The sequence below is a fragment of the Spirosoma flavus genome, assembly GCF_054778555.1.
In genome coordinates, this window is record NZ_BAAGZL010000006.1 from 57672 (window position 1) to 173014 (window position 115343).

General features: G+C 48.2%; 89 protein-coding genes and 1 riboswitch (2 of these 90 cut by a window edge). Of the genes, 68 read left to right on the forward strand and 21 right to left on the reverse strand.

The window, feature by feature from the left end:
- Together ACYVF1_RS25700 and ACYVF1_RS25705 are read right to left on the reverse strand one after the other, a co-directional pair.
- On the reverse strand, positions 1-1845 hold the 5' portion of the coding sequence (locus ACYVF1_RS25700) for a tetratricopeptide repeat-containing sensor histidine kinase (RefSeq protein WP_461084357.1). 66 nt of this gene lie to the left of the window's left edge; the window shows 1845 of its 1911 coding nt (coding positions 1-1845); the start codon lies at positions 1843-1845; its stop codon lies off the left edge, out of view.
- 50 nt (positions 1846-1895) lie between these two features.
- Positions 1896-3845 (reverse strand): tetratricopeptide repeat-containing sensor histidine kinase, encoded by a 1950-nt coding sequence (locus tag ACYVF1_RS25705; protein ID WP_461084359.1) that lies wholly within the window; start codon positions 3843-3845, stop codon positions 1896-1898.
- A 217-nt stretch (positions 3846-4062) separates the two neighbouring features.
- Between ACYVF1_RS25705 and ACYVF1_RS25710 the strand changes: the two genes are divergently transcribed.
- The 4 genes from ACYVF1_RS25710 to ACYVF1_RS25725 all read left to right on the forward strand — a co-directional run bounded on the left by ACYVF1_RS25710 (position 4063) and on the right by ACYVF1_RS25725 (position 7628).
- Entirely contained in the window at positions 4063-4368 is a 306-nt protein-coding gene (locus ACYVF1_RS25710) for a (2Fe-2S) ferredoxin domain-containing protein (protein WP_461084361.1), read from the forward strand.
- Positions 4369-4479: 111 nt separating this feature from the next.
- Positions 4480-5172, forward strand: coding sequence for a YjjG family noncanonical pyrimidine nucleotidase (locus ACYVF1_RS25715; protein WP_461084363.1), 693 nt, complete (start codon positions 4480-4482; stop codon positions 5170-5172).
- 78 nt (positions 5173-5250) lie between these two features.
- Positions 5251-6834, forward strand: coding sequence for an FAD-dependent oxidoreductase (locus ACYVF1_RS25720; RefSeq protein WP_461084365.1), 1584 nt, complete (start codon positions 5251-5253; stop codon positions 6832-6834).
- Positions 6835-6848: 14 nt separating this feature from the next.
- The gene (locus ACYVF1_RS25725; RefSeq protein ID WP_461084367.1) at positions 6849-7628 is read left to right on the forward strand and encodes a 3-hydroxyacyl-CoA dehydrogenase; all 780 of its coding nucleotides are present in this window, start codon (positions 6849-6851) and stop codon (positions 7626-7628) included.
- A 156-nt stretch (positions 7629-7784) separates the two neighbouring features.
- Here ACYVF1_RS25725 and ACYVF1_RS25730 read toward each other — a convergent pair whose 3' ends face one another.
- Complete coding sequence (locus ACYVF1_RS25730; RefSeq protein ID WP_461084369.1) at positions 7785-10838, reverse strand: TonB-dependent receptor; 3054 nt, start codon at positions 10836-10838, stop codon at positions 7785-7787.
- 819 nt (positions 10839-11657) lie between these two features.
- Here ACYVF1_RS25730 and ACYVF1_RS25735 point away from each other — a divergent pair.
- The 3 genes from ACYVF1_RS25735 (at position 11658) to ACYVF1_RS25745 (ending at position 16627) form a co-directional block, all read left to right on the forward strand.
- Positions 11658-12035: a hypothetical protein gene (locus tag ACYVF1_RS25735; RefSeq protein ID WP_461084371.1), complete on the forward strand. Its 378-nt coding sequence runs from the start codon at positions 11658-11660 to the stop codon at positions 12033-12035.
- A gap of 66 nt (positions 12036-12101) precedes the next feature.
- Complete coding sequence (locus ACYVF1_RS25740; RefSeq protein ID WP_461084373.1) at positions 12102-13022, forward strand: ABC transporter ATP-binding protein; 921 nt, start codon at positions 12102-12104, stop codon at positions 13020-13022.
- Positions 13023-13024: 2 nt separating this feature from the next.
- A complete protein-coding gene (locus ACYVF1_RS25745) occupies positions 13025-16627 on the forward strand; it encodes an ABC transporter permease/M1 family aminopeptidase (protein WP_461084375.1) in 3603 nt (1200 codons plus the stop codon).
- 79 nt (positions 16628-16706) lie between these two features.
- Here the strand turns inward: ACYVF1_RS25745 and ACYVF1_RS25750 are convergent, their stop codons facing one another.
- Both ACYVF1_RS25750 and ACYVF1_RS25755 read right to left on the reverse strand, forming a co-directional pair.
- Positions 16707-17624, reverse strand: a complete 918-nt coding sequence (locus tag ACYVF1_RS25750; RefSeq protein ID WP_461084377.1) for an FKBP-type peptidyl-prolyl cis-trans isomerase — start codon at positions 17622-17624, stop codon at positions 16707-16709.
- Between the two features lie 82 nt (positions 17625-17706).
- Entirely contained in the window at positions 17707-18660 is a 954-nt protein-coding gene (locus ACYVF1_RS25755) for a fasciclin domain-containing protein (RefSeq protein WP_461084379.1), read from the reverse strand.
- Between the two features lie 209 nt (positions 18661-18869).
- Here ACYVF1_RS25755 and ACYVF1_RS25760 point away from each other — a divergent pair, with 209 nt between their 5' ends.
- The 5 genes from ACYVF1_RS25760 (at position 18870) to ACYVF1_RS25780 (ending at position 24473) form a co-directional block, all read left to right on the forward strand.
- Positions 18870-19607, forward strand: coding sequence for an isoprenyl transferase (locus tag ACYVF1_RS25760; RefSeq protein WP_461084381.1), 738 nt, complete (start codon positions 18870-18872; stop codon positions 19605-19607).
- A 108-nt stretch (positions 19608-19715) separates the two neighbouring features.
- Positions 19716-22307 carry an outer membrane protein assembly factor BamA gene (gene bamA, locus ACYVF1_RS25765; protein WP_461084383.1) on the forward strand — a complete coding sequence of 864 codons (2592 nt, stop codon included), beginning with the start codon at positions 19716-19718 and terminating at the stop codon, positions 22305-22307.
- 103 nt (positions 22308-22410) lie between these two features.
- Positions 22411-22983, forward strand: a complete 573-nt coding sequence (locus tag ACYVF1_RS25770) for an OmpH/Skp family outer membrane protein (RefSeq protein WP_461084385.1) — start codon at positions 22411-22413, stop codon at positions 22981-22983.
- Between the two features lie 19 nt (positions 22984-23002).
- Positions 23003-23686, forward strand: a complete 684-nt coding sequence (locus ACYVF1_RS25775; RefSeq protein ID WP_461084387.1) for an OmpH/Skp family outer membrane protein — start codon at positions 23003-23005, stop codon at positions 23684-23686.
- Between the two features lie 235 nt (positions 23687-23921).
- On the forward strand, positions 23922-24473 hold the full coding sequence (locus ACYVF1_RS25780) for a fasciclin domain-containing protein (protein WP_461084389.1): 552 nt from the start codon (positions 23922-23924) through the stop codon (positions 24471-24473).
- A 77-nt stretch (positions 24474-24550) separates the two neighbouring features.
- Here the strand turns inward: ACYVF1_RS25780 and metH are convergent, their stop codons facing one another.
- The 5 genes from metH to ACYVF1_RS25805 form a co-directional block, all read right to left on the reverse strand.
- Positions 24551-28336, reverse strand: a complete 3786-nt coding sequence (metH, locus tag ACYVF1_RS25785) for a methionine synthase (protein ID WP_461084391.1) — start codon at positions 28334-28336, stop codon at positions 24551-24553.
- A 102-nt stretch (positions 28337-28438) separates the two neighbouring features.
- Positions 28439-28608, reverse strand: a riboswitch (SAM riboswitch).
- Between the two features lie 71 nt (positions 28609-28679).
- The gene (locus tag ACYVF1_RS25790; RefSeq protein WP_461084393.1) at positions 28680-29042 is read right to left on the reverse strand and encodes an SxtJ family membrane protein; all 363 of its coding nucleotides are present in this window, start codon (positions 29040-29042) and stop codon (positions 28680-28682) included.
- 3 nt (positions 29043-29045) lie between these two features.
- The gene (locus ACYVF1_RS25795; protein WP_190886645.1) at positions 29046-29195 is read right to left on the reverse strand and encodes a DUF5989 family protein; all 150 of its coding nucleotides are present in this window, start codon (positions 29193-29195) and stop codon (positions 29046-29048) included.
- Positions 29196-29211: 16 nt separating this feature from the next.
- Positions 29212-30363, reverse strand: coding sequence for an SGNH/GDSL hydrolase family protein (locus ACYVF1_RS25800; RefSeq protein ID WP_461084395.1), 1152 nt, complete (start codon positions 30361-30363; stop codon positions 29212-29214).
- Positions 30364-30391: 28 nt separating this feature from the next.
- Positions 30392-32254 (reverse strand): carbamoyltransferase family protein, encoded by a 1863-nt coding sequence (locus ACYVF1_RS25805; RefSeq protein WP_461084397.1) that lies wholly within the window; start codon positions 32252-32254, stop codon positions 30392-30394.
- 232 nt (positions 32255-32486) lie between these two features.
- On the opposite strand from ACYVF1_RS25805, the gene ACYVF1_RS25810 reads away from it, so the two are divergent.
- Complete coding sequence (locus tag ACYVF1_RS25810) at positions 32487-33371, forward strand: Ppx/GppA phosphatase family protein (protein ID WP_461084399.1); 885 nt, start codon at positions 32487-32489, stop codon at positions 33369-33371.
- 77 nt (positions 33372-33448) lie between these two features.
- Here ACYVF1_RS25810 and ACYVF1_RS25815 read toward each other — a convergent pair whose 3' ends face one another.
- Complete coding sequence (locus ACYVF1_RS25815; RefSeq protein ID WP_461084401.1) at positions 33449-34270, reverse strand: hypothetical protein; 822 nt, start codon at positions 34268-34270, stop codon at positions 33449-33451.
- 227 nt (positions 34271-34497) lie between these two features.
- Between ACYVF1_RS25815 and ACYVF1_RS25820 the strand changes: the two genes are divergently transcribed.
- From ACYVF1_RS25820 to ACYVF1_RS25910, 19 genes are all read left to right on the forward strand, one after another.
- Positions 34498-35448 carry a GNAT family N-acetyltransferase gene (locus ACYVF1_RS25820; RefSeq protein WP_461084403.1) on the forward strand — a complete coding sequence of 317 codons (951 nt, stop codon included), beginning with the start codon at positions 34498-34500 and terminating at the stop codon, positions 35446-35448.
- A 49-nt stretch (positions 35449-35497) separates the two neighbouring features.
- Positions 35498-36463, forward strand: coding sequence for a hypothetical protein (locus ACYVF1_RS25825; protein WP_461084405.1), 966 nt, complete (start codon positions 35498-35500; stop codon positions 36461-36463).
- A gap of 185 nt (positions 36464-36648) precedes the next feature.
- Positions 36649-37668, forward strand: a complete 1020-nt coding sequence (gene pseB / locus ACYVF1_RS25830) for a UDP-N-acetylglucosamine 4,6-dehydratase (inverting) (RefSeq protein ID WP_461084407.1) — start codon at positions 36649-36651, stop codon at positions 37666-37668.
- Between the two features lie 96 nt (positions 37669-37764).
- Entirely contained in the window at positions 37765-38973 is a 1209-nt protein-coding gene (gene pseC / locus ACYVF1_RS25835; RefSeq protein ID WP_461084409.1) for a UDP-4-amino-4,6-dideoxy-N-acetyl-beta-L-altrosamine transaminase, read from the forward strand.
- A 4-nt stretch (positions 38974-38977) separates the two neighbouring features.
- Positions 38978-40570: a hypothetical protein gene (locus ACYVF1_RS25840; RefSeq protein ID WP_461084411.1), complete on the forward strand. Its 1593-nt coding sequence runs from the start codon at positions 38978-38980 to the stop codon at positions 40568-40570.
- A gap of 4 nt (positions 40571-40574) precedes the next feature.
- Complete coding sequence (locus ACYVF1_RS25845; RefSeq protein ID WP_461084412.1) at positions 40575-41240, forward strand: TylF/MycF/NovP-related O-methyltransferase; 666 nt, start codon at positions 40575-40577, stop codon at positions 41238-41240.
- 16 nt (positions 41241-41256) lie between these two features.
- Positions 41257-41949, forward strand: coding sequence for a pseudaminic acid cytidylyltransferase (gene pseF, locus ACYVF1_RS25850; RefSeq protein ID WP_461084841.1), 693 nt, complete (start codon positions 41257-41259; stop codon positions 41947-41949).
- Positions 41950-41964: 15 nt separating this feature from the next.
- Positions 41965-42996 carry a UDP-2,4-diacetamido-2,4,6-trideoxy-beta-L-altropyranose hydrolase gene (pseG, locus tag ACYVF1_RS25855; protein WP_461084414.1) on the forward strand — a complete coding sequence of 344 codons (1032 nt, stop codon included), beginning with the start codon at positions 41965-41967 and terminating at the stop codon, positions 42994-42996.
- A 30-nt stretch (positions 42997-43026) separates the two neighbouring features.
- Positions 43027-43503, forward strand: a complete 477-nt coding sequence (locus ACYVF1_RS25860; RefSeq protein WP_461084416.1) for a GNAT family N-acetyltransferase — start codon at positions 43027-43029, stop codon at positions 43501-43503.
- Between the two features lie 67 nt (positions 43504-43570).
- A complete protein-coding gene (locus tag ACYVF1_RS25865) occupies positions 43571-44683 on the forward strand; it encodes a tail fiber domain-containing protein (protein WP_461084418.1) in 1113 nt (370 codons plus the stop codon).
- A gap of 120 nt (positions 44684-44803) precedes the next feature.
- Positions 44804-45883 (forward strand): pseudaminic acid synthase, encoded by a 1080-nt coding sequence (pseI, locus tag ACYVF1_RS25870; RefSeq protein ID WP_461084420.1) that lies wholly within the window; start codon positions 44804-44806, stop codon positions 45881-45883.
- 72 nt (positions 45884-45955) lie between these two features.
- Complete coding sequence (locus ACYVF1_RS25875) at positions 45956-47458, forward strand: lipopolysaccharide biosynthesis protein (RefSeq protein WP_461084422.1); 1503 nt, start codon at positions 45956-45958, stop codon at positions 47456-47458.
- Positions 47459-47520: 62 nt separating this feature from the next.
- Entirely contained in the window at positions 47521-48327 is an 807-nt protein-coding gene (locus tag ACYVF1_RS25880) for an FkbM family methyltransferase (protein WP_461084424.1), read from the forward strand.
- Between the two features lie 138 nt (positions 48328-48465).
- Entirely contained in the window at positions 48466-49428 is a 963-nt protein-coding gene (locus ACYVF1_RS25885; RefSeq protein ID WP_461084426.1) for a hypothetical protein, read from the forward strand.
- Entirely contained in the window at positions 49425-50729 is a 1305-nt protein-coding gene (locus ACYVF1_RS25890; protein ID WP_461084428.1) for a glycosyltransferase family 4 protein, read from the forward strand. Before ACYVF1_RS25885 ends, ACYVF1_RS25890 begins: the two co-directional genes overlap by 4 nt.
- Positions 50730-50805: 76 nt before the next feature.
- On the forward strand, positions 50806-51549 hold the full coding sequence (locus tag ACYVF1_RS25895) for a glycosyltransferase family 2 protein (protein WP_461084430.1): 744 nt from the start codon (positions 50806-50808) through the stop codon (positions 51547-51549).
- 239 nt (positions 51550-51788) lie between these two features.
- A complete protein-coding gene (gene pfkA / locus ACYVF1_RS25900; protein ID WP_461084432.1) occupies positions 51789-52763 on the forward strand; it encodes a 6-phosphofructokinase in 975 nt (324 codons plus the stop codon).
- A 197-nt stretch (positions 52764-52960) separates the two neighbouring features.
- The gene (locus ACYVF1_RS25905) at positions 52961-53248 is read left to right on the forward strand and encodes a hypothetical protein (protein ID WP_461084434.1); all 288 of its coding nucleotides are present in this window, start codon (positions 52961-52963) and stop codon (positions 53246-53248) included.
- 86 nt (positions 53249-53334) lie between these two features.
- Positions 53335-54816, forward strand: coding sequence for a phytoene desaturase family protein (locus tag ACYVF1_RS25910; RefSeq protein WP_461084436.1), 1482 nt, complete (start codon positions 53335-53337; stop codon positions 54814-54816).
- A 60-nt stretch (positions 54817-54876) separates the two neighbouring features.
- Here the strand turns inward: ACYVF1_RS25910 and ACYVF1_RS25915 are convergent, their stop codons facing one another.
- On the reverse strand, positions 54877-57738 hold the full coding sequence (locus ACYVF1_RS25915; protein ID WP_461084438.1) for a ligand-binding sensor domain-containing protein: 2862 nt from the start codon (positions 57736-57738) through the stop codon (positions 54877-54879).
- Positions 57739-57972: 234 nt separating this feature from the next.
- Here ACYVF1_RS25915 and ACYVF1_RS25920 point away from each other — a divergent pair, with 234 nt between their 5' ends.
- The 5 genes from ACYVF1_RS25920 (at position 57973) to ACYVF1_RS25940 (ending at position 66687) form a co-directional block, all read left to right on the forward strand.
- Positions 57973-61005 (forward strand): SusC/RagA family TonB-linked outer membrane protein, encoded by a 3033-nt coding sequence (locus ACYVF1_RS25920; protein ID WP_461084440.1) that lies wholly within the window; start codon positions 57973-57975, stop codon positions 61003-61005.
- An 11-nt stretch (positions 61006-61016) separates the two neighbouring features.
- Positions 61017-62552: a RagB/SusD family nutrient uptake outer membrane protein gene (locus ACYVF1_RS25925; RefSeq protein WP_461084442.1), complete on the forward strand. Its 1536-nt coding sequence runs from the start codon at positions 61017-61019 to the stop codon at positions 62550-62552.
- 50 nt (positions 62553-62602) lie between these two features.
- On the forward strand, positions 62603-63508 hold the full coding sequence (locus ACYVF1_RS25930) for a hypothetical protein (protein WP_461084444.1): 906 nt from the start codon (positions 62603-62605) through the stop codon (positions 63506-63508).
- Between the two features lie 72 nt (positions 63509-63580).
- Complete coding sequence (locus ACYVF1_RS25935) at positions 63581-65242, forward strand: glucoamylase family protein (protein WP_461084446.1); 1662 nt, start codon at positions 63581-63583, stop codon at positions 65240-65242.
- A 74-nt stretch (positions 65243-65316) separates the two neighbouring features.
- Positions 65317-66687 (forward strand): glucoamylase family protein, encoded by a 1371-nt coding sequence (locus ACYVF1_RS25940; RefSeq protein ID WP_461084448.1) that lies wholly within the window; start codon positions 65317-65319, stop codon positions 66685-66687.
- A 38-nt stretch (positions 66688-66725) separates the two neighbouring features.
- On the opposite strand, the gene ACYVF1_RS25945 is transcribed toward ACYVF1_RS25940, so the two are convergent.
- Together ACYVF1_RS25945 and ACYVF1_RS25950 are read right to left on the reverse strand one after the other, a co-directional pair.
- Positions 66726-68216: an FG-GAP repeat domain-containing protein gene (locus tag ACYVF1_RS25945; RefSeq protein WP_461084450.1), complete on the reverse strand. Its 1491-nt coding sequence runs from the start codon at positions 68214-68216 to the stop codon at positions 66726-66728.
- A 104-nt stretch (positions 68217-68320) separates the two neighbouring features.
- The gene (locus ACYVF1_RS25950) at positions 68321-70435 is read right to left on the reverse strand and encodes a S9 family peptidase (RefSeq protein WP_461084843.1); all 2115 of its coding nucleotides are present in this window, start codon (positions 70433-70435) and stop codon (positions 68321-68323) included.
- 228 nt (positions 70436-70663) lie between these two features.
- Between ACYVF1_RS25950 and ACYVF1_RS25955 the strand changes: the two genes are divergently transcribed.
- From ACYVF1_RS25955 to ACYVF1_RS25975, 5 genes are all read left to right on the forward strand, one after another.
- Positions 70664-71341, forward strand: a complete 678-nt coding sequence (locus ACYVF1_RS25955; RefSeq protein WP_461084452.1) for a DUF3431 domain-containing protein — start codon at positions 70664-70666, stop codon at positions 71339-71341.
- A 129-nt stretch (positions 71342-71470) separates the two neighbouring features.
- Positions 71471-72964 carry a M20/M25/M40 family metallo-hydrolase gene (locus tag ACYVF1_RS25960; protein ID WP_461084454.1) on the forward strand — a complete coding sequence of 498 codons (1494 nt, stop codon included), beginning with the start codon at positions 71471-71473 and terminating at the stop codon, positions 72962-72964.
- 309 nt (positions 72965-73273) lie between these two features.
- Entirely contained in the window at positions 73274-74677 is a 1404-nt protein-coding gene (locus ACYVF1_RS25965) for a Gfo/Idh/MocA family protein (protein WP_461084456.1), read from the forward strand.
- Between the two features lie 109 nt (positions 74678-74786).
- On the forward strand, positions 74787-76178 hold the full coding sequence (locus ACYVF1_RS25970; RefSeq protein ID WP_461084458.1) for a putative oxidoreductase C-terminal domain-containing protein: 1392 nt from the start codon (positions 74787-74789) through the stop codon (positions 76176-76178).
- A gap of 71 nt (positions 76179-76249) precedes the next feature.
- The gene (locus ACYVF1_RS25975; RefSeq protein ID WP_461084460.1) at positions 76250-77410 is read left to right on the forward strand and encodes a Gfo/Idh/MocA family protein; all 1161 of its coding nucleotides are present in this window, start codon (positions 76250-76252) and stop codon (positions 77408-77410) included.
- 114 nt (positions 77411-77524) lie between these two features.
- On the opposite strand, the gene ACYVF1_RS25980 is transcribed toward ACYVF1_RS25975, so the two are convergent.
- Both ACYVF1_RS25980 and ACYVF1_RS25985 read right to left on the reverse strand, forming a co-directional pair.
- On the reverse strand, positions 77525-78238 hold the full coding sequence (locus tag ACYVF1_RS25980; RefSeq protein WP_461084462.1) for an MIP family channel protein: 714 nt from the start codon (positions 78236-78238) through the stop codon (positions 77525-77527).
- Positions 78239-78268: 30 nt separating this feature from the next.
- Positions 78269-78814, reverse strand: a complete 546-nt coding sequence (locus tag ACYVF1_RS25985; RefSeq protein ID WP_461084464.1) for a hypothetical protein — start codon at positions 78812-78814, stop codon at positions 78269-78271.
- Between the two features lie 158 nt (positions 78815-78972).
- On the opposite strand from ACYVF1_RS25985, the gene ACYVF1_RS25990 reads away from it, so the two are divergent.
- A complete protein-coding gene (locus tag ACYVF1_RS25990) occupies positions 78973-80337 on the forward strand; it encodes a sigma-54-dependent transcriptional regulator (RefSeq protein ID WP_461084466.1) in 1365 nt (454 codons plus the stop codon).
- A gap of 37 nt (positions 80338-80374) precedes the next feature.
- Here the strand turns inward: ACYVF1_RS25990 and ACYVF1_RS25995 are convergent, their stop codons facing one another.
- Entirely contained in the window at positions 80375-81067 is a 693-nt protein-coding gene (locus ACYVF1_RS25995; protein ID WP_461084468.1) for an NADPH-dependent F420 reductase, read from the reverse strand.
- A 125-nt stretch (positions 81068-81192) separates the two neighbouring features.
- On the opposite strand from ACYVF1_RS25995, the gene ACYVF1_RS26000 reads away from it, so the two are divergent.
- From ACYVF1_RS26000 to ACYVF1_RS26045, 10 genes are all read left to right on the forward strand, one after another.
- Positions 81193-81567 (forward strand): winged helix-turn-helix transcriptional regulator, encoded by a 375-nt coding sequence (locus ACYVF1_RS26000; RefSeq protein WP_461084470.1) that lies wholly within the window; start codon positions 81193-81195, stop codon positions 81565-81567.
- Positions 81568-81670: 103 nt separating this feature from the next.
- The gene (locus tag ACYVF1_RS26005; protein WP_461084472.1) at positions 81671-83620 is read left to right on the forward strand and encodes a KUP/HAK/KT family potassium transporter; all 1950 of its coding nucleotides are present in this window, start codon (positions 81671-81673) and stop codon (positions 83618-83620) included.
- Between the two features lie 370 nt (positions 83621-83990).
- A complete protein-coding gene (locus tag ACYVF1_RS26010; protein WP_461084845.1) occupies positions 83991-84071 on the forward strand; it encodes a potassium-transporting ATPase subunit F in 81 nt (26 codons plus the stop codon).
- 12 nt (positions 84072-84083) lie between these two features.
- Positions 84084-85805, forward strand: a complete 1722-nt coding sequence (gene kdpA / locus ACYVF1_RS26015; protein WP_461084474.1) for a potassium-transporting ATPase subunit KdpA — start codon at positions 84084-84086, stop codon at positions 85803-85805.
- 129 nt (positions 85806-85934) lie between these two features.
- Entirely contained in the window at positions 85935-87986 is a 2052-nt protein-coding gene (kdpB, locus tag ACYVF1_RS26020) for a potassium-transporting ATPase subunit KdpB (protein ID WP_461084476.1), read from the forward strand.
- A gap of 51 nt (positions 87987-88037) precedes the next feature.
- Positions 88038-88601 (forward strand): K(+)-transporting ATPase subunit C, encoded by a 564-nt coding sequence (locus ACYVF1_RS26025; RefSeq protein WP_461084478.1) that lies wholly within the window; start codon positions 88038-88040, stop codon positions 88599-88601.
- Between the two features lie 36 nt (positions 88602-88637).
- Positions 88638-89768 carry a porin gene (locus ACYVF1_RS26030; protein ID WP_461084480.1) on the forward strand — a complete coding sequence of 377 codons (1131 nt, stop codon included), beginning with the start codon at positions 88638-88640 and terminating at the stop codon, positions 89766-89768.
- A 100-nt stretch (positions 89769-89868) separates the two neighbouring features.
- Complete coding sequence (locus ACYVF1_RS26035) at positions 89869-90993, forward strand: sensor protein KdpD (RefSeq protein WP_461084482.1); 1125 nt, start codon at positions 89869-89871, stop codon at positions 90991-90993.
- Between the two features lie 25 nt (positions 90994-91018).
- Complete coding sequence (locus tag ACYVF1_RS26040) at positions 91019-92791, forward strand: sensor histidine kinase (protein WP_461084484.1); 1773 nt, start codon at positions 91019-91021, stop codon at positions 92789-92791.
- Positions 92792-92896: 105 nt separating this feature from the next.
- Complete coding sequence (locus ACYVF1_RS26045; RefSeq protein WP_461084486.1) at positions 92897-93733, forward strand: ThuA domain-containing protein; 837 nt, start codon at positions 92897-92899, stop codon at positions 93731-93733.
- Between the two features lie 15 nt (positions 93734-93748).
- Here ACYVF1_RS26045 and ACYVF1_RS26050 read toward each other — a convergent pair whose 3' ends face one another.
- Positions 93749-95629, reverse strand: coding sequence for a sensor histidine kinase (locus ACYVF1_RS26050; RefSeq protein ID WP_461084488.1), 1881 nt, complete (start codon positions 95627-95629; stop codon positions 93749-93751).
- Positions 95630-95785: 156 nt separating this feature from the next.
- Here ACYVF1_RS26050 and ACYVF1_RS26055 point away from each other — a divergent pair, with 156 nt between their 5' ends.
- Positions 95786-96088, forward strand: a complete 303-nt coding sequence (locus tag ACYVF1_RS26055) for a DUF1330 domain-containing protein (RefSeq protein ID WP_461084490.1) — start codon at positions 95786-95788, stop codon at positions 96086-96088.
- A 69-nt stretch (positions 96089-96157) separates the two neighbouring features.
- Here the strand turns inward: ACYVF1_RS26055 and ACYVF1_RS26060 are convergent, their stop codons facing one another.
- Positions 96158-97174: a LacI family DNA-binding transcriptional regulator gene (locus ACYVF1_RS26060; protein WP_461084492.1), complete on the reverse strand. Its 1017-nt coding sequence runs from the start codon at positions 97172-97174 to the stop codon at positions 96158-96160.
- 329 nt (positions 97175-97503) lie between these two features.
- Between ACYVF1_RS26060 and uxaC the strand changes: the two genes are divergently transcribed.
- The 3 genes from uxaC to ACYVF1_RS26075 all read left to right on the forward strand — a co-directional run bounded on the left by uxaC (position 97504) and on the right by ACYVF1_RS26075 (position 100759).
- A complete protein-coding gene (uxaC, locus tag ACYVF1_RS26065) occupies positions 97504-98934 on the forward strand; it encodes a glucuronate isomerase (protein WP_461084494.1) in 1431 nt (476 codons plus the stop codon).
- Positions 98935-99053: 119 nt separating this feature from the next.
- The gene (locus ACYVF1_RS26070; protein ID WP_461084847.1) at positions 99054-100082 is read left to right on the forward strand and encodes a sugar kinase; all 1029 of its coding nucleotides are present in this window, start codon (positions 99054-99056) and stop codon (positions 100080-100082) included.
- A gap of 8 nt (positions 100083-100090) precedes the next feature.
- On the forward strand, positions 100091-100759 hold the full coding sequence (locus tag ACYVF1_RS26075; protein WP_461084496.1) for a beta/alpha barrel domain-containing protein: 669 nt from the start codon (positions 100091-100093) through the stop codon (positions 100757-100759).
- Positions 100760-100822: 63 nt separating this feature from the next.
- On the opposite strand, the gene ACYVF1_RS26080 is transcribed toward ACYVF1_RS26075, so the two are convergent.
- On the reverse strand, positions 100823-101551 hold the full coding sequence (locus ACYVF1_RS26080) for a LytR/AlgR family response regulator transcription factor (protein WP_461084498.1): 729 nt from the start codon (positions 101549-101551) through the stop codon (positions 100823-100825).
- Positions 101552-101957: 406 nt separating this feature from the next.
- Between ACYVF1_RS26080 and ACYVF1_RS26085 the strand changes: the two genes are divergently transcribed.
- The 11 genes from ACYVF1_RS26085 to ACYVF1_RS26135 all read left to right on the forward strand — a co-directional run bounded on the left by ACYVF1_RS26085 (position 101958) and on the right by ACYVF1_RS26135 (position 113980).
- Complete coding sequence (locus ACYVF1_RS26085; RefSeq protein ID WP_461084500.1) at positions 101958-102521, forward strand: DUF3841 domain-containing protein; 564 nt, start codon at positions 101958-101960, stop codon at positions 102519-102521.
- Positions 102522-102755: 234 nt separating this feature from the next.
- A complete protein-coding gene (locus tag ACYVF1_RS26090) occupies positions 102756-104837 on the forward strand; it encodes a glycoside hydrolase family 97 protein (protein WP_461084502.1) in 2082 nt (693 codons plus the stop codon).
- A gap of 57 nt (positions 104838-104894) precedes the next feature.
- Positions 104895-105479 (forward strand): hypothetical protein, encoded by a 585-nt coding sequence (locus ACYVF1_RS26095; RefSeq protein ID WP_461084504.1) that lies wholly within the window; start codon positions 104895-104897, stop codon positions 105477-105479.
- Between the two features lie 142 nt (positions 105480-105621).
- Entirely contained in the window at positions 105622-106044 is a 423-nt protein-coding gene (locus tag ACYVF1_RS26100; protein ID WP_461084506.1) for an OsmC family protein, read from the forward strand.
- Between the two features lie 84 nt (positions 106045-106128).
- On the forward strand, positions 106129-107502 hold the full coding sequence (locus ACYVF1_RS26105; RefSeq protein WP_461084508.1) for a pectate lyase family protein: 1374 nt from the start codon (positions 106129-106131) through the stop codon (positions 107500-107502).
- 99 nt (positions 107503-107601) lie between these two features.
- Positions 107602-108546 (forward strand): RraA family protein, encoded by a 945-nt coding sequence (locus ACYVF1_RS26110; protein WP_461084510.1) that lies wholly within the window; start codon positions 107602-107604, stop codon positions 108544-108546.
- A 137-nt stretch (positions 108547-108683) separates the two neighbouring features.
- Positions 108684-109964, forward strand: coding sequence for a mandelate racemase/muconate lactonizing enzyme family protein (locus ACYVF1_RS26115; RefSeq protein WP_461084512.1), 1281 nt, complete (start codon positions 108684-108686; stop codon positions 109962-109964).
- A gap of 149 nt (positions 109965-110113) precedes the next feature.
- A complete protein-coding gene (locus ACYVF1_RS26120; protein WP_461084849.1) occupies positions 110114-111418 on the forward strand; it encodes an MFS transporter in 1305 nt (434 codons plus the stop codon).
- A gap of 112 nt (positions 111419-111530) precedes the next feature.
- A complete protein-coding gene (uxuA, locus tag ACYVF1_RS26125; protein ID WP_461084514.1) occupies positions 111531-112742 on the forward strand; it encodes a mannonate dehydratase in 1212 nt (403 codons plus the stop codon).
- Positions 112743-112832: 90 nt separating this feature from the next.
- Positions 112833-113378: a DUF4136 domain-containing protein gene (locus ACYVF1_RS26130; protein ID WP_461084516.1), complete on the forward strand. Its 546-nt coding sequence runs from the start codon at positions 112833-112835 to the stop codon at positions 113376-113378.
- A gap of 233 nt (positions 113379-113611) precedes the next feature.
- Entirely contained in the window at positions 113612-113980 is a 369-nt protein-coding gene (locus tag ACYVF1_RS26135; protein WP_461084518.1) for a nuclear transport factor 2 family protein, read from the forward strand.
- 85 nt (positions 113981-114065) lie between these two features.
- Here the strand turns inward: ACYVF1_RS26135 and ACYVF1_RS26140 are convergent, their stop codons facing one another.
- Positions 114066-115343, reverse strand: the 3' portion of a protein-coding gene (locus tag ACYVF1_RS26140) for a carboxylesterase/lipase family protein (RefSeq protein WP_461084520.1). The gene runs 381 nt beyond the window's last position; only the last 1278 of its 1659 coding nucleotides appear in the window; its start codon lies off the right edge, out of view; its stop codon occupies positions 114066-114068.

The following is a 115343-nucleotide window of genomic DNA, read 5'->3' on the forward strand; positions in this document are numbered from 1 at the left end:
GCCCATGTCGGTAGCGCGTTGCTGCATACTGGCCCGTCCGGTTCGCGTGGTCGGCCGTGCTACGTCAAACCCTTGCCCGTCGTCTTCAATCAAGACTTTAAGCTGGCCATTCTGTTGCTCGAAACGTAGCGTGGCCTTCGTTGCCTGGGAGTACTTCACCAGATTATTGATGGCTTCCTTACCAATCAGATACAGATTCCGACGTACTTCCATCGACACCGGAAACCCATCCAACGTAGCATCGACGGCAAAGTCAAAATGAATGTTTTTAGATTCCATCAAAGGCTGGGCGTACTCCTGCAAACGGAGCGCGATGCGATGCAACGTATCATTGCCGGGATTGATGGTCCAGATGATTTCATCGACGGATTCGAGTATTTGGCGGGCGTCGGTATTGATTTTGTGAATGGCCTGTTCAATACGTTCCGGGCGATTCTGGGCGATTAGGTTTTTCACCATGCCACTCAATAACGAGATGCTCGACAACGTACTGCCCACTTCATCGTGGAGGTCGTGGGCGATCTGTTGTCGTAAACGTTGTGCCTCTTCCAGTCGACGGAGTTTAGCTCGGTTCAATAACCAGGCGGAAGCGGTTCCGGCCAATAACAAAACCAGTAAACTTCCAATACTAAGGGCGTTGTTCTGCAAGCGTATCCGTTCGGCTTCTTTATCGTGCAGTTGAGCCTGTTGGCGGAGGACTTTAATCTGGGCTTCTTTCTTCTCAGTTTGGTACTGAGTCAGTAGCCGATGAACAGCGACTTCGGCACGGACATTCGCAGCCGAATCGACCAGTCGGTTCTTCTCCACCTGAAACGCGTATGCCTGCTGGTAGTTCTGCTGTTTAGCGTAAAATTCTGTGAGGGCCTGACGAGCATCCTGTGCGTTGGCCCGTTGACTGGTGCTTTCTGCATTGGCTAGTGCCTCCTTGTAGGCAGCCTCGGCTTTGGCGTTTTCTTTAAGCGATTCGTAAAGTTGCCCGATGACAATATAAGCTGTATACATGGCTTCTCTATTCTCCTGCTGCCGGGCAATACGAAGGGCTTTCTGGGCGAGGGGCAGGCCATCGGCCGGGTGTTTCGACTGATCAAGTACCCGAGCAATATTGGTTAGAATATCTGTCTGTAACAGCTCAAAGTCAACTTTTTCAGCCAGTTTCAGCGCGATTCGATAGTGGCTGAGGGCAATAGCCAGTTTACCCAGACCTTCGTAACTATTTCCCAGCTCATTTTCAGCAATGGCTTCATTTCTAGGATTGCCACTCTCTTTTTCGATTGCCAGTGCCCGCTGGAAATACGGGAGAGCCTCCCGCTGTTTTCCCATCTTTTTTAGTGCATCGCCTACATTTGCCCAGGCATTTGCCCGAGGAATAAGCCCATATTGCTCCTGAAATCGAATGGCTTTAAGCGAGTTTTCCATCACCTTCGGCCACTGCTCCAGTTTCCCGTAGGCCACCGATACATTCGCCATCAGGTCAAAAATTTCCTGCTTAGGAGCGTTATGCGTTTGAGCCGTTTCAACCGCCTTCCGGAAATTGGTGAGTGCGTTGGCAGGCTGGTTTGTCAACAAATAGCGTGTAGCCCGGATATTATATACGGCAATGACGCCCGTCCACCAGCCAATCTGTCGACACAATACCTCCGAACGCTGACTCAATGAATCGGCTCGCTCGTAAGCTGCTTTTTCGTAGATTAGTTTACGAGTCGTACGGTTGAGAGCACGGGCATAAACCGAGTCGCGGGCTGTATAGTTTTTCAGAAAAACATCCAGTGAGTCCAGCGAATTAGGAATTTGTGCGGCCGTGGGGAAGTTGCCTGATAACCATAAACAGGTAAGGATTGAGAACAAGAGGTGATGGGGTTTCATAATGTATTTCTACTGGTCGTGAATAGTTCATATCAGGCAATGGACGTAGTGAAAACCAATTGGGTGCCCTGCTCCGGGGCAGAACGTACTTCCAGCAAACCGCCCATGGCTTCGGCCCGTTGTTTCATGCTACGTTGTCCGTTACGGGTACTGGCTTCGGTCTGAACAAAACCCCGTCCGTTGTCTTCAATCAGTACTCTCAACCGATTGTCTTTACGTTCAAAACGTAACGTAGCCCGTGTTGCCTGCGAGTATTTCACTAGGTTATTAATAGCCTCTTTGCCAATCAGATACAGATTTCGTCGTACTTCCATCGGTACCGGAACGTTATCCAGCGACGTATCGGCACTGAATTGAAGATCAATTCCTTTGGACTCCATCAGGGGTTGGGCGTACTCCCTCAGACGTAACGCGACGCGATGTAATGAATCATTACCGGGGTTGATGGTCCAGATGATTTCGTCGACGGATTCCAGAATCTGACGAGCGTCGGTGTAGATTTTCTGGACAATCTTCTGGGCCGATTCTGGCCGGTTCTGGCTGAGCAACGTATCGGTATGGCTACTCAGCATCGAAATACTACTGAGGGTGCTGCCCACCTCGTCATGAAGATCATGCGCAATCTGTTTGCGAAGATTCTGAGCTTCTTCCAGCCGCCGAAGTCGAGCCCGGTTCAGTAGCCAGGCGCTTACTGCCCCTCCCAAAAGCACAATCAACATCCCACCAATCAGGAGCGCGTTTGTTTGCCAGCGTTTCACCGCCAGTTCTTTATCACGCAACTGCGCCTGCTGATTCAGTAATTTGATTCTGGCTTCTTTCTTTTCGGCTTCATAACGAGCTACCAGTTCGTCGGTGCGGGCTTTCTGCTCGTCCGTCATCACGGAATCACGCAGTTTCTGTTCCTGAATTTTATAGATATAGGCGTTATGGTAATCGTTACGAAGAGCAGCTACAACAGCCCGTTCGCCCATAAACAAGACCTGATTGGCCATACTACCACTTTCCTGCGCCAGCTCGAATGCCTGCCCTAACTCGGCATCGGCCGCTACGTACTGCTTCTGCTTCATATACACTTCACCCAGGGTGTAATGGGCATTCGCGGTATTGTGGGCATAATCAAGTCGCTTGGCTAGTGCCAGTGCCTGCTTGCCATAAGCTAGTGCCTGTTGGTCATGACCAAGCTCGCTATGATTGATTGCCAGGCCATTAAGGGCGTCGACCTGACTAGGCTCGAATCCAGTCTGCCGGCTGTGAACCAGCGCACTACCATACATGGCAACAGCTAGTTTATACTGCCCTTTCTCGTTGTATAACGCCCCTAAATCGACCTCCAGGGGTGTTTGCTGAATAAGTGCCTTATTTTCCTGAGCAATGGCAATTCCTTCCTGTACATAAGTTACCGCCTTATCGATTTGACCTGATTGGCGAAACAAAAATCCCAGCGTTCCGCGCAGACTTTCGTTGCGGGGCCGAATGTTATAGCGCGTTTCGACCTGAACCGCCTGCATCGTTACGTCAAGGGCTTCTTTGAGCTGTCCCCGAAGTCGATACGTTGCTCCCAGGTTGGCCAGCGTCCGGCATAGGGTTAATTTGGGAAGCTTGTACCGGTCAATATCCTGGATGAGCTGCCGAAATATTCGAATGGTATTTTCCGACTTGTTGAGTTGCATTTGTGCCCCCCCCTGCGTCACCATCGACCGGGAAACGCCCGGACCAAAATTGAGTTTTCGCGACAGTTGCTCGCTCTGATGGGCTATCGAATCGGCCTGCCTGCTGGAGCCACCCACGTAGAGCTGATAGGCATAGTCGGCTAGGGTACGGGCGTAGGTAGTATCGTTTGTTTTACCAGCCGACTGTAATTTTTTAACTTCACGAGCCAGCGAATCAATTTGGCGGGAAGTCTGCGTCTGGCTTACAGCGTCTAGGCCCGTCGCTACGTATAGGCAAGTAAAAAAGAGAGCTACGTAAAATTTCAATCTCATGAGAGTTATATATACTCTCTAAATTTCAACGAATTATCACTCAATCGACAATAGTTTTAGTAAACGGTTAACTTACTACACGGTTAGTTTTCGAGTGATCCTTGCATAATCCGGCAGATTCTTGATGCACGCTCATTTTATTCAGGCAATTTTAAACAGAAGCTGACAACTGGCTTGGCTGGGTTGCGTACCTTTGTATTCTGATTCAAGCTAATCTATGAAATACAAAAAGCACGTTTTCATTTGTAATAACCAGAAGGCCGCTCCCAAGAAATCATGTGGCGAGGCTCATGGCAACGAACTAGTCGATGCGTTTAAAGCCGCTCTGGCCGAACGCGGTCTGTTAAAAGAAATGCGCGCCCAACGTACCGGCTGCCTCGATGCCTGTGCGTTCGGGCCGGCGATAGTGGTTTATCCAGAAGGTACGTATTACGGCAACGTCCAGCTCTCCGACGTCAACGAAATTGTTGAAAGTCATCTAATTAACGACCAGCCCGTAGAACGACTCAAGCTTGATTATTGAAGTTATAAAGTTGTAGGGTTATAGGGTTGTAAAGTTGGCTGACGCGAAAGCAATTCATGCGCCAGCCAACTGTACAACCCTATAACTCTACAACTTTACAACTCTCCTGTTATGAAATACCGCCATCTTTTCTTTGACCTGGATCATACGCTTTGGGATTTTGACCGCAACTCGGCGGAATGTCTTGTTGAACTATTTGATACGTTTCGGTTGGGCGAATTAGGTATCAACTCGGCGGATGAATTCAGTCGGCATTTTATTGCCATTAATCGGAAGTTGTGGGCCGATTACGACAAAAATTTAATCGAACACACTTACATTCGGAAACACCGATTTCCGCTTGTATTTCAGGCATTGGGTATTGATGAATCGGCGGTTCAGGCCGATTTGAACGTTGAATACCTAAAGCTGTTGCCCTGCAAAGCGCACCTGCTCGAATCGGCACGGGAAATACTGGATTACCTGCACGGGCGCTACGTTATGCATATCATTACCAACGGTTTCGCCGAAATCCAGGCCGCAAAAATGGCCAGCTCTGAGATCACTCACTACTTCACGCACGTTATTACCAGCGAAAACGCCAACGCCAAAAAGCCAGATCCGCTGGTGTTTCAATATGCCATGGAAATTAGCGGCACAAACGTATCGGAAAGCCTGATGATTGGCGACAATTACGAAGCCGATATTCTGGGGGCTAAAAGCGTGGGTTTAGATACGGTATTCTATAATCCGCAAGGCCAGATCGTTGACGATAAGCCTACTTACGATATCCGCCACTGGAACGAACTCCTGTCGATTTTATAAATCGGAAAAGAAACTGGTAGAAAATCGTATTACGTTTGCTTTGTCTCTTCCGACATTGCTGTCAATTACTCCCCTACCATGAATCGATTTCGCTACGTTCTGTTCCTACTTTGCTTTCCAGTTTTATTATACAGCCAGCCCCTCAGCGTCGATGTTTGCATTTATGGTGGTACGTCGGCGGGAGTAATTGCGGCTTATTCGGCCAAGAAATCAGGCAAAACGGTCGTGCTTATCGAACCGGGTCAGCACTTGGGCGGGATGTCGTCGGGTGGACTGGGCGCGACTGATATTGGGAATAAACGGGCCATAACGGGGCTGTCGCGCAATTTTTATAAACGTATCGGTCGTCATTACGGAAAACCGGAGCAGTGGACTTTTGAGCCACACGTAGCAGAAGCGGTATTTAAGCAATACGTCCGAGAAGCCAACGTACCGGTTTGGTTTGGCTATCAACTCGCGTCGGTTTCAACGAAGAATCAACAAATTGAGGAGATTTCGGTAGAACCGGCTTCAACCACTAAGTCGGCTTCAAACCGAGTGATACGTGCCAAACAGTTCATCGACTGCTCTTACGAAGGTGATTTGATGGCGAAATCGGGCGTCGAATTTACCGTTGGTCGGGAGTCTGCCAGTCAATATAACGAACCTCTGAACGGTGTGCAGTTTCGCGATAAACACCAATTTCCCGATGGAGTCGACCCTTACGTAGTGCCCGGCAAGCCTGAAAGTGGATTAGTCTGGGGGATTGGCACTGCTACATTGGCTCCAAACGGCACCGCCGACAACACCGTTCAGGCGTATAATTTTCGACTGTGCCTGACCGATAACCCAGCTAATCGCATCCCGATTACACGCCCCGAAGGTTACGATTCTACAAAATATGAGTTGCTGCTACGTCAGATTTCCCAAAAGATGCCTAAAGAGCTGACCTGGAATCTGATGCACTTCGTAATGATGCCCAATCGAAAAACCGACATCAACAACTGCGGGGGTTTTTCGACCGACATGATCGGCGCGAATTACGATTATCCTAATGCCAGCTACGCCCGTCGAGCCGAAATCATCCGCGAGCACGAACTGTACACAAAAGGTCTTTTTTATTTTATCGGCCACGACTCACGGATACCCAAACACCTGCGCGACGAAATGCTGCAATGGGGTTACCCAAAAGACGAATACGTTGATAATAAAAACTTTAGCCCTCAACTTTATATCCGCGAAGGTCGCCGACTCGTAGGCGAATACGTAATGACGCAGGCCAATTGCGAAGGTAAAGTTGTCGTTCCTGATTCGATTGGCATGGCGGCTTACACAATGGATTCACACAATTGCCAGCGGTTGGTGGTGAAAGACGCAAACGGCGTAGCACACGTACGTAACGAAGGTGATGTGCAGGTCGGTGGATTTCCGCCTTATCCGGTTAGTTACCGGGCGCTTATTCCGAAGCGGGGTAGTATCCAGAATCTGCTGGTGCCGGTTTGTCTGTCGGCCAGCCACATTGCGTATGGCTCGATACGTATGGAACCGGTATTTATGGTGTTGGGGCAATCGTCAGCACAAGCCGCCTGCCTCGCAATTGATAGTAAAAAAGCGGTTCAGGACATCGACGTACTGAAATTACAACAGCTCATCAAAGCGCAGAACAAACAACAAATTAACTAAGCTGTTCCATTTTTATGCAACTCAAAAACGCAACGGCTATCGTCACCGGAGGAGCTTCCGGGCTAGGTGAAGCCACTACGCGGCTGCTGGCGGCCAACGGCGCGAACGTAGTGATTCTCGATCTAAATGTTGAACGCGGCAATGCGCTGGCCGAAGAATTAGGGAATTCGGTACGTTTCCACCGAACCAACGTAACGGATGAAGAAGACGTACAGGCCGCTATAAATCTTGCTGTTGAAACCTTTGGCGGATTGCACATTAACGTCAACTGTGCCGGTGTAGCCGAAGCCCGTAAAACAGTCGGCAAAGTCGACGGAGTGTACGGCGCGCATTCGTTGGCGGTTTTTCAGAAACTGATTGCGATTAACCTCATCGGTACGTTCAATGTGATACGGCTGGCCGCACTAGCCATGGAGCACAATGAACCTAACGACGAAGGAGAACGGGGTATCATTATTAACACAGCGTCGGTGGCGGCTTATGACGGACAGATTGGCCAGGCAGCTTATTCAGCGTCAAAAGGCGGCATTGTGGGAATGACGCTGCCCATTGCCCGTGATTTATCCCGTTCAGGCATCCGTGTTATGACTATCGCGCCGGGTTTGTTCGAAACGCCTTTATTAGCCGGTTTGCCTGAAGAAGCACGCTTATCGTTAGGGCAACAGGTTCCGTTTCCGTCACGTTTAGGCCGGCCGGCTGAATATGCACTGCTGGCCAAAAGCATCATCGAAAATCCCATGCTCAATGGCGAAGTTATCCGGCTGGATGGGGCAATTCGGATGGCTCCGAAGTGACTAGTGCACTACACCGTTGGTAAGTATTGCATACGTATCGAACGTAATGAATTCGATTATACTGACTTTATCCAAGTTTGCTAACTTAAAGTCTCATATGCAAAAGAGCCGCTTGTGATAGCGGCTCTTTTGCATATGAGACTTTCTCACAATCAGTTACATTGAAAAACTTAACCGTGTAAATACAAATCGACCATTATACCCGCCCTGGTTGGGTTGATATAACAACCGCCCCCGATTCGACGCGTCCCGACCTGAATTATAGTCAACACTGCCTAATGCGTTACGTGGGTCAATATAAATTTGATCAGGATAGACATCAAATACGTTATTAGCTCCCAGAGACACGGTCAGTTTTTTCGTCGCCCGGAAACCCACTACTAAGTCAGTCTGCCAAAGTGCCGAATAGGTTTGATCGATAAAAGCATTACCATTGGCATCCCGCGCAAACTGCGTATTCCAATACGTTCCATCCGACTTCTTAATGGTAGGATCTACATTATGCACGTACTTAATTTCGCCAAAACGAACGGTACGTGCTGTAATATCGAACTTACCAATCGAATAAACCGCACTGATATTCAATTTGCTTTGTGGTTGAAACACCTCAATACGGGACCGTTGCTGGCGGTCGAAGAGTAATGTTCTGAACCACTGGTCCGGGCTACGGCCACTGTTTTCGTTATTTTTTGGATCATCAATTACAGACGTCGAGTTTATCCCAGTTACTTCATTTTTGTTGAAGTTTACGGCTGCCGTAAGCAGTAGAGACCCTTTCCCCAATGCAATCCGGTCGCTCAGCACAATATCGATCCCACGGGTGCGCGTGTTGGCCGCATTAGCAAAGAAATTTACATTATTAACACCTACGTAGTCATTGGCTCCAAATCCTAACAACGCTCTTGAGAAGGCACCGGAATACACAATCCGGTTCGTAATATCGATCTGATACGCATCAATGGTGGCGGTTAAGCGACCAATTTTAGCGGTTGCGCCTAACGTAAGATTAACTGATGTCTCTGGCTTAAGCGCATCCACCCCAATGACGGTACGTGCAATAGGGCTATCATTATTGACCGTTAAGGTGTTAGAAGGCTGCCCACTCACAAACTGCGTACTTGTATTCTGGAAATAACGCTGGTGAAGCGACGGCGCCCGGAAGCCTGTGCTGGCAGCCCCACGCAAGGCAAAATTGGGAGTTATCTGAAAACGAGCGGCCAATTTGCCATTCAACGTTGACCCAAAGTCACTATAGTTTTCAAAACGGCCAGCGGCACCTATCAGCAATTTGCCCATTTCGCCTTCCAGATCAAGATAAAGCGACTGGCTGTTACGTGATTTATTGATCGCATCTGTTTTCTGAAACCCCGGAAATACCTGTGCGCCCGGCAATGCATAATTTGGAAAAAGCCCCTGTCCATTAATCGTCGTCGGCACTTCTTTAACCGTTCCATCGGCAAACGGAATGGGCGCATAAGGCACTATTTTCTTAAGATCGGCTCCCGTATAGGAATTAAGTTCTCCTTCCGTAATGGAGTAGTTTTCCAAACGAAACTCGCCCCCGTATGCTACGTTTAAACTCGACAATACGCCAAGCTGAGTAAAGTTCCGGGAGAAGTCAAGGTTAACCGTATTTTGCGAAAACTGCAGTTTACCGGCATCAAATTCGGTCTGGATGCTACCCGAGCTTGGCAGCGATGCATTGCCCGAATCAAATACAGAGAATTTAAATGAGTTTTGCCCGAACGTATTACTTAAGTCCACGTTCCAGCTACCCAGCTTGGTTTTAAAGCCCACCAACAGTGACTGATCCAAAATTTTCGATCCAATTCCCGGTAAGAAACCATCAGGATAGTAAAGCGCTCCGTCGGCCTTGAGCGGTTGTTGCGAGCGCGAGACCGGAATCCGATTATTGCCGTAGCCCGTGCCGGATCGATACGTCAATCCACCCGTAAAATAAAGCTCTGATTTAGTGCTCACAGGTAGTGAGCCATTGATAAATACCCCTAAATTTTTAGAAGCTGAGTTACCAATAACCATGTTCTGGCGGTCGTAACCTCGTTGAGCGACCAGCTTGGCATCTTCCGTAACCAATGCCTGATTGAAAGCTGCCTGACTGGCAAAACCACCTACCTGATACAAAGCAGTTGTTTTACCATCAGCCAGTGTAATATTTCCAGGAAATCCGCCAGATGCCCCCAGATAAATGGTGGGTGCATTATCAGGGCCACTTCGATTGCTACGTCCCCGTTCATTATACTGACCGCTAACCGTTAGAAAACCAGAAGACCCTAAGCGAAATCCCTTGGTAATATCGAACTGCAATACGCTCCCATCAGTAATATTTTTGCTGATTTGATTAGAGCCGCCATTATATACAGGTACGTTGTATTTCAGGTTTGTCAGGTTCTCGCCCGCTGTTAATGAGGCCGTTAGTCCTTCATAATTTTTCTTTAATACTACGTTGATAACTCCTGCAATGGCATCGGAACCATACTGCGCAGCGGCTCCGTCACGAAGCACTTCGATACGTTCGATGGCGGCCACGGGAATAGCATTCATGTCGGTTCCTACCGAACCCCGACCCACAGTTCCGTTGATGTTGAGCAGTGCTGACGTATGCCGACGTTTACCATTCACCAACACCAGCACCTGGTCAGGACCAAGCCCACGTAACGAAGCCGGATCAAGGTGGTCGGTTCCATCGGCTACGGTCTGACGGTTAGAGTTGAAGGAAGGAGCTGCAAAATTCAGTATCTGGCCAACGTCGACCTGCGGGAAGCCTTTAAGCTCTTTGGTGGTGATGACATCCACTGGGGATAACGTTTGAATATTTGTACGAGCCGTCTGCGAACGTGATCCGACTACGACAACTTCACTTAGGGCCGACGACGTTTCTTTCAGTTCTGCATTGGCTATGGCATCGGTCCCGGCGGCTACTGAGACAGGTACGCTCAATGATTCATAACCCACAAAACTTACTCGAAGTGTATACGTACCAGGGTTTATTTTGAAGGTGTACTCACCATTAGCGTCGGCGGTAGCACCCGTATTGGTACCTACTACAACTATAGTCGCTCCTGGAATTGCTGCCTTCGAAGCGGCATCTATAACACGCCCTCGAACTCCCTGCGCCAGAACGGCGGTGAGCGTCAACCCCCAGAGGGCAGCACTCAACATCAATTGAGTTAGTCTGTAATGAATTTTCATAGGTAGATAAAATTACAAGTAGGCAAAATTAGAATAATCCATCCGCCTAAATGAACTTTTAACAAATAAAATTTTTCTTATTAACTTATTTACCAAATAAATAACTACAAAATAAATATTTTTTGATGAGGTATTATTAAAGTTTGATACAATTAGCAACGTGTATCTTAAAATTGGAAGATTTATTATCTGTTAAAAGTATACTATCTGATTACCAATATATTACCAACAGTAAGTATACTAATAGTATTTCAAAGAACATTTATTTGATATAGTGTAAAAATTCTGCTTACAGTAATTAGACTCGTTAGATTTTGCTCGAAATAATAGATGAATTAAGCTCTTAATCACCTCTGCTAGCTTACTTCGCCATGGGTATATACAGAATACAATTAGCCTGACTTTTCTTTAGCTCACATTAGCCACTTCAATCAATTAACCGAATTATTTTTATTTTACTTTGAAATACAAAGTACTTTTAAATAGATTTGCCAGTCCAAGATGTTTATCATCAAAATCACCAGATTTCTGCCCAGCGATTTCTAATAAGAAGTGAAAATGAAGCGAAGTTTTACAAAAGGATGTAGCCAGATCGGTATTGAGTCAACCACAGAAGTTACCAGAGAAAATAATTTTTAACTTATGCAAAGCCATAGAAAAAACCTGACTGGATGGGCAGTCGTCGCACTCATCATACTTATTCCTTTATTGCTGACACTTCTTGCCCTTTGGCATTGGCAATCAGGCGTTTTTGTTCTTGCCTTTGCTATTTTACTCGGTAGTGCCAATCTCATGTATAAATTGGTATCAACGAATAAAATGAGTAATAAAGTCTATCGATTCGCCGTCGGATTGGCCATATCGGCGGTGCTTTTACTCGTTTGGATGAATGCAGCTGTTGGCGGAATCCTAGGAGATAACCCCGCCAACATGATGTATTTCGGTGTGCTGCTCGTCGGAATAAGTGGAGCCATTATCGCACGTGTAGAGCCACTTGGAATGTCACACGCATTGTTTGCTACGTCGTTCGCAATGGTGCTGGTACCAGCAATTGCGTTGCTAATTGGGACGCCCGCTTTTGCTAATGGTGTCGTTGCGGTATTTGGTCTCCATGGCTTTTTCGCTCTTCTATTTATCGGATCGGCCCTGTTGTTTCGACGCGTACCACGCGAACACAATATGCCCATACAGATCTAACTAATTGATTATAAATCGCTCTCCCAAAAGGAGTAGAAGAGTTATTAAAACAATCGCGTAGAAGATATGGCGCTAACGATTACCAATATTTCTAAAACCTATTCCAGCGGTCGGTCGGCCGATGCGGTTCATGCCTTAACAAATGTAACCCTTACGATTCCCAATGGCTTATACGGTTTGCTGGGTCCGAACGGGGCGGGCAAATCTACGCTGATGCGCATCCTCGCTACGTTGCAGGAGCCTGACGAAGGCAATATTTATCTAGGCAATATCGACGTAGTGAATCAGAAAGATGAGGTACGTCAGACACTTGGCTACCTGCCTCAGGAGTTTGGTCTTTATCCAAAAGCGAGAGCGGAAGAACTGCTCGACCATTTTGCGGTACTCAAGGGTTTCTCCGAACGTCGGTCACGACGGGAAGTTGTTGAGAATCTGCTACGTAGGACGAATCTTTGGGATGTTCGCAAACAAAAGCTGGGCGGTTATTCGGGGGGTATGCGCCAGCGATTTGGCGTCGCAGTAGCTTTGCTGGGAAATCCAAAGTTGTTGATCGTCGATGAACCAACAGCCGGCCTTGACCCAGCCGAGCGGGTTCGTTTCCTGAACTTACTCAGTGAGTTAGGCGAAAACAGCGTAGTGCTGCTTTCTACGCACATTGTTGAAGATGTGAGTGAACTTTGCACCAAAATGGCCATCATCAACAAAGGCAAGATACTGCTTGAGGCCGAACCGCTACGTGCCGTGGATGATCTCCGGGGGAAAATCTGGCGCTGCATGATTTCGAGAGAGGAACTTCCGAAGCTGGAACAGCAGCATTCTATAATTTCTACCAAACTTTTATCAGGCCGCACACTCGTGCATGTGTACAGTGCTACGTCGCCAGGGGAGCAATTTGAACAGGCCATCCCAGACCTTGAAGACGTTTATTTTAGCGCCATGTCGGGGCACTATAAACCTGAAATCAGCGGACAAGATACAGAGGTATAGCCATGAAATTCCGCCAGATTTTTCAATTTGAATTCAGGTATCAGTTATGTCATTTTTCGACCTGGGTATACGTAGCAATTCCTCCTTTATTTGTTCTTCTGCTGACGAAAATCGCTGATCCTACTGAATATGATATAAACGTAAACGCTACGTTCTTTATCATTTCGGGAACCGTTTTCAGTGGATTAGTGTGGCTGCTGTCGGCTGGTGCTATTGCTGGAAATGCGGCTGCACGGGATTTTCAGACGGGGCTCCATCCTCTTATGTACGCGGCTCCGGTCAGCAAACTTGACTACCTGGGCGGAAGGTTCATGGCTGCTTTTATGCTCAACATCCTGATCCAGTTAACCATTCCCGTTTTTTACTTACTGGCTATGTATGTAGTTAAAATTCAACAAGGCTCGCTTGGTCCCTTTCAGCCGGAAGCTTATCTGACTACCTTCTTTTACCTGGCTTTACCGAATACCTTTGTCGTAACAGCCTGTCAATTTTCGATAGCCGTTCAGGAACGTAGAGCCATTGGCGCTTCCATAGGCAGCATCCTCATTTTCCCCATCGTTTCCCATATTATCGGACTATCAGCCGCTGAATCGTCCGGGAATAGAGACCTGTGGCGGTTAATCGATCTTTCCGGAATCAACCTTATACCTGACATGGAATCCTGGTCAGCTGCTGAACGAAATACCCGATTGATAGCGCTGGAGGGGATGTTTCTCTGGAATCGGCTGATATGGATCAGTGTTGCGCTGGTGTCGCTTGCGTACACTTATGCTCGATTCCGATTCAGTCATCCAGTCGAAAGCACATTTTGGAGTCGTCTTAAACGAAAACGCCGGACGAAGAGCCCTATCAATTCGGAATCCAGTATCTCAGAGAAATTTACAGTTTTTGTTCCGAAGGTTGATCGCGCATTTGGTTTTGCAACCTATAGCAGCCAGATACGGACCATCGCCTTATCTTCATTTCGCACGATCGCAAGAAGCAAATTTGGGCTCCCAGTCATAGCATTCTTCGCTCTGCACCGGATTTTATTCGCGCAAGGCTATCTTAAACAACTGGGTGTTCCTCAAATTCCCACAACGGCTAACGTGCTAAGCGTGTTGACGGCTCCGCTGAGAGATGTTGCCAGTACATTAATCATTATTCCAATGCTTACCGTCTTTTTTGCCGGGGAGTTGGTATGGCGGGAAAGAGAGGCCAGAGTAAACCGGATTTCTGATACGTTCCCGGTGTCGGAATGGGTGCTTTTTCTGGGCAAATTTCTGGGGCTTGGGCTGATCATTCTGGTATGGCTGTTTTTCCTACTGATGGCTGGCATATTCACTCAGTTATACGAAGGGTATACTCATTTCGAATTGGTAGTTTATCTGAAAGCTCTCTTCGGCTTCCAACTGGCAGATTACCTCCTTTTCGCCCTGCTTGCACTGGTCATCCACGTAGTGGTCAATCAAAAATACCTGGGCCACCTAGTTGTATTAATCGTTTATGTATCCATAGCCTTCTCTTCCCGGCTGGGCATCGAACATAACCTGCTTATCTACGGCGGTGATCCGGGCTGGTCTTACACGGATATGCGCGGTTTTGAGCCTAACGTAGCACCCTGGCTCTGGTTCAAGCTATACTGGACAGGCTGGGCTCTACTGTTGGCCGTAGTTGCAAGACTGCTCTGGGTACGTAGCATGTCGGAAGGGCTCAATATGCGAATTCAGTTAATACGCCCTCGTTTCACCCGCCCAACAATAATCACAACTACAGTTGCCGCAGGTGTTACGTTGCTAGCTGGTATTTATATTTTTTACAACACCAACGTACTAAACAATTACAATGCAGCAGCGGACGTAGCAGGCTACTATGCTCATTATGAGCAATCTTACAAAAAGTACGCAGATATCCCGCAACCTCGTCTGACTGCCATCCAGCTCTCCGTTGAACTATATCCGTCGCAGCAGAAAGCCGAGGTTCGCGGCATCTACAGTCTGGTTAATCGGGTGAACGTACCGATCGATTCTATCCATCTCACTACGAAATCAGGAGTAGAGACAGGAACAATAACTTTTGACCGACCAGCTACTCCTTCGTTGGAAGATAAGGCGCTAGGTTACCATATCTACAAATTGGCCAAACCGCTTCAACCGGGCGATTCACTACGTCTCCGTTTTGAGGTCCGTTACCAGGTAAAGGGCTTCCGTAACAAACGGGTTCATGACGCCGTACTTCCGAATGGTACGTATTTCGTCAATCATGACTGGATGCCGGCCATTGGCTATCAGGCCACTCTCGAACTCAGAAAAATGGTCGAACGGAAGAAATACGGCCTTAAACCACGTATCATTCCGTCTCCCTTCGACACAACATCCAGAGCAATTCTGGACGGCCAGGAACTAACTACCTTCGAAGCGGTAATGGGTACAGAAAAGGACCAGATTGCCGTTGCTCCGGGAGCGCTGCTCAGGAAATGGACAAAAAACGGACGCAATTATTTTCAGTATGCAACCAGTGCGCCTACCCGAAATACGTATTCCTTTTTTTCGGCCGTATATGCCCTTTCTGAAAGCAACTGGGTTGATTCATCAGCCAATCCGAAGCGACAAATAGCCGTTAAAATATACCACCACCCAGCCCATACAGAGAATATTGACCGCCTTAAACGTAGCATCAACGCTTCGCTACGTTATTATACTACGAAGTTCGGTCCATATCCTTACAGCCATCTTACCATCGTCGAACGATCTGGGGGTGGCGCATTGAATGCTGAACCAACCACCATTGATTACGGCGAAAACTTCACATTAGCGAATTTCAAAAATCATCCCGACGCGCTTGATATTGTTTATTTCGGGATGTCGCATGAGGTATCGCATCAGTGGTGGGGAGCGGCTCAACTCACACCTGCGCCTATCCGGGGAGGGATTTTATTGTCGGAGACGCTCGCCAACTATTCCGGACTCAACGTGCTGGAAGAGGCCTATGGTGACGATCAGTCACGAAAGCTACGCAGCCTTTGGCGCGACTCGTATGAAGTGCCCCGCGCTCGCACTACGGCCCCTTTACTCCTGGCAAACGACCGTTTCCTGGGCTACCGGAAAGGGCCGCTGGCCTTGTATGCGCTGACTAAATACATCGGCAGGGAGCGCGTGAATTCTGCACTCCGGCAATTACTCGCCAAACATGCTTCGGGTGGCCCTCCCCTACCCACTTCACTCAATCTTTATCAGGAACTCAAGGCCGTTACACCCGATTCTCTTCACTATTTGCTACGTGATTATTTTGAAAAGAATATCTATTGGCAGCTCAAAACAGAAGAGGCTACTGCTCAACAGCTTGATAAAGGGAAATGGCAGGTAAGGCTCAAACTGAATGCCCGGAAAGCGATTGTCGACGGTTCAGGTACGGAGATTGTACAGCCGATGAATGACTGGATTGAAATTGGTGTTTTTGCCCGGCACAACTTTTCCAAACCACTTTACCTGCAAAAGCAGCGCATTCGCGCCGGCAATCAGACGATTACAGTGAACGTAGCAGAAAAGCCCAGTCGAGCCGGCATCGATCCGAATTACCTGCTTTTCGACCTTGAACCTGACGATAACACCAGAGGCTTGAATTGAATGCGTAGAAAACAAAAAGCGACCTGACGTAGCACAGGTCGCTTTTTTTATGAAATTATTATTGCGTTGGAACGTAGCACTACTGCGACGAAACCAGTTCCAGATCAAACTGAAGGGGCGAGTAAGGTGGTATTACGTATACACCATTCTGTCCGGCACCCGTAGCACCATAGCCCTGCGATGACGGGAAAATGACGGTAGCTTTTTCACCAACCCGCAATCTCGATAGCCCTTCTTCAAAGCCTGGTACGTATTTCGTTTCGCCAAACTTTTTGCTGTCCGTGCCCGTTCCGCCCGAAAAGCCTGTAGTAGCACGAAGCAATTTACCAGCAAATTTAATCGTCATCGTTTGGCCACTTGCGGGCACAGGACCGGTTTGGTTAGTCACGGTTTTAATGATACGTACTCCATTGCTTGTTGTTTCAGTCACCGTCCACTTATTTATAGCAATGTAGTCATCAATCTGCTGGTCTTCCGTCCGGGAGCGACGTAACGTTATGTCGAACCGAACCGGGGAGTTTGCAGCTATATCACCATTCGCGGAGTTGCCAAACGCCAGCAGAGACGGCATAAGCAATATAGATTGTTCGCCCTCGTGCATGCGCAAAATACCTTCTTCCAGACCTGGTTTCAGGGCATTCGGGAAGAGCGGGAAATAAGCGGGGTTGACAGCATAAGCGGAATCGACTAATTTTTCTGTCACCACCGACGTATTACTCGTGCTCCGGGTCAGGGCGTAGAGCTTGTAGTTAAATTCAATTTCCTGCCCGTATGCAGGCGTTACAGATGATGAACCTGCTTTGGTAATAATGTAATACAGACCCGAAGCAGTCGACGTACCAGACAGCCCTTTACTGACCCTGTAATTTTCGATGTCAATCTTATTCGACTCGTATATAGCGGCTGTGTCGTCGGTAGCATCAACATTTGAGGGTTGGCACGCAGCCAAACCACCCAGCAGTAACACTCCGACAATGAAAAGAGGATGTTTATGCATGAAAATAAACTTAGTGAACAACAAAACTACTACGCACATAGACGCCCATTCGTGGCAAAGCGTTGGAACGGTTGTCCTATTTTTAGGGTAAAAGCACTTGGTCAATAACATGAATCACACCGTTGGCGGTAGCCAAATCAGCAGATTTGATTGTTGCGAATCCAGAATTTTTTGCCCCTTTAACAGCGACCTGATTAGAGGTGGCCGTTATGTTTACTTTACTACCACTCAGCAACGTATTGTAACTGTTGGTCTGAAACTGATTCGAAAATGTAACACCCGATAAAACGTGATACAGCAACGTATTGGTCAACGTATTCAGGTTGGCCGAGTTGATTGCTGCTACGTCCTTGTAACCGGCAGATTGAAAGGCGGCATCGTTTGGCGCGAACAACGTAATGGTATTTGTCGACGTAGTATTATTGAGAATACCCGCTATCGTCGTATTGCTACTACTGATACGTTTTAAAGCGGCCGTCAGCAATGTAAGGTTGGTATTTCCCTGAAGTGTAGACAACATAGTACCCGTCGATGGGTTCAGTACTTTATCAATAACATGTACCATACCATTGGCAACCGAAATATCGGCTTGTGTGATCTGAGCCTGATTAATATAGATGGCACCGCCACTGGTTTTATTCAGAAATGCTATGCCTTTGCTAGCAGTTTCGATGGAATTGACCCCCGACGGAATAGCCGACGTAGATACCGGAGCATACAAAACGTGGTAAAGTACGAGTGCTTTAACTTGTTCTTTCGGTAACGCCCGGATAGCCGCTTCGGTCGACAAGCCAGCCGCCTGAACAGCCGCGTCGTTTGGGGCAAAAATCGTCAGATTAGCGGCTTTGAGGGCATCACCCAGACCCGCGTGTGAGATAGCCGCCCGCAACAGACTGAACTGATTGTTTTCCTGAATATAGTCCGTAATTGTTTTGGGCGCAGCCACATCGTCAGCCTTTTTACAGCTTCCTCCGACCATCACCACCAACAGCAACCAGATAAATCGATTCAGAAACATCGGAAAAGAAGTAGTCATATCCAGTATCTTCCTAAAAAGGTGAGATTTATATATTAAGAAACGGAATGGGTTAGTCTGTCGTATCGCCGAACAAAGATACGCATTGTTATTTAGGTAGAACGGTTGCGAAGTGAACGAACGATTCGTTGAAAAAGTGGGCTGATTAACTGATTAAATTTGCGTATCTTCGCGGTCTTGTTAAATTACCTTAAAACTCCCCAATTGGGATGAAGGAACACATTGACCCGAGCAATCTGCCCCAGCACATAGCCGTTATCATGGATGGAAACGGACGCTGGGCCAAAAAGCAGGGAGCAGCCAGGGTATTTGGGCACCACAATGCCATTAAGGCGGTGCGGGAAGTAACAGAAGGCTGTGCTGAATTAGGCGTAAAATTCCTGACACTCTACGCCTTTTCTACCGAAAACTGGAATCGTCCAAAATTTGAAGTCGACGCCCTGATGACGCTGCTGGTACATACCATTCGCGGAGAAATCAAAACGTTGATGAACAATAATGTTAAGCTGGCAACCATTGGCCACACGACAAGTTTGCCTAACGATTGCCAGCGCGAGTTAGCTGAAGCCATTCGCGAAACGGCCGGGAACACGGGTTTAACGCTGGTACTGGCGCTTAGCTACAGCGGTCGCTGGGAGATCCTGGAAGCGGCTCGTCAGTTGGCGTTGGAAGTACAGGCAGGTCGGCTATCACCCGAACGTATCGATGAAAACGTATTTAAACAACACCTGACCACCCATAATATGCCCGATCCGGAACTGATGATTCGAACGAGCGGGGAGATGCGGATTAGCAACTTTATGCTCTGGCAACTGGCTTATTCCGAACTCTATATGCCCGACGTTCTGTGGCCAGATTTCCGGCGTGAGCATCTGTATCAGGCCATTATCAGCTATCAGAATCGGGAGCGTCGATTCGGAAAAACCAGTGAACAATTAGTGAAATAAGATTCGTTAAATCGCCCCGAATTGTAGCTCGAAAATAAACAGCAAACGCTACAACGGTTTGTGAGCAATCGGAGTCTTGACAATCAACAACATAACACGTACCTCAACTTGGAACACCGTATAAAAATCGTACTAAGTGCCTTATTGTTGCTCGGCAGTATAGTCCCTGCTCAGGTTCAGGCGCAAGTGCGGGTTGGCGTGGGTCGCCCCACCGAAACACAGGCAAGCAGTGATGACCTCCTGAATTATGCAAGCCCAAAAGAATATGAAATTACCGGCCTGACCGTGACGGGTACCCGTTATCTCGATCCCAATTCGCTGGTTTCGCTAGCGGGCCTGAAAGTAGGCGATAAAGTCCGCATTCCGGGCGAAGTAATGGGTTCGGCAGTACGCAAATTGATGGAATCTGGCCTGCTGGATAATGTCGAGATGTTTGCCACAAACGCAAGTGAAGGAAAAGTTGCGCTTATGTTCCGGGTTCAGGAACGGCCCCGTCTTTACCGGGTAAATTTCATGGGTGTTAAGAAAGGCGAGCAGGATCAGTTGAAAGACAAAGTGAAGCTGAATCTGGGCAAAATCGTGACGAATACGATCACTAAAAACACCCAAATGGCTGTTCGGAAATACTTTGTCGATAAGGGATATCTGAACACTAAAGTTAAAATCACGACAATTCCTGATAGTGCCCGCAACAACGCCACCATGCGCGTATTGGTCGATAAAGGGCAGAAAGTGAAGATTGCTAAAATCAATCTTGAAGGTATTGATGAAGTAGAAGAATCAGCGGTACGTATGAAAATGAAGGGCACTAAAGAGATGCGCTTCGGCCGCCTTTTTACTCCTTCTAAATTTATTCCTAAGAAATACGAAGAAGATAAACAGAAGCTCGTTGAGTATTATAATAAACTCGGTTATCGCGATGCGATCGTAGAACACGATACGGTGGTGAACAATGGTGGCAAAACTATCACCATTAATATGAAAGTAAACGAGGGACACAAGTATTATTACCGAAATGTTACGTTTGCGGGTAACTACCTCTATACTGCTGACCGATTGCGCGAAGTGCTGGGTGTGGCTAAGGGCGATGTATATAATCCTGAAGATCTGGACAAGAAGCTTAACGGTAACCCCGGTCAGGACTTAAGCTCGCTTTATATGGATGATGGCTATCTATACTATAACGCGCAGCCCATCGAGAAATCGATTGATGGCGACTCTATCGACCTAGAGGTACGTATTTCGGAAGGAAAGCAGGCAACCATCAACCGCGTGATTCTGAATGGCAATACAAAAACGAGCGACCACGTAGTGATGCGTACAATTCGCACATTACCAGGCCAGAAATTTTCCAAAACCAACCTAATACGTACCCAGCGGGAGCTAGCCACCATCGGTTATTTTGATCCTGAAAAAATCGGCATCAATCCTATTCCGCAGAACGATGGTACGGTTGATATTGAATACACTGTCGAAGAAAAACCGTCGGACCAGATTGAGCTGTCAGGTGGCTGGGGTGGCTACGTAGGTTTCGTTGGTACGTTGGGACTTACATTCAATAATTTCTCGGCCCGTAATATTCCGAATTTCAGCGCCTGGCGTCCGCTGCCAGCAGGCGACGGTCAGCGCGTGCAGCTACGTTTCCAGGCTAACGGGTCGCAGTATCAGGTGTATTCACTGTCGTTCACGGAGCCCTGGCTGGGAGGTCGTAAACCTAATGCCCTGTCGGTCAGTGCAAGCCATACAGTGTATCGAACCTTCTATGATCCGCTGAATCCGTACAGTATTTACCAGAGTTTGCAAGGTCGTACACCAACCGGTTCATACACAAATACATCGATTTCGATTGGCTTGGGTCGGCAATTAAAAGTACCTGACGATTATTTCTCGCTGAGCAATTCGCTTTCGTATCAACGGTACGACTTGAACAACCTCGACTTGTTTTATATCGGCTATAAGAACGGTATCTCAAACAACATTACGTTCAATACAACGCTGTCGCGTAATAGTATCGACAATCCGCAGTTTCCACGGAATGGGTCGTCGTTTACGTTAAGTGGCTCGTTTACACCACCTTACTCAGCTTTTAAAACAGTTACGGAATCGACTAAGCCTGAAGAAAAATACAAATTCGTTGAATATCATAAGTGGATGTTCGATGCAAGCTGGTTCCAGACTGTATTTGGCAAGTTGGTACTTAATACGCGGGCTCACCTGGGTTTCCTGGGTAGCTACAACAGCCGCACTGAGATCGGTCCTTTTGAGCGATTCGTTCTGGGTGGTTCGGGCTTAGCTGGCCAGGGTCAATTTGCACTGGCACAGGACATTATCGGCTTACGTGGCTATGATGATCGTAGCGTGTATACAGCCGATTACAACCGGGCGGTTGATGCACAGTCGCGGAGTCAGGGGGGAGTTGTTTACAACAAGTTTGTCGCCGAGCTACGTTACCCCGTATCGCTCAATCCATCGGCAACCATTTTCGTACTGACCTTCTTGGAAGCAGGTAACAACTGGGCTAGTTATAAGCAGTATAACCCATTTGATCTGAAGCGGTCCGTTGGCTTTGGTGCCCGTATTTTCATGCCTGCTTTTGGCTTGATCGGTATTGACTATGGTTATGGTTTCGATAAGATTCCGGGCGTGAAAGATCAGGCATCGGGTCAGTTCCACTTTACAATTGGTCAGCAGTTCAGATAAGATTTCAAGCCGGCAAACGTTTTCAGTCAGGAAATCTATATCTTTTCATATAATTAGGTTTCCTGACAATCAATCACTTCCCTTAAAAATTAAACGTTCAGCCATGAAAAGAGCCTTGTTTTTTGTACTTTTGTGTTCCGTTTGGCTCGTACCTACTGCTCAGGCTCAAAAGTTTGGCTACATTGATAGTGAGTACATTTTGAGTAAAATGCCAGAGTATCAGAAGGCATTAACGGAAATCGACAAGTTTGCCGACAAATGGTCGAAAGATATTCAGGACAAATACGTCGAGATTGAAAAGTTGCAGAAAGCGTATCAGGCCGAAGAAATTCTGCTAACCGAAGACATGAAGCGCGAACGGCAACGTATCATTAGTGATAAAGAGCGGGAAGCACGGGAGTATAACAACAAAGTATTTGGTTATCAGGGTTACTTGTTTGAGAAGAAAAAGGAGCTGATGAAAACTCCGCTCGATTTAATCAACAAGGCACTTGAGAAAATATGTGCACAACGAAAGCTGGATTTCATTTTCGATAAAGCCTCTGACTTTGTTATGCTCTATACGAACCCTAGACATGACTATTCAGATTACGTCATGGAAGAACTCGGCTTAGAGACTAAACCTACTGCTACTAACGGTAATCCAACAAACAAAACAACCACAAAACCAAAGTAACACAAACAACTAATTTGAAATGAAGAAAAACTTTGTCATAGCGTTTGCGGCAGCCCTGCTGATGGGTGGTTTAAACGCACAGGCACAAGCGCCCGCTGCAACACCAACTACGACTACGGCAGCAGGTCCCCTGAAGTTAGGTTATACGAACATTGACTACGTATTAGCCCAAACGCCTGAAGCAAAAGATATTCAGAATCAATTGACCATCCAGCGGACGCAGTCTGAAAATGAACTGAAGCGGATGCAAACCGAACTTCAGGGCAAATATGAGGCCTACGAAAAAGGTGCCGCTCAAATGTCAGACGTGATTCGGAAAGACCGTGAAACGGAACTACAAAGCCTGAACACACGGATTCAGGAATTTGGCCGGACAGCCGAGCAATCACTGCAGACGAAATATCAGCAGTTGGTGAATCCAGTAGTCCAGAAAATTCAGAAAGCGATTGATGGCGTTGCTAAAGAAAATGGCTATCAGTACGTTTTTAACCTGGATGCCGGCGCTAACACCATCCCTATTCTGTTGGTGGCTCCGGAAGAAAATAACATTACCGAACTGGTGTTGAAGAAACTAGGTATTGACCCTGCTAAAGCTGCTGCGGCTGCCGCTGCGGCTAAACCTGCTGCAACAGGTGGTAGCACAACAGCTCCTAAGACAACGGCTCCAACCGGTTCAACAGCAACACCACCTAAGAAAAACTAAGGTATTTTAGGTTAGTAAATATCACTAAGCCCCTTCCATTAGAAGGGGCTTTTTTTATTGTATTGTGTAGTTCTACTTAAAATTATTTAATATAATTTTCTGATAACCAAGCGTTTATAAAATATTTTACAAGATAATAAATCCAAACTTTACTACTCTAGCGTAAGTCTTCCCGTTGATCAACAAACAGTAAAGCATTCAATACACATTTCAACTACGTCAAAAAACAACGACAATGAAGACACTCAAATTCACTTTCGCCTTACTTACCTTATTAGCTGTTGGTCAGGTTTCATTTGCTCAGGAAAAAACGGTAACAGTAGGTGGCGCACCTATGTACCCGTCGAAAAATATTATTGAAAATGCTGTTAACTCAAAAGACCATACTACGTTGGTAGCCGCTGTAAAAGCAGCCGGTCTAGTTGAAACATTATCGGGTCCGGGTCCATTCACGGTGTTTGCCCCAACTAACAAAGCCTTCGATAAACTGCCGAAAGGTACCGTGGAAACGCTGGTGAAGCCAGAAAGCAAAGAAATGCTAACGGGTATTCTCACCTACCACGTAGTACCGGGCCGTATGAGTGCCGAAGATTTGATGAAAGCCATTAAAGACGGGAGCGGTAAAGCTACGCTAAAAACGGCATCGGGTGGTACGTTAACAGCCACGCAGAAAGGCAACAAAATTATGTTGACCGATGCTAAAGGTGGTATGTCGACCGTTACAATTGCCGACGTATTTCAATCAAACGGCGTGATTCACGTAATCGACACAGTGTTGATGCCGTAATTGGCTCAACTTAGTATAAACATAAAGGCCCGCCGAAGCTTCGGCGGGCCTTTATGTTTATACTAAATCCATTGAACCTACGCATCATAGTTCAATACTGGAGCAAGCCACTTTTCTACGTCCTCTACCGACATATCTTTCCGCTGGGCGTAATCGTTAACCTGATCTTTGTTGATTTTACCGACCGCAAAATATTTCGATTCGGGATGCGAGAAATAGAATCCGCTCACTGATGAAGCCGGATACATGGCAAAGCTTTCTGTGAGTTCGATGCCGATCTTATTCGCATCCAGCAAATTGAACAACGTCTCCTTTTCGGTGTGATCGGGACAAGCCGGGTAACCCGGCGCTGGTCGAATTCCCTGATACTCTTCCTTGATAAGTTGATCGTTAGTGAACGTTTCATTCGTTGCATATGGCCAGAATTCGGTACGTACGCGCTCGTGCATACGCTCCGCAAATGCTTCGGCCAAGCGGTCGGCAATGGCTTTCACCATGATGCTATTGTAATCATCATGGTCGCGCTCGTATTTTTCCAGCAGCGCTTCAATACCAATACCAGCTGTTACGGCAAAACCGCCAATGTAATCTTCGCGACCGCTTTCTAGTGGAGCGATAAAGTCTGACAGGCAGAAATTAGGTAATCCTGGTGCTTTCTGATTCTGTTGACGAAGAAAATGTAACACCGTTTTTGTATCGTAAACCAACTCGCCAACCGAATTAACCGAAGCCTGCGACTGCGCCCGGCTGATTTTGTATTCGATATGCCGGTGTGAGCCGTGCCGTTCGCAAGGAATATCACGAATCTGCTCATCATAATCGTGCAGTAATACGTCGTCATCGGCCGAATTAGCCGGAAAGAAACCAACTACGGCTTTGGCTTTTAACAACTTACCATTAATGATTTCCTGCAATAGTTGGTTAGCATCATCGAACAATTGACGAGCTTCTTTACCTACCGTTGCATCTTCAAAAATGGCAGGATACTTTCCGTGTAACTGCCAGGTCTGGAAAAAGGGTGTCCAGTCGATATATTTGGCCAGTTCGGCAATATCATAATCCTCAAAATAACGATTACCGAGGAAAGTTGGCTTCGTTGGTTCGAAATCTTTCCAGTTAATAGATGTGCGGTTTTCGCGTGCTTTGTCAATGGTCAGCGTAGCTTTGTCCTGCCGGCGCCGGGCGTGATCATCCCGAAGTTTGCTGTACTCTGCTTTGATTTCCGTGAAAATAGTCTCACGAGTAGCCATTTGCTCACTGGTCAATCGACCAGCCACCGGAACACTCCGGCTCGCATCTAGTACGTGAATCACTGGACCAGCATAATGCGGATCGATCTTGACGGCAGTGTGCATCCGCGACGTAGTGGCTCCCCCGATCAGCAGTGGTAACGTAAAGCCTTGACGCTGCATCTCTTTGGCCACACCAACCATTTCGTCCAGCGAAGGGGTAATCAAACCGCTCAGGCCAATAATATCGACATTATGTTCACGGGCAGCATCCAAGATTTTCTGTGTCGGCACCATTACGCCAAGATCAATGATCTCGTAATTATTGCAGCCCAGCACAACACCCACGATGTTTTTCCCAATGTCGTGTACGTCACCTTTAACCGTAGCCAGCAAAATTTTTCCTGCGGATGATGACCCTTCGCCTGATTTCTCCGCTTCGATGAATGGGGTCAGATAAGCAACTGCTTTTTTCATCACCCGCGCCGATTTTACAACCTGTGGCAAAAACATTTTACCGGCACCAAACAGATCACCCACTACGTTCATGCCGTCCATCAAGGGGCCTTCAATGACGTGCAGGGGCCGCGCTACCTGCTGACGAATCTCTTCTACGTCCTGATCAATGTAATCAGTAATACCTTTCACTAAGGCATGCTTTAGCCGTTCGTGAACAGGCTCGTTTCGCCAGCTTTCGTCCTGCACAATCGCTTTGCCTTTCGCCTTCACCGTTTCGGCAAAATCAACCAATCGTTCGGTAGCATCGGGACGACGGTTTAGTAATACGTCCTCGCAACGCTCCAGCAGATCTTTTGGAATATTATCGTATACTTCTAATTGCCCGGCGTTGACGATACCCATGTCCATACCGGCGCGAATGGCGTGGTATAAAAAAGCGGAGTGCATGGCCTCGCGTACTACGTCGTTTCCGCGGAAACTGAACGAAATGTTCGATACCCCCCCGCTCACCTTGGCTAACGGAAGGTTTTCTTTGATCCAGCGCGTAGCGTTGATGAAGTCGACGGCGTAATTGTTATGCTCTTCGATACCGGTCGCAACGGTCAGAATATTGGGATCGAAAATGATGTCCTGTGGTGCAAAATCAACTTTGTCGACCAGAATGCGATAAGCCCGTTCGCAGATTTCGATACGTCGTTCATACGAGTCAGCCTGGCCGGTTTCGTCAAACGCCATTACGACGCTTGCGGCCCCATATCGTTTGATCAATTTGGCGCGCTCGATGAATGCTTCCTCCCCTTCTTTCAGCGAAATAGAGTTAACAATAGCTTTCCCTTGAACGCATTTCAGACCAGCTTCAATCACCTCCCATTTCGACGAATCGACCATAATGGGCACACGGGCAATGTCAGGTTCAGACGCAATCAGGTTCAGGAACGTAGTCATAGCTTCGACTGAATCGAGCATGCCTTCGTCCATGTTTATGTCGATTACCTGCGCTCCGCCTTCTACCTGCCCACGCGCAATGCTCAAGGCTTCGTCGTAATTACCTTCTTTTATAAGTCGGGCAAATTTCTTTGAGCCCGTTACGTTGGTACGTTCGCCAATGTTCAAAAAATTAGTTTGCTCCGTCACTTTCAGCGGTTCAAGTCCGCTGAGTTTCTGATAAGGCTCAGGTTCGGGCAACTGCCGTGGCGGGTATTTTTCCGCTACGTTGGCAATGGCCTGGATATGATCAGGTGTAGAACCACAGCAGCCACCTACAATATTAACGAAGTTACTTTTTATGAAATCTTCGATCTGTAACGCCATCATTTCCGGCGTTTGATCGTATTCACCAAATTCGTTCGGCAAGCCCGCGTTTGGATATGCTGATGTAAAAAACGGCGATTCTTTGGCTAACGTCTGTACATACGGGCGCATCAGTTCGGCACCAAGCGCACAGTTCAGGCCAACGCTTAACAGCGGCAAGTGCGATACTGAATACAGAAACGCTTCTGTAGTCTGCCCCGAAAGCGTCCGTCCACTGGCGTCCGTAATAGTACCCGAGATCATAACGGGTAAGGGCGGACGCTGGGGATTGTGGTTGAAATACTTATCGATAGCAAACATGGCCGCTTTCGCGTTGAGCGTATCGAAAATGGTTTCAACCAGAAGCAGATCCGACCCTCCTTCCACTAATCCGCTAACCTGCTCATAATAGGCATCTACCAATTCATCGAACGTAACAGCGCGATAGGCTGGATTATTCACATCGGGCGAGAGCGAAGCCGTGCGGTTGGTCGGTCCCATCGCTCCAGCTACAAACCGTGGCTTATCCGGATTCTGACGCGTTACGTCAACCGCAACTTCTTTGGCAATTCGCGCTGACTCGAAATTTAGTTCGTAGGCCAGTTCTTCCATGTGATAATCGGCCATGGCGATGGTCGTACCACTGAACGTATTGGTTTCAATAATATCCGAACCAGCGTCCAGATATTGTTTGTGGATGGCCTGAATAATGTCAGGTTTTGTCAGGGAAAGCAGATCATTGTTACCCTTCAGGTCATGCGGCCAGTCACGGAAACGCTCTCCCCGATAATCAGCTTCCGTCAGATTATACCGTTGAATCATGGTACCCATTGCGCCATCGAGGACGAGGATACGTTCGTGTAGAAGTTCGTGTATTGTTTTCAATGGCAGTTATCTAGCGCGATTGTTAGACGACTAACAACCAACATCCTTAAAAAAGTCCAAACAAACGGAAGCTTAGCAGCGAAAGGCAGATAGAAACAAGCCTACTTATCTGCCCCGGCCAGTTAAGCCGGGAGGAAATTGGCACCAATTTTCAATGAGAAGCTACGTAGTAACGGGTTAGGTAATTGGTAATTAGCTGCTTGCTACGTTCTCGTTTGAAAGGGTTGCCAAGACATCATCGGGTCCGTTCCCTCCGTCTTTCGGGATAAGCTTTCACAAAAATACATAAAAATAGGGCACGCTGACAAGTAGCGTGCCCTACAATAATACAAATCAGGGGAGCTTACCAGCTCTGTTCCAGATCTTCCTTGGTATACAGGTGGTTTCGTTCATTATAAAACGAAGCATCCTGCGTCCGTTTAATGGCTAGCGGATTTTTGCTTGACATACGATACAGAAGCGCTATTGGAAACAAAAACACGAAAAACATGACCGATAGGATAATTTTTCCGTTGATATTTCCCAGAATCTCGGCTAGCTTAAACCAGGCTTTTACAATCAGGTCGCCTACTACTGGAACCGCCAAACTCAACACGCCGACAGCGCCAGCCGCGTAAAGCCACCAGGGCGACTTAAATATGAAATACAGTACAACTAAGCCCGTTACGATTACTAACTGGGCTTTTACTTTTTCAGTAACATCCATGCTCTAGAACAACGTATAAATGAAAGGCGCAACAGCCGAACCGCCACCAATAACAATCAGAACGCCAATGAGTAACAATAAGATAATCATTGGGGCCAACCACCATTTCTTGCGTTGTTGGAGAAATTTGAAAATGTCTTGTAAAAATTCCATGGTTAAATAAAGTTTATTATTTGCTACTTGTTGTTTGGGTAAGACCCTTGCTTGTTTGCATCAGTTGGAAAAGTGCGTCGCCTACTCGCTGATTGACAACGGCGCTGGCATGACCATCATTGCGGCCCACTACGCGATCGTTTGGTTCAATGTCGCCAATGAGTTTACCAACTTCCAGGACCGGCACATTATTCTGCTGGAAAAACTGAACAACTGGCTTAACATACTCAGTTGTCTTCTCTAAATTATGCGAAAATGGAAATAAAACCACATAAAGTTGAGCATTATGTAGTTTTGCATACGTTATAAATTGGTTAAGATCGCTCAAATGGTCATTGATGATAGCAGGTGTACCGTACGCTTTCCGGGCGTACACATCGAACGGCGAAAAATTACCATGCGGGAATTGCCAGTATAGGTAATTCAACAGATACGATTTGATAAACAACGACTGAAAAGCCCGTGGTATATCTGAAAAGGGACGGAAAGCGTCTGGAACCAAACCATGATCACGTGCAACTTTCTCGATATCGTTCGGGAAGTATTGCAGAACAAGTACGTCGGGTTTCACGCCAAATTTGGTTAGACGAGCAAATTCGTCGCGGGTGTCGGAGCCCGAAATACCCAGATTATACGTAACGTACTGCTGCGTGCCTAACTTCTGAGCCACTACGTTACTGTAACGTTCTTCAGCGCGTTTCAGGCCATGCCCTGCCGTGAACGAATCACCCACAATCAAGACTTTCTTTTTCCCAACCGTATCCGTTTTTACGTCGTCGCGATAGTCACCGACCATGGGTGGCCAGTAACGTTCAAACCAGATTTTCGAGGCTAACGTAATGCCCCCTTCCTGACTCTGCGAAACAAACATGAAGCCTATTTCGATGAAAACCAGCAGGACAATCAGCGGCACGAGCAGGGTCACTACGTTACCGATCAGCTTCGGTGGTTTAGGATTTTTGACAATGCCGTAATAGTAGATACGTAGCATCTCTACCACCAGCAGCAAGAGCATAGCGGCTTTTGCTAGCCGGACGTAAACATTGTCGAATAGACCCTTGTGCGGATAGTCGAAACTAACCCCAAAATGATCGCCGTAGAACAGAATGAAGGCCAGAAACCCAAGTAATACTAAGCGAACTATACTAGAAACGAGTTTTGAACCCATTAAAATTGATTCGTCAGCGCCGTGACGGTTAGTCTAATACAAATTCTTCTTTCCAGTTGTCGGTATCCTGCCACGCTGGCTGTTTGCGTTTGTCGAATATGTAGTTACCCACAACCAGGTAATCCATTTCGGTACGCATGAAGCAGCGATACGCGTCGTCGGGCGTCGACACAATCGGTTCGCCCCGCACGTTGAAACTGGTATTTACAATAACGCCATAACCCGTTAGGTCTTTAAACGCACTGATCAGGTCATAATAACGTGGGTTGGTATCTTTATGAACCGTCTGAATACGAGCCGAATAATCGATGTGCGTGATTGACGGCAGATCAGAACGCTGATAATACAACTTTTCACGTAGTGGGAAGCTGGCATAATCAGCCGGGACGGGTGTCCGTCGGCTTTGGGCTACCGGATGCACCAACAGCATATACGGCGAGATGCCATTATAATCGAAATATTCTGCGCAGTCTTCGGCCAGCACCGATGGTGCGAACGGTCGGAACGACTCCCGATATTTGATTTTCAGGTTCAGCTTTTTCTGCATTTCGGCGTTACGTGGATCGCCCAGAATGCTACGTCCGCCCAGCGCGCGTGGACCAAACTCCATACGTCCCTGCACCCAGCCCACTACGTTACCTTCAGCCAATAAGCGCGCTGCTTCTTTGGCTAGTTCACCGAAATTATCGTAATGTGTCGAAACGGCTTTGTATTTAACGGCCATCAGTTCAACGTCCAGATCGGAGAAAGTCGGCCCCAGATACGAACCCCGCATGGCATCACGCTCTTTCGTTACTTCGCGCTCTTTGCCAAAATAAATGTGGTAAGCCGCTAAAGCAGCACCCAGGGCCCCACCCGCATCACCGGCGGCAGGCTGAATGAAAATATCTTTAAACAAGCCAGCAGCCTGAAGTTTTCCGTTCGATACACAGTTCAGCGCTACCCCACCCGCCAGCACGAGATTATCGGCGTTGGTCAGGCGTTTGGCTTCGCTGGCCATGTTCAGCACTACTTCTTCGGTCAGGTATTGAATGGCCAGACCCAGATTGCAATGATGCGCTTGCAGTTCGTCTTCCGGCTGGCGTTTCGGAAAACCAAACAATTCGGCCCATTTGGCTTCATCCACCATTTTCAGGCCAGTTGCATAATCAAAATATTCCTGATTCAGCCACACAGAACCATCGGGGCGAAGGTCGGCCAGTTTTTCCTTAATCAAATCCATGTACCGCTTCACGTCGGGCGATGTTGGGTCACCATAAGGTGCCAGTCCCATCAGTTTATATTCGCCCGAATTAACCCGGAAACCGAGGAAATAGGTAAAGGCAGAATACAACAGTCCCAACGAGTGCGGAAACCGCAGTTCTTTCAAAATGGAAATATTTTTGCCTTCGCCCAGGCAGATCGACGCGGTTGCCCACTCGCCTACTCCATCAATAGTCAGAATGGCAGCCCGCTCGAAAGGCGAGGGATAGAACGCGCTGGCCCCGTGTGAAAGGTGGTGCTCAGGAAACAGCAATTTAACTTTGCTCGACTTGTTGTAGCCTATTTTTTCCAGTTCCTCCCGAATGAGTCGCTTCAGAAATAGTTTTTCTTTGAGCCAGACAGGGATTGACATTAGAAACGACCGAAGCCCCTGTGGCGCAAAGGCATAATACGTTTCTAGCAAACGTTCAAACTTAAGCAGTGGCTTGTCGTAAAAAACAATCGCATCTATTTTATTAATATCAGCGCCACTGTACTGAAGACAATATTTAACGGCTTGTGTGGGAAAACCGGGATCGTGTTTCTTGCGGGTAAATCGCTCTTCCTGAGCAGCAGCGATGATTTTTCCATCTTCGATCAGCGCAGCCGCTGAGTCGTGATAAAAAGCAGAAATGCCTAATATGGTCATTGAACGGAAAGGTACGTATTAAACGGGCACAAAAATAATGGTTTTTCTGGCAAACAGATGATTATAGTTCGGTTGCCTTATTTTTCGGTAGGATGATAATCTTTAGGTAATAGATGCTGGCGCTTTAAAAAGCCTATATTTGACCTGTTTTAATGAGTAAGAGAGTGAATGAGCGAATGAGTAATTATGGCTCCGACACTCTTTCGCTCATTCACTCTTTCGCTCTTTATTTATGAAATTGGCAGCTATTGATATAGGTTCCAACGCAGCCCGGTTGCAAATCTCAACGGTCTTACACAACGACGATTCAGTTAGTTTCAAACGCGTTGAGTATGTGCGGTTTCCACTTCGCTTAGGCCACGATGTATTTAATTTCGGCGCGCTTACTTCTGCAAGCGAAGAACGTACTCGAAAACTCATGCAGGCCTACAAACTTTTGATGGAATTGCATGAGGTTGAAGGCTATATGGCCTGTGCTACGTCGGCAATGCGCGAATCCGACAACGGGCAGGACGTAGCGAAACGTATTGAAGCCTCCACGGGCATCAAAATTCATATCATCGACGGACGTAAAGAAGCCGAACTGATTAACAACGTAGTAGTTCAGGCACTGGACGACCGGCAGTATCTGCACATCGACGTAGGGGGCGGCAGTACCGAATTAAATTTTTACCAGAATCGGGAGAAAATCAATTCAAAGTCCTTCAAGATTGGCTCAGTGCGTCTGCTCGAAGGCAAAGAAAGCAAAGGTGCCTGGCGCAAAATTGAAGATTGGGTCGAAGATAACGTCGATACGTCGCAGGAGATTATTGCGGTTGGTACGGGCGGAAACATCAGCAAGCTCTTTAACCTGGCGTCTAAAATTTCCGAATTAGAAACGACTCGGGACGAAATCGAACGGATTCGGAATTACATATCAGGATTCAGCCAGGAAGATCGTATTAACAAATTACGCCTGAACGCCGACCGCGCCGACGTGATCGTACCAGCTGCCGATATTTATATTTCGGTGATGAAGTGGGCGGGCGCCAATCGAATTATTGTTCCGGACTTAGGTTTAAAGGATGGTATTATTCAACTGGTTTACAACCAGTTGTGCAAACGAAAGCATATTTAGTAACGTATCATAAATCAAAAGCCCGCTATGACAATCATCTTAGCGGGCTTTTGATTTATGATACGTAGCACTTCACATCATTCTGCTTTCAGGACGGTTATTGGTAAACATTTTGAAGGTGGGCAGTCGCATTGTCTATTTAATACAGTTGCGTATTTATCGACGTAGCAACCCTGCGAATTATAGATACGTACTGAATAAATCGTCGGCGTTCCCGTCCGGCTTATACCACTCACAATCACCCCATCGTTCGGAATTGGCTGTCCCGTACCAGTAAACGTACCATTATTGGATACCTCATACGTATCAGTTGGAGCGTAACCGCTAATGGATACCTGGCCATCGGCCTGCGAAACGCTGCCAAAACAGGTAGCTTCTTTAACCACTACGTTAGCCGTTGGATTTGGCTTTACAAACACCGTAATCAGGGCAAAAGGCGCGCAAGTCGAATCGGGCTCGGGTTTCAGACAGGCGTATACGTAGTACACACGGTCTGTGGTACCCGTATGCGGAGGGAAGCTAATAGCGTACTGCGTGGCTTTCCCATTCACCGTGTTTATTTCGCCCAGATGCACGCCATTTCTGCCCTTATAAGGATTGGCATACAACGTATCGAAACGAACAAACTCAATTTGATTGGGTAGTACCGCCGTCGTGTTGACCTGCAAACTATCGACCAGATTTCCCGTGCAAATCGTCAGGGAGATCATGGATGTATTGGTGATGGTAGGGCAATTCGCAGTTTGAGCACGTAGCGAGGTTAAACCGCCCAAGCCATATAAAGTCAGAAAAAGAACTATACCGAAGTACTTATTCCGATGTATTTTTTCGAAAGAGAGTCGAACAATGTTCTGGCACAGACTTTGCCCAGGGTAGAGTACCGTAGTAGTACGTTCCATACAATTCGTTGAATAGGGTATAGTTGGGTTGATTATTCATGAATTTATGGGCTATGATTTTGACTGGGGCGACAATATACTCAATTAATCAGGCACGGCATTAAATATCGTTTATACGGTCGCTATCAGGCAGTTATAGCATGTTATAAGATACCAAATGAGTCTATCCAATAACTAAACTGACTCAAACCATTACTTCTCGACCATTAGCTCGTCCTACCCTTTCTATGGCAACGTACACAATGTTATTGCAGGAAAAGCCGCAGTCGACAGATATTCCTGAATTTTGTGAATCTGGTTTTTTCTTCAACGAACTTTCCCACCTGCAGCAGCAACAGGACGGTCAGTTCCATTTACTGACGGCACTAAATCAGACAACGCAACAGGCTGATGCACGCTGTGCTTTTTTCATACGTTCGAACGAAGCGGTCAGTCCAGGTGCAGCTCCGTTTGGCTCCATCGAGTTTACTGAAAAACTACCCGATTCTATTCTGGATGAATTTTTGGATACGCTTACCGAGTCGGTTCGGGCCACGGCGACCACTACGTTTCGATTAGTCAATTATCCCCACTGTTACGCTCCCGGACAAGCCCGTCGGTTAACGAGGAAGCTGTTTCGGCATGGTTTTCGGGTGGTCGAAACAAATCAGAATTTCTTCCTACCAATTAATAATCAGGATTTTGCCTCACTTGTTGAGCCGGAACAACGTCGTCGGTTGAACAAATGCCGAAATGCCGATTTTCAATTTAGTCAATGGAAAAATCCACCATTTACCACAGTCGTTGATTTTCTTAAAGAAACCCGACAGCAACAGGGCTACCGACTAACGCTCAGTCCTGAACGTCTGACTGAATTACTGCAAAATTTCCCCGATCAGTTTCTGGTGTTTGCGGTTACCGATGGGCCAAATCTGGCGGCTCTGACCGTAGCTGTCCGGGTACGTCACGATATTTTATACAATTTTATGCCTGCCTCCCATCCTGATTATCGCACGTTTAGTCCGATGGTTATGCTCACGGATGGCTTGTATACGTACTGCCAGCAGCAAGGTATTCGCCTGCTCGATTTGGGCGTATCGCTCGATAGCAACCATTGCCCAAAACCAAGTTTGATGCGCTTCAAACGCAATCTGGGTGCTGTTACGTCACCTAAATTAATTTTTGAGAAGGTGCTTTGAAATTATCGGAGCAGACATAGCACGAAAAAAGCGTCGGTTTTGACTAATTTTGCCGCAAAAACGCCATTATTTTGGGGCGTCTGAACTGATGCTTGAAACTACGTTTAATGCCGTTTCGGCTTTTTTTTCTGATCTGATCGCGTCGGTTTTGTCGCTGGCTAAAGTACTGATACGTTCGCGATGGGGCGTCCGGCTTCCAGCTTCGGAAAAAACACGATGTTCAATTTTAGGAAATGGTCCATCGCTCAATGATTCACTCACCAATCACCTCGATTTTTTACTTGAAACTGAATTGGTAGTTGTCAACGGCTTTGCCCTAACTGATTATTTTACGCGATTGCGTCCAACTAATTACATCATAGCCGACCCAAATTGCTTTACGTTTAATGAAAACACAACCGGTCGCGAAGATTTACAGCAGATCTTAAAATCGCTCATCGAACAGGTCGACTGGACCATGCGGCTCTACGTTCCGAACTTTGCGAAAGGCTCTTACTTCATTCGAAAAATACAGCTAGAGAACCGGCGCATCGAACTGGTTTTTTTTAATTCTACTCCGGTACGGGGTTTCAGGTGGTTCCGGTACTGGTTATACGGAGCTAATATGGGAATGTTACAGGCGCAGACCGTTGTGATTACGGCTTTGTTTCTGATGATTAACCGGAGATTCGAGCAGATCTTTCTGTTCGGAGCTGATACGTCCTGGCACGAGCAAATTAGAGTTGACGAGAGTAACCAGCTCTTGATCAAGCAAATTCACTTTTACGACAAACCGAAAGACGTCGATTTTGCGCCCGTTTACAGCGATGCTCACCGTACCCGCACGTTTTCTATGGCAAGTCAGTTTTTGTCGCTGCACAAAACATTTCTGGGTTACGAAGTCCTGCGCGAATACGCCGATTACCGCAAAGTGCCAGTTCTGAACGCCAGCAGTAAAAGCTACATCGACGCCCTTGAGCGGGTAATAATTCGCCAACCGTCAAGCCAATCCGTTGGAGAGTCTACGAATACGTAGCAGACGCACTCTCCACAAAGAAACGGCAACGTAGCAAAACATCTTTTTACAAGAAACGTAAAGCCAGATGCCTCGGTCGTCTGGCTTTCTTTTTTAGGCTACCTTTGCAGTCTAATTGCTTTAGATCAATCTCCGTCATTCGATAAGTGCTCTAACGAATTGACTGCCGGACATTTACCAGATTCATGCTTGACCTCACAAATAAATCCCTTCTGATTACGGGTGGCACCGGCTCCTTCGGCAAGAAATTTGTCGAAATGGTGTATCAACGTTACCCGGATGTTAAACGAGTCGTTATCTACTCGCGCGACGAACTGAAACAGTTCGAAATGTCGCAGTACTACCCGCAGTCGAAATATAAATCCATTCGGTTTTTCATTGGCGACGTGCGCGATGGCGAACGGCTCAAGCGGGCCTGCGAAGGCATCGACATCATCATTCATGCTGCCGCATTGAAGCAGGTTCCAGCCGCCGAATACAACCCAATGGAGTGTATCAAAACCAACGTGTTCGGGGCCGAAAACGTCATTAATGCCGCTCTAGACAACGGTGTCCAGCGCGTAGTAGCTCTCTCGACCGACAAAGCTGCCGCACCTATCAACCTCTATGGAGCCACCAAACTTTGCTCGGATAAGCTATTTGTAGCGGCCAACAACATGAAAGGTCGTCGCGATTTGCGGTTTTCGGTAGTACGTTATGGTAATGTAATCGGCTCGCGGGGGTCGGTGGTGCCATTTTTTCTGGAAAAGCGGAAAGACGGCGTTCTACCCATCACCCACCCCGACATGACGCGGTTCAACATTTCGCTGGAAGAAGGTGTCGAAATGGTATTGTATGCGCTTGAACACGCCTGGGGAGGTGAGATTTTCGTACCGAAAATTCCGTCATATCGCATCACCGAAATGGCCGAAGCCATCGCCCCAAATGCCGAACAACGTATCGTGGGCATTCGTCCGGGCGAGAAACTACATGAGGAAATGATTACCGAAACGGATTCGTTGAACACCATCGAAACGGACAAGTATTACGTTATAACGCCCGCGGCTCCGCTTTGGTGGACGATGGAGGAATACGCCCAGGCATTCAACGGAAAAATGGTGGAGATGGGCTTTAAATACAACTCCGGCACTAACACCGAATGGCTCAACGTAGCACAACTGCGCGATCAGATTCGTACACATGTCGACGCTGAGTTTAGTGTATAATTGGAGCCCCCCGTGTAGTAAAATGTATGATGAATAATGCCCAATTAGCCTTTTTCGATTGTTCATTATACATTATTCATTAATCATTAACTATTTATGAACCCGATTCCCTACGGACGCCAGCACATTACCGACGACGACATTGCCGCCGTGAATGCTGTGCTACGTTCCTCGCACTTAACACAGGGGCCAAAAATTGGCGAGCTCGAAGAGGCCTTTGCCCGATACGTTGGCGCTACGTATGCCGTTGCCGTTGCCAACGGAACGGCGGCTTTACATCTGTGCTGCATGGCGTTAAAAGTGGGCCCCGGAACGCGGGTCATTACGTCGCCGATTACGTTTTCGGCCTCAGCCAACTGTGTGCGCTACTGTGGGGGTGAAGTTCATTTTGCTGACATTGACCCTACCAACGTATTGCTCGACCCAAAAGCGGTACGTAGTATGCTCGAAAGCCATCCGAAGGGCTATTTTTCGGGAATAATACCGGTCGATTTTGCGGGTTATCCAGTCGATATGGTTGCTTTTCGGGAATTAGCGCGTGAATTTGGTTTGTGGATCATTGAAGATAGCTGCCATGCGCCGGGTGCTACGTTCGTTGATAAAAATGGTGTAACACATCGTAGTGGAGACGGGTCGTTAGCGGACCTGGCAATTTTCAGTTTCCATCCCGTTAAGCATATTGCTGCTGGCGAAGGAGGCATGATTACGACCAACGATAAAGAGCTTTATAATCATCTGCTTCGGCTTCGAACGCACGGCATTACCAACAAACCGGAAGAACTGACCCAACCCTACGCCAGTGAGCCTGAACGTGGGGGCTGGTACATGGAATTACAGGAGTTAGGCTACAATTACCGCCTGACTGATATACAAGCAGCCTTGGCACTGAGCCAGTTAAATCGTGTAGACGCCATGCTCGACCGTCGACGCGAATTAGCTGCTCGATACGACGCAGCTTTTGAAGAAGCTGCTGCCAATGGCATTCCGATACAGATCATAGTGCCACCGGCTGGCGTCGGTCATGCTTATCACTTATACGTGATTCAAACGCCTGACCGTAAGGGTTTATACGATTCGTTACGGAAGGACAATATTTTTGCCCAGGTGCATTACATTCCGGTTCACCTGATGCCTTATTACCGGCAATTCGGCTGGAAGCCAGGCGATTTTCCCCACGCTGAGCAATACTATGCGCAGTGCCTGAGCTTGCCACTATTTCCGACATTGACAGACGATGAGCAGAATTTCGTAATAAGTCAGGTTGATGCCTTTTTACACGTTAAATCTTCAGTAAACCCGAACTGAACCGATGCGTTCTTACCAGAGTCATCTCCAGGCCACCCAAAGTGCGGGCGAGACGTTAGTGGCGAATCGAAAACCCGTGCTGCGTTCATCGGCGATTTTTCCGGTGATGCATACCGGCGTGTATTCCAGTAAAGTCATTTTCATGGGATACTGGCTGCTGAAACGTAACATCCGCGAAGTGGGGCTGCTCTATACGCTACGTAATCAGGCGGGTACGTTGATTTCGCGGAAATACGTCCTGATTGACTCTGCCAAAGCTTGGTCAGTGCAGATGAGTGAGTACACCGATTTACTTCGGGAAAACGGTGAAGATGAAAACTTTACGGGTTCACTTGAACTGGAAATCTTTTCGACGCAGGATTTGGTGTTTCCGTATCCTGCCTTTGTGCTGGTGTATTTCAATGATACCTCCAGCAGCGTAGTGCATACGGTCGGGCGCGTTTACAACGACATCGAAGATCTACAGCAAAACAGTGAATATCAGGTAAGTGAGTCAGGCTTTGATATCTATGGCCGCGATGAACTGGCTCCATTTCTTAGTTTTACGAACGGACCGTTACCTTCTGAGCAGCCAACCGTAACCTACGAAATCGTTGACGCTCAGCATCGCACTACGTCCGGTACGTTTACTTTACCAGATCTTAAGCCTTACGAAACCGTTTTTTTATACCTGAAAGAGTATATCGACCTGAAAACGCTGCTTGGCGACGAGCCGGGCATGATACGTTTCGGACATAATTTTTCAGGATTTTTTCCGCGCTTTCTGGTTGGAAATCTTGACCAGAAGGCACGTAGCGTGAGCCTTACCCACTCTTACTACGACAGTTCGAGTGTGGGCGACAGCAAGGCTTACTGGCCTCGGCAGGACGACCGTTTCTGGGATTCGTCGATGTCTATTCCGCTGTATTTGACTGATAATTTTTTCACCAAACTGGTCGTTTATCCTGTTTTCTCGCCGTCCGATTTCTCGCTGTCATTTAAATTTTACGATGCAGAAGGGCAGTTTTTGGGCGAAGTTGTTGATGCGGAACATTTCCGGTCAGGCAGTAATCAATACGTTCAGATCGACTTGGGCAGTCTGGCAAAACAGGCGAACGTAGCACTCGAACAGGCAAAAACGGCGCAGGTAATTGGCCACTGGCCTGATGAAACGCGCATTCCAACCCGGCTCAAGTTTGGCCTGAACGTAGGGCAAAATGGACGCTTATCCGATTTGCCGAGTAACGTCTGTTTTTCGCCACAGGTAGGTAATCCGAAAGTTCTGGACAAACCTAGTACGTTCAAATGGGCGCCATTTGTGAACGTGGGAAACTCGGAAATAGCCCTGACCAACTCAGCCCCTTTACGCGATTACGATCGCTCCGCCAACGTAACGCTGTCGTTTTATCGGGAAGCCGACGAAACGGTTTTAGAACGTAGCTGCGTCGTTCCGCCAAATGGTTTGTATGCGATTCGCATCTCGGACGACGATGAGCTTCGGCATTTTTTCGGCGACAGCAGCGGCTGGATGACTGCCCGCGCCGACAATCCGTTTCTGAACGGTTATTACTTTGATTTCCACTCTGAAGGCGCTGTAGCCGCCGATCATTTATTTTAGTTTCATGATTCAACTACCCGATTTCTCTCGTTCATTCGAGTACGAAAACAACTATTACTGGTCTTCGGACATCAACCGAATGGCGAAAGTGATGGCCCATTACGAGCTGTATAAGCAAACAATCGACGTACCGGGAGCCATTGTGGAGTGTGGAGTTTTTAAGGGAGCTTCTTTAATTCGTCTTGCTACGTTCCGGCAACTACTGAATAACCCAGCAGCCAAAAAAATCATCGGATTCGACGCCTTTGGCCGCTTCCCCGAAACTGAGTTTGTAGATGACAAAGCCTGGCGCGAAAAATTCATTAAAGACTCCGGTGAAGAAGGTATCGGTACCGAGCAACTCATGACTGTGCTCAACCACAAAGGCATTGGGCAGAATGTTGATCTGGTTCAGGGCGATGTTTGTCAGACCATTCCTTCCTATCTGGAAAAACACCCCGAACTACGTATCAGTCTGCTCAACATCGACGTCGACGTATACGAACCCACGAAGGCCGTGCTTGAGCATCTCTACGACCGGGTTTTGCCGGGGGGAGTGATCATGTTGGACGATTACGCAAATGTATTCCCTGGCGCTAATGCGGCCGTTGAAGAATTTTTTTCGGGCAAATCAGTAGCAATCAAGCGTTTTCCCTACGCCGTAACGCCTTGTTATCTTGTTAAAAAATAATACCAACAATGCAGGTATGAGTAGCGTAGCGATTATTACGGCGCGTGGAGGTAGCAAGCGGATTCCCCGCAAAAATATCCGCCCTTTTCTTGGAAGGCCTATCATCGCTTACGTCATTGAAACTGCCCTTGCGTCTGGTCTTTTCGACGAAGTCATGGTATCGACCGACGACGACGAAATTGCAGACGTAGCACGCCAGTATGGAGCCTCCGTTCCGTTTTTACGAGCCGCCAAAACCTCAGATGATTTCGCAACCACCGCCGACGTATTGAATGAAGTACTAAGCAATTATAAACAGGCAGGAAAAGTATTCGACTTTGTCTGCTGCCTCTATCCTACTTCACCTTTCGTTACGTCCGACCTTCTGCAACGAGCGTTTGCTTTACTCACTGAAAAACAATTTGATACGGTATATCCGGTACAGCCATTCGGCTTTCCGATCCAACGGGCGGTGATGCTGAAGGATGAGCAGGTAGAGTGGTTTCAGCCGGAACATGCTCTGACACGTTCGCAGGATTTAGAACCGGCTTACCATGATGCCGGTCAGTTTTATTTTTTTAAAGTAGTGGCGTTCCTGCAAAAGCAGCGGCTTATAACAGATTATTCAGGAGGTATAGTCATTTATGAAATGGCGGCTCATGACATTGATAATGAAACAGATTGGCAAGTCGCTGAGCTTAAATATAGAATAAACAACGAGTCTCGATAGTCTTTCTAAACGCTCATGAAGCAACTCATTTTCCGAGCCGATGGGAACGCGCAGATTGGCATGGGTCATGTAATGCGATGCCTCGCGCTGGCCGCTATGTTGAAAAGTGATTTCTCTATGCAATTTGCTATCGTCGAGCCTGAATCTGAGATTTCTACGCTGATTAAAAAGGCTGGCTTATCTGTTTTTGCGCTTCCACCTGATGAAAATCAAACTGCATTTTTAGCACAGATTCAGCCCGAAAGCATTGTCGTGCTGGATGGTTATTCATTCGACAAGCCGTTTCAACGCGCGATTCGCGAACGGGCAAAAAAGTTAGTGTTTATTGATGATTTAATAAGTGGGCATCAGGTAGTTGACGTATTGGTTAATCATGCTGGTGGCGTTACGTCACAGGAGTACGACGCTGAGGCCTATACGCAGTTCTGTTTGGGACCACACTACGCCCTGTTACGTCCCGAATTTTTACGTAGCGAAGGATTTGGTACGTCACCTGAGAATGGTCCCGTTTTTGTCAGTTTGGGTGGTGCTGATCCACAGAACGTATCACTCACCGTCCTGGAAGCTATTCAGCAGGCCAACGCCGATTTACCTGTTCACCTGGTACTAGGCCCGTTTCATCCAAATCATCCGTCTATTGAAGCTTTTCAAAATCAATTGCCTAACCTGAAGATTCTGCAAAATCTAACAGCCAGTCAAATGGTTGACGAGATACAAAAATGTCGGCTAGCGATTACTGCTTGTAGTACCATCAGTTACGAAGTTTGTGCCGTAAATCGTCCTTTAATCGCAATTGTCACAGCCGAAAACCAGGATCGGCTGGCAAGGTTTCTGTCGGAAGAGAAATTGGCGCTTTCGGTTAATTTCCCAACTTTATTAACACAATTGACGCCTGTTCTAGCTCTCAACCAGATACTGAAATTGGCGATTCAGTCCTTTACGTTTTCGCCCGAAACGGCCGCCGAAACATTAATCAATCAGCGTCGTTTTTTTGATGGTCGTTCGCCAGAGCGATTTCGAAATTTGTTTCGAGAATTAAGTGCTTAATTCGTTCGAGAAAATCGTCACGTTCTTGCCATGTTTACTTATCGAACTGCTCAGCCCGCCGATTCTCGCCTATATTTTGACTGGGCTAACGATCCCGATACGAGGAAATGGTCGTTCAATTCAGCCCCTATTTCGTTAGAAACCCACACGGCCTGGTTTACTCGTAAACTTACCGACCCTAACTCTCTGTTGCTGTTGTTTTTCGATGATGCGAAAAAGCCTGTTGGTCAGGTACGTTTTGAACGCAAATCAGTAGCGGACATGCCCGACGAAATTATTATCAGTACGTCGGTCGATGCCCGTCAACGGGGGAGAGGCTATGCCGCTCAGCTCATTGCACAGGGTTGCGCCGTTTGCCGGAAACATTGGGAAGTTGTTACTATTCACGCCTATATTAAGCCTGATAATCAAGCTTCTATAAAAACCTTCGAGCGCGTAGGTTTTAAATTGTTGGATGAAAATAATATAAGTGGAGATATAAGTCTAGTATATAGTCAATCATACTAAAAAATGCTTTTCTAATACCATTTCCGTACCTAATTTTACTGTAGGATATACATATTATCAAACATTTATGACACGATATTTACTAATACTCCCCTTTCTTTCTGTTGTTTTTCATGCCTTTGGACAAGATCCTTCTTCTGACAGATGGATAGACAACGGAGATGAAACCCAGATTACCCTGCCGTCAAGTCTTAGTGGCAGGGTATCAATCCTTAAAGGAAACCCTAATGCAAACACCTACAACGAACTTCTTCGAGTAGGCGTAACCCATGCTCCTACAGATTTTATCGGCTTTAGGAATGGAACTACAACCAATGGTTTTAATCCTGTTCTGTTGGCTTATAATGAAAGTTTAACAAATGGTTCGACATTGACTATGGCGGGCATGACGAACTATGCTGGTGATGTTGGTAACTGGCCCATGATGTTATTCGACGTGAGAAAGCAAACTGATAATACGCTAACTAGTGGAGCAGCTCCTATTGATAACCGACCTCTATTTGCCTGGCGAAACCACACTACCGTTTATATGCAAATGCTGGCAAATGGCAACATAGGCGTTGGCACCACATCTCCACAAGCTCAGCTACATACTACTGGCTCTGTTCGATTTAGTGGTGTGCCTTCTGGCTCGGGAAGTAGCGTAATTATGGCTGATGCTTCTGGAAGCTTAAGCCGGTATAATCTGCCTGCCAATTCTGTCCTGACTTCGTTCAGTGGCACATCGGCGACAAACGTGATACCTAAACTTAATAGTGCTGGGTCGTTACAAAACAGCCAATTAACCGATGATGGAACGAATGTTGGATTAGGTGGTCCGCCGATGAGCGAGGCAAAACTCACATTATATGGAACCCTGCGCATGATGTCGGATGCACGGACAAAAGAAAATGTGACTCGAATGACTGGCGCCTTACAAAAAATAGACGCCCTCAATGGCTATTTTTACGACTGGAAGGGACAGTCAGCAAAGCGTGAAGTTGGCTTTTTAGCACAGGAAGTAGAAAGTGTTTTGCCTGAAGCTGTCTCTGAAAATGCTGATGGTGTTAAATTCCTAAACTATAATGGGGTGCTTCCACTATTAACCGAAGCCTTAAAGGAACAACAAAAACTGATTAGCCAACAAGGTGAACTAATCAGGCAACTTCAGCAGGAAATTCGTGATATTAAGAAAAAATAAGACACTATAAATACGTTACAAAGCTGTTCACGTATCACACCATTGAAACCTTTCGAATGATGTGATATGTTGAACAGTTTTATTTTTGCATAAAATTTAACATTTGTATTGTCATACGTAATGACACATTCTCAACCGATTCAGGTTGCCCAGTTTACCATAAGTCCTTCACATCGGCCCTTTGTGATTGCCGAGATGTCGGGAAATCACAACCAGTCGCTGGAGCGGGCACTGGAAATTGTAGATGCTGTAGCCGATGCCGGTGCCCATGCCCTCAAACTCCAGACGTACACCCCCGATACCATTACGTTCAATGGAGCATCGGAGGAGTTTTACATTCGGGATACCAAGTCGCTGTGGGCCGATAAAAATCTGTACAAACTTTACCAAGACGCATACACGCCCTGGGAGTGGCACAAACCGATTTTTGAACACGCCCAAAAACGGGGCATGATCGCTTTCAGTTCACCTTTTGATACGACCGCCGTCGATTTTCTGGAGTCACTGAACGTACCGCTGTATAAGATTGCCTCCTTTGAAAACACCGACCATATTCTGCTCAAAAAGGTAGCGCAAACGGGCAAACCGGTCATTATGAGCACCGGCGTAGCGTCAGTGGCCGACCTTGACGAATCGGTGAAAGTGCTACGTGCCAACGGCTGCAAAGACCTTATTTTGCTCAAATGCACCAGTACGTATCCGGCCACACCCGAAAGCACGAATCTGCTCACCATTCCGCACATGCGACAGCTGTTCGACGTACCCGTTGGCCTTTCCGACCATACAATGGGCATTGGAGCAGCCGTAGCAGCCGTAGCACTAGGTGCGGTTGTGCTCGAAAAACACGTAACACTACGTCGCGCCGATGGCGGTGTTGATTCCGCTTTCTCATTGGAACCTGACGAGTTAAAAAGTCTCGTCATCGAAACCGAACGGGCGCATCTGGCGATGGGACAGGTGAACTACACGCTTACGTCCAAGGAAGAAAAAAGTCTGCAATTCAAGCGGTCGCTCTACGTAGTGCGCGATATGAAAGCGGGCGATACGTTCACACCCGAAACGGTACGTAGCATTCGTCCGGCCAACGGTTTGCACACTCGCTATTACGACAACATTCTCGGCAAAACCGCAACACAAGACATCTCCGCTGGCACCGCGCTGGACTGGAATCTTATAAAGAGTGAAAGAGCGAAAGAATGAACGAGCGAATAGCTGGGCTGGCGTCAGCAACTTTCGCTCATTCACTCTTTCGCTCTGTCACTTTTTCACTACATGGGTATCATTAAACGGCAAACCATTCAGAGTTCGATTTACGCCTACGCGGGTGTAGCCGTTGGATTTTTTACGCAGGGAATTTTCTTTCCAAACCTTCTAAGTGAAGCGCAAGTCGGCTTACTTACGTTGCTGATTTCACTGGCTCAGGTCTTATCGCAGGCGTCGAATCTGGGACTGAACGGCGCTGGCGGACGTTATTTTCCGTACTTCCGAAATGCCGACCGGCAACACAATGGGTATTTGCTCATCACGACGTTCGTTACGTTTATAGGTTTCGGAATGTGCGTGCTGTTGCTATGGCTGGCGCGTCCATGGGTGATCGATTTTTATCAGAAAGAGTCGTCGCTATTTGTTCAATATTATTATCTGCTTATCCCGCTGACACTTTTTACGGTTTATTTCACCGTTTTCGATAACTACGCCCGGTTACTTTATGACCCTGTTACCGGTACGTTGTTGCAACAGTTTGTACAGCGCGTGCTCGTGCTGGTAGCAGGTGGGCTGTACTGGATGGGCTGGGTTACGTTTCCACAGTTTCTAATCTGCTGGTTATGTGCGTTCTTTTTGCCGCTTGTCCTGATTATCATCAGCGTAGCGCGCGACGAAGCTTTGTTTTTCAAGCGAACGTTTGTCTCAATCGATGCAAATTTGCGCCGAAACCTGATGCGTTACGCTGGCCTGACGCTTACTTCGGCCCTATCGACGCAGATCGTCTGGACGATTGATAAAGTAATGATCAACAGTAAACAAGGGCTGGGTGATACAGGAATTTACGGAACAGCCTCTTATTTCGCTGCGGTAATTGCCATTCCGGCAACGGCACTTTACAAAGTGTCAGGTACGCTTATTGCCGAATCCTGGAAGAGTAATGATTTAAAAAACATAGCTAGTATTTATCGAAAAAGCTGTCTGAATCAGCTCATTGCGGGTTGTTTAGTGTTTGTGGGCGTAGCGGCTAATTTGCCTAATGTATTTCGGTTTCTGCCCGAGAGTTATGCCGCCGGGTACTACGTTATTTTGTGGCTTGGACTCGGAAAATTGATTGATATGGCGACTGGCGTAAATGGAATTATCCTGAATACGTCGCGTTTCTACACCTATGATTCGCTGTTCTTTGTGATTCTCATATTCATTACAATTGCCGCCAATCAATATCTGATTCCTCGCTACGGCATCAATGGGGCAGCCATTGGTGCTGCCTTTGCTACGTTTCTTTATAACCTGGTTAGAACTTTGTTTGTGGGGTTTGCCTTTAAGTTGCAGCCGTTTACCTGGCAAAATGTAGTGGTTATCGGACTGGCGCTTGGCGTTTGGTGGTTGGCTGTTCAGCTTCCTTACCCAAGTGCCGATGCTCCAAAATGGCGTACGCTCGTTGATATGGCCTGGCGTTCCGCGCTGATTACCAGTTTGTTTGGAGGGTTGGTAATTTCGTTGAAATTATCGTCTGATATTAATGAGACAGTAGTAGGGTTGCGAAAACGTTTTTTTTCAAAGAAGTAAGGTTATAAAGTTTTTCCGTCTACAAAGTCAGCTTTATAATTCTACAATTTCTCTACATCCCTATGTGGTTTTTTAAATTCTTGTTTACTGAATCCGCCCGCTTGCTACGTTCAGTAGAAGGTCGTCGGTTGCTATGGCTGGCGCTACGTTACGGTGATCGGCCACGAAATCAGCCACTCGACGTAACGTTCGGACGGTATACATTTCGGGTTCCGGATGCGCTGTCGTTCGTCTGGCAGTTTCGGGAAATTTTTGTCGATGAGTTTTACCAGTTCCCGACAACCAATCTGAATCCGGTGATTTTCGATTGTGGTACAAACATCGGCACCAGCATCGCTTACTTCCGTCAGACGTATCCGAATGCACGTATCGTTGCTTTTGAGGCCGATGAACAAATCAGCGCCATTTTGCAGAATAATCTCAAGCAGAACCAGATTACGGGTGTAGAAATTGTGACGAAAGCAGTCTGGACAAACGAAGATGGTATCTGGTTTGGCAGTGATCAGGCTGACTCTGCGTCGATTTATTCGCAAACCGACCGAAAACTCGTGCCTTCGATACGTCTGCGCGATTTTTTGCTTCGTGAAACCCGCATCGACATGTTGAAAATGGACATCGAAGGGGCCGAAACCGACGTACTGACCGACTGTCAGGATGCGCTGGCTCATGTTCAAAATATGTTCGTGGAATTTCATGCTTACCTCGATCACCCACAAACGCTGGCCAACGTAGTGACTATTCTGGAGAAAAGCGGTTTTCGGTATTACGTCAACACCAGCCAATACCGCCACGCGCCCTTGGTCAATCGTCGTTACAAAGGCAACGACAGTATGGACCTGCAATTGAATATCTTTGCGTATCGAAACTAGTTAGCGGCCATGACAGGCTCTGGCTGTCATAATCGCGTTAGCAGCTAATAGAGTTGCTGCGACGTAGCCGACAGCCGGAGCCTGTCGGAGCCCTTAACAACTGTCGACCGCTCCGGCGGCCCGGTAACGACTCTTTTTATGATCGACAAAATTCTTTCCCGTCCTGAATTTCAGCAAGAACCGCCCGTACTGGTGGACATTGGTGCTTCGGGGCAACTTCATAATCGCTGGAAAACGTTTGCCAAATATTCGATTTGCATCGCCTTTGATGCCGACGACCGTGACTTTGGCTACGTTGAAAGTGAATCAGGGCATTTCCGGAAGTTGTATACGTTTAACCACATCGTTACGGCGATCGACACGCCAAATGATACCTCTGATTTTTACCTGACGGCTTCGCCCCACTGCTCCAGCCTGCTACGTCCGCGACCTGATTTGATTGAGGAATATGCATTCGCGCCAAAGTTTGAGCCGACGAAAGTTGTTAAACTAAAAACGCGAAGCCTTCGCTCTACGTTAGATAGCCTGAATATCAATCAAGTCGACTGGTTCAAAACTGATTCGCAGGGCACTGACCTTCGTTTGTTTCGTAACCTCGGCGAGGATCGTATGAAAAACGTATTGACTGCCGAATTTGAGCCTGGTATTACGTCGATTTACGAAGGCGAGGACAAATTATATACGCTGCTGCAAGTGATGGAAGAAACCGGCAGTCACTGGCTGGCCGAATTACTGCCCAAAGGATCGCCACGGATTACTCCTGCGTTGCTGGACAGTTTTACAACAAGTCCATTGCTGAAAAAATTTGTGCTTTTTTCGCTCAAAAACAGCGCTGTCTGGGGCGAAATGACGTACCTGAACCGCTTTGCTGACGAATCGACGCTGACGCTACGTAACGTGTTGCTGGGCTGGGTGTTTGCCACTACGTTGAAGCAGCACGGCTTTGCCCTTATTCTGACCCAGAAAGCAAAAAGTCGTTTTTCGGACCCGATTTTCGCCGAAATGGAAGCGTACTCGCGTCGGCGTATCTGGGGTCGTGTGTTTGGTTTAGGATTCTGGCCCGAGGTGGTTAAGAAATTTGATAAACTACTGGGGCGGTGAGAGTTACGCACCTTAGCACGTATCACCTGTTTGGCGGGGCGGCTGTAGCAGCCAACCGGCTCCATCGGGCGTTGCAGAAGCAGATATGGACCAATCCATCGGTAGAAAGCAGCATGCTTGTTGGTATGCCCAATCGTTTGGAGAAGCATCGTCCGGCGCCGGGCGTTACGTATCTGGCCAATAACTTTCTGGCCGAACAAACAGCTTTTGGCCGATTTGTAGCCGAACGACTCTACTTTTTACCCCACGAACGCGATCATTCGGTGCGTTTTCAGTTTTCGCCGGCGCAGTTTGGAGCCAACCTGAGTTTTCACCCGGCCATTCAGCAAGCCGACGTACTACACCTGCACTGGATCAACTTCGGCTTTTTGTCCATCAATACACTACGTTCGCTATTTGAGCTGGACAAACCCATCGTCTGGACATTACACGATCAATGGGCGTTTACGGGAGGCTGCCATTATGCGCGCGGCTGCGATCATTTTCTAACGCATTGCCGTAAGTGCCCCTACCTGAAAAAACCGGATGATCACGATTTATCGTACCGGGTTTTTGAGAAGAAGCTGCGTCTCTTTGAACGCGCTAAAGTGCATTTTACGCCACCAAGCAATTGGTTAGCCAGTGAAGCGCAACGTAGCGCGTTATTACGCAATTTTCCGTTTACGGTAATTCCGTATGCGATTGACCAGAACGTTTTTCGGCCGATTGAACGTAGTGAAGCCAGCGCCCATCTGAATTTACCAATCGGCAATCAGCCACGGATTCTGTTTGGGAGCGCGAACGTAACAGATGTCCGCAAAGGTTTCCGCTATTTTGCCGAAGCGCTTTCTCTATTGCATCAACAGCAACCGGAACTGAAGCCTGAAATTCTGGTTTTTGGCAAAGGTCGAACGTACCTGTTTAACGAACTCCCCTATCCGATCCAACATCTGGGTGTACTAACATCCGAGAGCGATATTGTGGCGGCTTACAATGCCGCCGACGTAATGGTAGTACCTTCGCTGGAAGACAATTTACCCAACACGGTGATTGAATCATTGGCCTGTGGTACACCTGTCGTTGGTTTTCGAACGGGCGGCATCCCTGAAATGATCGATCACGAGCAAAACGGTTATCTGGCAGACGTTCACAATGCCCAGCAGCTCGCCGACGGTCTGGCTTTTGTACTCACCCACGATACGTCCCAAAACCTACGTAACAACGCCCGTCAATCGGCCGAAAGTCGATTCTCGGAAGCCGTTGTAGCTCGTCAACATATAGAATTGTACGAAAAATTAATGAGCGAAAGAGCGAAAGAATGATAGAGCGGCCTACCGGATGGCTTTCAACATCCGCTGCGGCACTCTATCATTCTTTCGCTCTTTCGCTCTTTACCACATGCCAACCATATCCATCATCACCATTACGTACAACGCTGAGCGGTTTCTGGAGCGCACGATTCAGAGCCTGGCCGAGCAGCATGTGACTGATTTTGAGTATATTATTGTGGATGGCGCGTCGACAGATGGTACGTTAGCAATTATCCGAAAATACGAGCAATACGTTACTCGCTGGATTTCGGAGCCGGACAAAGGACTTTACGACGCCATGAATAAAGGGCAGCGAATGGCAACCGGCGAATACGTCTGGTTTATGAATGCGGGCGATGAACTGCATGATGCACAAACGCTCCCGAATTTGCTGGTGCAAATCAATGCTACAAAAGCCGATGTGTATTACAGCGACGCGCTTTTTATACGTAACGACGGCACACCGGTTGGACTACGTAGCGAGGTTACGCCACACACACTCCCCCACCAGTTGACCTGGCGCGATATGGCTCTCGGGATGAAAGTGTGTCATCAGGCTTTTGTGGCGAAACGTGCGATTGCTCCCAATTATCCAACAAATAACCTTAGTGCCGACCTCGACTGGGAGATTCGGTGCCTGAAAAGTGCCAAAACGATTCAGTATCTGCCGTTCGTCTTATGTAAATATCTTGTCGGAGGATTATCTGTACAGCAACACCGCCGGTCGTTGACCGACCGTTTCAAAGTTCTGACGAACCATTTTGGGCTGCTGACCACGCTCTGGAATCACGGACGGATTTTGTGGCGGGCTAACCGATTTAACCGACAGTAAATTTTATTTGAAATACATGGCATCAACATGACCGTTCGTGCTACTTAGTTCAACAAAGCATTTTAAAAGCCAATGTTGACAAAACATCATATTGTGCATTTTTTAAATTTTGTATGAAATACAAGGGATAATTGCAAAACGGATGCCTTTAGATTGGGAAATGCGGATAAATTTGCGGGGTTTAAAGTAACTCCCTGCTGACCTTTTTGTGATATTTCTTTAAAAAATTGAATTGACCTATGAAACGAATAGCTGTTTTTACCTCGGGTGGCGATGCGCCGGGTATGAACGCCTGTATCCGAGCGGTTGTTCGGGGGGCGGTCTACCACGGTATCGAAGTGTTCGGCATCCGCCGGGGGTACAGCGGAATGATAAATGGCGATATTTTTCAGATGACCTCGCACTCGGTAAGCAATATCGTACAGCGAGGGGGTACTATTCTGAAGTCGGCACGTAGTAAAGAATTCATGACGCCCGAAGGCCGCGCTAAAGCACACGATCAACTCAAAAAATTTGATATTGAGGGACTTGTAGCGATTGGCGGTAACGGTACGTTCACCGGAGCTACCCTTTTCTATGACGAATACGGCATTCCAACCGTGGGTGCGCCGGGTACCATCGACAACGACCTGTATGGCACGGATTACACCATTGGCTTCGATACAGCCGTGAACACAGCTCTGGAAGCAATCGATAAAATTCGTGATACCGCCGACTCGCATGACCGCATCTTTTTTATTGAAGTGATGGGGCGCGACTCAGGTTATATTGCCATTCAGTCGGGTATTGCGGGGGGCGCCGAAATGGTAATGGTTCCCGAAGTATTGACCCCTATTTCGGAAGTTGTTGAAGCGTTGAAATCGGGCTGGAGCCGACAGAAATCCTCGTCAATTGTAGTAATCGCCGAAGGCGAGGAAGCAGGCAACGCGGTAGTTATTTCCGAAAAAATCCGTCAGCAGATACAAACCGATATTGATATGCGGGTTACTACACTGGGGCACATTCAACGGGGCGGTATTCCAACCGCCTACGACCGGATTCTGGCCAGCCGACTGGGACTGGGTGCTCTGGAGGGGCTTATGAATGGCGAAAAGAACGTAATGGCAGGTATCGTTAATAACGAACTCATTTACACGCCTTTCCGAGACACTATTCGCCTGCCGAAGCCAATTAATGAAGACTTATTAAGGATGGTAAAAATCCTGAGCGTTTAATACGTAGCGCGGAGTGGAATTCGCAGTCGCTTTTGTTTCGGGTTTCCCCGTCCTAATACAACCTTAGCCCGCTCATGCGGGCTAAATCATTTATAAGCAGGTTTGGAAAACTAAAATTAACTAATCACCTTTATCCATAAATCTACAAGACTATTAGCATACATGTTTGCGAGTACCGCTTAAATCTATTTTCTATCATGACTTCATTGCCCCCCTCAATAGCTGCTGATTTACCCGAAAACGTAACCCATGTAACGTATCAGATCGCAGGTTTCGACCGGGTTAATTTCGTCAGTGACATTACGCAGGCCGTACCACAATCTGACAGTTACCTCATTAAGTCAATAGCCTTTGAGGCCGATGGTGTGCAGGCTAACGGGTTGTTGACCGTACAAATGCAGGGCGATACGTTGTTTGCTGACAAACTGATTCAGCGGTTGCGAATGGTGCGCGGGTTGGTAAGTGTACAAGCATTATCGCAGTAGGCTAACTTATTTATTTAATATTCTGGTTTTCCTGACCCGTTGCGGCTAGCTTGCGTAGAGTTTCCAGTTGCCGGAACACGAGTTTCATGAATGATAAACAAACGTATGATGCCGTAGTAGTTGGGTCTGGCCCGAACGGACTTAGTGCGGCTATTACGTTGCAATTGGCTGGTCTTTCGGTGCTGGTGCTGGAAGCGAAAGAAACCATTGGCGGAGGTCTCCGCTCGGCTCAGCTTACCCTGCCCGGTTTTGTGCATGACGTTTGTTCGGCTATCCATCCATTGGCGGTAGGTTCGCCGTTTTTCCAAAAGTTGCCGCTGGCAGAACATGGACTGGAGTTTATCAATCCACCGATTTTAGCGGCTCACCCTTTCGATGACGGCACGGCGGCTGCCCTCAGGCAATCGCTTCCTGAAACAGCCAGCTCTCTTGGCGCTGATGCACTGACGTATTATAGCCTTCTTGAGCCAATAGTACGTACCTGGCCCTCCCTGGCTCCAGACGTATTAGGCCCGCTACGTTTCCCGAAACACCCCATTGATCTGGCCCGATTTGGATTGGATGCCCTGCTTCCGGCCACGCAGTTACTCAAGCAGTTTACGACAAAAGAAGCCAGAGGACTTCTGGGTGGGATGGCGGCTCATGCCATTCAGCCACTTACAAACCTCACTACGTCGGCAATTGGGCTGGTGCTCACTGCCGCCGGACATCTATACGGATGGCCCATCCCCAAGGGCGGTTCACAGTCGATTGCCAACGCACTGGCGTCTTACTTCACTACGTTAGGTGGCGTTGTTGAAACAGGACGACTGGTTCGGTCGATGCAGGATATTCCCAAAGCACGGACGGTGCTGTTCGACCTAACGCCGAAGCAATTGATACGTATTGCGGGCGAACATCTGTCTACTACGTATCGGAAACGATTGGAGACGTATCGATATGGCATGGGGGTCTTCAAAATCGACTGGGCGCTCAGCGAACCTATCCCGTTTACGGCTCCCGAATGTCGGCAGGCAGGAACGGTGCATATCGGGGGTACATTGGAAGAAATTACGGCGGCTGAACAGGCGGCTTCCGATGGCCAGCACCCCGAAAAACCATTCATTTTACTGGCTCAGCAAAGCCTTTTCGACCCGACTCGTGCACCTGATGGACAACACACGGCCTGGGCATATTGCCACGTTCCCAATGGCTCCACCATCGACCGAACCGACGCCATCGAACAGCAAATTGAACGGTTTGCGCCCGGTTTCCGCGACTGTATTCTGAACCGTCATACCATGAATACCCAACAAATGGAAGCCTACAATCCGAACTACATTGGGGGCGATATAAATGGAGGTATCAGCGATATTGGTCAGTTGTTTACGCGCCCAATTGTTAGCTTTTCACCGTATAAAACTTCCGCACCAGATATTTTTCTTTGTTCTTCCTCCACTCCACCGGGCGGTGGGGTGCATGGCATGTGCGGGTATCATGCTGCGCGAGTGGCGCTACGTAGCGTTTTCGAATTACCCGTTCCTGTTACGTTGGATCCAACTTCAAAGAGCGAAAGAATGAAAGAGTGAAAGAGCGAAAACTATCCAGGAAATTCGCTCTTTCACTCTTTCATTCTTTCGCTCTTTGAATTAGTATTTTATCATAAACTCGCTCAGATTCGTGTCAGCTTCCAGATTGAGCTTTTTACGGAGCCGATACCGTTTCAATTCTACACTACGGTGCGTAATATTCAGCAATTGAGCAATCTCTTTAGTCGACAGGTTCATGCGCAGGTAGGCCGCTAGTTTTAAATCGCCCTGACCTAGATCGGGATATTGTTCGAAAAGCCGTTTCAGAAATTGCTCGTGAACTTTATTGAAATTTGTCTCAAAGATTTTCCAATCCTGTTCGCTGGAAATATTCGTGTCAATCAACGTATTTATCCGGCCAAAGTCATCGCTGGGCAGCCTTCCGTTCAGTTTCGTTTTTGTCTTGTTCAGTTCTTCTTTGAGTTGTAACAGCAGTTCGTTTTTCTGAATCAGCACCATTGTCGAATTGGCAAGCTCTTCCGATTTCTGAATCAGGCCCTGCTCCAACTGCTCTTTTTGCAGGAGAATAATTTCGCGCTGGCTTTTCTCTTCCTGTCGACGCAACTTCGTTTCCATTCGTTTCTTGAGGCGCTTTTGTTGGCTATCCACCCGGCGTAAATGCAGCACATACAACAGTCCGCAGAACCCGGTTAGCAGAATCAGATACACTAGCTTACTCCAGGTTGTCCAAAACCAGGGCGGACGAATCTCGAACGAAAGTGTACTTTCGACAGGACTCAGGTTCGATTTTAAATGAAATACGTAGTGTCCGGGCGGCAGACTATTAAACTCCTTCTGATGACTCGTTGTGAGGGGCGACCAGGCTCGGGTACTATTTTCAAGCCAATAGCTATACTTGACAGGCTGGGTATAATAAGGAGTCGAGAACGTAATAAGCAAATTCGATTGGTCGTGGGCGAACGACAACGTAGTGCCCGACTGCGTACCCCAGAACACGTTACGTTCTTCCTGCTCGTCTACGGTAGTGATCATACGAATAACGGGCGCAGGTACCGAACGTAGCGGACGTTGTAACTCGTTTCGGGGCACCAGCGCAAACCCGTTCTCGCGGCAAAAAGCGACGTAGTCAGCGTCTAAATCGGCAATTTTCTCGTAATCCTCAACCCATTGATTGGTTTGTACGGGTACATCTGCCGACACGCGCCCATTTGTTTTCGTCCATCCAACCGTACCATCTTGCCGAAGCAGAAACAAGCTGGAATCGGTCATCGGAAAAATTTTACGAATGTTATTTTCCGCCCACGGATAGATACGGGAAGCGGGCACGAAGCGATCGTTAGCCTCATCATACAGCTGCAAACCTTCTGTCGACGTAACAATAATGCGTTTTTGCACGCGGCAAAGATTAAGTGCAGAGCCATGTATCTTATCACTTCCATAATCAGTAACAGCTACCGCTCGGGTCAAATCATCCGACAGCCGGATTCGCTGCAAACCCAGATTCGAGGCTTTATTGACCCAGATGTTTCCGGAATCATCTTCGTTTAGCTGACGTACAGGCCCTTGAAATCCTGAGACTTTGTTCAGAAATGTCCACTTACCCTGTTGATCTTTTTGATAGAGGCAAAGACTCGTGTATGTTCCCTGTATGAGCTTATCAGGATGTTTTTTCATCCGATCTAATACCCATCCACCTGTTACGTTGGAAAGCAGTTGTGCCTGTGTGCCTTCGATGCGAAACGTTCCTTTATTATGACCACAAAGCAATTGATTATCAACTACTGCCAAATCCCAGACCTGTCCCTGCGTACCCTGAATAAGTGAAAATTGGGTGTCAGGCTTCTCCAGAGACTTTTGATACACCCCCTGATTCGTACCCAGATAAAGCGTATTTCCGTACCGGGCAATGTCGTAGGGTGTCCCCAGATTACCGTCAATGTCAGAGAAATAACGTACCGGCGAGCTTAAGTTGATCATGTCGATACCTTTATCCAGCCCCGCCCACAAATTACCATCAACATCGCTACGTAGCGACAAAACCGTGTTGTTTTGCAGGCCGGTTTTTTGATTAAGATGGTAACGTATCTGCCCATCGGCATTGGTGATGAACACCCCATTCAGCAACGTACCGAACGCGTACAAATCTTGTTTTATTAATACGCCCCGATTAAGCTGATCATGCTGCAGTAACCTATTAAGTTGCTGATTAAAAGGCCTGAACTGACTGCCATCATACGAATAAACGGTACGGTCGGTGCCGACGAGTATCTTTTGATCGCCTAGCGGGAGTATTGTCGTGACGGTTTCGCGCCCCAGAAACTCGCTCCCGTTGATCAACTTATAATTCTGGCCCTTCAATTCGTAAAGACCTTTGCCCATCACTTCAAGCAAAAGTCGGTCATGTACCGAATGGATAAAGAGAATAGTGGCTGGTGGCGGCAAAAAGTGCATCCGCCCCTGTTCGTACCGATAGACGAAGGCGAACGACTGGAATAAAACGCCCTGTTTTGTAATCAAAATATTCCAGATTTCTTCCTGCAGAAATTGCTTTTCCCCAATTAGCGGAACCAGAGAATGATACGTTAAAACACCATTTGTGCCCGGAAACCAGTACCCGAATTCGCCCAAAGCACCCGTAAAAATCCGTCCTTCTGAATCAATTGCTACCGAGCGAACACGCTGTTTACGGGGCAGTTCATATACTTTCCAGTTACTACCGTCAAATTCCAGTAACCCTTTTGAATTGGCAAAGTAGATAAACCGGGTCTTCGGATGTTGCGCGGCTCCCCAATTCTGATTGTAAGCGCCGTAGCTCTGACGCGTATAATGAACTAATTCAGGCTGACAAAAACTATAATTCGACTGTGCTGAAACCGGTATCCAACCGGTAATAAGTAGCCCCAAAATAAAACGGAGTAGATGTCCTGAAGCCGACAATAAACTGCGCTTAAAATTCTTCATAAAATGATCTTTCAAAAACGGGTTGATGTGGCAAAATCATCAAAAACAAGCTAAATAAGCTGGTATGATGTGGTAATGATGTACCCGTATTTTCGATACGAATCTACACACTACGTACTTTTGTGCAAAAAAATAGTAGAAAAATGTTGCGAATTCTCGTTATCTATTTAGCGATCGCTTGATGCTAGATAACCTATTTGGAATTGAGCGACATGAATCTTAACCTGACAACTTATGAAATCTCTTCATCTACCTTTTACAACAAAAAGGCTAGTGAAACTGCTCACGGTACTTTTTTTCTTTGTCCATACCCAAGTAGTCTGGGCAGGAAAGGCCCCAATTCGAATAACTGGTAAAGTCACCGATGGACCAGCAGGTCAGGGGCTTCCGGGCGTCACAGTGCAGGTAAAAGGCACAGCTACAGGAACGGTAACTGACGGTACCGGAACGTACTCCATTCAGGCGGAAGAGAACGCTACGTTGGTTTTTTCGAGTATTGGTTTTCAGACAATTGAAGTCGCCGTGGGGGGACGTAGCACTATTGACGTAGCATTGGTGGAAGATACCAAATCACTCAGTGAGGTTGTGGTCGTCGGCTATGGTACGCAGCGCAAATCGGACGTAACAGGAGCAACTGTTACCATCAAAGGTGAAGAATTAGTAAAACAGCCGGTTCTGACCGCTACGCAAGCCCTTCAGGGAAAAGCGGCTGGTGTTCAGATTATTAGTAGTGGACAGCCGGGTACGTCGCCAGTGATTCGGATTCGTGGAACCAGTACGGCGCTGGCGGGCACAGCAGCTCTGTATGTTGTCGATGGCGTTTTGACTGACGACATCACGAATATTAATACTGCCGACATTACCAATATCGACGTATTAAAAGATGCTTCAGCGACAGCCATTTACGGCGCTCGTGGTGCGAATGGTGTCGTCATTATTACTACTAAGCGCGGAACGGTAGGTAAAATGACCGTGAACTATTCGGGAAATGCAGGCTTCCGGTTACCCGCTAATCTGGTTCAGATGGCGAATGCCGCTGAATATGCCAATTACGTCAGCACAGCGAGTGGAAACGTAATAAGCCCCGGCACTACGTCAACAGATTGGTATGGACAAATTTTACGGACCGGCTTCCAGCAAAATCACGGTTTATCGGTGAATGGCGGAACAGACAAATCGACGTATTTCCTGAGCGCGGGCTACTTTACCGATCAGGGTATCGTCATCAATAATGTGTACAAACGCTTTACGCTACGTGCCAACAATGATTTCACATTTAATAAAGTTGTAAAGGCGGGGATAACGGCCTCGTATTCAAACGGAAATAACCAGATTGCTAATCTGGGTTCGGCGTATAATAATGCTTACCGGGCGGCTCCTATTATCCAGTCGAAAGCTGGTAATAAATATGGCAATACGTCTGTCTATCAAAATGTTGGCAATCCAATTCTTGATATTCAGAATAACGATAATCATGAGACCGATAACCGTCTGTTAGGGTCGGCTTATCTGGAACTTAAGCCGGTTGAGTGGCTCACGCTACGTAGCAACATGGGTGGCGACTGGACGAATCTGAACAGCCGGGTTTATAATTACCGATTTGAAAACGACACTGCTACGTTCATTAATCCCGGTGGCAATCAGCGCAATCCGAACAGTAATTTAAATTTCGCCAACACGCGTACTTTTCACTGGACCTGGGACAACCTCGTTACATTCAGCAAAAAGTTCGATAAACACGCCATTACAGCATTAGTTGGAACAACCGCTGAAGAATATACGCAGGTGAAATTTTCGGCTTATCGGAAGGACGTACCGGCAACGCCCAGCCTCTGGTATATCGGAACCGGTAATGCCAATACGTCGACCAACGATGGCTCCGGCGATAAATACACAAGAAACTCGTACATCGGTCGGCTGAACTACAATTTCGACGAGAAATATCTATTCACCGCTACGTTACGTGTTGATGGGTCGTCGCGGTTTCCGAGTCAGAATCGCTGGGGTTATTTCCCATCGGTGGGCGCTGGCTGGTTGATTTCCAATGAATCATTTATGCAGAACCAGCGCATATTCGACGTGCTCAAGCTGCGGGCCAGCTGGGGTCGGGTTGGTAACGACCGGGTTCCATCGGATTCTTATACCGTGACTGTTCAGCCAAACTTAGCTTATCCGTTTGGCGGGGGCGTAGCAACACCAGGTAGCGCGATTACGCAGATTAAAGACCCAAATTTAAAATGGGAAACGACCGAAGAAATTGACTTTGGCGCTGAGTTCTCGGCCCTAAACGGACGCCTGACGGGGGAAATCAACTATTACGACAAAAAAGCCCGCGACCTGCTGATTAACGTAAAAGTGCCGTCGGTAACGGGCGATGCTGATGGGGTAGTATTAACCAATGCCGCTTCGATTCAGAACCAGGGTCTGGAAGTAACCCTGAACTGGCGGGGCAAAATCTCGAACGACCTCTCCTACCGTGTGGGTGGTAATGCTACGTTAAATAAAAACAACGTGATCGGACTGAACGGCGGACAGCCGATTCTCGACGGGGGCGTCGGGGCCAATCAGCAATATACCACTCGCACCGACAATGGGCAACCGGTTGGCAGTTTCTATGTGCTTCAGGTGCTGGGTGTTTTCCAGAGCGATGAAGAAATTGCCAATTATAAAAATGCAGGTGGACAGACTATTCAACCGTCTGCTTCACCGGGCGATTTCCGCTATCAGGACACCAACGGCGACGGACGTATTGACGACAACGACCGCGTGTTTGTGGGGTCTTATCAGCCAAAAGCGTATTTCGGTCTAAATCTCGGATTAACGTTCAAGGACCTTGATTTCAGCGTTGATTTTTACGGTAACGTAGGGAATCAGGTGTACAACGGCAAGCGTGGTGTTCGGCAGAACGTACTGGATAACGTAGAGCGCTCGATGGCTTATAATCGCTGGACTCGCTCGAACGGCTCCCAGACCGAACCGGGTGCCAACAGCGGAAATCTGCCTGCATCGACATACTTCGTTGAGTCGGGTTCGTTTGCCCGGATTAACAACGCTACGTTGGGTTACAAGCTACCAGCAGCCCTGATCAACAAAGTTCATGTGAGCAGTGCACGGGTGTTTGTAACCGCGCAGAATATTCTGACAATGAAGAAATACAGCGGATTTACGGCTGAACTTCTATCAGATTCGCCGACGAAGCAGGGTATTGAATTGAATGCCTATCCAACTACACAAACGTATGCCATCGGCCTTAACGTAGGCTTCTAAACTCAACAAACATGATACGTAATACATTTTTTTTATCCGGTACGTTTGTGGCAGCTACGTTGCTAATCGCTTCCTGCTCGAAAAGCTTTCTGGACGTACCGGTTCAGGGACAGGCGACTACGGCCACTGATCCAAATCTGGCGGTTAATCTGGTGACTGGTGTTTACAACAGCATGTACAACAGCGAAGCTTTCGGTGGCGAAGGGGGCGATGTACACGGCATCAGTTTTATTGCCGCTACCAACATTATTTCCGACGACGCCGACAAAGGCAGCACCCCTGGCGACCAACCTTCACTGGTTGACATTGATAACTTCACTACTACGTCGACCAACAATTTCGTAGCGGCCTTGTGGAACGGATATTACAGTGGAATTTCGCGGGCTAACCAGGCGCTGGCCGCCTTAGAGACTGCTTCGTTAACGCCAGCAGCCAAAAGCCAGTTAATAGGCGAAGTACGCTTTATACGGGCTTACTACTATTTCAATCTGGTACGTTTCTTCGGGCCAGTTCCTAAAGTGGTTCGGGTTCCGAAGGATGCGCAGGATGCCAATAACGATCCCGATTTCCAGACGCGCGCACCTCTCGATACGATTTACAACGTAATCACGCAGGATTTGCAGTATGCGGCTGCTAACCTTCCATTACGTGCGCAGTCGGCCTTGGGGCACGCCAATAAGGGAGCGGCTCAGTCGTTGCTGGCCAAGACGTATCTGTATCGTAAAAACTGGCAGCAGGTGCAGGCGCTTACGCAGGAGGTGATTAATTCGGGGCAGTATTCGCTGGTGCCCGATTATACAACGATCTGGCGTTACGTTGGTAATAACAATGCGGAATCCATTTTTGAAACGCAGAGTGGTACGTTCAACAACAGCGACATTGCCGTTGGCGGCTACTGCACCTGGCAGGGACCACGCGTAGGACCGCTGGGTGGCTGGACAGATCGGGGTTTTGGCTTCTGTACACCCTCCACCGATTTGGTCAATGCTTATGAACTCGGCGACAAACGGAAGGAATCGACAATCATTACTATTGACAAGACTGGTCGTCGTATAGGTACAGTATTGTATGATGGTTTCCGCATTCCGAGTGGCGATTCGGTGCAGAATAATTACTACAACTACAAAGCTTACGCCAGCGAAAATCCCAGCATCGAACCCTATCTGGGCAACCGCGACAAGAAGCAGAAAAACGTTCGTCTGCTACGTTTCGCGGACGTACTACTGATGAACGCCGAAGCCAACAACGAACTGGGCCAAACAGCAGCGGCCGTTACGCTACTGAACAGAATCCGTACCCGCGCGGGATTAGCAGCAACAAAAGCAGCCTCGCAAACCGACGTCCGCGAAGCTATCTGGAAAGAGCGACGGATTGAGCTGGCAATGGAACACGACCGTTTTTTCGACCTGGTGAGAACGGGGCGGGCGGCTCAGGTGATGCGGGCCGCCGGGAAGAATTTCGTGGCTGGCAAGAATGAATTATTACCAATACCAAGCCTGCAAATTCAACTCAGCGGTGGCAAACTAACCCAGAATAATGGGTACTGATCAAGCATTAAACTGATTACCTAATAAATACAATTCAAAACCAATAGACCATGAAAACCAAACAAATCACAGCGTGGGTGGCGGCTGCGGTAGTAATGAGCACTGTGTTCACTTCATGCAAGAAAGATGATGGCACGGCTACGTTGCCAGACATCGGAGGATATCAAAGTTCGAATGACGTTGCCAGCTCTAATCTGTTGGCCCGCTGGACATTTGAAGGGACACAAAATGAAACGGTGTCTAATACCGCTCCGGCCAATACTTATGGTACCGTAAATTATGTTACAGGACCTTCTGGCTCGGGTCAGGCGCTTAATCTTGTTACGGGAGCTGTGGTATATCCTGCTATACCTAAGCTCAACACCGCCAATGCGTTGGCAAGTTATACGCTAAGCATGTGGGTCAATGTTAAAAACAACAAACAGTTCTTTACCTCATTCTTTGGGCTTTTCCCAACGGCAAAAAAAGATGCGTTTGGTAATCTGAGTGGTGGCGCTGAAACGGGCTGGTTCGCGCCAAGCGCTACGCCTGATACGTTAGTCTTAAAGGCAAATTATAGTTCCTTACTTGCCGATGGCAATTTTAATGGTCAGGACAACAGACCTGATCCAAGAGGTAAGCCTCCGGTCGGCGTATTTAAAGGGGCTGGTGTATGGAGTCATTTTGTTATACGATTTGACCCAAATACCCATCAGATCAATGTCTTTGGAAATGGTCAATCGATCGGAGCCTATAATGATAGAGGTGTGAATACCGTCGCTCTTAATATGTTGACTCCGTGCCAGGCGGTGATAGGCAGTTTGGCAAGTTCAGAGATTGGGTTTGCCCAGGCCGGACCTTTACCATCTTACACAACAAAAGGTACTTTCGCCATCGATAACATTAGAGTTTACAATAAACCTTTGTCTGATGGCGATATTAACTCGCTGTATCAGCTTGAGTTAGCAGGCCGATAATTTTTGAAATGAAAAAGCAGGGGCTGTTTTCACGTAGAGAACAGCCCCTATTACTGACGTTCTGAAAACGAAATGAATATAACCAACGTAGTGGTGTTGCTGCTGATTCTCCTTAGTTTTTCCTGCAAGAAAACTGAAGACGTTGAACCGCCCAAGCCATTTTATTTCAAGACAGTAGAAGTAAACGGTCAGCCGCTGACTACAACGAATTTTCGTAATCAGGGACTTAATCCAACTATTAAGGTGTCTTTTTCGGCTCCGGTTCAGAAGGAGAACGTAGCAAACCATATTAAGCTAACGCAGGGTACTACGTCGGTGCCACTTCAGATTACATTCTCGGGCGGTGATACGTTGCTCACTATTACACCCCAAAGTCCGCTCACTCCATTGACGAACTATGCGTTCGAAGTCTTGCCGACGCTCACTTCGCAACAGGGCGCCTTATTCACTTCAACGCTAAACCTAGGTCTGACAACGGCTCCTGACAATACCGACAAATTTCCACGTATCAGCGACGACGCTTTGCTTGACCTCGTTCAGAAACAGACGTTTAAATACTTCTGGGACTTTGGACATCCGGTATCAGGAATGGCTCGCGAGCGAGATGCGTCGGGCGACGTAGTGACCTCGGGAGGAACCGGTTTTGGAATCATGGCTATAGTGACTGCTGTCAATCGGCAGTTTATTAGCCGGGCTGATGGATTGGCTCGGCTGTTGAAAATGGCCAATTTTCTAAAAAACAACGCGAAACGGTATCACGGCGCTTTTCCGCACTGGCTTAATGGCGCTACAGGAGCTACGGTTCCATTCAGCGCTAAAGACGACGGAGCCGATTTGGTCGAAACGTCGTATTTAATGCAGGGATTACTTACCGCACGGCAGTATTTTAACAGCCCGACCAACGCTGACGAAGTTGCGTTTCGGCAGATAGTCAATGAGTTGTGGGACGGAGTTGAGTGGAACTGGTTTACTAAAAATGGGGCAGAAACAAACCTGTACTGGCACTGGTCGCCAAACTACAACTGGGATATGAACCTGCCCATTCGCGGATGGAACGAAGCCCTGATTACCTACGTACTGGCAGCTTCCTCAAACACCAGCGCCATTACCAAAACCGTTTACGACAATTCCTGGGCGCAGAACGGAAAATTTGTAAATGGCAATAGTTATTACGGCATCAAGCTTCCGCTGGGACCGGCTTATGGCGGGCCGCTTTTTTTCTCGCAGTACTCGTTCCTGGGTATCAATCCGCATGATTTGAAAGATGCCTACGCTGATTATTGGGCGCAGAATACGGCGCATTCGCTGATTAATTATACGTACTGCAAAACCAACCCTAAGCAATTCAACGGGTATAGCGCCGATTGCTGGGGCCTGACCGCCAGCGACCAGCAAGACGGCTACTCAGCCCGCGACCCTAACAACGATAACGGCACCATTGCTCCGACGGCGGCCTTGGCAGCCATGCCGTATACACCCACTGAGTCAATGCAGGCGCTCCGGTTTTTCTATTACAAACTCGGCGATAAAATCTGGAAGCAATACGGCTTTGTGGATGCGTTCAACCTAACCAACATCTGGTTTGCCAATTCATTTCTCGCCATCGATCAGGGACCAATCATCATAATGATTGAAAATCAGCGCTCTGGTCTCCTATGGAATTTATTCATGAGTTGCCCAGAGGTAAAAAAAGGCATGAAAAACCTGGGCTTTCAAAGTCCAAATCTGAACTAAACGTAATACGAATAAGGTGTTCGTCTGGTGAAGCAACCCTCGTACCGGTGCGGGCATCTTGTTCGTGTAGCCTTATGAAAACAGCACTCTTCTTCCTTTTATCCTTCACTGTCTGCATCGCTCAACCCAGACCATATACATTAACAAAAGCTGATAACACGTTCTTAGACAGCTTACAGCGCGATACGTTCCGATTTTTCTGGGAAACTACGAATCCAGAAAACGGACTGGTACCTGACCGAGCGCCCAGAACAGGCTTTGCCAGTATTGCCGCAGTAGGCTTTGGACTGACTTCGTATCTGGTTGGTGTGGAACGTAGCTACATCACCCGTCAGCAGGCAGCCGAACGTACCGTTAAAACACTACGTTTCTTTGCGAAGGCTCCTCAATCCGAAAAGGCAACGGGCGTAACAGGCTACAAAGGTTTTTTTTATCACTTTCTGGATATGAAAACCGGCGAGCGTTTCAAGCAGGTCGAACTGTCCACGATTGATACAGCTCTTTTGCTTGGCGGCATCCTGAGCGCACAAACATATTTTGATAAGAATACGCCCGTTGAAACCGAAATCCGGCAGTTAGCCGATCAACTTTATAAACAGGTTGACTGGACCTGGATTCAGCACCGGAAACCTTTTGTATCAATGGGTTGGCATCCCGAAAAAGGATTTATCGACGCCGACTGGAAAGGGTACAACGAAGCTATGCTTCTCTACGTACTGGCGTTAGGTTCGCCCACTCACCCGGTAGGACCAGAGGTCTGGTCGGGCTGGACGAAATCATATCCCTGGGCTACGTTCTACGATCAGCCACACGTCAACTTCGATCCGTTATTTGGTCACCAATACTCGCATTGCTGGATTGATTTTAGAGGAATTCGAGACGAATACATGCGCGGAAAAGGCATCGACTATGCTGAAAATTCGCGCCGGGCTACTTATGCAAATCGTGCTTATTGCCTGAAAAATCCCGCCAAGTGGCAAGACTACAGCACAACCATCTGGGGGCTAACTGCCTGCGACGGCCCTAAAGACACAACGGTAGCCGGGCGAAATTTCTTTTCCTATCGAGCACGAGGAGCCGCTTCAACGCAAATTGTGGACGATGGTACGTTAGCACCTACAGCGGCTGGCGGTTCGCTTGCGTTTGCCCCTGAAATATGCCTGCCTGCGTTGCGGGCCATGAAAACAAAATACGGGACAAGACTCTATGGCGAATACGGTTTTCGTGATGCCTTTAACCCAACGTATCGCTACCGATCTGAATTTGCGAACGGCCCCACCACCAATGGCTGGTTCGATATTGACTACCTCGGCATTGATCAAGGCCCAATTCTGATCATGGCGGAGAACCTACGTAGCGAATTTATTTGGAACCTGATGAAGAAGAATCCACACATCAAGCGCGGATTAATGAAAGCAGGTTTTACGGGCGGATGGCTGAAGTAATTGTAGCGCGGGTGGGACCCGCGCTACAATTAAAATCCTTACCGCGTTTTATTCTTCAGCAAAATTAAAGGCAAATGTGTGTCCCAGGTCGGCTTCAAATCTTTCTGAATGATGAATGTCTTTGAAAAATTGCCCAGTACTACGTCGGCATCGCCATCCTGATCGAAGTCGTTTACATCCATGCATATCCAGCGACCATACGTACTGATAGGCAGCGCATGCGGCAGAAATTCGAGCGTTTTTTGCTGCTCGAAATACAGGCAGCTTTCGGCTGGATTATCCTGAAAGTCAGCAAAAAAAGCAATGGTCATTATATCCAGATCCCCGTCTTTGTCAAAATCCGTGGCGACAGCTTTTGTGCAGCCGTTAATCGGATAAAAATAGGCCTGCTTATACCGAAAATCGCCTTGATTTAAATAGATGTATACGCCGTGATAAGGTTTCAGTACCGGCGAATAATCGCTGTTATCGCCACAGGTGTATAGAATATCCTGCCGACCATCCTTATTAAAATCGACCAATTGAAAGCTGGTCGATCCATATACTGCCGGGAAACGCAGTACGTTACGTTCGGTAAATCCACCTTTTTTGTCGTTCAAAAACAGCCAGACACCTTCGTCGGCATGGGCGAAAAGCACCATCAGGTCAGGCCAGCCGTCGGCATTAAAATCGCCAACAGTTGACTGAATGGGGCCCGCTACGTCTTTAATTGATTGTCTGCTGAATTTTCCGTTTTTTTCTTGCTTCAGCCAGTACAATCCCCCTTTTGAGTGACCGAATCCACAAACTACCCAATCGGTCAATCCATCTTTATTAATATCGACATGAACTGACTGTATTGGGCGTGGCAAGGCAGTATCTATTGTTAAAGAATCCGGTTTCTGGTTACTCGAAAGATTAAGCGAAATCACTTCACCCTTCAGGCCATCTTCGGCGCGCATGGTGCCCATACTCGTGAATACGCCTTGTCTGTTTCCTTTTGCATCTCGAATAAATTGAGCATTCACCGCAGCCGAAGGCAATTGTCTGAATTTTTCCGGTTGAAGTTGTTGATTCCAGCGCGTCAAATCGCTACGTATGCCGTCGCTGGAAAAGAGCTGACGCCCAGCTGTATCCATCGCTACCAAGGTCGTAATGGCTGTCTGAGACGTATCAGTCTGGGGCTTTTGAAGCGAGAAATTCGCTAGGTCTTCTTCTGGGTCAACGGGTACTTTGGCAGGTTTGAGTTTGATCGGTGCCAACGCCTGATAGTACGCCACCAGTTTTTGCCAGTCATTAAACGAAATCGCTGCCCCGCTGCCCGCATAATACTGCCCCCCCGGATACGTCTCTAATCCCAAATTGGGGGCCATTGCCGGTAATACGTGTTCTATCCAGGTTTGTTTGTCCAGCAAATCAGGCGTTGGCACCTGATGACAATTACCGCAATGCTTCTGCGCCAGTTGCTGACCTTCCATCAGAATTGGATCATGAAGTTTTTCGGAATTATCAACCCGGCAACTCGTAACAAACCCGGTAGCTACTGCCACAAGAACGTAGTAAACCTGAAAAAAAAATCGCTTAGAGAAATTCATTAATAGGTGATACGCAAGAGAAATCCTTCTATTATCAAACGCTACGTTCCGCTAGTGCATTATTGCCGCTCACCAACCAGATTCAGCATGAAAGCGTACTCCAGCGCGATTTCTTTTAGTGCCTGAAAACGACCCGATGCACCACCGTGCCCCGCTTCCATGTTGGTGTGCAGCAGCAGTTGATTATTGTCGGTTTTCAGCGTGCGCAGTTTAGCGACCCACTTTGCCGGCTCCCAGTATTGCACTTGTGAATCATGCAGACCCGTGGTTACTAGAAGGTTCGGATATGCCTGTTTCGTTACGTTGTCGTAGGGCGAATACGACAGCATGTAATCGTAGGATTCTTTGTTTTTCGGATTACCCCACTCCTCAAATTCGCCCGTCGTGAGCGGAATGCTTTCATCAAGCATCGTCGTTACTACGTCGACGAACGGCACGGCGGCTACTACGCCACGATACAGTTGCGGAGCCTGGTTCACAACAGCGCCCATCAGCAACCCCCCAGCGCTACCGCCCATGGCAAACAGCTTATCAGCACTGGTGTACTTGTTCTTGATGAGGTACTCCGATACGTCGACAAAATCGTTAAACGTATTTTTCTTTTTCATCATCTTACCATCTTCGTACCACCGGCGTCCCATTTCCTGCCCACCCCGAATGTGGGCGATGGCATAAATAAATCCTCGGTCGAGCAGACTCAGACGCGTCGAACTGAAGCCAGGATCCATCGAATAGCCATAGGAACCATAGGCGTATTGCAGCAACGGCGCCGAACCATCTTTTTCCGTCCCTTTGCGGTACACCAGCGACACCGGCACCTTCACCCCATCGCGGGACGTAGCGTATACGCGCTCCGATACGTAGTTGTTCTTGTCGAAACCGCCCAACACTTCCTGCTGCTTTTTCAGCGTTTTTTCCTTCGTATCCATGTTGTAATCGAAGGTAGAGTTGGGTGTGGTCAGCGAGGAGTAACTATAACGTAGTATGTTCGTGTTGAAATCAGGATTGTAGCTGATGCCCGCTACGTAGGCTGGCTCGCCAAAATCGAGGTATTCGTCAGCTTTCGTTTTTTGGTTGATGACCCGGATATTAGTCAGGCCCGCTTTACGTTCGCCGAGCACCAGATGATTCACAAATACGTCCATGTTGGCGAGGTAGACATCCGGGCGGTGGGCAATCACTTCTTTCCAGGCCGTGCGGTCGGTGGTTTTGCCTTCCGGTACTTCCATCAGCCGGAAATTTTCGGCTTTCCAGTTCGTGCGAACGTAAAACTTGTTCTGATAATGAACGATGTCGTACTCGTGCCCTTTCTCGCGTGGCAGAAACACCTTGAATTCACCCATTGGCTGGCTGGCTTCCAGCAACCTGTATTCGGTCGAAACGCCGTTGTGATCGGAGCCGATGGTGATGTATTTCTTAGATTTTGAGCGGCCCAGCCCCATGTAGAACTGGTTGTCTTTTTCTTCGTAAACCAATACGTCTTTGTTAGAATCGGTGCCCAGAACATGCCGGTAAACCTGATAACCCAGCAGCGTCTGCGGATCCTTTTTGATGTAAAAAAGCGTTTTGTTGTCGGTTGCCCAGGCAAAACTTCCCGCTTCAGTGTTGGGGATGGTTTCAGGGTAAATCTTACCGGTTTTCAGGTTTTTGATACGTAGCGTATACAACCGCCGACTAACAGTATCTTCAGCGAAAATGGCTAGCTCGTCGTTGTCCGATACTTCGTACCCACCTAACTGGTAATAGTTATGCCCTTTTGCCAGTACGTTGCCATCAAACATCACTTCTTCAGCGCCCTGTAACGAACCTTTTTTTCGGCAATAAATCGGGTATTCGCCACCGGTTATGAACCGGGTGTAATAAAAATAATTTCCTTCCTTGTATGGCACCGACTCGTCCTGCTGTTTGATACGTCCTTTCATCTCGTCGAATAGCTTCGTTTGCAGGTCTTTAACGGGAGCCATTACGTGGTCGAGATACTCGTTTTCGGCTTTGAGGTAGCTGACTACCTCCGGATTTTCGCGCTCGTTGAGGTAATAATAATTGTCGACACGTTTATGGCCGTTCGTAATGAGTTCTTTCGGTTTGACAGCCGCTTTAGGCGGGGTCGATTGTCCCTGAGTCATTGTATAAAGCGTGAATGAAAAGAGAAATGTTAGGTAGATTCGGTTCATGGTCGTCAGTTGCTGAATGAAATGAGGAAGATTTTCTGTAAAAATAAGCCCTATCCCAACGAAACCTAAACGGATGTAAAAACCTTTTAGACCATTTTTGTCCTTCCGGGGAACGAGGAATCCTGAAAGTTTCATACACAACAAGTAGGTCACGTTAAGATTTCTCGTTCTCCGGAAGGACAAAAATGGCTTCTGGAACGTCGTTCTGGCCCAATAGAAACTCTTTTTATGCTCGAACTCGTGGTTGCTCATTACACCGAAAACCTGAACTGGCTGGGAAATTTGCCCAGGGGTTTGGCGGTTGCGGTTTATGATAAAAGCCCCACCGATACGTATCTTGGTGGAATTGCGCTTCCCAACATCGGCCGCGAAGCCCATACGTATCTGCACCACATCGTCAGCCGTTACGATTCGCTGGCCGAGTGGACTATTTTCTGCCAGGGAAAACCCTTCGACCATGCCTACGATTTCAAGAAATCGCTACGTGCCTTTGTCGATAATCCCGAAACTATCAGTCAAACGGGTTTTCGCTGGCTGGGCCATCTGATTGATACTGACGACAATCAGGGGTACCGACTGTTCAAACCGTGGAGTAAAAACGACGACGGGCGCGGGCTTGATTTACGGGGATTTCATAGCGCTTTGTTCGGTACAGACGGCCCTGCTACGTATACGTTTGTGCTAGGGGCTCAATTTGCGGTACAACGTAGCGTTTTGCGGCAACGCTCCGTATCATTCTACGAAAACGCGCTGGCCGTTTCCAGTACGTTTCCTGATGCGGCTCACTGTTTCGAACGTAGCTGGGATCACGTGTTTGGGCTGGTCGGTATTGATCGGAACTGGCTCGGCGAACGGTTAATGGTTCAGTTGAAACCGATGAAACACCAACCGGGGTCCGATACGTAGCTATAGCTGGTTTTTGTCGATTTTTCCTTATTCATTTGAACGCTTTTTTTAATTCCTGCGTCTAGTCATTCGGTGCTGAGAATCCACTGAACTTTTATATATTTAGCAAAGATTTCTACTACCTAACTCATGGCCCGGACACTCTACGTGCCTCTACACCGGCTCGTTCTGTTCTGCATCGGCACCGCCGGTTTCTTAACTGCTTTCCACCCCCCCAAACCACCGTTTCAGAAAACCTTTACCAAGATTAATAAGGAGGTAACAGACAACAGTCGTGCTTACCAAACGCTGAACGATGTTTCTCAAAAGGTGGGTCACCGGCTCACGGGCAGTCCTAATGGCACCCGAGCCGAAGCCTATGTATTTGATCTTCTGTCGTCGTATGGTTTCAGCGATATTCGCTATGAGCCGTTTGAGGTTGAAGCCTGGATGCGCGACACCGTTACGTTGGCGGTGGTGCCAAACCGCAGCGACAATTTCCGCGATGTACCCGTTGTAGCGCTGGCGCACTCGCCCATCGATGCGCACATACAGGGAGAAATTGTGGATGTCGGCAATGGCCTCGAAGGTGACTTTGTGGCCGTAAAAGACAAGTTAAAAGGGAAAGTAGCGCTGGTAAATATTGGTCTGGCCGCTCCTACCAAAGGTGCGCGAAACCTGCATCGCTCCGAAAAAACGGCGCTGGCGATACAATATGGTGCGTCGGGCGTTATTATGGTCAACTTGGTGCCGGGCAACGTATTATTGACGGGAACAGCTTCGGTAACGGGTAAGCTTATTCCCATTCCGTCGGTTTGTATCTCGCTGGAAAGCGGGCAGGCGATACGTGCCTGGATGCAGGAAGAGCATGGGAAACTGCACGCACTGATTAATATGACCAATAAGAGCCGGAAAATTCGCGCCCGGAACGTAGTGGCTACGTTGAAAGGCTCTAAATATGCCGACGAGAAAATCATTGTCGGCGGTCATCTGGATTCCTGGGATCTGGCAACGGGCGCAATTGACAACGGCATTGGCTCGTTCGCTGTCATCGACATTGCCCGCACACTTAAAGCCCTGAAAGTAAAGCCGAAACGCACTATAGAATTCGTCCTGTTTATGGGTGAAGAACAGGGATTGCTCGGTTCGAAAGCGATGGTCGCGAACCTAAAAAAAGCGAACCAGTTAGACAATGTCCGCTGCATGGTCAACCTCGACATGACCAATGATCCGACGGGGCTCAACGCTTTTGGCCGTACCGACATGGTTCCTTTTCTGAGTACAATCGGCGAAGAGATGAAGGAAGTAGAACCCGCTTTTGCGAATCAGATGCAGAATCAGGCGGGACTTCACTCTGACCATCAGCCGTTTATGCTTGAAGGCGTTCCTGTTGTTGGTATGAACGGCCACTTGCCCCGCGAAGTACTGGATTGCTACCACGCTAACTGCGACCGCATGAACCTCGTCAACGCCGATCAGTTGAAAAATACGGTCCGTTATTCAAGCATGTTGCTCTTCGCCCTCGCCGACACCGACGACATTCCAACCCGGCGGCAGACGGATACCCAAACCCGCGATTATCTGGTGGCGCAAGGTTTACGCACTCCACTACAAATCGCCAACGAATGGCGCTGGAAGGAGTAAGTTAATTTTTTAGGGCTTAACCTCTGTTTCTTTCGTCGCATAGCGACCTAATGTTTACAGCATTCATACCCTGGCTTTTTATCCCGTCGCGTAGCGACCAAACGTAACGAATTTGGTCGCTACGCGACGGACTTCTTATTTGTTTACCTTTTCTACAAACATTGGGTCGCTACGCGACGTAACACAAACTTCACCAGAATTCGCTCCAATGAGGTATTTAAGGTGGGGTAATTCATGCAATAGTAAAAATCAACTGGCCCACTCTTTATTTGTAAATCATCAGAAAAGGCTGCTGAAGCCGTATAGTGTATGTCACACGAAAAAAAATCAACCGTCTCCCGGAGAAGTTTTCTCGACGTAGCGGTCAAAGGAACGGCCCTGATCGCTGGTTTTCCGACTATCGTTCCGGCTTCAGTTTTTGGCAAAAACGCCCCCAGTAATCGTATCAACGTAGCCGCTATTGGTACCGGACGTATCTCGCGCGGACACGATATGCCGGGCGTCTGGCAATACGACAATGCCCTCATTATGGCCGTTTGCGACTTGGATAGCAAGCGGGCCGAGGATGCCAAAAAACTAGTAAACGGCTATTACACAAAGAAAACTGGCAAAGATTACGACGGAGTTCGGGTGTATACGGATTATCGGGAATTACTCCTCAATAAAGACATTGACGCCGTAATTGTCAGCACGCCCGACCACTGGCACGCGCCTATCGTGGTAGATGCCGTTCGCGCCAAGAAAGACGTGTACATGCAGAAACCGGCTTCGCTCACGATTTCCGAAGGGCGAATGATGGCTGATGCCGTGAAACAGACGGGTCAGATTGTGCAGGTTGGTAGCCAGCAACGCTCGTCGGAGCAGTTTCGTTACGCGGCTGAATTGGTGCGTAACGGACGTATCGGCGAGTTAAAAACAGTTTATGTTGGCTTGCCCGGCGACCCATCGGGCAATGAAGAACCGCAGATGCCGGTTCCTAAGAATCTCAATTATGATATGTGGCTCGGCACTACGCCAGAAGTGTATTATACGGAGAAACGCGTTCACCCACAGGCCGATTACGACCGTCCGGGCTGGCTACGTTGCGAGCAGTTCGGGGCCGGAATGATTACGGGCTGGGGCGCTCACCACATCGACTGCGCGCACTGGGCCATGAATACCGAACACACTGGCCCAATCGAAATCTGGGGAAAAGCCGATTTCCCGAAAAGCGGTTTGTGGGATGTGCACGGCATTTTCCGTACGGAAGCGCTTTACGAAAACGGCGTGCACATGGTGGTGAGCAACGAAATTCCGAACGGTATCCGGTTCGAAGGCACCAAAGGCTGGATTTTCGTGTCGCGGGGCGATGCTTCGGTAACGGCCTCTGACCCAATTGCCAAGCAGAATGCCGCCAAGAAACTCGACGCCAGCGATCCCAAAATTATGACGTCGGTAATTGGCCCAAATGAAGTGCATCTGACAGTCAGTAAAGAGCACCACGGCAACTGGCTGGAAAGCATTGCCAGTCGGAAAGAGCCGATTGCGCCCGTTGAAATCGGTCACCGTTCGTGCACCGCCTGTTTGCTGCACCACGCAGCCATGAAGCTGAATCGCAAACTGTATTGGGACCCGAAAAAAGAGCAATTTAAAAACGACCCCGAAGCGAATAAGCTCCTGGCGCGTCCACAACGGGCTGAATATGCCATTAAAGCTGTGGCTTCGGCAAAATAAAAAATGAGCGAAAGAGCGAATGAGCGAAAGGCTAACGCGAGAACCTACCGGACGGCTTCGCTCTTTCACTCATTCGCTCTTTCGCTCATTAAAAATCCCTCCTTCAAAAATGAAGTTATCCCCTATTATTAGTTGCCTATTCATGGCTACGTTAATTTCCGCTTGCCAGTCGTCAGAGAAAAAAGAATCGGCTAGTGGCGAAATCCACCTTATTACGTTAGATCCCGGCCATTTCCATGCCGCCCTCGTGCAGAAAAATATGCTCGAAGGCGTCGATTCAGTTGTGCATGTTTACGCACCCGATGGCCGTAACGACGGACCGCCTGATTTACAGCTTCATCTGGACAAAATTCAGGGTTTTAACACGCGGGCTGAAGATCCTACGCACTGGAAAGAAGAAGTCTATAAAGGTGAAGATTTCTTTGATAAGATGATAAAAGACAAAGCTGGGAACGTAGTGGTTATGGCTGGTAACAACCGTCTGAAAACCGACTATGTTCAAAAGACCGTCAATGCTGGTTTTAACGTACTGGCCGATAAACCGATGGTTATCAGCGCGTCAGAGTTCGATAACTTAAAAGAATCGTTTGCTACCGCCGAGAAAAACAAGGTACTGCTTTACGATATTATGACCGAGCGATACGAAATCACGACCATGTTGCAACGGGCCTTTTCGCAGCAGACGGGGGTATTTGGTACGTTAGAAAAAGGCACACCTGAGAATCCGGCCGTAACAAAAGAAAGCGTTCACCATTTCTACAAGAACGTATCAGGCAGCATTCTCACACGCCCAGCATGGTTCATGGACGTAGCACAACAGGGCGAAGGTATCGTTGACGTAACAACTCACCTCGTCGACCTCGTCCAATGGGAATGTTTTCCGGAACAGATTATTGATTATCAGAAAGATATCAAACTCAATTCCGCCCGTCGCTGGACAACGGACATGAGTCTGAGCCAATTTAAAGCCATCACAAAACAGAATGCTTTCCCCGACTATTTGAAAAAAGACGTAGTGAAAGACAGTATTCTGAAAGTCTACAGCAACGGCGAAATCAATTACCAGCTTCGGGGTGTTAACGCGAAAGTGTCTGTTACGTGGGCGTATAAAGCCCCCGAAGGCGCTGGCGATACACATTACTCGATTATGCGTGGGACTAAAGCCAATCTGATCATTCGCCAGGGCGCCGAGCAGGCATATAAGCCTACTCTTTATATTGAATCCGTTTCGGGTAACAAAACGCTGGAAGCCGATGTAAAAGCGGCTCTTCCTGCCATTCAACAGCAATATCCGGGCGTTGATGTGAAGAAAACCGCATCGGGATGGGAAGTCGTTATCCCGGAAAAATACAAGGAAGGCCACGAAGCACATTTCGGCCGGGTAGCCCAGAAATACCTGGATTACCTGAAAGCGGGCAACCTGCCAGCCTGGGAAGTTCCCAATATGATTGCCAAATACTATACGACCACTCAAGCGCTGGAATTGGCAAAGAAAAAATAAAGAGCGAACGAGTGAATAAACTGCCGGATGGCTTTCACTCGTTCGCTCATTCATCCTTTCACTCTTAAGACATGAATCATCGTCGTAACTTTATAAAAGAGGGTCTTGCTACAGCTGCCGGCTTAGTGGCCCTGCCTTCCCTGTCGAACGAAATCATTGGCGCTCCTGCTATTATCCCAAGTCAATCGCTGGATATGGCTCGTCAACCGAAAGGGGCCGCCCGTATTCGCTTCTCTGTAATTGGCATGAACCACGGCCATATTTATGGACAAGTTGGGGCCGTTACACGTGGCGGTGGAGAACTGGTTTCATTTTATGCGAAAGAGCCCGAATTGGTTGCCGAATTTGCCAAACGTTTTCCGCAAGCCAAACAAGCCAAAAGCGAAGCGGAAATTCTGGAGGACAAATCGATTCAACTGGTGCTTAGCTCAGCTATTGCCAACGAACGTGCCCCGCTCGGTATCCGCGTCATGAAGGCTGGTAAAGATTTCATGTCCGACAAACCCGGTATCACAACGCTCGAACAGTTGGCCGAAGTCCGTAAGGTTCAGAAAGAAACGAAGCGGATTTACTCCATTATGTACAGCGAACGGCTGGAAAATAAAGCTACCGTAAAAGCGGGCGAAATGGTCAAAGCTGGCGCTATCGGCAACGTAATACAAACCATCGGGCTTGGGCCACACCGCATGAATCCGAAGACACGGCCAGCGTGGTTTTTTGAGAAAAAGCAGTTTGGCGGGATTATCTGCGACATTGCCTCGCACCAATTCGACCAGTATCTATTCTTCACCAATTCGACCAAAGCAGATATTGTAGCGGCTCAGGTAGGCAATGTTCATTTTCCACAATACCCTAATTTTGAGGATTTTGGCGACGTAATGCTACGTGGTGACGGAGGTATGGGTTACATACGCGTCGACTGGTTCACGCCCGACGGCTTGAAATCTTGGGGCGACGGGCGTCTAACGATCCTCGGTACAGAAGGATTTATTGAAATCCGGAAAAACATCGACCCCGGTGGACGCGAAGGCGGTAATCACCTGTTTATTACCGATCAGAAAGAAACCCGCTACGTTGATTGCTCTAAAGTAGAGCTTCCTTATGGCGAACAATTAGTAAACGACGTACTGAACCGCACCGAAACAGCTATGTCGCAGGAACATTGTTTCCTAGCTACGGAGCTATCCCTGAAAGCGCAGAAACAGGCGCAGGTGATCCACTTAAAGAAATAGCGGTTTCTTTCGTCAGGCCAGGCAGGGCGATGAAATTAACTATTGCACTACGTAAATCCCATCCTAAATGCCTCTTTTCTGGTCTGGAAAGGCATTTAGGATGGGATTTGCGCGTCAACGAGAATTCATATCTACAGCGTTCTCAAACAAGTTTTTCCAGGTTAGGGCTGCTAGCAAACTGCCCAAGACTGGGGCAATCATAAACAACCATAATTGTTGTAATGCTTTACCCCCCGCTAAAAGGGCAGGCCCAAAGCTACGGGCAGGGTTGACTGACGTACCGGTAATAGGAATTGCCACTAGATGAACGAGTACCAATGTCAGCCCAATTGCCAGACCAGCCATAGTACTATTTCCCCACGTAGCAGTTGTTTTGAAGATAACCAGGATGAACATAAACGTCATCACTGTTTCGGTAATAAAAGCCGACGTTGTGTTATAACCTCCCAAATATCCCGGTCCCCATCCGTTCGAGCCCAAAGCCCATTCAGTCATCAGAAAACCAGGAGCCCCGCGTTGAATTACATATAAAACGCCAGCGGCCAGGGTAGCACCCAAAAACTGGGCAACTATATAGCCAATTGCCTGGCTTGCTTTTATTTTTCCGACCAGGAGCATGGCTATGGTAATGGCCGGGTTAATGTGACAACCCGAAATAGGACCAATCGCGTAGGCCATCACCACAACAGTCAACCCAAAGGCCAGCGAAATTCCCAATAGGCCAATGCCGGCTGGCCCAGTCGAGGTGATGCCGGAAATGCCAGCGGCTCCGCAGCCAAAGAGCACTAAAGCAAAGGCACCTATGCACTCAGCTAAGTTCTTTTTCATGATAAATGTAGACTGATTTAGACGGTGAGACTACAACCCAAAGTTTTTGGAGATGCCAAACCCTGCTCCACTACCAAAGCCAATGTGGAAATTGGTTTGGGCCTCCGAAACACCGGCAAACTTTTGAGTGGTCAGAATGAGCGAACCGAAGGAAAAATTGAGGGCAAAGCTGTTCTTTAAATTGATCCCAATAGCCGGAAATAGCGTTCCCTGAAAACCTCTATAGCTGTCTGCAGGGGTACTTCCAGATAAGAAATTACCATTGAATTGTCCGTAGATGGCAAATATGCCCGCCAGAGGTTGCGCATAGCGGATAAAAGGTCCGACGGCTATATCGGACGTGCTTCCAGCTGCTTTTGATCCGCTCAGGTTAAGATTTATCCCCGCGGTCCAGTGCTCATTCCATTGATAACCTACAGCGGGTGAAAACGTATAGGAACTCGCATCGCTCTTAGCCGTCTTTTGTGTATCATAGCTAACATTGCCATAAACCAGAAGTGTGTTTGGCTGTGCCTGCATTCGTAATCCAAGTAAACAGGCTGCTGAAATCAACAGCATTAATCTTAATTTATTCATACATCTACCTGATAATGAGTGACCGGTTGTATTCTCGATTTTTGACTATCCAGTAGACGATAAAAAAAGAATAAGTAACGTACAGGCTTCCTTATGAATAGATGCACTAAAATTTCCAGCCGGTTTATCATCTTTGCGAACCTTAATGTGAGTCCGCTATGCCCGCTACCATTCTGATTATCGACGACGAGTCGCGGCTGCGTCAGTTGCTGGCGCGGATTCTCGAACTCGAAGGTTACTCTGTGCTCGAAGCTGAAAATGCCCGCGCCGGGCTGAAAGTGCTCGAGCGTGCTGAAGTGCAGTTGGTTATTAGCGACGTAAAGTTGCCCGACAAGAATGGCATCGAGCTTTCGGCCCAGATTAAACAACTTTATCCGGCCACCGAAATAATTGTACTTACTGCTTACGGTACCATCGCCGACGGTGTGACGGCTATTAAAAACGGGGCGTTCGATTACATCACTAAAGGCGATGATAACGACCGGATTATTCCGCTGGTGAGTCGGGCGGTGGAGAAGGCAAATCTTCAGTTCAGAATTAAGCAACTGGAAGATCAAGTGCGTCGCCGACATGGCTTTGAGAGCATTATTGGCCGGTCAAAAGCCATTCAGCAAGCCATTGATTTAGCTCGTAAAGTAGCCGTTACGGATACAACCGTGTTGCTCACCGGCGAAACTGGTACGGGAAAAGAAGTATTTGCGCAGGCCATTCACCAGGCCAGCCCGCGCCGGGGCGAACCGTTTGTGGCGATTAACTGTGGCGCGTTGGGAAAGGACATTCTGGAAAGTGAACTCTTCGGTCACCGCGCGGGGGCGTTCACGGGGGCCAGCCGCGACCAGAAAGGGCTATTTGCTGAGGCCAACAAAGGCACTATTTTTCTGGACGAAATTGGTGAAATGCCGCTCGATTTACAGGCCAAATTGCTACGTGTGCTCGAGACGCACGAGTTCCTGCGCGTGGGCGATACCAAACCCACCCAAACCGATGTACGCGTCATTGCTGCTACCAATCGTAGCTTAGAGCAGGAAGCCAATGTCGGCCATTTTCGGCTTGATTTGTACTACCGATTATCCGTTTTTCAGATTGAACTGCCTCCGCTACGTAGCCGCCCCGACGATATTTCTGATTTAGCCATCCAGTTTGCCCGGCAATACGCTGCCAAGCTAGGACGTCGGGACGTAGCACTGAGCGCTACGTTCGTGCAGAAGCTCCAGCAGCATCTATGGAAGGGCAATATCCGTGAACTAAAGAATGTCATTGAGCGGGCGGTTATACTAGCAGACTCGCCCCAGAGCGGACCGCTCGAATTAACGGTTTCGCTGCTCCCTTACGAGTTACAAAACGCTACGTTGGCAACAGATTCTTCCGACGTAGCAGCAATGGATTTAGCAACGGTTGAACGGCTGCACATTCAGCGCGTGCTACGTCATACGAACGGCAACAAAACCGAAACGGCCCGGCTGCTCGGCATTGGCCTGACAACGCTTTACCGAAAACTTCAGGAAATTGGCCTGGCCGAATAGTTTTTATCAGCGCCAGGCTAGAACTCGGCTTTGATACTTATCCAACGTTGATCTGAAAGTTGAAAATCGGATTCTTGAATTTGCCGTACAGCCGAACCCAAATAGGGAGCAGCATTTCGGTAGCGCGGGCGTTTGTTATATCACCCAGGTCGATGATATTGGCTTGCTTCCAGCCAAAAACAGTTAAAAGCTCCGTAGTTTCCCCCTTTGCTGCCGCATCGTTGCCACACACAAAAACCACTTGATCGCCAACTAAAAGCGCGGGATTGACCATCAAGGCGGCCGTCATCGTATTCAGCGTTTTCACGACACGTAGCGCCGGAAAACTGCGCTGAATTACTTCGGCTAGTGAATCGGTGTTACAGACCGAAAGCGACGGCGGAAATCCATTTGAAAAATCCAGTGGATTCGCTACGTCAATCAGAATTTTCCCGTCAAGATTCTCTGTCCCGGCTGCTTTTAGTACGTCAACGGATGCGTCCCCTTTCGTGCAGTTAATCAGAATGGATGCCTGTTGAGCGGCTTCGGCAAACGTGGCCAGACGTATCGTGTTCCGTTCTTTCAGCCAGTTAGCCATTGGTACGTTCCCAAAGCGATCCGTTTCGGTTCTGGCCAACGTATCATCTACATTACGTGTGCCGATTGCTACGTCATAACCCAATGCGGTTAATCGTTCGGCGAAGGTTCGACCGACGGAACCGGTTCCCAGAATAGCTATTTTTTGTGTCATGATTGCTACTATAATTTTTATAGTGGCAAAACTATTTATAGCTTTCCCATCATACAATAACTATCAAAAATGGTAGTACTGACTTTTTTTCAATTATTTACGCATAACTAACGCAACGTATCACCATGAAAATTAATGATCAGGAAATGGCTTTTGAGATAGAAGGCAAACGCTATCACTGCGCCATGGATATTACGATGGATTACATCGGCGGAAAATGGAAAACAGTGGTGCTCTGGTATTTGCGAAACGATAAAAAACGCTTCGGTGAACTGCGAAAACTTATTCCGCAGATGACTGAACGGATGCTGAGCATTCAGCTAAAACAGCTGGAAGACGATGGCCTGGTACGTCGGGAAGTGTTCGCCCGCAAACCACCCCTAAAAGTAGATTACTCCCTAACCGACTTCGGCAGAACGTTGCTGCCCGTACTGGATGCCGTTGCAAAATGGGGTCGCGATTTGGGTCAGGCCAAAGGCGAATTGGTTGAGATTAAATAAGGATTAAATAAGAAATAGACTGGCCCGAAACTGGCCGCAAACAAAAACATAACCGCCTTATCCTTGTAGTTTTATCGAGCCACATAAACGTAATCTATGATTCATGTCTTCTTCATCGCTCAATAAAGTTTCTGCTCAAGGCTTATTGGTAGCTATTGGTATCGTCTTTGGCGATATTGGTACGTCTCCACTGTATACATTGTCGGCAGTGATGCGCGGTCGCGAATTGTCTGAAACGCTGATACTGGGTACGTTCTCCTGCATTCTCTGGACACTCACATTACAGACAACCATCAAGTACGTTATCATCACGCTACGTGCCGATAACAAAGGGGAAGGCGGCATTTTTTCCCTATACACGCTCGTCAGGCGATTTACCGGCAGATGGCTTATGTATCCGGCGGTTATTGGCGGCTCGTTTTTACTGGCCGATGGCCTGATTACCCCACCCATTTCGGTTTCGTCAGCCGTTGAAGGGCTGCTGATTTTTTATCCAAAACTCGATACCGTTCCCATTGTTATCGCGATTCTGATTGCGCTGTTTTTCAGTCAGCAGTTTGGCACGCAGCAATTGGGTAAATTGTTTGGCCCGGTGATGTTGATCTGGTTTTCGTTCATTGGCGTCATCGGCCTGTGGGCGTTGTGGAGTCAGCCGTCGGTACTCAAAACCATCAATCCTTACTACGCCATTCATTTTCTGATGACGTATCCGAGCGGTTTCTGGCTATTGGGTGGCGTTTTCCTGTGTACGACCGGGGCCGAAGCGCTCTACTCCGATATGGGCCATTGCGGCCGGGGAAACATCCGCGTAAGCTGGGTTTACGTTAAAACCACACTGATCCTCTCCTACGCGGGTCAATCGGCCTGGCTGCTGCATCATCTGGGGCAGCGGCTAGGCGAGACGAGTCCGTTCTACAGCATTGTTCCGCCTACACTTACGGTTTTTAGTATTGGCCTTGCTACGTTAGCTACCATCATCGCATCGCAGGCACTTATCAGCGGATCGTTTACGCTCGTCAGCGAAGCGATGCGGCTGAATTTGTGGCCCCGGCAACGTATCGGCTATCCCTCTAACGAGCGCGGTCAGTTATACGTACCGTTTGTCAACTGGGGATTAATGGTCGGTTGTTGCCTGATTGTGCTGCACTTCCGCGAATCGAAAAACATGGAAGCTGCTTTTGGGCTGGCCGTAACGCTGACAATGCTCATGTCGACGGTGCTCATGAGTATGTACATGCGGGTGAAGCGATTTAATGTATTTCTTCGGCTTGGCCTGACCGCTATTTTCCTGGCCGTAGAAACGACGTTTCTGACTGCTAATCTGGTCAAATTTGAGGAAGGCGGCTGGATTTCCATTACGTTGGGCGTTCTCATTATGGCCATGATGCTGTTCTGGCACGAGGGCGAATCCATCAAACAAAGCCTGATACGTTACGACTCTCTACCCGATAATCTACCCATTCTGAAAGCACTCAGCAACGACTTTAATATACCCAAATTCGCTACGCATCTGGTCTACCTCACTACGTCCGACACCAGCCGACGTATCGAATCTGAAACGCTGTACTCTATCCTGAACCGAGCCCCCAAACGAGCGGATATTTACTGGTTCATTCACGTCTGTGTGGAAGATGAACCTTATGTCATGCGTTACAAAGTAGAAACGCTGGCAGAAGAAGATGTGTACATTATTACGTTCTATCTGGGTTTTCGTATCGAGCCACGTATCAATCTGTTATTCAGAATGGTAGTTGAAGATTTGGTCGAAAATAAAGAAGTAACTATCGAGAGTCGGTACCAATCACTGAATACGCACCGGGTACCCGGCGATTTTCGGTTTGTGCTGTTTCGGCGATTTTTATCGTACGAAAACGATCTGACCACGCGTCAGCAGATCGTCATGTTTGGCTATATGCTGCTCAAGAAAATCGCCCTTGATCCACAGGCAGCCTACGGTCTGGATACCAGCAATGTACTGGTGGAAGACGTACCGTTAGTGATTACCAAGCCTAAATCGCTCCCGCTGAAACGCATCCTGGTAAAAGACAATTAAAAAGCTTGATCTGTAGGCCCCAACCCTACCATTTTGAAAAAGCGACCCTACCATTTTGGTAAGGTCGCTTTTTGTTATTAGTTATCAACAAACGAATCATCAAAACTAAATCACTGTAAATCAGAAGTATAACCCAAGAATATTCGATACTACGTGTAGATGGAACAAAGTTTGGCATAAATGGCTCGACAACATTTAATCAACCCGTTTTATGAGTCTTGCCCTGCTGCTTCTGATGTTGGCCCTGCTCTGCTTCGCCATCTTTTACAAAACCATCGACTGGTTCGAAAATATTTAAAAGAGTGAAAGAGCGGAAATCAGCGCATCACTCTTTCGCTCATTCACTCTTTCATTCTTTCGCTCTTTAAAAATGCTCACACTCGTTTTTATCATCTCGCTACTGGTCTTCGCCTACATGCTGTATGTGCTGATACGACCCGAAAAATTTTAACTAATTACCTGTATGACAACTGAATGGTTTGGTGTGATTGCTATGTATGCGCTGACCGTGCTGCTGGCAATCCCGCTGGGCAAATACCTGGCCCGAGTATTCAAAGGTGAGCCAACACTCACTGATTTTATGAAACCGCTGGAGCGATTTATCTATCGTCTGGGTGGTGTTTCGGAAACGGCCGATCTGAACTGGAAACAAAACCTGACAGCCCTGCTGACAATCAACGTAGTATGGTTTCTCCTCGCCTTCTGTTTTCTGTTATGTCAAGGCATTCTGCCATTGAATCCGGATGGAAACCCGTCGCAGACGCCCGATCTGGCGTTTAACTCAGCCATCTCGTTTCTGGTTAACTGCGATCTGCAGCACTATTCCGGAGAATCGGGTGCTACGTATCTGACGCAGTTGGCGGTGATGATGTTTCTGATGTTTGTATCGGCGGCAACGGGTATGGCGGCTGCAGTGCTGCTATTCCGCTCCTTTCTGCCGGAACGTACCGAAACAGTCGGTAATTTTTACGTTCTGTTTACCCGGGCAGTTACGCGAATTTTGCTGCCTGGCTCGCTGCTTATTGCTTTCATTCTGGCATTCAACGGCACGCCCGCTTCGTTCGATGGCAAAGACACGATCACTACGTTGCAGGGCGATACCGTCAACGTATCGCGCGGACCGGCGGCTGGCATGATTGCCATTAAACACTTGGGAACCAACGGCGGTGGCTGGTTTGGTGTCAACTCGGCTCACCCGCTCGAAAACCCAAGTTACCTGACCAACATGGTTGAAATGGTCGCGCAGATGGTGCTGCCGATTGCCATGATTTTCGCGCTGGGCTTCTTCATCAATCGGAAACGGTTTGCCTGGATGATTTACGGCGTCATGACAATCGGTATGCTCTTATTGCTGATTCCAACTATTACCACCGAACTACACGGTAATCCGGCCATTGCTCAATTGGGTATCGCTCAGCCGACGGGCGCGATGGAAGGTAAAGAAGTGCGGTTTGGGCCACTGGCTTCGGCCTACTGGAGCATTGTAACCACCATAATTTCAACAGGTTCCGTCAATTCGATGCATGACTCATCCATGGCTCTTTCGGGAGCGATGGAACTGCTGGGCATGATGGTTAATGCGTTCTACGGTGGTGTCGGTGCGGGCTTACTGAACTTCTACTACTTTCTGATTATCGCAGTCTTCATCTCCGGCCTGATGGTCGGTCGAACTCCCGAACTTTTCGGGCGAAAAGTGGAAGCGCGCGAAATCAAAATTGCCTCACTGGTTGCCCTCCTGAGCGCCCTGCTGGTAAAAGGCGGTACAGCGCTCGCGGCCTGGATATTTATCCAATATGGCGATGCTGCCGGGGCGGTAAAACCGTCAGCCTGGCTAAACAACCCCGCTTTTCACGGCTTCTCGGAAATGCTGTATGAAATGACATCGGCTAACGCCAACAACGGTTCCGGCTTCGAAGGGCTGGGTGATAACAACATTTTCTGGAACGTATCAACTGGTTTTGTACTGCTTCTGGGGCGCTACGTTCCGATTATCGGCCCGGTAGCCATTGCAGGTTTGCTGGCGAACAAGAAATACGTTCCCGAATCGTCTGGTACGTTGCCCGTGGATACCGCTACGTTCGGCCTGATGATTTTCGCGGTCATTGTCATTCTTACGGCCTTATCGTTTTTCCCGGCGCTGGCACTGGGCCCGCTGGCCGAATACTTTAGTCTGAACCGGGATTGAGCAGATTGATGGATTTTCAGGATTTTGTTTTTCGCTTCAAAGAAGCGCATTCATCAATAACAAAATCCTGAAAATCCATCAATCTGCTCAATCCCGGTTCAGAAATTATTTTTATCAAAGTCAAATAAAATGGCTAAGCAATCTTCCGCTTCTCTTTTTCAAGGTAGCCTTGTCAGGGCAGCACTTCGGGAGTCATTTGTCAAATTGAATCCCACTATATTGATTAAAAATCCAGTCATGTTTACCGTTGAAATCGGTACGTTTATCATGATTCTGGTAACGGCGTACGTCGCCTTTTCGGGCGATACCACGCAGGGGTCGCTGGTTTATAACCTGACCGTTACGTTCATTCTGCTTATCACAGTGCTCTTTGCCAATTTCGCCGAAGCCATCGCCGAAGCACGTGGTAAAGCACAAGCCGAATCGTTACGTAAAACCCGGCAGGAAACACCCGCCAAAGTGATCCGCCCGATTGGTGAGTATAAGCTGGATGAAATTCAGACCATTTCGTCAGCACAACTCAAAAAAGGTGACGTATTCATCTGCGAACCGGGCGACATTATTCCGTCGGATGGCGAAATTATTGAAGGGCTGGCGACCATTGACGAATCGGCCATTACGGGCGAATCGGCACCGGTGATACGTGAAGCAGGTGGTGATAAATCGTCGGTAACAGGTGGCACGAAAGTGCTATCGGACCGGATAAAAGTGATGGTGACGACACAGCCGGGGGAGTCATTTCTGGACAAAATGATCGCACTGGTTGAAGGAGCGTCACGTCAGAAAACACCCAACGAAATTGCGCTGACGATTCTGCTGGCGGGCTTTACGTTGATTTTTATTATCGTTTGCGTAGCGCTGAAACCCTTCGCCGATTATGCCAATACGTCCATTACCATTGCCGCGCTGATTTCGCTGTTTGTCTGCCTGATTCCAACGACCATTGGCGGACTTCTTTCGGCCATTGGTATTGCCGGTATGGACCGCGCGCTACGTGCCAACGTAATTGCTAAATCGGGCCGGGCGGTGGAAACGGCGGGCGACGTCGATACGTTGCTGCTCGACAAAACCGGCACGATAACCATCGGCAACCGTAAAGCCACGAATTTTTACCCGGCACCCGGCATTAAACAGGCCGACATGATACGTATATCGGCGCTCAGTTCGCTGGCCGACGATACGCCAGAAGGCAAATCAATTGTTGAATTGGCGGGTAGTGATGTCAGGCGGAATCTAAATACGGCTAACGCTAAGCTGATCAAGTTCACGGCCGAAACACGTTCATCAGGCATCGATTTACCAACTGGCGAACGCATTCGCAAAGGCGCTACCGATTCGATACGTAACATCGTCGAACGGGCTGGTAATCAGTTCCCAAAAGAGACCGAAACGAAAGCGCAGGAAATTGCGGCCAATGGCGGAACCCCACTGGTGGTTGCGCTCAACGAAGAAGTTAAAGGCGTTATTGAATTGCAGGATATTATCAAGCCCGGCATTTCAGAACGCTTCGACCGGCTGCGGAAAATGGGCGTCAAAACGGTGATGGTTACGGGCGATAATCCACTGACGGCCAAATTCATTGCGGGTAAGGCGGGCGTTGATGATTTCATTGCTGAAGCTAAACCGGAAGACAAAATGAACTACATCCGTCGCGAGCAAACCGGTGGCAAACTAGTGGCCATGATGGGCGATGGAACGAACGATGCCCCGGCACTTGCCCAGGCCGACGTGGGCGTAGCCATGAACTCCGGAACGCAGGCCGCCAAAGAAGCCGGTAACATGGTCGACCTCGACAACGACCCGACCAAACTAATTGAGGTAGTGGAAATTGGGAAGCAGTTGCTCATTACGCGCGGTACACTCACTACGTTCAGCATCGCCAACGACGTAGCAAAATATTTCGCCATCGTTCCGGCGCTGTTTGTGGTCAGCATTCCGGCGCTGCAAAGTCTGAATTTGATGCGCTTACATAGTCCCGAATCGGCGATTCTATCAGCGGTTATTTTCAATGCGATCATCATTCCATTGCTGATTCCGTTGGCGCTACGTGGTGTGGAATACAAACCAATTGGGGCCAGCGCCCTGCTACGTCGGAACCTGTTTATCTATGGCTTCGGCGGCCTCGTAGCACCCTTTATCGGTATTAAACTAATTGATTTACTCGTCGGAATATTTGTGTAAAAAAAGGCCCCGACAGGCTCCGGCTGTCGGGGCCTATAAAAAATTAAAATAATGAAAACTCATCTTAGTACAGCCATTCGACTCACGTTGCTCATGCTGGTTTTATTAGTCGTTATTTATCCGTTGGTTGTTGCCGGTATTTCGCGGCTGGCTCCGGGCGGAGGTAAAGGAGAAACGGTTATCGTAAATGGTAAAGTTGTTGGGTATAAACTTATCGGACAGTCGTTTACGCAGGATCGCTATTTCAACGGGCGTCCGTCGGCGGTGGATTATAACGCGGCTGGATCAGCCGGCTCCAACAAAGGGCCGAGCAATCCCGATTACCTGAAAACAGTTCAGGCACGTATCGATACGTTTCTGGTGCATAACCCAACCGTTCAAAAATCGGCCATTCCTGCTGAACTTGTTACAGCTTCCGGCTCTGGCCTCGACCCCGACGTATCGCCCGCAGCGGCCAAAATTCAAATGGCCCGAATTGCCAAAATTCGCGGTCTCTCAGCCGAACGACTGAACCAACTCGTTGATCAACAAACCAAAGGCCCATTGCTGGGTTTATTCGGTCCATCGACCGTGAACGTACTGGCGTTAAATATTGAACTGGACAAGCTTAAGTAATCCTTTTCTCCTAGTACAACGTACAACAAAACACCCATGAAAATTTTTCTTTTTCTGTTGCTGACTGCCTTTGGCTTTGCAACAATTTTACCCGCTCTGGCGCAGCCTCCTGATTCAACAGGATCGGGCGCTACGTCTGGATTAGCGATTAGCGGGTATATCGAAGCGTATTACGTGCACGACTTTACGGCTCCCAAAACCGCGCAGGAACGGCCAGGATTTGTTTATAATCACAAACGCAATCGCGAAGTGAATGTAAATCTGGCGTTCATAAAAGCAGCTTATTCAAGTGAGCGCGTGCGTGCCAATCTGGCGATCCAGGCCGGTACGTATGCACAATATAACTATGCTGCCGAACAGGAATTGTTGAGACATGTTTATGAAGCCAACGCGGGCGTGAAGCTCAGCAAAAACCGTGATTTATGGTTCGATGCAGGTATTTTCACATCGCATATTGGGTTTGAAAGCGCCATTTCGAAAGATTGCTGGACGCTGACACGCAGTCTGTTAGCCGAGAATTCGCCCTACTATCTGGCAGGCGCCAAACTGACCTACAACACGCCGAATGGAAAATGGACGTTGTTAGGATCGGTTCTCAACGGCTGGCAACGTATCAAAAAGCTGGACGGCTACAGTGGCCCCGCCATCAGCACGCAGATTCAGTACAAGCCGAGTGACAAACTGATTTTGAACTGGAGTACGTTCATCGGTTCCGACCGGCCGGATTCGCTGAAGCAAGGGCGTTTTTTCAACAACTTTTACGCCATCATCAACCCAAACGGCAAGCTGGCCGTTACGTTCGGTTTCGACATTGGGTCTGACCGCAAACCCATTGCCGATCCTCGAACAGGCCAACGCGTAGGTAATGGTTCGTACGTGTGGTATTCGCCCGTGGTGATCGCCCGACTACGTACCAGTGAACGTAGCAACCTGGCCGGACGTATCGAATATTACGACGACAAAAATGGCGTGATTATCAGCACTGGTACGTTAAATGGCTTTCAAACCTGGGGCTATTCGCTCAATTACGATTACGCCATTTTGCCGAATGCGCTTTTCCGGATAGAGGGAAAACTCTACTCCAGCAAAGACGCCATTTTTGAAACCGGAAACGCGTTGAGCCAAACCAATACGTCGCTGACGACGAGCCTGGCCGTTAGTTTTTGATTTTAGGCCCCAACAGGCTCCGGCTGTTGAAGTCGCGATAGCGACTAAGTAAGTAAAACCAACGGCCAGAGCCTGTCGGCGCCTTTTCATACTACGTTCAATGACACCTAACGACCAATCGGCAGAGAATTTTCTTCGACTCATTCAGGAGTCGCGCCGGGGTAAATTCAAGATTTACATCGGTATGAGCGCGGGCGTCGGTAAATCGTACCGGATGCTTCAGGAAGCGCACGCCCTGCTACGTAGCGGTATCGATGTAAAAATCGGTTTCATCGAAACGCATAACCGCATTGAAACACAAGCGCTTACCGAAGGATTACCCATCATTCCCCGCCGGCGACTGTTCTACAAGGGACGCGAGCTGGAAGAAATGGATGTACAGGCCATCCTCAATACACACCCTGAGCTGGTGATTGTGGATGAACTGGCGCACACCAACATCCCCGGTTCGAAAAACGAAAAGCGCTGGCAGGACGTACTGGAAATTCTGGACGCAGGTATCAACGTAATCAGCGCGGTTAATATTCAACACATTGAGAGTTTGTACGACGAAGTGCACAGCATCACCAACATCGACGTAACAGAGCGCGTGCCCGACCGTGTTTTGCACGTAGCGGATGAAGTGGTGAATATCGACCTGACCGCCGATGAGCTCATTAATCGGCTCAGAGACGGGAAGATTTACGACAAAGCGAAGGTGCAAACGGCGCTGGCTAACTTCTTTCAGCCCGAAAAAATTCTGCAACTGCGTGAGCTGGCGTTACGTGAAGTAGCAACCGCCGTAGAACGGAAAATTGAAAACACTTTTCCGACAAATGCCCAATCGAAACCTGAGCGATTTCTGGCTAGTATCAGTTCGAATCCGGAAACGGCGCGTCGGGTTATCCGCAAAACGGCGCGGCTGGCGGCTTATTACAACTCGCGCTGGTACGTCCTGTATGTGCAGACACCCGCCGAACGCCCCGACCGAATTCGCCTTGATTTACAACGCCATTTGATCAATAATCTTAAACTGGCAACAGAATTGGGAGCCGAAGTGATTCAGGTAAAAAGTTCGAGTATTTTTAAGAGCATTGTGGATGAGGCCGAAAAACGGAACGTAACAACCATCTGCATCGGCAAACCGCATTTTACGTTGATCGAAGTGATTCTCCGAACGAATGCATTCAACCAGTTATTAACCAAACTTTCGGCCTCCGATACCGACCTGATTATTTTATCCTGATGCAGCATTTTCTTTGCTTCTGCTTATGACAATCAAAGCCAAAATAGCGCTCTCTCTGACGTTTCTTTTCAGCATTATTCTGCTGCTGGGCGGGCTGGGCGTGTATTACCTCAACCGACTTTCCGATGATTCTCAGGCGATTCTGAAAGACAATTACATTTCAGTTGAGTTTGCCACGAACATGCAGAAAGCGCTCGCCAACTTAAACGACCGCGACGCCCTAGCTGATTTTGACGAAAACCTCAAAAAACAGGAACGTAATATCACCGAAGTCGGCGAACAGAAAATAACAGCTTTACTACGTCGGGATTTTAACCGGCTGCGCATCAACAAGTCTGATACATTGATAATCAATCAAATTCAGCAGAATCTGTTCGCGCTGGATGAGTTGAATCGGGAAGCCATCGTTCGCAAAAGTGAAACCGCCAAACAGACCGCCGATGACGCGCTACTCTGGCTCACGGTGGTTGCTACGTTGTGCGTGCTGGTCGTTTTTTCGTTTGTGGTGAACATTCCCAGCTACATTGCCAATCCGGTACGTGAACTCACGCAGGGGATCAAACAGATTGCCAGCCGCAATTTCGAGCAGCGTTTGCACATCCGATCGAGCGATGAATTTGGCGAACTGGCTCGTTCATTCAACTCGATGGCGCAGAAACTGGATGAATACGAACACTCGAATCTGGCCCGCGTATTGTTCGCCAAGAAACGTATCGATACGTTGGTTCAGATTATGAACGACGGTATTATCGGTCTCGACGAAAAACGCAGAATCCTGTTTGTCAATCCCGTCGCCAGCCGACTTCTGGGCGTTTCGGAAGCGCAGCTAATCGGCAAATATGCCCCCGACGTAGCATCGACTAATGACCTGATGCGAACCCTTATTCAGGACATTATGCTCGATGATGCCGACGAACCGGCCATTGTTCAGCAACGTAACGATGGGCCTGCTACGTTGCTGAAAATCTACGATCCTGGAACGTCGGGGCAGGGGAAGGAAAGTTATTATACGAAACAGATTCAATCCGTCGACGTAACGCCCACGGGCGAACAGCAGCCCATTCAGGCTGGGTACGTCATTGTTTTACAAAATATTACTGCTTATAAAGAGCTCGATTTAGCTAAAACTAATTTCATCGCTACGGTATCGCACGAATTGAAAACGCCCATTTCGGCCATCAAACTGAGCCTCACATTGCTCACCAACGAACGTGTCGGCCAGCTAAACGAAGAACAGCAGCAGATGGTAAGAAGCATCCGCGAAAACGCCGACCGACTGCTGGCAATAACGGGCGAACTCACTAACATGGCGCAGGTCGAATCGGGGCAGATTCAGTTGCAGGTGCACGCCGTGCCGCCCAACGATTTAATCCAGACGGCCACCAATGCGCTACGTACGCAGGCCGACCAGAAAAACGTCCGTTTCAACGTAGCACTTGCCAGCAACCTGCCCACCGTAAAAGCTGACCCTGACAAGGCTTCGTGGGTTTTAATCAATTTTCTGTCGAACGCGCTACGTCACAGTCCCGACGATAGCCAGATCGACATTTCAGTCCAACAAGATGCTTCACAGGTAGAATTTACCGTTCGCGATTTCGGCCCTGGCCTCCGCCCTGAACACCGCGAACGAGTGTTCGAGCGGTATTTCCGGGCACCAGGTTTAAATGGACAATTGAGCGGAACCGGGTTGGGTCTGGCTATTTCCAAAGAATTCATCCAGTCGATGGGTGGCGAAGTTGGCCTGCACAACGACGTAACGCCCGGCGCATCGTTCTTCTTCCGGCTGAACGTAGCGTAACGTAGTGCGGGTTGCCACGGCAGCGGCCGACCGTCCGCGCTACGTTCTCCAAAGCGTAGATTAACGTCTATCCAGACTTATAGACGTATTAACTCCTTTTAGAAGATGTTTCGATTAATCAACGTACTCATTACCAGCATTATCGTTTGCCTGCTCACAATAAACATTAGCTGGAGTCAGGAGGTGAACTGGAAAAATGTTAGAGTTCTGGTTTACACCAAAAACGGCAAAGGCTACGTACACGACAACCTCGCCAATGCGAAACTGTGCATTCAGAAACTGGGTCAGCAGTATGGTTTTGGCGTCGATACGTCGGCACAGCCAGGTATTTTCACCGAAAACAATCTAAAGAAATATACACTCCTCGTTTTTGCCAGCACCAACAACGACGTTTTCGACACCGATGAACAACGGCTGGCGTTTCGGCGCTACGTTGAAGCCGGGGGTGGTTTTGTGGGTATTCATTCGGTAATGGGTACCGAGCGTAACTGGACCTGGTTCAAACGGATGATTGGCGGTACGTTCGCCTGGCACCCGAAATTTCAGAAATTCCGCATTGAAGTGCTCGATACCAAAAATCCGTCGATGCAGTCGATTCCGAAAAGCTGGGAGCGCGAAGATGAGTTTTATTTCACCAAAAATATGTCGCCCGGCCCAACCGTCATTATGGCGAACGACATAACCACACTCAATCAGGATGAGCCCGAAAAAGTGAAAATGTTCGGCGGTTCGTACACTGAATTGTATCCGTCGGCCTGGTACTACAACTTCGATGGGGGTTATACGTGGTGCACAACGCTTGGCCACGCCAAAACCGATTACCTCAGCGACGACCTGTTTATCAAGCACATTTTTCAGGGGATTCGTTACGTAGCGGGGCAGGTCAAAAAAATTGATTTCAGCAAAGCCTACGCCGATTCACGCGATACGCCGATTCGATAAACGTATCCTGAACGGCTACGTAGCAGTCAAGGGCAGCGTAATGGTAAACTCCGTAAACTGGCCAACTTCAGTAGCAACCGTCAGTGTTCCGCCGTAGCCTTTTGTGATGATATCGTAACTCAACGACAGTCCTAACCCAGTACCTGCGCCGGTGGGTTTGGTGGTGAAGAAAGGCTGAAAGATTTTATCATGAGCTGCTGCCGGAATACCCATACCGTTGTCCCAAACCGTTATAGTAACCTGTCGACCATCCTGGTTCGAACGAACCCTGATTTCAGGTTTATAATCGGCTGAAGCGGTAAGCAGCTTTTGATGAATCGCATAAAAAGCATTACTGTATAGGTTAAGCAACACACGGCCAATTTCAGGCCTCACTACGTTTACCGGACTCAGGTTGGCATCAAACTGTGTAGTTAGTATGGCTTCAAAAGAGCGTTCTTTAGCCTGAAAGGAATGGTAGGCAAGCCGAAGTTGCTCCTCTACCAAGCTATTCAGGTCGGTTGGTTCTTTCTCGCCGGTAACGGTTCGGCTGTGCTCAAGCATGCCTTTGACGATGGCCGAAGCCCGTCCGCCGTGCTGCGTAATTTTCTGAAGATTCAGCTTGAGATCAGTCAGTAGTTCCGTTTGCAATTCTTCATCCGAAGGGTCTTCCTTTTGAATTTCGACAAGCTCATCGACCAGTTCGACCGATACTTCTGAAAAGTTGTTGACAAAATTGAGCGGATTCTGAATTTCGTGGGCGATACCCGCCGTCATTTCACCAAGAGCCGCCATCTTCTCCGACTGAATCAATTGATTTTGAGTCGTTTTTAGCTCAGTCAGTGTATTCTCAAGCGCTACTTTCTGATTATTCAACTGTTGATTGGTACGATGCCGCTGACGATTTGTACGGACCAGGTTTACAGAAAAAGCCAGCAAAAGGCCCGCCAAACCGATGAATGCGAACATCACCAACCGCTGCTGTCTGGCCTCCTGATCACGTAATTGCCGCTCGGTAGTCAGCAGTTTAATCTGCGCTTCTTTCTTCTGCGAGGCTTGTTTAAACTGAATTGCCGCCAAATGGCGGGCTGTCACCTCCGCAGCCAGACTATCTTTATAAGCGGTGTATTGAACGTAGTAGTTGTAAGCGTTTGCGTAATCACCTTTCTGCGCAAACGACCGGCTCAGTTCCCGGCTCGAGTCCCGAAGCTTCTTTTTCTCCGTCAACTCCTTCACCACCGGAGTAGGTTGAAGGCGACTCTGAACCAGACTATCTAACCACCGTTCAGAAAAATGCAGGGAAAGGGGGAGCGATCTGGTCAGTTTTTCCACCGACAACCGCTCGCGCGTGTGATTCGTCTGCAGGGAAGGCATCGACGGCACAGGCACGGAGAATACTTCTTCGCTCTGTTTTTCTATCCGACCTCCCGACGGGTTTCCTCGTATTCTGGTAGTTACGGCAGTACGTCCTAATGACTGGCCAAGCGTTTGCAGAACCGGCAGCAGGTTGGTACCGTTTTTCTGTTTCATCAATTCGCCAACCATACCCATTGCCCAGCTTGCTTCACGCTGGTCACGTAGCAGAGCAACTTTGGCCACAGCTTCATTAAGCGTCGTACTGGCCGTCTGAGTCTGTTCTTCCTGCCATTGAGAACTCGCCAGCTGGCACAGCGCTACTACCTGGCTGGCAGGATCATTCAACTGGTGGGCAACGGACAGAAGCGATTCGGCTACCTCTTTGTCCAGCAAGCGATTATTTTGCTGTAAACCCGCTCTAAGTCGTTTGATGTGGACAACTTCAGCTCTGGATACCTTTAAGCTATCGGTCAGATTACTCTGCGCTAACCCGGCAATTACCGATAGCATCAAAACGACTACGGTCGGTAATACGCTGGCGAAGTAATGCCTTACTCTCATAATAATATCCTGGACAGCTATTTAATACGTTGAAAGATACAGAAATACCTTTGACGAATATTCTTTAACGAAGTCATTCCGCTTATCTTGCGAGTATGTAATCCATTCATTTGAGGTGCTAATTTCAATACGGGATTAGCACCCATTTCCTGTTATATGATTTACTTTACGCAGTTGATTTACATCAAGGAAGGCCAGGAAGCAGTGTTTCATGAATTTGAAGACGTAGCGATTCCGCTGATTGCGAAATACAATGGCCAGCTCCTGCTACGTGTACGCCCCTCCGACGATGCCTACATTGAACATCAGATGGATAAACCGTATGAAATTCATCTGGTGAAATTTGATAATGAAGCGGACTTTCACGCCTTCAGTCAGGACGAAAGCCGGAAGCAGTTTTTGCACCTGAAAGAGCAATCGGTCAAAACGGCTATTCTGATTCAGGGCGCAAAACTCTGAGAATTATGAGCCGTGTTTTTGTCATCCTGACGCAGCCGGATCACCGGAGCGGAAGGAAGACAAGCAACGCTATAGCCCGCCCGGTTGCGACGATGCGCGGACAACCATTGTGGTTGGAATGCGATTTGTGCCGGGATGCACATCTTTCTGCTTACCCTCAATGATATTGATGAGTTGTTCGGCTGCCGTCTGACCGATTTCCAGGGCTGGCTGTTCAACCGTGCTCATGGGCGGAGCCAGCAAATCGGCAACGGGTAAATTGGTGAAGCCAATCAGTGAAACCTGCTCAGGTATGGCAATATTTCGGTTTTTTAACGCAGCCAGACAACTGGTCGATAATCGGTCGCTGGCGGCAAAAAAAGCGTCAGGATTATGGCTTAACAAGTCGTCAATAATGGGCTCTACTTCATTCTGACCGAAGCTCGCATAACGTATCAGATTTTCGTCGTACGGAATGCCGTATTTTTCAAGAGCCGCCCGGTAGCCCGCCAGACGCTCCTGCGTGATGGAAATGTGGGGCGGAATCGCAAGGTGGGCAATACGTCGACGGCCGGTCTGAATCAGGTGTTCGGTAGCGGCAAAAGCGCCACCAAAATTATCGGCCGTCACACACAGAATATCCAGATCATTCGCCACCCGATCAAAGAGTACGATAGGCAGTTTTCGTTGCTGCAGCTCCTTAATCTGCGACAGATCGGACGTACTGCTTGACAACGAAATCAACAAACCGTCGACTTTCCGGGCTACGGCCTGCTGCAAGGTCACCATCTCCTGCTCGTATGACTCGTGACTTTGAAAAATGATAACATGGTATCCGCGGTCATGGGCAGCGGCTTCAATACCGTTGATGACCTGCGAGAAGAAGTTGTTGGCAATCTGAGGAACGATCACACCGATAACCCGACTACGGTTCTCTTTCAGGCTAAGTGCAATAGGATTAGGACGATAGTTAAGCCGTTCGGCGTACTCAGTGACTAATCGTTTGGTTTCCGGATTGATTTCATAGCTGTCCCGCAACGCTCTTGAGACCGTCGATGTGGAGAGGTTTAAATCCCGGGCAATATCTTTTATGGTGACAGTAACCAAAATCAAATACTAGTAAAATACAAAAACACCAATAAACTTGCGGGTTTGGTAATGGATAAATGGCCGGTCAGATAGCCGTTTGGCGCGCACAATTCATTTCTAAAATGAAAACCCGACAACGTTCCCGATAACGATTGCGTGAATAAATATCTTGAATAATTTCAATATAAAAAACATCCTAATTAGTCTTACTTTCTACTTTTAGAAAAACAACTGTATACGATCCATTGTCTTTCCTACAAAAAAGACAATTTTCGGCTATCCTTTTTTGCATCAGGTATTATAATGCGTTCATTAGCTGTGCAATCGCTTTTACCACAGATAACATCATGAAAAAGCCCTTTCTGAACGATGATTTTTTGCTGCAAACCGAATCGGCCCGGCAGCTTTATCACGACTTCGCAAAGTCGATGCCGATCATCGACTACCATTGTCACCTCCCACCCGACCAGATCGCCGAAAACAAGCAGTTTGACAATATCACACAAATCTGGCTCTACGGCGACCATTACAAATGGCGGGCGATGCGTACTAACGGCGTAAACGAACGCTATTGCACGGGCAATGCCGACGATTTCAGCAAGTTTCAGAAGTGGGCCGAAACTGTGCCTTATACGCTCCGTAATCCGCTTTACCACTGGACGCACCTGGAATTACAGCGGTATTTCGGCCTCACCGAACCGCTCAACGGCAAGAATGCTCGACAGGTCTATGATGCTTGTACTGAGCAACTGCAATCGCCGGATTTTTCGGTGCGGAACCTGCTACGTCGCATGAGCGTCGAAACGGTTTGCACTACCGACGATCCTGTAGATACGTTGGAACATCATAAAAAACTGGCTGACGAAGGGTTCGAAATTGGTGTACTGCCCACCTTCCGCCCCGACAAAGCGATGACGGTCGAAAGCGCTGCTACGTTCAATCAGTACGTCAATCGGCTGGAAGCGGCCAGCAACGTATCAATTGCTACGTTCGACGATTTTATGACGGCGCTACGTCAGCGGCACGATTTCTTTGCGGGAATGGGCTGCAAACTTTCCGACCACGGTTTGGAGCAGATTTACGCCGAAAATTATACGGAGAGTGAAATCAAAGCGATTTTCAGCAAAGTTCGTTCGGGTGCGGAGCTGACGGGTGTGGAAGTGTTACAGTTCAAATCGGCGATGCTGGTATATCTGGCAGAAATGGATTGGGAAAAAGGCTGGACGCAGCAGTTTCACCTCGGTGCGCTACGTAACAACAACAGCCGGATGCTACGTCAACTCGGCCCCGATACGGGCTGGGACAGCATCGGTGATTTCGCTCAGGCCCGCGCCATGTCTCGCTTTCTCGACCGACTGGATACAAACGATAAACTAGCTAAAACCATTATTTACAATCTGAATCCTGCCGACAACGATCTGATTGCTACGATGATTGGCAATTTCAACGATGGTTCGGTAGCCGGAAAAGTACAATTTGGCTCTGGCTGGTGGTTCCTGGATCAGAAAGACGGCATGGAGCGGCAAATGAACGCCCTGTCGAACATGGGTTTGCTGAGTCGCTTTGTCGGAATGCTGACCGATTCGCGGAGTTTTCTGTCGTATCCGCGTCACGAGTATTTCCGCCGGATTCTGTGCAATCTTCTGGGCAACGACATCGAAAACGGCGAACTTCCCGACGATATGGAATGGACTGGCCAGGTGGTGCAAAACATCTGCTACGGCAACGCAAAATCGTATTTCGGCTTTACGAGTAAACCGCAAGAATTGGCGGTGTGAAAAGTTATAGACCGGTCTGCCGGAGCGGTTGTAAAGTTGTAGTGTTATAGGGTTGTAAAGTTTTACGGCCGTGAAGCCAACTTTACAACCCTATAACACTACAACTTTACAACTTTTTCATAATGCAAGTTTGTTGTTTTGGTGAATTATTGTTGCGGTTTTCCCCGATTGCGCAGGGCGAGTGGATTCGGCAGACATCGATGCCCGTTTTTGTGGGCGGGGCCGAACTGAACGTAGCAACGGCGCTGGCAAACTGGGAAATTCCAGTCAAATACAACTCGGTGCTTCCGCAAAATTCGCTGGCCGATGACATCATCAGCTACGTAGCGACCAAGGGAATCGATCCATCGGGCATCGTTCGTTTCGGGCAGCGGGTGGGCTGTTATTATCTGCCGCAGGGTACCGATTTGAAAAACGCGGGTGTCATTTACGACCGCGATTATTCGGCTTTCTCTGAACTGAAACCGGGCAAAGTTGATTGGAATACTATTCTGGAAAATACAAGCTGGCTCCATGTCAGCGCCATCAGCCCGGCCTTAAACGCCGACGTAGCAGCGGCCTGTGAGGAGTTGGTAAGCGTTGCGTCAGCAAAAGGAATTACCGTTTCGATAGATTTGAATCACCGGGCGCGACTCTGGCAGTACGGCGCTTCACCGGTCGATATCATGCCGGGCATTGTCCAATATTGCGACGTAGTAATGGGGAATATCTGGGCGGCCAATGCCTTGCTGGGCATTCCGGTTGATGATGGTATTCATGCCAAAGGTCAGCAGACAGACTACGTAGCACATGCCCTTACTACGTCAAAAGCGATTCAGGCGCGTTTCCCAAAGTGTAAAGTTGTTGCCAATACGTTTCGGTTCGACGTAGCGCCAACCGGCCTCCGGTATTATACCACCCTGTTTCAGGACGGTGAGCAGTACGTATCACCGGAGTTGTTGACTGACTCTGTCGTTGACCGCGTTGGTAGTGGCGATTGTTTTATGGCGGGATTGATTTATGGGCTTTACAGGCAACACAGTCCGCAGGAGGTGCTTAACTTTGCCGCCGAAGCCGCTTTTGGCAAATTGCAGGAAATGGGCGATGCTACTAACCAGACCGTCGATGCAATAAAGCAGCGTCAACGTATGATCACTTCGCTAATCTAAAACCGACTATGGCCGCATTTTCTTCCGATACCATTCTCGAACTGGTTACCAGTCATCCGATTGTACCCGTTTTTTACCACGCTGATGCCGAACACGCGCAGGCCATTGTGCAAGCCTGTTACGACGGTGGACTACGCGTTTTTGAATTCACCAACCGGGGCGACAAAGCTTTGCCGGTGTTCACGCAACTCGCTGGCTATGTAGCACAAAACTGCCCTGATATGGCGCTGGGCATTGGCACCATTTTGACGCCGGAAGATGCCAATAAATTCATCGAAGCGGGTGCCGCGTTTGTGGTTCAGCCGGTTACGACAGCTGCCGTGGGCGATTTTTGTCGGGAAAAAGGTGTCCCCTGGATGCCCGCTGGTTCAACGCTCAACGAAATTTATCAGGCTACACTGCTGGGTGCCAAGCTGGTAAAAGTATTTCCGGGGAACGTAGTGGGCCCCGATTTCATTAAAGCCATCAAAGGCCCGATGCCCTGGCTGAAATTGATGGTAACCGGCGGTGTTGAACCAACTAGCGAAAGCATCAACGCCTGGTTTAAATCGGGCGTTACGGCGGTTGGTATGGGTTCGCAGTTATTCGCTGGCGACGGTGCCAATCCAGCCGTTCTACGTGAACGTGTGGCTTCGCTGGTGCAGATTGTCAGCCCGTTTGTTCCCCAGACAACCTAGCAGGTACAACCATCTATCAGCCCATACTGTAAATCAGGGGTTAATAGATGACCGCTGCAATATCTACTTCTTCCATAATTTATCCGAAACTACCTGATTCATAACCTGATCGCGGTAGTTTCGGCTGATGGGAATGCGGTGAGTTTGAATACAAATCTCATTGCCTTCAATGCCTTCTATTTTAGGTATTGAAACCATGTACGATTTATGCACACGGATGAAAGTATGACCGTCCATATTCTGCTCTAAACCCTTCATGTTCAGCAACGTTACGTATTTACCCTTGTTCGTAAAAATCGTTACGTAATTCTGTAAACCTTCTACAAACAGAATATCATCGAAGAAGATTTTCTCGTATTTATTTCCGCATTTGACAAAGAAATAGTCGTCGTTGTCTTCTGATTTTGGCACTCCCGTCACGGTTGATTGGTTCAGGAGTTTGTGGTATTCTCTGGCTTTGTTGGCCGACTTAAAAAACCGGTCGAACGTAATGGGTTTCAGCAAATAATCCAGTACGTTCAGCTGAAACCCTTCGAGCGCGAAACTCGGATAAGCCGTGGTAATCACAACAATCGGCGGTTTAGAAACCAGTTTCAGGAAATCGATACCACTCATTTTCGGCATCTGAATGTCCAGAAAAATTAAGTCCACTGGCTGCTTTTCCAATACCTTGATAAGTCCCAGCGGGTTCTCGCAGGTAGCCGTTAATTGCAGAAAATCAACTTCCCGAACGTAGCTAGCCAGCCCCTCGCGGGCTAACGGTTCATCGTCGACAATTACACAGTTCAGCATTGTTACGAAGCTTTGATTTTCAGGCGATTTGCAACGTAGCAGCTTGCGCCATTTCGGTCAGTTCCAGACGTAACGCTACGTTAAAACGTTGGCTATCCTGCTGAATATCCAGTTTATATTGGTCAGTATACAGCAAATCTAATCGGCGTTGAACGTTCTTTAAGCCAATACCGCCGTAATGAACAGTTTATCGATCCCGTGGAGTATCGGCGCAGGTTCTTTAAAAATTCTCCAAGGCATCTGGCAGCTCTTAATCTGGCAGCCGAAAAATCAGATTGGGGCGCACTTTTGCCTGAAGGCCAATTCAGAGGAGTTGCCGTTTCGTCAATTGCCTATAAAATTGTAGGTGGTATAAAAGGGAAATCGACTAAGTTTAATCCTGAATAAAAACGTCAATGGCGAGACAATGGTAAAGCCAAAATCCACCTATCGGCTTTGGACATTTCAGTCTATTCGAGCGATACAGGAACTGAAAACAAACGGAATACTTCAGGCGAGTTGGGATCGCTATGCATCAGCCGGTTATTTCATAAGGGCGTACCAATGGATGGCTAACCAGATGAGTGCGAGACATATCGACTGTGCGGAGTATGCCCCTATATGGGCCTGGCACTCATGCACACACTATGAACAGGCGCCAACTTTACTCGTTGCCAGATGCTTACTAAGTGATATAGAGCTGGAAAATGGCATACAAACGATCGAATTTGAGTGCCCAGCAGAATTGGCGATTTTATCTACGTATGGGACCTGGAATGTGCTGTTGCATGACTTTTTCGCGACCAGTCAGGAAGGTAAAATCGATAAGAAAATAGAACAGCAACTATTCGCAACGGAGCGAAACCAGTTTAGCAAATACGATTCTATTCAGGCAACATTGCCTTATATCAAGCTGGAATGGGTGCAAGAAATCAGAGAGCTGAAGTTGAAGCCGAATGATTATAGGTATTCGCCTAAAGCAAGAGTCTAACTTCAACCTAATCGTTTATGCCCGTTTTATTGACTTTTATGGGTTCTCGATGATTCTTTGGCTAGTGTCAGGTTATAGAAGCGGCAAGCCGCTGACAGTATCTAGGCAAAGCAATTGATTATCAGCCTATTTAATTCATAGTAGCGTAAATCCAAATTAAAATAATCACATATTTTTTGCCTATTGTTCTAAACACATTACATTGTTGGCTACGTTTTCTTTATTCTGGCCAACATGCTCTCTATCAAACCGTTTCTGCTAGTCTTCTTACTGAGCTGGCCTGCTACGTTCCTGTTTGGGCAAGCTACCTTCTCAATCGCTTCGCCCAACAATGCGCTTCGGCTGTCAGTCACTAATCAACCAACAGGCATCGTAACGTATCAATTGACCTACAAAGGCAAAAAGGTGATCGAGCCATCGGGCCTTGGTTTTGTGCTGAGCAAACCGAAGGTGTCGCTTACACAGTTTACGATTACCAAAGTTGATTCATCTTCTAAAAACGAAACCTGGAAACCGGTTTGGGGCGAGGTCCGCGAAATCCGAAATCACTACGACGAACTGTCCCTTACGCTGACGGGTAAGGATACAATGGCGATCAAGATAGTCGTTCGATTCCGGGTATTTGACGATGGCATCGGGTTCCGGTATGAGTTACCAGAGCAGAAGTCGCTGACCCACTTTATTGTCGATGACGAAAAAACGCAGTTCGCGCTGGCTGGCGATCATAAAACGTTCTGGATACCGGGCGATTACGAGACGAATGAATACCTCTACAACACAACCCGAATCAGTGAAATTGACGCAAAAACAGCATTTGACAAGGAAAAAGATATCGCGCTGACTTCCTTCATCGGTCCCAACGCAGTCCAGTCGCCATTGCTGATGAAAACCGGCGACGGGATGTACATCAGTATTTACGAAGCGGCTCTGATTAATTACCCGGTCATGCATTTGCAGGTAGATAAGCGGAAACTGGCGTTCACGTCGCAGTTGACGCCCGATGCAGTTGGAAATAAAGCGTATCTGCAAACACCCGCCCAAACGCCCTGGCGTACGATCCTGGTTAGCGACAGAGCTACGGATTTGTTGTCTTCCAAACTGATTCTGAACCTCAACGAACCCTCAACCATTACTGATCCATCGTGGATAAAGCCCCAGAAATTTGTGGGTATGTGGTGGGAAATGCACGTTGGGAAAGCGACCTGGGAAAAGAAAGGTGGCAAACACGGTGCCAATACGCAAAACGTAACGAAATACATCGACTTCGCGGCTAAATACGGTTTCGACGGCGTATTGGTCGAAGGCTGGAACGTAGGCTGGGAAGACTGGTTCGGCAACTGGAAAGAAAACGTATTCGATTTCGTAACCCCCTACCCCGACTATAACCTCGATTCGCTGACTCATTACGCGCAGCAGAAAGGGGTACGTATCATCATGCACCACGAAACGTCTGGCTCCGTCACCAACTACGAACGGCGGATGGATGCCGCTTTTCAGTACATGCAGAAAGAAGGTATCAATACCGTAAAAACGGGGTATGTAGGACGTATCATTCCGCGTGGGGAACACCACGATAGCCAGTGGATGGTTGGTCATTACCAGCGCGTTGCAGAGAAAGCGGCTCAGTACAAACTAATGGTCGATTCGCACGAGTCGGCGCACCCAACCGGACTGCATCGTACGTACCCAAACTGGATGGCCAGTGAAGCCGCTCGGGGTAGCGAATTTAACAATGCGCCGACACTCGGCATTACACCCGAACACACGACTATTCTGCCCTTCACCCGACTGCTGGGCGGACCCATGGATTTTACGCCGGGGCTGTTTCGATTCAAGCTCGACCAGTTCGATAAAACACGTACTACGCGGGTTCGTACTACGTTAGCAAAACAACTGGCGCTCTACGTAACAATCTACAGTCCACTGCAAATGGCGGCCGATTTACCCGAAAACTACGAACAGCATCTAGATGCGTTCCAGTTCATCCGCGACGTACCAGTGGATTGGGACGACACCAAAATTATTGCCGCCGAACCCGGCGATTACATCACGATTGCCCGTAAAAGCAAAGGGAAAGACAGTTGGTATCTGGGCGCCATCACCGATGAAAACAGCCGCGACATTGCCATCGGGCTGGATTTTTTAGAGCCGGGCAAAAACTACGAAGCCACAATTTATCGCGATGCCCTCACCGCCGATTGGCAGGCTAACCCAGAAGCCTACGTTATTGAAAAGAAGCCCGTGAATAGTAAAACCAAACTTCCAATTCACCTAGCCAAAGGGGGCGGCTGCGCCATTCAATTTATCAGAAAATAAATGGCGTTCCAACTAAAATAGCTGTTGCTGAGTCTTTGGAATAAAATCGCCACAGTTATGAAAATTCAACTACTATATCTGGGATTACTGATTTGTTTTTTAGCCTGTTCGCGCTCCGACAAAGACTTACTGCTCACGCCAGATGGTCCTGAAGGCACCAAGAACGTAACGGCTTTGCTAAACGATTCAACCTGGTATGGACGCGGTATCGCGAGTCGCGTATTCCCAGTAGCGGGTGAGGCTTGTCGACTGAACCGATTTACTTTATACGTATCGAATGAACTCCCTTATCCCAAAGGAGCCAGAGAAGCCGCTCTTTACGATTGCGTTGGACCCTGTAATACAACCCAGCACCTCACTATTGAGAAAGTGCCATTAGCGCTTGGCAAATATACCATGACCGACCTAACCACCTGCTCACCCTATCCGCTGACAGGTGCCAGTTATGGTCTTATCATTGGTGGCGATGCGATTTTTGCATCATACACGGCAAAAGGCCCAGACAGTGGCTGGATTGAAGTGACCAGAGCGGATACGGTGGCGAACGTAGTGGAAGGCAATTTTGAACTGATGCTTACGTCGCAATCGGCTAAAACGGTTCGCTTTCGAAATGGTCGTTTTATAGCGCGTTTGCAGAAATAAGACAACTTCTGGCTTCAGACGAAGTGTAGCCGGACAATAAGGAATTAAAAAATGGTTGATTAATTCAACAAAGACCCACTATTTTGGCCCACTCAAGACGAGAATAACAAACATCTCGACAACCATTTAACATTCAGTTATTATGCCAATCAAACGGAATGCCTCCGCCCACTGGGAAGGATCAGGCAAAGATGGAAAAGGCACTGTATCAACTGCCAGTACCGTACTTAATCAAACACAATATTCCTTCAACACCCGCTTCGCCGACGGTGTAGGCACCAATCCTGAAGAATTAGTAGGCGCAGCGCACGCGGGCTGTTTCTCCATGAAACTGGCCTTTAATCTCCAGGGAGCCGGTTTTACAGCCGATTCGATTGACACAAAATGCACCATCACCCTCGATCCAGAGAGTGGCAGTATCACCGAATCGCACCTGGTTGTAACGGCCAGCGTTCCCGGTATCGATCAGGCAAAATTTCAGGAGCTGGTCGACGATGCCGAAGCCAACTGCCCGATTTCCAAACTTTTCAACACGAAAATTACCGTTGAAGCGAGTTTGGCGTAACAGGTAAAAATAAACGATTATAAAAGTAAAAAGCCGGGGCAACCTGGCTTTTTCGTTACTAGTCTGTATGTAACGTAGCAACGTATGAAATTCCGTAAAATCTTCTCTCAAACGATACGTTGGCAGCTTTGGCACGTCGTTGTTTTAGTCAGTCTTTTTCTGCCATTTGCTACGTTAGGTCAGTCTGGTTTTTCTAAATCGCTCGCGTTTCCGGGAGCCGAAGGATTTGGTCAGTACACTAGTGGTGGACGGGGCGGTAAGGTATTAATCGTCAAGAATCTCGACGATAGTGGTCCGGGTAGTTTCCGGGAAGCCATCGAATTTCGTGGACCACGTATCATTGTGTTTGCCGTATCGGGCACCATTGCCCTGAAATCAAAAATTCTCATTCGTCAGGGCAATCTGACTATTGCGGGTCAATCGGCGCCGGGCGATGGTATCTGCTTAAAGAACTACAACCTTGGTATTGAAGCCGATAACATCATCATCCGCTACATGCGTTTCCGTCTGGGCGATGAGGCAAAACAACAGGACGATGCCATCACGGGCCTTCGCCAGAAGCGAATTATCATCGATCATTGCTCCATGAGCTGGGCCACCGACGAATGCGCTTCGTTCTACGATAACGAGAATTTTACAATGCAGTGGTGCCTTATCGGCGAAAGTCTGAACAAGTCGGTTCACGAAAAAGGGGCTCACGGATACGGCGGTATTTGGGGTGGTTTGGGCGCTACGTTCCATCATAACCTGATCGCCCACCAGCACAGCCGGACGCCCCGTTTCTGTGGCGCGCGCTACCATAAACAACCTAAACGCGAAATAGTCGATTTCCGAAATAACGTCATCTACAATTGGGAAATTAACAGTGCTTACGGTGGTGAACGGGGCAATCATAACCTGGTCAACAATTATTACAAAGCGGGGCCGGTTACACGTGATACGTTACGCAGCCGTATCATCAACCCCTTTAAGCCGTACGGGAAATTCTACGTAACAGGCAATTTAGTGGCTGGAGATGAACGTATTACCAGCGACAATCTGGCGGGTGGTGTTCAGGGTGCTCCGCTTGATTCAGTACTAGCTAAAGTTCCCTTTTTCGTCGAACATATTACAGAGCAGACCGCGCAGCAGGCTTATGAACAGGTGCTTGCCAAAGCTGGTGCCAGTCTCCGACGCGATGCTGTTGATAATCGCATTATAAACGAAGTTCGACTAGGGAACGCTACGTTCGGCCGAGATCATAAAGGCATCGTTGATACGCAGTCCGACGTTGGTGGATGGCCGACTCTGAAACAAACTTCTGCTCCTACCGATACCGACGCCGATGGCATGCCTGATACGTGGGAAACCGCCAAAGGTCTAAACCCCAACAGCGCAGATGATGCGAGTTTATTCACGCTGGATGAACAGTATTCGAATGTCGAAATGTATTTGAATAGTTTGGTTGCTGCACTTTAGTCATGAACTGTTTTTTGTCAAGCTGAGGTACCGTTTAAGGGTAGAAGTGTTTACACGGTGTCTTATCTGAACCGAATCCTAAACCAACCTTACGCCTAGATGAAACCGCTACTTACGCTGGTGGCCTTGTTGACAATAAGCGCCTGGACGACGCTTGCCTTTTGCCAGCAGATTTCGAAAGAAGAACTCATTTTCTTAACCCCCGACTGGAAAGGCGAACGCTTTCCCGACGGACGCCCAAAAGTTTCCGACGCCATCCTTAAACGGATGAAACTTGTTACGCAGGAAGAAGCCTGGGCGGTCCTAAAAGGCGAAAAATACCGCTACCAATTCGCCGGTGGCTGGCAAACGATCAACCCTGATAGCGTACTGGTAGGCAGAGCGTTAACTGCTACGTTCATGCCCGGTCGCCCGGACGTTCACCGAGTCACCGACGAAAAAGGTCATAACAAAGACGGGCGGGTGAAATCGCAGAATGCGTGGCCCATCGACATGCTCACGAAAGGTGATGTGTACGTGGTGGATCAGTTCGGTATGCACGAAGATGGTCCCACAATTGGCGACAATCTGGGCAATTCTATTTACGCGAAAACCGGCAACGGAATCGTCTACGAAGGGGCAGTCCGCGACGTAGCGGGGCTGAAAGAAATCGGCGGGTTTACGTCTTATTTCCGCAGTTATCACCCTTCTCACCACAATCCCGAAGGTGACTTGAACACTACGTTGGTAGGAATTAATCGCCCGACACGTATCGGCAAAGTGATGGTGATGCCCGGCGACATCGTGCTGGGACGCGATGGTGGCGTGTGTTTCATCCCGCCACATCTGGCCGAAAAAGTGGTTAAAACGTCCGAAATCATCCGCTTACGCGACATGTTTGGGCACCTACGTTTGCGGGAGCAGAAATATACGCCCGGCCAGATCGACTCGCGATGGTCAGATGAAATTGAGAAAGATTTCTCGCAATGGCTCAACGCGCATCTCGATAAATTACCCGTTCCGAAAGAGCAAATTCAGGACTATCTAAAAACACGTACCTGGTAATTCGATGGATAGAGAAGTTGTAAAGTTGTAGGGTTATAGAGTTGTAAAGTTGGTTCCATGTACGATATAACTTTACAACTCTATAACCCTACAACTTTACAACTTCCCTGTTTGTAACAACCTTAACTTCACCTCTCATGAAACCAACCTCCCGACGATCTTTTTTAACCAAGAGTGCCTTAGCCAGTGTTTTCAGCGCCAGCGCGTTAGCTAGTTTTGGGGAAGGCCTCGAAACTGCCGTCAACCATGCTCCGCAGTCCTCGGCTCCCTCTGACCTAAAAATCACCGACATCAAATGCGGCTACATACGTAACGGCCACAGCCTGTTCGTGAAGATCCATACCAATCAGGGCATCTGGGGTTGTGGCGAGGCTGTCGACGCTTCGGTTGGTACGTATCACCTGGTGAAACTGATGGGCGAACGTATCAAAGGCAAAAGTCCGCTTAATGTAAATCGGCTGTTTGAAGACGTTCGAAAATCGGGCTTTTTCGAGGGAGCACAGGCGGGTATCTACATTTCCGTACTGTCGGCGATTGAAACGGCCCTCTGGGATCTGACCGGTAAAGCGCTTGGCATGCCGGTTTATCAACTTTTGGGCGGAAAATTTCGCGATAAAGTGCGGGTTTACTGCGATACAGGTGCCTACCGCGAAACTGACACCAGTCCCGACGCTTTCGGAAAAAGTGCCAAAAAGGCGGTCGATATGGGGTTTACAGCCGTAAAATACGACATCGACGAACGTAACGACCCTAACAAATACGATTCCTACAACTGGACCGCCAGCCAGGGAGAGCTGGAACGGATGTATAACCAGATTGCTGGCGTTCGGAAAGCGGTCGGCCCCAAAATCGACATTTGCGTGGATATGCACGGCCGCTACGACGTAACAACCGGTCGGCGGGTAGCCAAGATGATGGAACCGCTGAACCTGCTGTTTCTGGAAGAACCCATTCCGGCCGAAAACCCCGAAGCTTACAAGCAAATCCGGGAAGCCTCAAATACGCCCATCTGCGCAGGCGAAAACCATTATCTGGCGCACGGTTTCCGGAAATTACTCGAAATCGGCGCGGTCGACATCATCATGCCCGATCTGCAAAAAGCGGGTGGTCTGGGGGAAGCGCAACGTATCGCCAACTTAGCCAATCTTTACTACGTTCCGTTTGCGCCCCACATGGTAGCGTCGTATCTGGGTGCAATGGCGTCGAGCCATGTGTGTGCCTCGGTGCCCAACTTCCTGATACTGGAGTGGCAGATTTATTTCCATGAAGAGCCCATGTTCAAAGAAATCGTTACGTTTGATGGGCCGATGGTTGAAAAAGGCTTTATTCCGGTATCAAACAAGCCAGGTATTGGGGTGGAAATCAATGAGGAAGGCATGAAAAAATACGCGCCTAAAGACGTACCGTTCTTTGTGTAGATCGGGGTTTCGGTGATTTTTATTCGTCCGATACGTAGTAATCAGAGAGTAGCTTCACGGGTTAACTGTGTTTTAACGTAGTATGCCAACAATTTTTTAGCTCAGTGACTTCAAAACCGACTTCCTCAGCCGCTACGTCCAGCCCAGTAATGGGTAACGTTTTAGGCCCCAAAACGAATTATCGCTGGATAATTGCTACGTTGCTTTTTGTGGCAACGACCATCAATTACCTCGACCGTCAGGTAATCGGTCTGCTGAAACCTCTTCTGGAAAAGGAGTTCGGCTGGAGCGAATCGGATTACGGCAACATTGTAGCCGTATTTACCTTTTTCTACGGCGGCACTACGTTGCTGGCGGGCTACATCATCGACCGGATTGGCACCAAAATGGGCTACATCTGGGCCATTTTCATCTGGAGCATCGCGGCTATGGCCCATGCGCTGGCGGGTGGTACGTTCGGTTTCATGGTGGCGCGGGCTCTGCTGGGTATTGGTGAGGCTGGTAACTTTCCGGCTTCCATCAAAACGGTTACTGAATGGTTTCCGCAAAAAGAACGGGCAACGGCAGTCGGTTTTTTCAATTCGGGTGCTAATATCGGCGCGGTGGTAGCTCCGGCGGTTGTTCCTCCGCTGGCTCTGATGGCTGGCTGGCAAATGACGTTTATTATAACCGGTGCGTTGGGTTTTCTCTGGATTGTGGCCTGGTGGTTGTATTATGACATTCCAACTAAACACAAAGGCGTCAACCAGGCCGAATTAGCGCACATTACTGAGGAAACAACCATCACCGATGCTGCTCCTGCCGAACTTCCTGTTGATGGTACGGCCAAGAGTTACCCCATTTTTTCGAACAAAGCCATCTGGGGTTTCATGGGCGGCAAATTCATGACCGACCCGATCTGGTGGTTTTTCCTATTCTGGCTGCCTACCTACCTATCAAAAGTTTATAGCCTCGACCTAAAAAAGTTGGGTCTTCCACTCATCGTGATTTATCTGGCGGCAACGATTGGTAGCGTTGGGGGCGGCTGGCTCTCGTCCAGATTGATTCAGAGTGGCTGGCACCCGACGCGTGCCCGGCAATGGGCGATGGCTCTGTTCGCCATCTGCGTAACGCCGGTGATGCTCATCAGTCAGGTAAATAATTTGTGGGTGGTTATTGGCATTCTCTCGCTGGCGGTAGCGTCTCACCAGGCGTGGTCGGCTAATATTTTCACCGTAGCTGCCGATCAATTTCCGAAAAGCGTAATCAGTCGTGTAGTCGGTTTGGGCACCATGTCGGGAACGATTAGTGGTTTCTTCTTCCCGCTGCTCGTCGGCCAGATTTTGGATCACTACACCAAATTGAGCAGCCTGTCGCAGGGGTACTACGTTATTTTCTACATCGCCGGCTTTGCCTACATCATCGCCTGGAGCATCCTTTACTTCTTCATTTTCAGCAGAGTGAAAAAAAGTTAGGCGATGTATGAAGTATGCTATATGAGGTATGACGTGAATACTACCCAACATATATCCTATATCATACTTCATACATAAACAGACTTTTTTCTATTACTACGTAAGTTCCCCTATGTTACAAACCATGCGCTGGTTCGGGCCAAACGACCCAGTTTCGCTGATGGACATTCGCCAGGCGGGTTGCGCGGGCGTTGTGACGGCGCTTCACCAGATTCCGGTAGGCGAACTTTGGACCGTTGAAGAGATCAACCGCCGAATTGAACTAGTTGAAGCAGATAACCATCGGTATTCGCGTTTGCATTGGGCTGTTGTCGAAAGTTTGCCGGTGCACGAGGCCATCAAAAAGGCGCGCCCCGGCCACGAGCGCTACGTTGAGAATTACAAGCAATCGATTCGAAATCTGGCTTCCTGCGGCATCAAAACGGTTTGTTACAATTTCATGCCTGTACTCGACTGGTCGCGTACCAATTTGAGTTACGAGATGCCCGACGGTTCGCGAGCGTTACGTTTTGTGTGGGAAGATTTCGTTCTATTCGACCTGTACATCCTGAAACGCCCCAACGCCGAAGCCGATTACGAACCCGAATTGATTGAAGCCGCCCGCCAGAAATTCGCCAGTTCGTCAGCCGAGCAGATTGCCCAATTAACCAACATCGTTTTGCTAGGCTTGCCCGGTTCCGAAGAAGCGTTTTCGCTCGCTACATTTCAGAGTTTGCTGGATGAATATGCTACCATCGGCGATCAGCAACTACGAAACAATTTGTACGCTTTCATTCGGCAAGTGGCTCCGGTAGCGCAGGAAGTTGGCGTTAATTTATGCATTCACCCCGACGATCCGCCGTACCCATTGCTGGGTCTACCCCGCGTCGTTAGCACTAAAGCCGATTTGGCCCAATTGATGGAAGCCAGCAACGTAACGGCCAACGGTATTACGTTCTGCACGGGTTCGCTAGGCATCCGCGCCGACAACGATTTGCCCGGTATGATCGAGCGTTTCGGCGAACGAATTCACTTCATTCACTTGCGAACTACCAAACGTGAAGCTGAGAACGTAATAGCCGGACGTCATAACTTCCACGAAGCCGATCATCTCGAAGGCGATGTCGATATGTACGCGGTCATCAAAGCGATTGTGCTGGAACAGAAACGGCGCGAGAAAATGGGGGTCGGCGTTACGTCCATTCCGATGCGCCCCGATCACGGCCATCAGATGCTCGACGATTTGCACAAAAAGACGTATCCGGGTTATTCAGCCATCGGTCGGCTACGCGGTTTGGCCGAACTCCGGGGGCTGGAACTTGGAATACTACGTTCGCTGGAGTAACTCAAACTAGCCGTACTCTTCCCTTAATTACGCCCTAGTTTTCGCACAAAAATCCATGACGAATTGTTATTATTAAAACAGCTATTCGTTATGAGAAAACAATTTGGCATTATCATCACTTGCCTATTTTTGGGTTTACTGACAGCCTGTTCTTCTTACAAAATCACTCGCAATCAGTCAGATAAAGCAGCTACGTGGTCGGCTTACCGCACGTATGCGTTTCTGGATACAGCCCGCCTGAGCGACAACCCTCGGACAATAACGTACCGGTCGGCTATGGAGCAACTAAAGCAGGCCGTTGCGACCGAACTTCGGAACCGGGGTTACCAACCTACAAAGGATAATCCTGATTTACTGGTTAATCTGGGGGCGGTGGTTCAGGAGCGAACACAAACCCGCACGACCACTATTCAGGAGGCTCCGCGTTACATCGGGCAACGGCGTTATCACTGGCAAAGTCAGGAGGTACCGGTTGGTACGTACGAAGAAGGAACGGTTAATTTGCACGTAGTGGACGCTCAGAAAAACGCGTTAGTGTGGGATGTAGCCCTGTCGAGTGTGCTTAATCGGCAGAGTCTTTCGCCTGAACAGCTCAACAAGGCAGTGGCGAAACTTTTTGAGAAATTTCCGGGATAACGGAATGAAGTCACGACAAATATTCCTCGCCACTAATCGGTTCGCGGTTGCAGCAAATAGTGTATGTATGGGGCGGGCCGGACGTAATCTCAACTACAGGCATTGTTGATCCTACTAAGCCGACAAATAACGTAGCAATCGGCGGGCCCCGCCTGATTCAGGTAGGTGTGCGTTTAATTTTGACCGTATTTTTGGTTTTAAAATGATACTGGTCGCTTTAAACCCAAGCAAGCATGACTGACAAGCAATTATTGGAGGATAGTCTCCTGAAGGTGTGGAGTGAACGTAGTGATGAAAAGCGGCTCGATGTGATGCAACAGATTTATGCCCCTGACATTATATTTTACGAAACCGATCAGGGAGAAGCTATCAAAGGGTATCAGGCGATTGACACACTTATCAAATCATTGCAAGCCCAATGGCCGCCCGAATTTGTGTTTGCGCTTACCAAACCAGCGGTCATCAATCACGGGGTTAGTCAGGTATCCTGGACACTCGGAGCGGCTGATGCGCCACCTGTGGCCAGCGGCATGGATATTGCCATCATCGCAAATGGACTTATTAGGGAGCTGTATCTATATTTAGACGAGCCCAATAACTGATCAGGCCAACTAGATAGTACCATTTTAATCACGTAGTAGCCTGTCGTTACGTAATGACAGGCTACTACGTGATTAATCAACTCTATTACGCTAATGCTTTCCGCGCTTCGCGGTCGGGGTCGTTGACCAGCATTGGCGAATCATCCAGCACCATCGTTTCGCCGTTTTGAGTGGTATAGGGTTTCCAGGTTGGTAGCCCTCCGCCGTTCGGATTACCGGTTTTTACAAAATTCAGGAACGAGCCAGCCATCTTCTCCGACAACGCTCTGGGCCGTTTGCCTCCGCCCGTGTGGGTGAGCATCAGATCGGTGTTGTAGAACCAGAAACAAATATCGTCGCAGTGGAAAGCCCGCATCCGGCCATCGAACAGGGGCGGTTGCCAGCCAAACCATGCTACGTATACGGGCGCTTTCTGCTGCGAAACTTTAGCATCGGCGGCAGCAACGGCATTTTTTCGATTCGACATTACCAACGCCCAAATTTCAACGGGTTTCGCTTTCGGGAAATTCTTGGCGTAGGCGTCTACAATCTCGCCCGATTTTTCACCAAAACGAGGTTTGATTTTTTCCTTCACCTCAGCCAGCGTAATTTTCTCTAGCGTCGAATCCGTCCGGCTGGGACTTTGCTCGTGGAACGTAGAGCAGATCATCAGCGGAATATTGGCCGAGAAATGATTGGGATCTTTGAAGAACGTATCACCGTTCAGGTACGTACCATCGGCAACGGGTGAATACCCCCCGCGTTGCATATTCATCCGTTTGGCTTCGTCGGCCATTTTGTCGACGGCGCGATTGGCGATGTCGATGTACTGCCGCCACGGAATCTGCTGGAGTTTGTCGATTTCGCCGGGTTTCAGGCCCGCTTCTTCCATCACTTTCAGCCCCAGCTTTTCAGCGTATTCCTTGTTAACGCCAGTTAATGAGTTTCCGCTTAGGCAAACGGCTTTGTGAAACAGCCCTTTCGCCGACGGCATATTCATCAACGTAGTGACTTTAGCCCCCCCACCCGACTGACCGATAATCGTTACGTTGTTGGGGTCACCCCCGAAATTGGCGATGTTGTTTTTTACCCATTCGAGGGCAGCTACCATGTCCAAATTCCCTACGTTGCCGGATGCCTCATGCCCGCCAGCCGCTTTCAGGTGCGTGTAGCCCAGCGCACCGAGCCGGTGATTAAGCGAACAGAACACTACGTTGCCCAGCCGCGACAGGTTTTCACCATGATAGCCATCCTGCTCAATACCGTTTCCGTTCACAAATCCCCCGCCGTGCAGCCAGACCACCACCGGGCGCTTCTGCGAATCCAGCGCGGGCGTCCAGACGTTCAGTTTGAGGCAATCTTCCGATACGTCGTCGTAGTTCCA

What these genes read in the sequence shown, in the direction of transcription:
- ACYVF1_RS26100 (WP_461084506.1), top strand. Translation starts at nt 105,622, where the DNA reads ATGCCAATCAAACGGAATGCCTCCGCCCACTGGGAAGGATCAGGCAAA.
- ACYVF1_RS25725 (WP_461084367.1), top strand. Translation starts at nt 6,849, where the DNA reads ATGCAACTCAAAAACGCAACGGCTATCGTCACCGGAGGAGCTTCCGGG.
- pseC (WP_461084409.1), top strand. Translation starts at nt 37,765, where the DNA reads ATGAACCCGATTCCCTACGGACGCCAGCACATTACCGACGACGACATT.
- ACYVF1_RS25805 (WP_461084397.1), bottom strand. Translation starts at nt 32,254, where the DNA reads ATGACCATATTAGGCATTTCTGCTTTTTATCACGACTCAGCGGCTGCG.
- ACYVF1_RS25810 (WP_461084399.1), top strand. Translation starts at nt 32,487, where the DNA reads ATGAAATTGGCAGCTATTGATATAGGTTCCAACGCAGCCCGGTTGCAA.
- ACYVF1_RS25715 (WP_461084363.1), top strand. Translation starts at nt 4,480, where the DNA reads ATGAAATACCGCCATCTTTTCTTTGACCTGGATCATACGCTTTGGGAT.
- kdpB (WP_461084476.1), top strand. Translation starts at nt 85,935, where the DNA reads ATGGCTAAGCAATCTTCCGCTTCTCTTTTTCAAGGTAGCCTTGTCAGG.
- ACYVF1_RS25735 (WP_461084371.1), top strand. Translation starts at nt 11,658, where the DNA reads ATGAGTAATAAAGTCTATCGATTCGCCGTCGGATTGGCCATATCGGCG.
- ACYVF1_RS25985 (WP_461084464.1), bottom strand. Translation starts at nt 78,814, where the DNA reads ATGAATAAATTAAGATTAATGCTGTTGATTTCAGCAGCCTGTTTACTT.
- ACYVF1_RS26045 (WP_461084486.1), top strand. Translation starts at nt 92,897, where the DNA reads ATGTTTCGATTAATCAACGTACTCATTACCAGCATTATCGTTTGCCTG.
- ACYVF1_RS26025 (WP_461084478.1), top strand. Translation starts at nt 88,038, where the DNA reads ATGAAAACTCATCTTAGTACAGCCATTCGACTCACGTTGCTCATGCTG.
- pseG (WP_461084414.1), top strand. Translation starts at nt 41,965, where the DNA reads ATGAAGCAACTCATTTTCCGAGCCGATGGGAACGCGCAGATTGGCATG.
- ACYVF1_RS25960 (WP_461084454.1), top strand. Translation starts at nt 71,471, where the DNA reads ATGGCCCGGACACTCTACGTGCCTCTACACCGGCTCGTTCTGTTCTGC.
- ACYVF1_RS26080 (WP_461084498.1), bottom strand. Translation starts at nt 101,551, where the DNA reads ATGCTGAACTGTGTAATTGTCGACGATGAACCGTTAGCCCGCGAGGGG.
- ACYVF1_RS25780 (WP_461084389.1), top strand. Translation starts at nt 23,922, where the DNA reads ATGAAGACACTCAAATTCACTTTCGCCTTACTTACCTTATTAGCTGTT.
- ACYVF1_RS26120 (WP_461084849.1), top strand. Translation starts at nt 110,114, where the DNA reads ATGGGTAACGTTTTAGGCCCCAAAACGAATTATCGCTGGATAATTGCT.
- ACYVF1_RS26010 (WP_461084845.1), top strand. Translation starts at nt 83,991, where the DNA reads ATGCTCACACTCGTTTTTATCATCTCGCTACTGGTCTTCGCCTACATG.
- uxuA (WP_461084514.1), top strand. Translation starts at nt 111,531, where the DNA reads ATGTTACAAACCATGCGCTGGTTCGGGCCAAACGACCCAGTTTCGCTG.
- ACYVF1_RS26105 (WP_461084508.1), top strand. Translation starts at nt 106,129, where the DNA reads ATGAAATTCCGTAAAATCTTCTCTCAAACGATACGTTGGCAGCTTTGG.
- ACYVF1_RS25915 (WP_461084438.1), bottom strand. Translation starts at nt 57,738, where the DNA reads ATGAAGAATTTTAAGCGCAGTTTATTGTCGGCTTCAGGACATCTACTC.
- ACYVF1_RS25815 (WP_461084401.1), bottom strand. Translation starts at nt 34,270, where the DNA reads ATGGAACGTACTACTACGGTACTCTACCCTGGGCAAAGTCTGTGCCAG.
- ACYVF1_RS25705 (WP_461084359.1), bottom strand. Translation starts at nt 3,845, where the DNA reads ATGAGATTGAAATTTTACGTAGCTCTCTTTTTTACTTGCCTATACGTA.
- pseF (WP_461084841.1), top strand. Translation starts at nt 41,257, where the DNA reads ATGAGTAGCGTAGCGATTATTACGGCGCGTGGAGGTAGCAAGCGGATT.
- pseB (WP_461084407.1), top strand. Translation starts at nt 36,649, where the DNA reads ATGCTTGACCTCACAAATAAATCCCTTCTGATTACGGGTGGCACCGGC.
- ACYVF1_RS26090 (WP_461084502.1), top strand. Translation starts at nt 102,756, where the DNA reads ATGCTCTCTATCAAACCGTTTCTGCTAGTCTTCTTACTGAGCTGGCCT.
- ACYVF1_RS25965 (WP_461084456.1), top strand. Translation starts at nt 73,274, where the DNA reads ATGTCACACGAAAAAAAATCAACCGTCTCCCGGAGAAGTTTTCTCGAC.
- ACYVF1_RS25845 (WP_461084412.1), top strand. Translation starts at nt 40,575, where the DNA reads ATGATTCAACTACCCGATTTCTCTCGTTCATTCGAGTACGAAAACAAC.
- ACYVF1_RS26085 (WP_461084500.1), top strand. Translation starts at nt 101,958, where the DNA reads ATGGTAAAGCCAAAATCCACCTATCGGCTTTGGACATTTCAGTCTATT.
- ACYVF1_RS25760 (WP_461084381.1), top strand. Translation starts at nt 18,870, where the DNA reads ATGAAGGAACACATTGACCCGAGCAATCTGCCCCAGCACATAGCCGTT.
- ACYVF1_RS26035 (WP_461084482.1), top strand. Translation starts at nt 89,869, where the DNA reads ATGACACCTAACGACCAATCGGCAGAGAATTTTCTTCGACTCATTCAG.
- ACYVF1_RS25995 (WP_461084468.1), bottom strand. Translation starts at nt 81,067, where the DNA reads ATGACACAAAAAATAGCTATTCTGGGAACCGGTTCCGTCGGTCGAACC.
- ACYVF1_RS25790 (WP_461084393.1), bottom strand. Translation starts at nt 29,042, where the DNA reads ATGGATGTTACTGAAAAAGTAAAAGCCCAGTTAGTAATCGTAACGGGC.
- ACYVF1_RS25800 (WP_461084395.1), bottom strand. Translation starts at nt 30,363, where the DNA reads ATGGGTTCAAAACTCGTTTCTAGTATAGTTCGCTTAGTATTACTTGGG.
- ACYVF1_RS25970 (WP_461084458.1), top strand. Translation starts at nt 74,787, where the DNA reads ATGAAGTTATCCCCTATTATTAGTTGCCTATTCATGGCTACGTTAATT.
- ACYVF1_RS25820 (WP_461084403.1), top strand. Translation starts at nt 34,498, where the DNA reads ATGGCAACGTACACAATGTTATTGCAGGAAAAGCCGCAGTCGACAGAT.
- ACYVF1_RS25895 (WP_461084430.1), top strand. Translation starts at nt 50,806, where the DNA reads ATGCCAACCATATCCATCATCACCATTACGTACAACGCTGAGCGGTTT.
- ACYVF1_RS25905 (WP_461084434.1), top strand. Translation starts at nt 52,961, where the DNA reads ATGACTTCATTGCCCCCCTCAATAGCTGCTGATTTACCCGAAAACGTA.
- ACYVF1_RS25935 (WP_461084446.1), top strand. Translation starts at nt 63,581, where the DNA reads ATGAATATAACCAACGTAGTGGTGTTGCTGCTGATTCTCCTTAGTTTT.
- ACYVF1_RS25795 (WP_190886645.1), bottom strand. Translation starts at nt 29,195, where the DNA reads ATGGAATTTTTACAAGACATTTTCAAATTTCTCCAACAACGCAAGAAA.
- pseI (WP_461084420.1), top strand. Translation starts at nt 44,804, where the DNA reads ATGACACATTCTCAACCGATTCAGGTTGCCCAGTTTACCATAAGTCCT.
- ACYVF1_RS26050 (WP_461084488.1), bottom strand. Translation starts at nt 95,629, where the DNA reads ATGAGAGTAAGGCATTACTTCGCCAGCGTATTACCGACCGTAGTCGTT.
- ACYVF1_RS25910 (WP_461084436.1), top strand. Translation starts at nt 53,335, where the DNA reads ATGAATGATAAACAAACGTATGATGCCGTAGTAGTTGGGTCTGGCCCG.
- ACYVF1_RS25875 (WP_461084422.1), top strand. Translation starts at nt 45,956, where the DNA reads ATGGGTATCATTAAACGGCAAACCATTCAGAGTTCGATTTACGCCTAC.
- ACYVF1_RS26075 (WP_461084496.1), top strand. Translation starts at nt 100,091, where the DNA reads ATGGCCGCATTTTCTTCCGATACCATTCTCGAACTGGTTACCAGTCAT.
- ACYVF1_RS25860 (WP_461084416.1), top strand. Translation starts at nt 43,027, where the DNA reads ATGTTTACTTATCGAACTGCTCAGCCCGCCGATTCTCGCCTATATTTT.
- ACYVF1_RS25940 (WP_461084448.1), top strand. Translation starts at nt 65,317, where the DNA reads ATGAAAACAGCACTCTTCTTCCTTTTATCCTTCACTGTCTGCATCGCT.
- ACYVF1_RS25740 (WP_461084373.1), top strand. Translation starts at nt 12,102, where the DNA reads ATGGCGCTAACGATTACCAATATTTCTAAAACCTATTCCAGCGGTCGG.
- ACYVF1_RS25885 (WP_461084426.1), top strand. Translation starts at nt 48,466, where the DNA reads ATGATCGACAAAATTCTTTCCCGTCCTGAATTTCAGCAAGAACCGCCC.
- ACYVF1_RS25925 (WP_461084442.1), top strand. Translation starts at nt 61,017, where the DNA reads ATGATACGTAATACATTTTTTTTATCCGGTACGTTTGTGGCAGCTACG.
- ACYVF1_RS25955 (WP_461084452.1), top strand. Translation starts at nt 70,664, where the DNA reads ATGCTCGAACTCGTGGTTGCTCATTACACCGAAAACCTGAACTGGCTG.
- ACYVF1_RS26110 (WP_461084510.1), top strand. Translation starts at nt 107,602, where the DNA reads ATGAAACCGCTACTTACGCTGGTGGCCTTGTTGACAATAAGCGCCTGG.
- ACYVF1_RS25920 (WP_461084440.1), top strand. Translation starts at nt 57,973, where the DNA reads ATGAAATCTCTTCATCTACCTTTTACAACAAAAAGGCTAGTGAAACTG.
- ACYVF1_RS25975 (WP_461084460.1), top strand. Translation starts at nt 76,250, where the DNA reads ATGAATCATCGTCGTAACTTTATAAAAGAGGGTCTTGCTACAGCTGCC.
- ACYVF1_RS25865 (WP_461084418.1), top strand. Translation starts at nt 43,571, where the DNA reads ATGACACGATATTTACTAATACTCCCCTTTCTTTCTGTTGTTTTTCAT.
- ACYVF1_RS25730 (WP_461084369.1), bottom strand. Translation starts at nt 10,838, where the DNA reads ATGAAAATTCATTACAGACTAACTCAATTGATGTTGAGTGCTGCCCTC.
- ACYVF1_RS25775 (WP_461084387.1), top strand. Translation starts at nt 23,003, where the DNA reads ATGAAGAAAAACTTTGTCATAGCGTTTGCGGCAGCCCTGCTGATGGGT.
- ACYVF1_RS25745 (WP_461084375.1), top strand. Translation starts at nt 13,025, where the DNA reads ATGAAATTCCGCCAGATTTTTCAATTTGAATTCAGGTATCAGTTATGT.
- pfkA (WP_461084432.1), top strand. Translation starts at nt 51,789, where the DNA reads ATGAAACGAATAGCTGTTTTTACCTCGGGTGGCGATGCGCCGGGTATG.
- ACYVF1_RS26005 (WP_461084472.1), top strand. Translation starts at nt 81,671, where the DNA reads ATGTCTTCTTCATCGCTCAATAAAGTTTCTGCTCAAGGCTTATTGGTA.
- ACYVF1_RS26135 (WP_461084518.1), top strand. Translation starts at nt 113,612, where the DNA reads ATGACTGACAAGCAATTATTGGAGGATAGTCTCCTGAAGGTGTGGAGT.
- ACYVF1_RS25750 (WP_461084377.1), bottom strand. Translation starts at nt 17,624, where the DNA reads ATGCATAAACATCCTCTTTTCATTGTCGGAGTGTTACTGCTGGGTGGT.
- kdpA (WP_461084474.1), top strand. Translation starts at nt 84,084, where the DNA reads ATGACAACTGAATGGTTTGGTGTGATTGCTATGTATGCGCTGACCGTG.
- ACYVF1_RS25990 (WP_461084466.1), top strand. Translation starts at nt 78,973, where the DNA reads ATGCCCGCTACCATTCTGATTATCGACGACGAGTCGCGGCTGCGTCAG.
- ACYVF1_RS26130 (WP_461084516.1), top strand. Translation starts at nt 112,833, where the DNA reads ATGAGAAAACAATTTGGCATTATCATCACTTGCCTATTTTTGGGTTTA.
- ACYVF1_RS25930 (WP_461084444.1), top strand. Translation starts at nt 62,603, where the DNA reads ATGAAAACCAAACAAATCACAGCGTGGGTGGCGGCTGCGGTAGTAATG.
- uxaC (WP_461084494.1), top strand. Translation starts at nt 97,504, where the DNA reads ATGAAAAAGCCCTTTCTGAACGATGATTTTTTGCTGCAAACCGAATCG.
- ACYVF1_RS25980 (WP_461084462.1), bottom strand. Translation starts at nt 78,238, where the DNA reads ATGAAAAAGAACTTAGCTGAGTGCATAGGTGCCTTTGCTTTAGTGCTC.
- ACYVF1_RS26055 (WP_461084490.1), top strand. Translation starts at nt 95,786, where the DNA reads ATGATTTACTTTACGCAGTTGATTTACATCAAGGAAGGCCAGGAAGCA.
- ACYVF1_RS25770 (WP_461084385.1), top strand. Translation starts at nt 22,411, where the DNA reads ATGAAAAGAGCCTTGTTTTTTGTACTTTTGTGTTCCGTTTGGCTCGTA.
- ACYVF1_RS26000 (WP_461084470.1), top strand. Translation starts at nt 81,193, where the DNA reads ATGAAAATTAATGATCAGGAAATGGCTTTTGAGATAGAAGGCAAACGC.
- ACYVF1_RS26115 (WP_461084512.1), top strand. Translation starts at nt 108,684, where the DNA reads ATGAAACCAACCTCCCGACGATCTTTTTTAACCAAGAGTGCCTTAGCC.
- ACYVF1_RS25950 (WP_461084843.1), bottom strand. Translation starts at nt 70,435, where the DNA reads ATGAACCGAATCTACCTAACATTTCTCTTTTCATTCACGCTTTATACA.
- ACYVF1_RS25710 (WP_461084361.1), top strand. Translation starts at nt 4,063, where the DNA reads ATGAAATACAAAAAGCACGTTTTCATTTGTAATAACCAGAAGGCCGCT.
- ACYVF1_RS25755 (WP_461084379.1), bottom strand. Translation starts at nt 18,660, where the DNA reads ATGACTACTTCTTTTCCGATGTTTCTGAATCGATTTATCTGGTTGCTG.
- ACYVF1_RS26040 (WP_461084484.1), top strand. Translation starts at nt 91,019, where the DNA reads ATGACAATCAAAGCCAAAATAGCGCTCTCTCTGACGTTTCTTTTCAGC.
- ACYVF1_RS25720 (WP_461084365.1), top strand. Translation starts at nt 5,251, where the DNA reads ATGAATCGATTTCGCTACGTTCTGTTCCTACTTTGCTTTCCAGTTTTA.
- ACYVF1_RS26095 (WP_461084504.1), top strand. Translation starts at nt 104,895, where the DNA reads ATGAAAATTCAACTACTATATCTGGGATTACTGATTTGTTTTTTAGCC.
- ACYVF1_RS26030 (WP_461084480.1), top strand. Translation starts at nt 88,638, where the DNA reads ATGAAAATTTTTCTTTTTCTGTTGCTGACTGCCTTTGGCTTTGCAACA.
- ACYVF1_RS25880 (WP_461084424.1), top strand. Translation starts at nt 47,521, where the DNA reads ATGTGGTTTTTTAAATTCTTGTTTACTGAATCCGCCCGCTTGCTACGT.
- ACYVF1_RS25840 (WP_461084411.1), top strand. Translation starts at nt 38,978, where the DNA reads ATGCGTTCTTACCAGAGTCATCTCCAGGCCACCCAAAGTGCGGGCGAG.